The sequence below is a fragment of the Oceanobacillus timonensis genome, from assembly GCF_900166635.1.
Classification (GTDB): Bacteria; Bacillota; Bacilli; order Bacillales; family Amphibacillaceae; genus Oceanobacillus; species Oceanobacillus timonensis.
In genome coordinates this window covers 3,445,509-3,560,851 of the sequence record NZ_LT800497.1, presented here as the reverse complement: position 1 = coordinate 3,560,851, position 115,343 = coordinate 3,445,509, and the positions used below count along the sequence as shown (strand labels likewise).

112 protein-coding genes, 12 tRNA genes, 3 rRNA genes and 1 other annotated feature are annotated in these 115,343 nt (G+C 38.5%); of the genes, 83 read left to right on the top strand and 44 right to left on the bottom strand.

Features of this window, described 5'->3' with window-relative positions; all coding sequences use genetic code 11:
• Position 1: 1 nt before the first annotated feature.
• A complete protein-coding gene (locus B7E05_RS17460) occupies positions 2-559 on the bottom strand; it encodes a M15 family metallopeptidase (protein ID WP_080875401.1) in 558 nt (185 codons plus the stop codon).
• A gap of 262 nt (positions 560-821) precedes the next feature.
• Between B7E05_RS17460 and B7E05_RS17455 the strand changes: the two genes are divergently transcribed.
• The 3 genes from B7E05_RS17455 to proS all read left to right on the top strand — a co-directional run bounded on the left by B7E05_RS17455 (position 822) and on the right by proS (position 3,816).
• Positions 822-1,442, top strand: a complete 621-nt coding sequence (locus B7E05_RS17455; RefSeq protein ID WP_080875400.1) for a glycerol-3-phosphate acyltransferase — start codon at positions 822-824, stop codon at positions 1,440-1,442.
• Between the two features lie 49 nt (positions 1,443-1,491).
• Positions 1,492-1,974, top strand: a complete 483-nt coding sequence (locus tag B7E05_RS17450; RefSeq protein WP_080875399.1) for a DUF456 domain-containing protein — start codon at positions 1,492-1,494, stop codon at positions 1,972-1,974.
• Between the two features lie 72 nt (positions 1,975-2,046).
• Positions 2,047-2,303 (top strand) — a binding site (T-box leader).
• Positions 2,304-2,379: 76 nt separating this feature from the next.
• Entirely contained in the window at positions 2,380-3,816 is a 1,437-nt protein-coding gene (gene proS, locus B7E05_RS17445; protein ID WP_080875398.1) for a proline--tRNA ligase, read from the top strand.
• 46 nt (positions 3,817-3,862) lie between these two features.
• Here the strand turns inward: proS and dctP are convergent, their stop codons facing one another.
• The 3 genes from dctP to B7E05_RS17430 form a co-directional block, all read right to left on the bottom strand.
• A complete protein-coding gene (gene dctP / locus B7E05_RS17440) occupies positions 3,863-4,912 on the bottom strand; it encodes a TRAP transporter substrate-binding protein DctP (protein WP_080875397.1) in 1,050 nt (349 codons plus the stop codon).
• 75 nt (positions 4,913-4,987) lie between these two features.
• Positions 4,988-6,262 (bottom strand): TRAP transporter large permease, encoded by a 1,275-nt coding sequence (locus B7E05_RS17435; protein ID WP_080875396.1) that lies wholly within the window; start codon positions 6,260-6,262, stop codon positions 4,988-4,990.
• A gap of 28 nt (positions 6,263-6,290) precedes the next feature.
• The gene (locus tag B7E05_RS17430) at positions 6,291-6,860 is read right to left on the bottom strand and encodes a TRAP transporter small permease (RefSeq protein WP_080875395.1); all 570 of its coding nucleotides are present in this window, start codon (positions 6,858-6,860) and stop codon (positions 6,291-6,293) included.
• Positions 6,861-7,318: 458 nt separating this feature from the next.
• Here B7E05_RS17430 and B7E05_RS17425 point away from each other — a divergent pair, with 458 nt between their 5' ends.
• Positions 7,319-8,494: a M20 family metallopeptidase gene (locus tag B7E05_RS17425; RefSeq protein WP_080875394.1), complete on the top strand. Its 1,176-nt coding sequence runs from the start codon at positions 7,319-7,321 to the stop codon at positions 8,492-8,494.
• 44 nt (positions 8,495-8,538) lie between these two features.
• Here B7E05_RS17425 and B7E05_RS17420 read toward each other — a convergent pair whose 3' ends face one another.
• On the bottom strand, positions 8,539-9,018 hold the full coding sequence (locus tag B7E05_RS17420; protein ID WP_080875393.1) for a glutathione peroxidase: 480 nt from the start codon (positions 9,016-9,018) through the stop codon (positions 8,539-8,541).
• Between the two features lie 95 nt (positions 9,019-9,113).
• Between B7E05_RS17420 and B7E05_RS17415 the strand changes: the two genes are divergently transcribed.
• A complete protein-coding gene (locus tag B7E05_RS17415; protein WP_245833288.1) occupies positions 9,114-9,794 on the top strand; it encodes a GNAT family N-acetyltransferase in 681 nt (226 codons plus the stop codon).
• A gap of 52 nt (positions 9,795-9,846) precedes the next feature.
• Here B7E05_RS17415 and trhO read toward each other — a convergent pair whose 3' ends face one another.
• The gene (gene trhO / locus B7E05_RS17410; RefSeq protein ID WP_080875392.1) at positions 9,847-10,824 is read right to left on the bottom strand and encodes an oxygen-dependent tRNA uridine(34) hydroxylase TrhO; all 978 of its coding nucleotides are present in this window, start codon (positions 10,822-10,824) and stop codon (positions 9,847-9,849) included.
• Positions 10,825-11,070: 246 nt separating this feature from the next.
• Between trhO and B7E05_RS17405 the strand changes: the two genes are divergently transcribed.
• From B7E05_RS17405 to B7E05_RS17385, 5 genes are all read left to right on the top strand, one after another.
• The gene (locus B7E05_RS17405) at positions 11,071-11,280 is read left to right on the top strand and encodes a spore coat protein (RefSeq protein ID WP_080875391.1); all 210 of its coding nucleotides are present in this window, start codon (positions 11,071-11,073) and stop codon (positions 11,278-11,280) included.
• A complete protein-coding gene (locus B7E05_RS22225) occupies positions 11,261-11,428 on the top strand; it encodes a hypothetical protein (protein ID WP_179134423.1) in 168 nt (55 codons plus the stop codon). Before B7E05_RS17405 ends, B7E05_RS22225 begins: the two co-directional genes overlap by 20 nt.
• 50 nt (positions 11,429-11,478) lie before the next feature.
• Positions 11,479-12,018: a spore coat protein gene (locus B7E05_RS17400; protein ID WP_080875390.1), complete on the top strand. Its 540-nt coding sequence runs from the start codon at positions 11,479-11,481 to the stop codon at positions 12,016-12,018.
• 34 nt (positions 12,019-12,052) lie between these two features.
• Complete coding sequence (locus B7E05_RS17395) at positions 12,053-12,484, top strand: spore coat protein (RefSeq protein ID WP_080875389.1); 432 nt, start codon at positions 12,053-12,055, stop codon at positions 12,482-12,484.
• Positions 12,485-12,884: 400 nt separating this feature from the next.
• Complete coding sequence (locus tag B7E05_RS17385) at positions 12,885-13,088, top strand: cold shock domain-containing protein (RefSeq protein ID WP_281252483.1); 204 nt, start codon at positions 12,885-12,887, stop codon at positions 13,086-13,088.
• Positions 13,089-13,528: 440 nt separating this feature from the next.
• On the opposite strand, the gene B7E05_RS17380 is transcribed toward B7E05_RS17385, so the two are convergent.
• A complete protein-coding gene (locus B7E05_RS17380; RefSeq protein ID WP_281252482.1) occupies positions 13,529-14,488 on the bottom strand; it encodes an NAD(P)-dependent oxidoreductase in 960 nt (319 codons plus the stop codon).
• A 174-nt stretch (positions 14,489-14,662) separates the two neighbouring features.
• Here B7E05_RS17380 and B7E05_RS17375 point away from each other — a divergent pair, with 174 nt between their 5' ends.
• A complete protein-coding gene (locus tag B7E05_RS17375; protein ID WP_080875386.1) occupies positions 14,663-15,283 on the top strand; it encodes a TraR/DksA C4-type zinc finger protein in 621 nt (206 codons plus the stop codon).
• Positions 15,284-15,361: 78 nt separating this feature from the next.
• Here the strand turns inward: B7E05_RS17375 and B7E05_RS17370 are convergent, their stop codons facing one another.
• Together B7E05_RS17370 and B7E05_RS17365 are read right to left on the bottom strand one after the other, a co-directional pair.
• Complete coding sequence (locus tag B7E05_RS17370; RefSeq protein ID WP_080875385.1) at positions 15,362-16,264, bottom strand: zinc ribbon domain-containing protein; 903 nt, start codon at positions 16,262-16,264, stop codon at positions 15,362-15,364.
• Positions 16,265-16,469: 205 nt separating this feature from the next.
• A complete protein-coding gene (locus B7E05_RS17365) occupies positions 16,470-17,840 on the bottom strand; it encodes a S1C family serine protease (RefSeq protein WP_080875384.1) in 1,371 nt (456 codons plus the stop codon).
• A 349-nt stretch (positions 17,841-18,189) separates the two neighbouring features.
• Between B7E05_RS17365 and B7E05_RS17360 the strand changes: the two genes are divergently transcribed.
• Together B7E05_RS17360 and B7E05_RS17355 are read left to right on the top strand one after the other, a co-directional pair.
• Positions 18,190-18,876: a response regulator transcription factor gene (locus B7E05_RS17360; RefSeq protein WP_080875383.1), complete on the top strand. Its 687-nt coding sequence runs from the start codon at positions 18,190-18,192 to the stop codon at positions 18,874-18,876.
• Between the two features lie 2 nt (positions 18,877-18,878).
• On the top strand, positions 18,879-20,249 hold the full coding sequence (locus tag B7E05_RS17355) for a sensor histidine kinase (RefSeq protein ID WP_080875382.1): 1,371 nt from the start codon (positions 18,879-18,881) through the stop codon (positions 20,247-20,249).
• 151 nt (positions 20,250-20,400) lie between these two features.
• Here B7E05_RS17355 and B7E05_RS17350 read toward each other — a convergent pair whose 3' ends face one another.
• Positions 20,401-20,730 carry a hypothetical protein gene (locus B7E05_RS17350; RefSeq protein ID WP_080875381.1) on the bottom strand — a complete coding sequence of 110 codons (330 nt, stop codon included), beginning with the start codon at positions 20,728-20,730 and terminating at the stop codon, positions 20,401-20,403.
• A 174-nt stretch (positions 20,731-20,904) separates the two neighbouring features.
• On the opposite strand from B7E05_RS17350, the gene typA reads away from it, so the two are divergent.
• Positions 20,905-22,725, top strand: coding sequence for a translational GTPase TypA (gene typA / locus B7E05_RS17345; RefSeq protein WP_080875380.1), 1,821 nt, complete (start codon positions 20,905-20,907; stop codon positions 22,723-22,725).
• Between the two features lie 738 nt (positions 22,726-23,463).
• On the opposite strand, the gene B7E05_RS17335 is transcribed toward typA, so the two are convergent.
• The 3 genes from B7E05_RS17335 to B7E05_RS17325 form a co-directional block, all read right to left on the bottom strand.
• On the bottom strand, positions 23,464-24,150 hold the full coding sequence (locus B7E05_RS17335) for an LrgB family protein (RefSeq protein WP_080875378.1): 687 nt from the start codon (positions 24,148-24,150) through the stop codon (positions 23,464-23,466).
• Entirely contained in the window at positions 24,143-24,511 is a 369-nt protein-coding gene (locus B7E05_RS17330; protein ID WP_080875377.1) for a CidA/LrgA family holin-like protein, read from the bottom strand. Before B7E05_RS17330 ends, B7E05_RS17335 begins: the two co-directional genes overlap by 8 nt.
• Before the next feature lie 207 nt (positions 24,512-24,718).
• Complete coding sequence (locus B7E05_RS17325) at positions 24,719-28,165, bottom strand: YhgE/Pip domain-containing protein (protein ID WP_080875376.1); 3,447 nt, start codon at positions 28,163-28,165, stop codon at positions 24,719-24,721.
• A gap of 188 nt (positions 28,166-28,353) precedes the next feature.
• On the opposite strand from B7E05_RS17325, the gene B7E05_RS17320 reads away from it, so the two are divergent.
• Positions 28,354-28,950, top strand: coding sequence for a TetR/AcrR family transcriptional regulator (locus tag B7E05_RS17320; protein WP_179134570.1), 597 nt, complete (start codon positions 28,354-28,356; stop codon positions 28,948-28,950).
• A gap of 55 nt (positions 28,951-29,005) precedes the next feature.
• Here B7E05_RS17320 and mqo read toward each other — a convergent pair whose 3' ends face one another.
• From mqo to B7E05_RS17305, 3 genes are all read right to left on the bottom strand, one after another.
• The gene (gene mqo, locus B7E05_RS17315) at positions 29,006-30,511 is read right to left on the bottom strand and encodes a malate dehydrogenase (quinone) (RefSeq protein ID WP_080875374.1); all 1,506 of its coding nucleotides are present in this window, start codon (positions 30,509-30,511) and stop codon (positions 29,006-29,008) included.
• A gap of 262 nt (positions 30,512-30,773) precedes the next feature.
• A complete protein-coding gene (locus tag B7E05_RS17310) occupies positions 30,774-31,634 on the bottom strand; it encodes a dimethylarginine dimethylaminohydrolase family protein (RefSeq protein WP_080875373.1) in 861 nt (286 codons plus the stop codon).
• 347 nt (positions 31,635-31,981) lie between these two features.
• On the bottom strand, positions 31,982-32,173 hold the full coding sequence (locus tag B7E05_RS17305) for a hypothetical protein (RefSeq protein WP_080875372.1): 192 nt from the start codon (positions 32,171-32,173) through the stop codon (positions 31,982-31,984).
• A 271-nt stretch (positions 32,174-32,444) separates the two neighbouring features.
• On the opposite strand from B7E05_RS17305, the gene B7E05_RS17300 reads away from it, so the two are divergent.
• The 5 genes from B7E05_RS17300 to B7E05_RS17280 all read left to right on the top strand — a co-directional run bounded on the left by B7E05_RS17300 (position 32,445) and on the right by B7E05_RS17280 (position 36,612).
• Positions 32,445-33,257, top strand: coding sequence for a DUF368 domain-containing protein (locus B7E05_RS17300; RefSeq protein WP_080875371.1), 813 nt, complete (start codon positions 32,445-32,447; stop codon positions 33,255-33,257).
• Between the two features lie 22 nt (positions 33,258-33,279).
• Positions 33,280-33,600: a thioredoxin family protein gene (locus tag B7E05_RS17295; protein ID WP_080875370.1), complete on the top strand. Its 321-nt coding sequence runs from the start codon at positions 33,280-33,282 to the stop codon at positions 33,598-33,600.
• 214 nt (positions 33,601-33,814) lie between these two features.
• Complete coding sequence (locus B7E05_RS17290; RefSeq protein ID WP_080875369.1) at positions 33,815-34,504, top strand: response regulator transcription factor; 690 nt, start codon at positions 33,815-33,817, stop codon at positions 34,502-34,504.
• Positions 34,501-35,895, top strand: a complete 1,395-nt coding sequence (locus tag B7E05_RS17285) for a sensor histidine kinase (RefSeq protein WP_080875368.1) — start codon at positions 34,501-34,503, stop codon at positions 35,893-35,895. The genes B7E05_RS17290 and B7E05_RS17285 overlap by 4 nt, the downstream gene beginning before the upstream one ends.
• 87 nt (positions 35,896-35,982) lie before the next feature.
• Positions 35,983-36,612: a PepSY domain-containing protein gene (locus B7E05_RS17280; RefSeq protein WP_080875367.1), complete on the top strand. Its 630-nt coding sequence runs from the start codon at positions 35,983-35,985 to the stop codon at positions 36,610-36,612.
• A 132-nt stretch (positions 36,613-36,744) separates the two neighbouring features.
• On the opposite strand, the gene B7E05_RS17275 is transcribed toward B7E05_RS17280, so the two are convergent.
• The 4 genes from B7E05_RS17275 to B7E05_RS17260 are packed head-to-tail and all read right to left on the bottom strand — an operon-like array spanning position 36,745 to position 40,988.
• The gene (locus B7E05_RS17275; RefSeq protein WP_080875366.1) at positions 36,745-37,908 is read right to left on the bottom strand and encodes a 2-methylaconitate cis-trans isomerase PrpF family protein; all 1,164 of its coding nucleotides are present in this window, start codon (positions 37,906-37,908) and stop codon (positions 36,745-36,747) included.
• A 20-nt stretch (positions 37,909-37,928) separates the two neighbouring features.
• Positions 37,929-38,372, bottom strand: coding sequence for a hypothetical protein (locus tag B7E05_RS17270; protein ID WP_080875365.1), 444 nt, complete (start codon positions 38,370-38,372; stop codon positions 37,929-37,931).
• A 1-nt stretch (position 38,373) separates the two neighbouring features.
• Positions 38,374-39,858 carry a tripartite tricarboxylate transporter permease gene (locus B7E05_RS17265; RefSeq protein WP_080875364.1) on the bottom strand — a complete coding sequence of 495 codons (1,485 nt, stop codon included), beginning with the start codon at positions 39,856-39,858 and terminating at the stop codon, positions 38,374-38,376.
• Positions 39,859-39,872: 14 nt separating this feature from the next.
• Positions 39,873-40,988 carry a type 2 periplasmic-binding domain-containing protein gene (locus B7E05_RS17260; protein WP_143833251.1) on the bottom strand — a complete coding sequence of 372 codons (1,116 nt, stop codon included), beginning with the start codon at positions 40,986-40,988 and terminating at the stop codon, positions 39,873-39,875.
• 155 nt (positions 40,989-41,143) lie between these two features.
• Between B7E05_RS17260 and B7E05_RS17255 the strand changes: the two genes are divergently transcribed.
• The 7 genes from B7E05_RS17255 to B7E05_RS17225 all read left to right on the top strand — a co-directional run bounded on the left by B7E05_RS17255 (position 41,144) and on the right by B7E05_RS17225 (position 47,325).
• Entirely contained in the window at positions 41,144-42,010 is an 867-nt protein-coding gene (locus B7E05_RS17255; protein WP_080875363.1) for a LysR family transcriptional regulator, read from the top strand.
• A 92-nt stretch (positions 42,011-42,102) separates the two neighbouring features.
• Positions 42,103-43,170, top strand: coding sequence for an isocitrate/isopropylmalate dehydrogenase family protein (locus tag B7E05_RS17250; protein ID WP_080875362.1), 1,068 nt, complete (start codon positions 42,103-42,105; stop codon positions 43,168-43,170).
• Between the two features lie 98 nt (positions 43,171-43,268).
• Complete coding sequence (tcuA, locus tag B7E05_RS17245; protein ID WP_080875361.1) at positions 43,269-44,780, top strand: FAD-dependent tricarballylate dehydrogenase TcuA; 1,512 nt, start codon at positions 43,269-43,271, stop codon at positions 44,778-44,780.
• 166 nt (positions 44,781-44,946) lie between these two features.
• Positions 44,947-45,549, top strand: a complete 603-nt coding sequence (locus B7E05_RS17240; RefSeq protein WP_080875360.1) for a PepSY domain-containing protein — start codon at positions 44,947-44,949, stop codon at positions 45,547-45,549.
• A gap of 291 nt (positions 45,550-45,840) precedes the next feature.
• A complete protein-coding gene (locus B7E05_RS17235) occupies positions 45,841-46,125 on the top strand; it encodes a glutaredoxin family protein (RefSeq protein WP_080875359.1) in 285 nt (94 codons plus the stop codon).
• Positions 46,126-46,203: 78 nt separating this feature from the next.
• Positions 46,204-46,527: a YppG family protein gene (locus tag B7E05_RS17230; protein WP_080875358.1), complete on the top strand. Its 324-nt coding sequence runs from the start codon at positions 46,204-46,206 to the stop codon at positions 46,525-46,527.
• Positions 46,528-46,629: 102 nt separating this feature from the next.
• Positions 46,630-47,325 carry an alpha/beta hydrolase gene (locus B7E05_RS17225; protein ID WP_080875357.1) on the top strand — a complete coding sequence of 232 codons (696 nt, stop codon included), beginning with the start codon at positions 46,630-46,632 and terminating at the stop codon, positions 47,323-47,325.
• A 33-nt stretch (positions 47,326-47,358) separates the two neighbouring features.
• On the opposite strand, the gene B7E05_RS17220 is transcribed toward B7E05_RS17225, so the two are convergent.
• Together B7E05_RS17220 and B7E05_RS17215 are read right to left on the bottom strand one after the other, a co-directional pair.
• Positions 47,359-48,213 carry a DegV family protein gene (locus B7E05_RS17220; protein ID WP_080875356.1) on the bottom strand — a complete coding sequence of 285 codons (855 nt, stop codon included), beginning with the start codon at positions 48,211-48,213 and terminating at the stop codon, positions 47,359-47,361.
• A gap of 23 nt (positions 48,214-48,236) precedes the next feature.
• Complete coding sequence (locus tag B7E05_RS17215; protein WP_080875355.1) at positions 48,237-49,148, bottom strand: DMT family transporter; 912 nt, start codon at positions 49,146-49,148, stop codon at positions 48,237-48,239.
• A gap of 911 nt (positions 49,149-50,059) precedes the next feature.
• On the opposite strand from B7E05_RS17215, the gene cshA reads away from it, so the two are divergent.
• Positions 50,060-51,541: a degradosome RNA helicase CshA gene (cshA, locus tag B7E05_RS17210; RefSeq protein ID WP_080875354.1), complete on the top strand. Its 1,482-nt coding sequence runs from the start codon at positions 50,060-50,062 to the stop codon at positions 51,539-51,541.
• A 211-nt stretch (positions 51,542-51,752) separates the two neighbouring features.
• On the opposite strand, the gene nagB is transcribed toward cshA, so the two are convergent.
• Both nagB and B7E05_RS17200 read right to left on the bottom strand, forming a co-directional pair.
• On the bottom strand, positions 51,753-52,484 hold the full coding sequence (nagB, locus tag B7E05_RS17205; protein ID WP_080875353.1) for a glucosamine-6-phosphate deaminase: 732 nt from the start codon (positions 52,482-52,484) through the stop codon (positions 51,753-51,755).
• 225 nt (positions 52,485-52,709) lie between these two features.
• Complete coding sequence (locus B7E05_RS17200) at positions 52,710-53,495, bottom strand: rhomboid family intramembrane serine protease (protein ID WP_080875352.1); 786 nt, start codon at positions 53,493-53,495, stop codon at positions 52,710-52,712.
• A 128-nt stretch (positions 53,496-53,623) separates the two neighbouring features.
• Between B7E05_RS17200 and acpS the strand changes: the two genes are divergently transcribed.
• The 15 genes from acpS to B7E05_RS17125 all read left to right on the top strand — a co-directional run bounded on the left by acpS (position 53,624) and on the right by B7E05_RS17125 (position 66,461).
• Positions 53,624-53,995 carry a holo-ACP synthase gene (gene acpS / locus B7E05_RS17195; protein WP_080875351.1) on the top strand — a complete coding sequence of 124 codons (372 nt, stop codon included), beginning with the start codon at positions 53,624-53,626 and terminating at the stop codon, positions 53,993-53,995.
• Positions 53,996-54,063: 68 nt separating this feature from the next.
• On the top strand, positions 54,064-55,578 hold the full coding sequence (locus B7E05_RS17190) for an NAD(P)H-hydrate dehydratase (protein WP_080875350.1): 1,515 nt from the start codon (positions 54,064-54,066) through the stop codon (positions 55,576-55,578).
• A gap of 65 nt (positions 55,579-55,643) precedes the next feature.
• A complete protein-coding gene (locus B7E05_RS17185) occupies positions 55,644-56,681 on the top strand; it encodes a LolA family protein (RefSeq protein ID WP_080875349.1) in 1,038 nt (345 codons plus the stop codon).
• Positions 56,682-57,205: 524 nt separating this feature from the next.
• Positions 57,206-57,424: an antitoxin gene (locus B7E05_RS17180; RefSeq protein WP_425435117.1), complete on the top strand. Its 219-nt coding sequence runs from the start codon at positions 57,206-57,208 to the stop codon at positions 57,422-57,424.
• A 5-nt stretch (positions 57,425-57,429) separates the two neighbouring features.
• Positions 57,430-57,792, top strand: a complete 363-nt coding sequence (locus B7E05_RS17175; protein WP_080875347.1) for a type II toxin-antitoxin system PemK/MazF family toxin — start codon at positions 57,430-57,432, stop codon at positions 57,790-57,792.
• 159 nt (positions 57,793-57,951) lie between these two features.
• Positions 57,952-58,665, top strand: coding sequence for an HAD family hydrolase (locus B7E05_RS17170; protein ID WP_245833141.1), 714 nt, complete (start codon positions 57,952-57,954; stop codon positions 58,663-58,665).
• Positions 58,666-58,887: 222 nt separating this feature from the next.
• On the top strand, positions 58,888-59,757 hold the full coding sequence (locus tag B7E05_RS17165) for an RsbT co-antagonist protein RsbRA (RefSeq protein ID WP_080875346.1): 870 nt from the start codon (positions 58,888-58,890) through the stop codon (positions 59,755-59,757).
• Positions 59,758-59,761: 4 nt separating this feature from the next.
• Complete coding sequence (locus B7E05_RS17160) at positions 59,762-60,118, top strand: STAS domain-containing protein (RefSeq protein ID WP_080875345.1); 357 nt, start codon at positions 59,762-59,764, stop codon at positions 60,116-60,118.
• Positions 60,119-60,121: 3 nt separating this feature from the next.
• A complete protein-coding gene (locus B7E05_RS17155) occupies positions 60,122-60,523 on the top strand; it encodes an anti-sigma regulatory factor (RefSeq protein ID WP_080875344.1) in 402 nt (133 codons plus the stop codon).
• Between the two features lie 192 nt (positions 60,524-60,715).
• A complete protein-coding gene (locus B7E05_RS17150; protein ID WP_080875343.1) occupies positions 60,716-61,729 on the top strand; it encodes a PP2C family protein-serine/threonine phosphatase in 1,014 nt (337 codons plus the stop codon).
• 271 nt (positions 61,730-62,000) lie between these two features.
• Positions 62,001-62,333, top strand: coding sequence for an STAS domain-containing protein (locus tag B7E05_RS17145; RefSeq protein WP_080875342.1), 333 nt, complete (start codon positions 62,001-62,003; stop codon positions 62,331-62,333).
• Entirely contained in the window at positions 62,333-62,809 is a 477-nt protein-coding gene (gene rsbW, locus B7E05_RS17140; protein ID WP_080875341.1) for an anti-sigma B factor RsbW, read from the top strand. The genes B7E05_RS17145 and rsbW overlap by 1 nt, the downstream gene beginning before the upstream one ends.
• Positions 62,781-63,572, top strand: a complete 792-nt coding sequence (gene sigB, locus B7E05_RS17135; protein WP_080875340.1) for an RNA polymerase sigma factor SigB — start codon at positions 62,781-62,783, stop codon at positions 63,570-63,572. Before rsbW ends, sigB begins: the two co-directional genes overlap by 29 nt.
• Positions 63,569-64,174, top strand: a complete 606-nt coding sequence (locus tag B7E05_RS17130; protein WP_080875339.1) for a SpoIIE family protein phosphatase — start codon at positions 63,569-63,571, stop codon at positions 64,172-64,174. The genes sigB and B7E05_RS17130 overlap by 4 nt, the downstream gene beginning before the upstream one ends.
• A gap of 124 nt (positions 64,175-64,298) precedes the next feature.
• Positions 64,299-66,461 (top strand): Tex family protein, encoded by a 2,163-nt coding sequence (locus tag B7E05_RS17125; RefSeq protein ID WP_080875338.1) that lies wholly within the window; start codon positions 64,299-64,301, stop codon positions 66,459-66,461.
• A 64-nt stretch (positions 66,462-66,525) separates the two neighbouring features.
• Here the strand turns inward: B7E05_RS17125 and B7E05_RS17120 are convergent, their stop codons facing one another.
• Positions 66,526-68,019, bottom strand: a complete 1,494-nt coding sequence (locus B7E05_RS17120; RefSeq protein WP_080875337.1) for a catalase — start codon at positions 68,017-68,019, stop codon at positions 66,526-66,528.
• A 454-nt stretch (positions 68,020-68,473) separates the two neighbouring features.
• Between B7E05_RS17120 and B7E05_RS17115 the strand changes: the two genes are divergently transcribed.
• The 4 genes from B7E05_RS17115 to B7E05_RS17100 all read left to right on the top strand — a co-directional run bounded on the left by B7E05_RS17115 (position 68,474) and on the right by B7E05_RS17100 (position 71,044).
• Positions 68,474-68,707 carry a SprT-like domain-containing protein gene (locus B7E05_RS17115; RefSeq protein ID WP_080875336.1) on the top strand — a complete coding sequence of 78 codons (234 nt, stop codon included), beginning with the start codon at positions 68,474-68,476 and terminating at the stop codon, positions 68,705-68,707.
• Positions 68,708-68,920: 213 nt separating this feature from the next.
• Positions 68,921-69,157, top strand: a complete 237-nt coding sequence (locus B7E05_RS17110) for a hypothetical protein (protein WP_080875335.1) — start codon at positions 68,921-68,923, stop codon at positions 69,155-69,157.
• Complete coding sequence (locus B7E05_RS17105) at positions 69,158-69,541, top strand: SprT-like domain-containing protein (protein WP_080875334.1); 384 nt, start codon at positions 69,158-69,160, stop codon at positions 69,539-69,541.
• A gap of 501 nt (positions 69,542-70,042) precedes the next feature.
• The gene (locus B7E05_RS17100) at positions 70,043-71,044 is read left to right on the top strand and encodes a DUF3231 family protein (RefSeq protein WP_179134569.1); all 1,002 of its coding nucleotides are present in this window, start codon (positions 70,043-70,045) and stop codon (positions 71,042-71,044) included.
• A gap of 280 nt (positions 71,045-71,324) precedes the next feature.
• Here the strand turns inward: B7E05_RS17100 and B7E05_RS22565 are convergent, their stop codons facing one another.
• Positions 71,325-71,459: a hypothetical protein gene (locus tag B7E05_RS22565; RefSeq protein ID WP_281252511.1), complete on the bottom strand. Its 135-nt coding sequence runs from the start codon at positions 71,457-71,459 to the stop codon at positions 71,325-71,327.
• A gap of 615 nt (positions 71,460-72,074) precedes the next feature.
• Here B7E05_RS22565 and B7E05_RS17095 point away from each other — a divergent pair.
• From B7E05_RS17095 to B7E05_RS17085, 3 genes are all read left to right on the top strand, one after another.
• Positions 72,075-72,278, top strand: a complete 204-nt coding sequence (locus tag B7E05_RS17095; RefSeq protein ID WP_080875332.1) for a DUF1657 domain-containing protein — start codon at positions 72,075-72,077, stop codon at positions 72,276-72,278.
• 571 nt (positions 72,279-72,849) lie between these two features.
• Entirely contained in the window at positions 72,850-74,238 is a 1,389-nt protein-coding gene (gene ltrA, locus B7E05_RS17090) for a group II intron reverse transcriptase/maturase (protein ID WP_080872025.1), read from the top strand.
• A gap of 341 nt (positions 74,239-74,579) precedes the next feature.
• Positions 74,580-75,713 carry a zinc-dependent alcohol dehydrogenase gene (locus B7E05_RS17085; protein ID WP_080875331.1) on the top strand — a complete coding sequence of 378 codons (1,134 nt, stop codon included), beginning with the start codon at positions 74,580-74,582 and terminating at the stop codon, positions 75,711-75,713.
• 267 nt (positions 75,714-75,980) lie between these two features.
• On the opposite strand, the gene B7E05_RS17080 is transcribed toward B7E05_RS17085, so the two are convergent.
• A complete protein-coding gene (locus B7E05_RS17080; protein WP_080875330.1) occupies positions 75,981-76,961 on the bottom strand; it encodes an SDR family oxidoreductase in 981 nt (326 codons plus the stop codon).
• A gap of 120 nt (positions 76,962-77,081) precedes the next feature.
• Here B7E05_RS17080 and B7E05_RS17075 point away from each other — a divergent pair, with 120 nt between their 5' ends.
• Positions 77,082-77,282 carry a hypothetical protein gene (locus B7E05_RS17075; RefSeq protein ID WP_080875329.1) on the top strand — a complete coding sequence of 67 codons (201 nt, stop codon included), beginning with the start codon at positions 77,082-77,084 and terminating at the stop codon, positions 77,280-77,282.
• 242 nt (positions 77,283-77,524) lie between these two features.
• Here B7E05_RS17075 and B7E05_RS17070 read toward each other — a convergent pair whose 3' ends face one another.
• The 4 genes from B7E05_RS17070 to B7E05_RS17055 are packed head-to-tail and all read right to left on the bottom strand — an operon-like array spanning position 77,525 to position 83,344.
• Positions 77,525-78,109, bottom strand: a complete 585-nt coding sequence (locus B7E05_RS17070) for a hypothetical protein (RefSeq protein WP_080875328.1) — start codon at positions 78,107-78,109, stop codon at positions 77,525-77,527.
• Position 78,110: 1 nt separating this feature from the next.
• Positions 78,111-79,814, bottom strand: coding sequence for a site-specific integrase (locus tag B7E05_RS17065; RefSeq protein ID WP_080875327.1), 1,704 nt, complete (start codon positions 79,812-79,814; stop codon positions 78,111-78,113).
• Between the two features lie 5 nt (positions 79,815-79,819).
• Positions 79,820-82,159 carry a hypothetical protein gene (locus B7E05_RS17060; protein WP_080875326.1) on the bottom strand — a complete coding sequence of 780 codons (2,340 nt, stop codon included), beginning with the start codon at positions 82,157-82,159 and terminating at the stop codon, positions 79,820-79,822.
• A gap of 12 nt (positions 82,160-82,171) precedes the next feature.
• Positions 82,172-83,344 (bottom strand): site-specific integrase, encoded by a 1,173-nt coding sequence (locus tag B7E05_RS17055; RefSeq protein WP_080875325.1) that lies wholly within the window; start codon positions 83,342-83,344, stop codon positions 82,172-82,174.
• 181 nt (positions 83,345-83,525) lie between these two features.
• Between B7E05_RS17055 and B7E05_RS22615 the strand changes: the two genes are divergently transcribed.
• From B7E05_RS22615 to B7E05_RS17000, 11 genes are all read left to right on the top strand, one after another.
• The gene (locus B7E05_RS22615; protein ID WP_342745007.1) at positions 83,526-83,750 is read left to right on the top strand and encodes a zinc ribbon domain-containing protein; all 225 of its coding nucleotides are present in this window, start codon (positions 83,526-83,528) and stop codon (positions 83,748-83,750) included.
• A gap of 259 nt (positions 83,751-84,009) precedes the next feature.
• A tRNA-Asn gene (locus tag B7E05_RS17045) sits at positions 84,010-84,084 on the top strand.
• A gap of 5 nt (positions 84,085-84,089) precedes the next feature.
• Positions 84,090-84,180, top strand: a tRNA-Ser gene (locus B7E05_RS17040).
• Positions 84,181-84,196: 16 nt separating this feature from the next.
• A tRNA-Glu gene (locus B7E05_RS17035) sits at positions 84,197-84,268 on the top strand.
• A gap of 28 nt (positions 84,269-84,296) precedes the next feature.
• Positions 84,297-84,373, top strand: a tRNA-Asp gene (locus B7E05_RS17030).
• A gap of 7 nt (positions 84,374-84,380) precedes the next feature.
• Positions 84,381-84,455: transfer RNA gene (locus B7E05_RS17025), tRNA-Gln, on the top strand.
• Positions 84,456-84,546: 91 nt separating this feature from the next.
• Positions 84,547-84,622 (top strand) — tRNA-Lys (locus tag B7E05_RS17020).
• 10 nt (positions 84,623-84,632) lie between these two features.
• Positions 84,633-84,718: transfer RNA gene (locus B7E05_RS17015), tRNA-Leu, on the top strand.
• 13 nt (positions 84,719-84,731) lie between these two features.
• Positions 84,732-84,815: transfer RNA gene (locus B7E05_RS17010), tRNA-Leu, on the top strand.
• Between the two features lie 466 nt (positions 84,816-85,281).
• Positions 85,282-86,415 (top strand): NADH-dependent flavin oxidoreductase, encoded by a 1,134-nt coding sequence (locus tag B7E05_RS17005; RefSeq protein WP_080875323.1) that lies wholly within the window; start codon positions 85,282-85,284, stop codon positions 86,413-86,415.
• A gap of 534 nt (positions 86,416-86,949) precedes the next feature.
• Positions 86,950-88,350 carry an NCS1 family transporter gene (locus B7E05_RS17000; RefSeq protein ID WP_080875322.1) on the top strand — a complete coding sequence of 467 codons (1,401 nt, stop codon included), beginning with the start codon at positions 86,950-86,952 and terminating at the stop codon, positions 88,348-88,350.
• A 322-nt stretch (positions 88,351-88,672) separates the two neighbouring features.
• Here the strand turns inward: B7E05_RS17000 and B7E05_RS16995 are convergent, their stop codons facing one another.
• Positions 88,673-88,996 carry a DMT family transporter gene (locus B7E05_RS16995; RefSeq protein WP_245833138.1) on the bottom strand — a complete coding sequence of 108 codons (324 nt, stop codon included), beginning with the start codon at positions 88,994-88,996 and terminating at the stop codon, positions 88,673-88,675.
• A complete protein-coding gene (locus B7E05_RS16990) occupies positions 88,989-89,348 on the bottom strand; it encodes a DMT family transporter (RefSeq protein ID WP_080875320.1) in 360 nt (119 codons plus the stop codon). The genes B7E05_RS16995 and B7E05_RS16990 overlap by 8 nt, the downstream gene beginning before the upstream one ends.
• Before the next feature lie 31 nt (positions 89,349-89,379).
• On the opposite strand from B7E05_RS16990, the gene B7E05_RS16985 reads away from it, so the two are divergent.
• Entirely contained in the window at positions 89,380-90,240 is an 861-nt protein-coding gene (locus tag B7E05_RS16985) for a LysR family transcriptional regulator (protein WP_179134568.1), read from the top strand.
• A 336-nt stretch (positions 90,241-90,576) separates the two neighbouring features.
• On the opposite strand, the gene B7E05_RS16980 is transcribed toward B7E05_RS16985, so the two are convergent.
• Positions 90,577-90,948 carry a winged helix-turn-helix transcriptional regulator gene (locus B7E05_RS16980; protein ID WP_080875318.1) on the bottom strand — a complete coding sequence of 124 codons (372 nt, stop codon included), beginning with the start codon at positions 90,946-90,948 and terminating at the stop codon, positions 90,577-90,579.
• A gap of 202 nt (positions 90,949-91,150) precedes the next feature.
• Here B7E05_RS16980 and B7E05_RS16975 point away from each other — a divergent pair, with 202 nt between their 5' ends.
• The 3 genes from B7E05_RS16975 to B7E05_RS22220 all read left to right on the top strand — a co-directional run bounded on the left by B7E05_RS16975 (position 91,151) and on the right by B7E05_RS22220 (position 93,391).
• The gene (locus B7E05_RS16975) at positions 91,151-92,197 is read left to right on the top strand and encodes an LLM class flavin-dependent oxidoreductase (RefSeq protein WP_080875317.1); all 1,047 of its coding nucleotides are present in this window, start codon (positions 91,151-91,153) and stop codon (positions 92,195-92,197) included.
• 419 nt (positions 92,198-92,616) lie between these two features.
• Positions 92,617-93,162, top strand: a complete 546-nt coding sequence (locus B7E05_RS16970) for an NAD(P)H-dependent oxidoreductase (RefSeq protein WP_080875316.1) — start codon at positions 92,617-92,619, stop codon at positions 93,160-93,162.
• 82 nt (positions 93,163-93,244) lie between these two features.
• Positions 93,245-93,391 carry a hypothetical protein gene (locus B7E05_RS22220; RefSeq protein WP_179134567.1) on the top strand — a complete coding sequence of 49 codons (147 nt, stop codon included), beginning with the start codon at positions 93,245-93,247 and terminating at the stop codon, positions 93,389-93,391.
• Positions 93,392-93,614: 223 nt separating this feature from the next.
• Here the strand turns inward: B7E05_RS22220 and B7E05_RS16965 are convergent, their stop codons facing one another.
• The 4 genes from B7E05_RS16965 to B7E05_RS16945 all read right to left on the bottom strand — a co-directional run bounded on the left by B7E05_RS16965 (position 93,615) and on the right by B7E05_RS16945 (position 97,092).
• Positions 93,615-93,926: a DUF5362 family protein gene (locus B7E05_RS16965; protein ID WP_245833285.1), complete on the bottom strand. Its 312-nt coding sequence runs from the start codon at positions 93,924-93,926 to the stop codon at positions 93,615-93,617.
• A 62-nt stretch (positions 93,927-93,988) separates the two neighbouring features.
• Complete coding sequence (locus B7E05_RS16960) at positions 93,989-95,002, bottom strand: hypothetical protein (protein WP_080875314.1); 1,014 nt, start codon at positions 95,000-95,002, stop codon at positions 93,989-93,991.
• A gap of 634 nt (positions 95,003-95,636) precedes the next feature.
• The gene (locus B7E05_RS16950) at positions 95,637-96,353 is read right to left on the bottom strand and encodes an SDR family oxidoreductase (protein WP_080875312.1); all 717 of its coding nucleotides are present in this window, start codon (positions 96,351-96,353) and stop codon (positions 95,637-95,639) included.
• Between the two features lie 157 nt (positions 96,354-96,510).
• Positions 96,511-97,092, bottom strand: coding sequence for an NADPH-dependent FMN reductase (locus tag B7E05_RS16945; RefSeq protein WP_080875311.1), 582 nt, complete (start codon positions 97,090-97,092; stop codon positions 96,511-96,513).
• A gap of 191 nt (positions 97,093-97,283) precedes the next feature.
• On the opposite strand from B7E05_RS16945, the gene B7E05_RS22215 reads away from it, so the two are divergent.
• The 4 genes from B7E05_RS22215 (at position 97,284) to B7E05_RS16930 (ending at position 99,722) form a co-directional block, all read left to right on the top strand.
• Positions 97,284-97,442, top strand: a complete 159-nt coding sequence (locus B7E05_RS22215) for a hypothetical protein (RefSeq protein WP_179134566.1) — start codon at positions 97,284-97,286, stop codon at positions 97,440-97,442.
• On the top strand, positions 97,439-98,257 hold the full coding sequence (locus B7E05_RS16940) for a glycosyltransferase family 8 protein (protein ID WP_080875310.1): 819 nt from the start codon (positions 97,439-97,441) through the stop codon (positions 98,255-98,257). The genes B7E05_RS22215 and B7E05_RS16940 overlap by 4 nt, the downstream gene beginning before the upstream one ends.
• A 79-nt stretch (positions 98,258-98,336) precedes the next feature.
• Entirely contained in the window at positions 98,337-99,185 is an 849-nt protein-coding gene (locus B7E05_RS16935) for an SDR family oxidoreductase (protein WP_080875309.1), read from the top strand.
• Between the two features lie 57 nt (positions 99,186-99,242).
• Entirely contained in the window at positions 99,243-99,722 is a 480-nt protein-coding gene (locus tag B7E05_RS16930; RefSeq protein ID WP_080875308.1) for a GNAT family N-acetyltransferase, read from the top strand.
• 34 nt (positions 99,723-99,756) lie between these two features.
• Here B7E05_RS16930 and B7E05_RS16925 read toward each other — a convergent pair whose 3' ends face one another.
• Together B7E05_RS16925 and B7E05_RS22560 are read right to left on the bottom strand one after the other, a co-directional pair.
• Positions 99,757-100,395, bottom strand: coding sequence for a serine/threonine protein kinase (locus tag B7E05_RS16925; RefSeq protein ID WP_080875307.1), 639 nt, complete (start codon positions 100,393-100,395; stop codon positions 99,757-99,759).
• Positions 100,395-100,520: a hypothetical protein gene (locus B7E05_RS22560; RefSeq protein ID WP_281252481.1), complete on the bottom strand. Its 126-nt coding sequence runs from the start codon at positions 100,518-100,520 to the stop codon at positions 100,395-100,397. Before B7E05_RS22560 ends, B7E05_RS16925 begins: the two co-directional genes overlap by 1 nt.
• Before the next feature lie 340 nt (positions 100,521-100,860).
• Between B7E05_RS22560 and B7E05_RS16920 the strand changes: the two genes are divergently transcribed.
• The 3 genes from B7E05_RS16920 to B7E05_RS22210 all read left to right on the top strand — a co-directional run bounded on the left by B7E05_RS16920 (position 100,861) and on the right by B7E05_RS22210 (position 103,308).
• Positions 100,861-101,043, top strand: a complete 183-nt coding sequence (locus B7E05_RS16920; protein WP_080875306.1) for a hypothetical protein — start codon at positions 100,861-100,863, stop codon at positions 101,041-101,043.
• Between the two features lie 148 nt (positions 101,044-101,191).
• Positions 101,192-103,126, top strand: a complete 1,935-nt coding sequence (locus tag B7E05_RS16915) for an aconitate hydratase (RefSeq protein WP_080875305.1) — start codon at positions 101,192-101,194, stop codon at positions 103,124-103,126.
• Between the two features lie 14 nt (positions 103,127-103,140).
• Positions 103,141-103,308 (top strand): hypothetical protein, encoded by a 168-nt coding sequence (locus tag B7E05_RS22210; protein WP_179134565.1) that lies wholly within the window; start codon positions 103,141-103,143, stop codon positions 103,306-103,308.
• A gap of 61 nt (positions 103,309-103,369) precedes the next feature.
• On the opposite strand, the gene B7E05_RS16910 is transcribed toward B7E05_RS22210, so the two are convergent.
• On the bottom strand, positions 103,370-104,113 hold the full coding sequence (locus tag B7E05_RS16910) for an SDR family NAD(P)-dependent oxidoreductase (protein WP_080875304.1): 744 nt from the start codon (positions 104,111-104,113) through the stop codon (positions 103,370-103,372).
• Positions 104,114-104,384: 271 nt separating this feature from the next.
• Here B7E05_RS16910 and B7E05_RS16905 point away from each other — a divergent pair, with 271 nt between their 5' ends.
• The 3 genes from B7E05_RS16905 (at position 104,385) to rbsK (ending at position 107,295) form a co-directional block, all read left to right on the top strand.
• Complete coding sequence (locus tag B7E05_RS16905) at positions 104,385-105,287, top strand: DMT family transporter (protein ID WP_080876345.1); 903 nt, start codon at positions 104,385-104,387, stop codon at positions 105,285-105,287.
• A gap of 129 nt (positions 105,288-105,416) precedes the next feature.
• On the top strand, positions 105,417-106,406 hold the full coding sequence (locus B7E05_RS16900) for a LacI family DNA-binding transcriptional regulator (protein ID WP_080875303.1): 990 nt from the start codon (positions 105,417-105,419) through the stop codon (positions 106,404-106,406).
• A gap of 1 nt (position 106,407) precedes the next feature.
• The gene (gene rbsK, locus B7E05_RS16895; protein ID WP_080875302.1) at positions 106,408-107,295 is read left to right on the top strand and encodes a ribokinase; all 888 of its coding nucleotides are present in this window, start codon (positions 106,408-106,410) and stop codon (positions 107,293-107,295) included.
• Between the two features lie 205 nt (positions 107,296-107,500).
• Here the strand turns inward: rbsK and B7E05_RS16890 are convergent, their stop codons facing one another.
• The 3 genes from B7E05_RS16890 to B7E05_RS16880 are packed head-to-tail and all read right to left on the bottom strand — an operon-like array spanning position 107,501 to position 109,336.
• Entirely contained in the window at positions 107,501-108,472 is a 972-nt protein-coding gene (locus tag B7E05_RS16890) for a DUF4097 family beta strand repeat-containing protein (protein ID WP_080875301.1), read from the bottom strand.
• Positions 108,469-109,023 carry a DUF1700 domain-containing protein gene (locus B7E05_RS16885; protein ID WP_080875300.1) on the bottom strand — a complete coding sequence of 185 codons (555 nt, stop codon included), beginning with the start codon at positions 109,021-109,023 and terminating at the stop codon, positions 108,469-108,471. The genes B7E05_RS16890 and B7E05_RS16885 overlap by 4 nt, the downstream gene beginning before the upstream one ends.
• Positions 109,016-109,336 carry a PadR family transcriptional regulator gene (locus tag B7E05_RS16880; RefSeq protein WP_080875299.1) on the bottom strand — a complete coding sequence of 107 codons (321 nt, stop codon included), beginning with the start codon at positions 109,334-109,336 and terminating at the stop codon, positions 109,016-109,018. Before B7E05_RS16880 ends, B7E05_RS16885 begins: the two co-directional genes overlap by 8 nt.
• Before the next feature lie 453 nt (positions 109,337-109,789).
• On the opposite strand from B7E05_RS16880, the gene B7E05_RS16875 reads away from it, so the two are divergent.
• The 7 genes from B7E05_RS16875 to rrf all read left to right on the top strand — a co-directional run bounded on the left by B7E05_RS16875 (position 109,790) and on the right by rrf (position 115,325).
• Positions 109,790-109,866, top strand: a tRNA-Arg gene (locus B7E05_RS16875).
• A 1-nt stretch (position 109,867) separates the two neighbouring features.
• Positions 109,868-109,944: transfer RNA gene (locus B7E05_RS16870), tRNA-Pro, on the top strand.
• Between the two features lie 29 nt (positions 109,945-109,973).
• Positions 109,974-110,047: transfer RNA gene (locus B7E05_RS16865), tRNA-Gly, on the top strand.
• Between the two features lie 9 nt (positions 110,048-110,056).
• A tRNA-Ile gene (locus B7E05_RS16860) sits at positions 110,057-110,130 on the top strand.
• 199 nt (positions 110,131-110,329) lie between these two features.
• Positions 110,330-111,894 (top strand): 16S ribosomal RNA (locus B7E05_RS16855).
• A gap of 189 nt (positions 111,895-112,083) precedes the next feature.
• A 23S ribosomal RNA gene (locus tag B7E05_RS16850) occupies positions 112,084-115,006 on the top strand.
• Between the two features lie 203 nt (positions 115,007-115,209).
• Positions 115,210-115,325, top strand: a 5S ribosomal RNA gene (gene rrf, locus B7E05_RS16845).
• The 16S, 23S and 5S rRNA genes sit together here with 4 tRNA genes alongside, the layout of an rRNA operon.
• Positions 115,326-115,343 lie beyond the last annotated feature (18 nt).

The following is a 115,343-nucleotide window of genomic DNA, read 5'->3' as shown; positions in this document are numbered from 1 at the left end:
CTTATTCATCTTCAACAGGAGGGCGGTATCCTCGTTGCAGTTCAGAAATGCTCAAACCGAATGTCATTTGCAGATGAGGATAGTCTGGAAAACGGTTGAAATCCCCGCCCCATTCAAACCCTAAATCCTTTGCAATTTCGGCAACTTCAAACCAGTCTGATTCGCCATTGTCATTTCCGTCATAATCGATATCCCAAATAATTTCTCCGTCATTGTCTCGAATGGCATAGTCCACAGCCAGCCCATAATTATGGTAGCTCTCCCCAGCTCTGGCATGCGTTATAATGTCTCTTTCATCTTCCCTGCCTCTTGCATACATTGCCTCTTGTTCTTCATCTGTACGTAAACCATCTGTTATAACGACCTCTATATCTATATCATCAGCACGTTCCATTAATGTTTCTACCGCTTCCTGGACTTCGGGATGGAGATCTGTTATTGTTTCCCCTTCTTCTGCCCGGTCATAAGCAGGGTCTGTCAGCTGATACAGCCAGAAAAGGAAGCCTATAAAAAGAATAATGGCAACCCAGGAAAGCGTAAAATGCTTGAAAGCTTTCATTCGTTATGTCGAACTCCTTTAGTGAAATATTCTTTCCTATTTAGGATAACACGAAGCCTCTTTGAAAGAAGAGTTGAACAACTTAAGAACCATGATTATTGCAGTATGAACCATCTGTTGTGCCCCGTTTGAACAGGGGAGGCAAAGCTCCCACACTGCATATCATTCCATTTTATCTGCAGGATATCATTAGCGAATTGATTTCTTACAGGAATAGGACATATAATAAAGAAAATAGTACTGAAATTTGGAGGTAATAAACATGTATTACCTTATTAGCTGTCTGATAGGCTATGTTTTTGGTTGTATTCATGGTTCACAAATTATTGGGAAACTTAAAAAATGTGATATTAAGGGAGAAGGCGTCAAGAATGCCGGGGCATCGAACACCACCATTTTGCTAGGATGGAAATATGGGGTGATTGTTGCTTTGATTGATATTTTTAAAGCCACGCTTGCTATCTTGCTGGTTTTATTTATTGTAGGAGAGGAAGGGATTCCTGCTGAAGAAGTATCTTTATCTATCTATTTAACTGCTTTATTTGTTATTATCGGCCATAATTATCCAATTACCATGAAATTCAGCGGCGGGAAGGGGACAGCATCCTTAGTCGGTGCACTGATTGCAATTGATTGGCGGGTTGCTGTTATCGGGATTGCTATCTTAGTATTCTTTACTTTTGCAACAGACTACCTTGTTGTCGGTGTTCTGTGTATGTATCTATCGTTTTTGATTACAACATATTATTATTTCGGATTCGAACCGGCGCTGGTGGTAATTGGTTTGACATTACTGTGCATATACAAACATCTGGAAAACTATCGCAGAATTCTATCGAAAGAAGAGACGCGGCTATCCAGTATGTTTAAAAAGAGTGCTTAAAGAGAATGCTGGAAAAGGTACAGTTTTTTGATAGAGGAGCGTGCAGGCATTGGACATTTTATTATGGAGTCTTATCATTATATTATTTATCGTAAGTTTTGTGGGGATTGTTTTTCCGGTGATTCCATCTGTTATCGTTATTTGGGTCGGCTTTTTCATTTATCATTTCCTTATCAATAATGATTCTCTGACCTGGTGGTTCTGGACAGGGATGATTGTTATTACAGTCATTTTGTTGGTAGCGGATATTATTGCTAACAGTTATTTTGTGAAAAAATTTGGTGGCAGTAAAGCCGGTGAAAGAGGAGCTGCTGTAGCGGTCATCGTCGGTTCATTTATTACGCCGCCATTTGGCATTATCTATATCCCATTTTTAACGGTTCTCGTGATTGAAATGATACAGCGGAGAACAGCAAGAGAAGCTATCCGTGCGTCCATTGGTTCTTTTTTGGGTTTTTTAGGCGGATCGGTTGCAAAAGTTGTTCTGCAGTTGATTATGATTGTCTGGTTCTTTATCGCCGTTTGGTTTTAATCAGGTAAGAAAGCAGGAAAAAGTTATACGCTTCTTGACTTTCACCCATGAGAAATATATATTAAAAACATAGCTGAAATGTTGACGGAGAATAGTACATTGTAAATGTCTAACACAGAGAGAAAAAGAAAGCTGAGACTTTTTCATAGACAGACAAGGGAACCTGCCTCCTGAATTCGCCATATAAGGAGATACAGCTCTGAAATTGGCGCGGTTTTTGGACCGTTATCCAATGAAGTGTATATATGTGCTGGATGTGTCTGAAAAAGAAGTGGCCACAGCGTATATATAAACAAGGGTGGTACCACCACGAAGCCTCGGTCCCTTTTTTGGATGGAGGATTTTTTGCGTTCACATGGAATTTTCAAATAATAGAAAAGCAAAATAAGAAAGAGGTGCTTCATTTTGGGTAAGAAAAATAAACAATTTGTAGAGAAAATTACAGCGATGGAAGATGATTTCGCACAGTGGTATACAGACGTTGTGAAACAAGCTGAGCTTGTAGACTATGGCCAAGTACGCGGAACCATGATTATTAAGCCTTATGGCTATGCCATCTGGGAAAATATCAAAGATGAGTTGGACCAGATGTTTAAAGCAACTGGACACACCAATGTGGCTTTTCCGCTTTTTATTCCTGAAAGTTTATTGCAAAAAGAGAAAGATCACGTTGAAGGATTTGCTCCTGAGGTTGCTTGGGTAACACATGGAGGAGATGAGGAATTAACTGAGCGTATTGCGGTGCGTCCGACTTCCGAAGTACTTTTCTGTGATTATTATTCAAGGAATATCCACTCCTACCGTGATTTACCGAAATTGTATAATCAATGGTCCAACGTTGTCCGCTGGGAAAAAACAACACGGCCATTTCTGCGTTCTTCTGAATTTCATTGGCAGGAAGGGCATACAGCACATGCAACAGATGAAGATGCAACTAAAGAAACCAATCAAATGCTTGAAATTTATGCCAAACTGGTAGAAGAATATTTAGCAATCCCTGTTCTGAAAGGAACGAAAACAGATAAAGAAAAATTTGCAGGGGCCGAATTTACTTTAACGATTGAAGCATTGATGCATGACGGGAAAGCATTGCAATCCGGCACATCCCATCATTTTGGTTCGGGATTTGCTGAAGCATTCGATATTACGTATCTGGATGAAAATGGAGAAAGCCAATTTGTTCATCAAACTTCCTGGGGATTATCGACCCGTATTATGGGAGCATTGATTATGGTACACGGAGATAACCGCGGATTGGTCGTTCCTCCAAAAATTGCACCGACACAGGCAATGATTGTTCCAATTGCTCAGCATAAAGAAGGGGTATTGGATAAAGCGTATGACTTACGTGATAAGTTAGCTGGTATTGCCCGTGTAGACATTGACGGCAGTGACAAAATGCCAGGCTGGAAGTTTAATGAATATGAAATGAAAGGTATTCCAGTTCGCATCGAAATGGGACCAAAGGATATTGAGAAAGAACAGGTTGTTCTTGTCCGCCGCGATACAGGCGAAAAAGAATTTGTTGCATTAACCGATGTAGAAGAGCGTCTTACTGCCTTATTGGATGAAGTACAAACATCCCTTTATAGTCGTGCTTTGGAGCATCGTGTAGAAATGACACATACAGCGAAGGATATGGATGAATTCAAAACGGAAATCGAAAAAGGCGGATTCGTCAAAGCAATGTGGTGTGGAGATGTTGCTTGTGAAGAACAGATTAAAGAAGAAACATCAGCTACTTCCCGCTGTATTCCATTTGAGCCGGAAAGTGTATCTGATAAGTGTGTATGCTGTGGCAAAGAAGCGAAAGAATTAGTTTATTGGGCAAGAGCATATTAATCTAACATAGAAAAGGCTGAGAGCAGATCTCAGCCTTTTCTATACATTATTCATCCATGACATCTGCGATTTCTTCCTGCAGTTTATCAAATATTTCCGGGTCAATATCGGAAACTTCATCACGATAGTATTGATGCACAGGTTCTGCAACTTCTCTAAATTCTTCAATTTGTTCATCTGTTAATTCGATAACTTCGGTCGGATTGTCGGTATCCTCATTAATCATATCAATGCCTTCTTGATTTTGGGTGGTTTGTTCCTCGAAGACCCAATCCTGCATTTCTGTTACAGTCTCGTCGACCACTTCTTTTACATTATCATCCAGGCTATTATACCAATCCGTATTAACTGTTGTCATCGCAACATAGTTATTATGATTTGATATAGTAACGGTATCTTGTACTTCATGAAAACTTGCAGATTGGATAAAGAAAATCGGGTTTTCTTGTGCATCCACTGTACCACGATCTAATGCAGTATATAATTCATCCCAGCTTAGTGATTGAACTGTTGCCCCATATGCAGCATAACTTTCACGCATAAGTGGTGATTCCTGGACCCGAATATTTAAACCGCTCCAATCATCCGGAGATTCAATCCCAACATTACTGGACCAGGCCGTTGCTCCTTCTGTCCAGTAAGACAGCGGTGAAATACCATGTTCTTCATATTTTGCACGTAAATCTTGATTCAATGCTTCACTGTTGGTTAATACTTCTTGTACCTGTTCCTGATCAGATGGGAAAAAATAATGCAAAGAGAAAATTTGTCCATCTTGCACTTGGTTCCCTGTAAAGCCTGGAGACATTACCGCCAGTTCCACGCCGCCTTGCTGAAGTAATTGGGCCTGGTCTACTTCACTTCCCAAAGCGCCGAATTCCAATGGTTCAACAGTAATTGCCCCATCTGTTTTTTCATTGATTCGGTCTCCAAATTCTGCCGCATATTCATACTGTACTTCGCCTTGCAGCTCTTCTGTTACAAACTGCCAGGACTGCTCTTCAAATTCGCCATCACCTGATGCTCCGTCACTTTCACCATCGCCTCCGCCACATGCTGCTAATAATAAGCTGAGTGTCAAGATAGCGGAAAGCATCCATACGTTTTTTTTATTCCAAATAATAAATACCCCCTAAAAGTTTTTATATAAAACAGGAATATACCTGTTTCATTAATGAATGAGTATTAATGATAATTGCGGGAAGAAAATTAACAGTACACCGATCAGTAAAAGGATCAATATATAAGGTGGTGTACTTTTGATTACTTCCAGATATGGTTTATTGAATACCGCACTGGCTGTGAAAATGTCAACACCAAATGGCGGTGTGGCAGATCCTAGAGCTGCCTGGAAGGTAATAATAATACCTAAATGGATTAAATCCACTCCTGCTGTTTCTGCTGCAGGTACAAATATTGGTGTTAGTACAAGAATAACTACAATCGGGTCAACAAACATACAGCCTACAAAGAAAAAGATACTGACAATGATAAGTACATAAATAGCGCTTGGATCTGTTCCTAATACTGCTTCGGATACTTGCTGCGGGATTCTTGCGTAACCGAGCACCCATGAGAATAATTGTCCGCCTGCTACCAGTATAAATACGGCTGATGTAACCAATCCGGTTGACAGCGCGATACTTGGAATCTTTTTAAATGAAATCGTCCGGAAAATGAAAACTTCCAGAATAAATGCATACAGGACAGCAATCCCCGATGCTTCCACGGGGCTGAATATGCCTGTATAAATCCCGCCGACAATAATAACGGGAAAAGCTAATGGGAGTAATGCTTTACGAAAAGATTTCCACCGCTCTCTCCAGCCCTGGCGTTTAGCCAGCGGGATATCTTTTACTTTTGCATAAATCACACTATAGATTGCAAAAGCTAAAAACACCATGATACCTGGAATAATCCCGGCAATAAATAGATCACCGACAGATACACCCGATCCTGCTGCTAAAGCATAAATAATCATACCGATACTTGGCGGAATAAGTAAGGCAACATCACTTGAATTAATGATTAAAGCAATGGCACTGGAATCTTTATATCCTGCCTTCAGCATTCTTTCCCGCATTGGTCGTCCGATTGCCACCACTGCTGCTTGGGTAGATCCGGATATAGCGCCAAATATGGAACAAGCAGCGGCTGTTGTTACAGCATATCCACCACGGATGTGACCAATAAAGGAACCGATGAAATCTAACAATCTATTAGATGTTTTCCCTGAAGTCATAATATCTGCCGCAAAAATAAATAGAGGCACACATAATAAGACAGAGGATGAAATTCCTGTTAATAATTGTCCCATCAATAAATCCATACTTAAATTTGGATTAAATAGAAGCATGACGACAACAGGAGCTAAAATTAAAGGAATCATCATCGGAAAATTCAAAAATAGTAATATAACCATTATCGATAATAATGTCGCTAACATAGATTTATCCTTTCTATTCGTTTTTCATTTACAAATTGATATCCTCTAATGTGACATCTCGTTTCTTCTGATCATTATAATCTGGAGCGTCGATTCCTATATATACAGTACTTTTTGCTTTTTGAGTGAAGTTAATATAAGTATTCCGTAAATATTGGATACCTGCTGATAAGAAACCAATTGGGATAAATATACCCATAAGATATCTTGGAAGCTCCAGGGACGTTGTAACAGCTCCTGTATTATATTCGAATATCACAAAGCTGTAGGAGAAGTATGCAAGTATAAACATAAAAATACCTGCAACGAGGTTAATGATAATCATCATTACTTTACGCACTTTAAATGGGGCAAAATCATAAAATGCGGACATACTGATATGTCTCCCTTTTCTTGCTGCATAAGCAATTCCCATAAACGTTGCAATCACAATTGCAAATTGGCTAACTTCATAAGCAAAGTAAAAAGCGCCGGAATTAAAAACTTCTCTTGCAATCACATTACCGATAATCATGAAGGAAATCAGGATGATAGAGAAGCTCAGAATAAACTCTTCCAGCTTCATAAAAGCTTTATCAATCCATTGCAGAATTTTCAATACGTTGTTCCTCCTCTATTAAATATACGCCCAAAAAACTGTGGAAACGGTCTGAAATGGCAGAAGAACGTTTTTCCTAGTCTTTTTGAACATCTTCCATAAGACTCATCCAATCGATAAGTCAATTATTTACTTCATGTTACAGAAATGTTTCAATCTATTCAAACGGGCTATAATGGAATAAAACCTCTAAAAGTGATAAAATTCTGCAAATATTTAAAATAGCTTAAATAAACTGCTATATCATCCTGAATACGCCTCTAAGGTCTGAAATACTTATAAACCATTTTAAAATGGCTGTTCATTTACATTCTTAAATCAAAACAATGTAAAAAAACATATCTTGTCTTAATTATCCGAATAGATACTTTTCTATACCATCTATTGCATAAGCTTGTTTTGGTGTGTTATAAATATACATAATAACTAATATATATACATTGAGTGAGGGAATAAATATGAAAGCAAGTTTAAAAAAAGAATTAGATACAGTAATCAAAGATTTAACGAGCCTAAGCGATACGATTTTTAATAATCCGGAACTGGGAGATCAAGAATATGAATCGATGAAGTTGCTGACAGATTATTTAACAGCACATCAATTTGACGTCGAAAAAGGAATTGTTGGCCGTGATACTGCATTTAAAGCAACCTATGCAAGTGGTAAGCCAGGTCCGGCGATTGCCTACTTGGCTGAATATGATGCACTCCCGGGAGTTGGGCACGGCTGCGGACATAACCTGATTGGAACAATGAGTGTCGGCGCTGGCGTCATTTTAAGTAAAATTATTGATGACATTGGCGGAACGGTTCATGTCTTTGGTACACCGGCAGAAGAGACAAACGGAGCGAAAGTCCCAATGAGTGAGCAGGGTGTATTTGATGGTATCGACGCAGCGATGATTTTACATCCGAATGATGTGTCGCAGGAAAGCGGCGACTCCTTGGCCATGGATGCGATTCAATTCGAATATCATGGAAAAACAGCACATGCTGCAGCTGCTCCGGAAGAAGGAATCAATGCACTAGACAGTGTGTTGCAATTATTTAACGGTATTAATGCATTAAGACAGCATGTCAAATCAGATGTCCGCATTCATGGTGTGATTGCGGAAGGGGGAGAGGCTGCCAATGTCGTGCCTGATAAAGCAGTTGCCCAATTTTATGTTCGGGCGGCAGATCGTTCTTACCTTAATGAAGTAGTAGAGAAGGTAAAAAATATTGCAGAAGGTGCTGCTTCAATGACAGGAGCAACATTGAATATATCCAATTACGAATTAAGCTATGATGATATGACGACAAATAAAGTATTATCCGATTTATTTACAGCCAATTTAAAAGAGACAAGCAGGCTTCCTGTTTACAGTTCAAAAGAAAGCTACGGCTCAATTGATATGGGGAATGTCAGCCAAGTGGTACCGGCAATTCACCCTTATATCGGCTTAAACAAAGCTGGAATTATTGCGCATACGAAAGAGTTTGCGGATCAAACCATTACAGAAGATGGCCATGCAGCTTTGTATGAAGGTGCATTATCTCTGGCAAAAACAGGCTATGATTTATTGGCAAGTGAAGATACGGTCCAAGCAATGAAAGAAGAATTCCATAAAAATGAAGAAGAGGCGTCCGTTTAGTAACTAGAAAACAGCTGGGGAAATAATCCTTCCCCAGCTGTTTTCTAGTTTAGAAGCGCTTCAATATCTGTTTCTATTGTATCCGGATTTTTTTGCGGACCAAATCGTTTTGCCACTTTTCCATCTGTATCAATCAGGAACTTCGTAAAATTCCACTTAATTTGTTCCCCTAAGATGCCTTTTTGTTCACTTGTTAAGAAGTCAAAAAGCGGGTGTGCATTTTTTCCTTTAACATCAACTTTGGAAAACATTGGAAAAGTGACCCCATAGTTTTTTTGACAAAATTGATTAATCTCTTCGTCTGCTCCCGGGTCTTGATGACCAAACTGATTGCATGGAAAGCCAAGTACTTCAAAGTTCTGTTCTTTATACTGGTCATGCAGCTTTTGTAAACCTTCGAACTGAGGGGTGAAGCCGCATTTGCTAGCTGTGTTTACGATGAGCAACACTTTCCCCTCATAATCGGACAGCTGTTTTTCTTCCCCGTCAATTGTTTTTGCTGAAAAATCATAGATTGTTGTCATATTGTATACCCCACCTCGAAAAATGATAAGATGTAGATGCATCAAAATAATGCCATTTGTATTATAACAAGAAAGGACGTTTATTTGTGACTGAAATGATAAAAAAGATGCCGCTAAAAAATGCAGAACAAGATGCTTTTTTACGTTACCTCACTACTACTGATTTACCCGATATTTTAGAATTGCAAACGGTAGTTTATGAAGCATTGGAAGATAAAGCAAGATTAGCAACCTTAGATGAAGCCGAGTTCCGTTCTATTTTAGAAGGAGAGCCGCTGATGGTTGGTATTTTTCATCAGGAAAAGCTGATTGCTTTCCGCGCGTTTCTGAATCCAGTTGCAGATGAAGAAGGGTTAGGAAAGGATATTGGTTTGACAAAAGAACATGCTGCAGAAATCATCTATTCGGAGATTTCCAATGTACATCCAGATTACCGTGGCAATCATTTACAAACTAAAATGGGCGAATTTATGATGGAGCAATTAGATACAACCAAGTTTCGCTATATTTTAGCGACCGTTGCGCCCGGGAATATTCCGAGTATGAAGGATAAATTTGCATTAGGAATGCGTATTTATCAAGTAAAGGCAAAGTATGGCGGAAAGCTGCGTTATATTTATTGCAATGATTTAGCATTAAAAGATACCGGGTCGAAAGAACAAAGGGAAATAGATATAAAGGATATTGGTGGCCAAATAAAGCTGATAGAAGAAGGTTACATGGGGGTAGAGATGAAAAAATCAGACACTGACTGGATAATCGTTTATCAGAAATAATACAAAACAGGCTGGAGAATAGACTCTCCAGCCTGTTTTGTATCCTATATGGTTAAACGGTTGTTTGCTCCGGAAGTGTTTCGCCAATAGCTGCTAAGCGTTCTTGAATTTCTTCGGTGGATAAATCATGTTCTTTCACATAAAGGTTACGTGATGTTACACGGCATTCGTGTGTACATCCGCGTAAATATTTATGTTCATTTTCCTCAGAAGCAAGCATTTGTCGATTGCATTCCGGATTGGCGCAGTTTACGTAGCGTTCACAAGGTTCTCCGTCAAAGTAATCTTTTCCGATAATGATATGTTCTTTTTGGTTAACCGGAACGCTGATACGCTCATCAAATACGTAAAGCTGTCCATCCCATAATTCACCTTGCACTTCAGGATCTTTTCCATACGACACGATCCCGCCATGTAACTGACTGACATCCTCAAATCCTTCATCTTTCAGCCAGCCGCTGAATTTCTCGCAGCGGATACCGCCTGTACAATACGTAACAATTTTTTTATCTTCAAGCATTTCTTTGTTTTCTTGGACCCAATCCGGTAATTCACGGAAGGTCTTAATATCTGGACGGATTGCGCCGCGGAAATGTCCCAGATCATATTCATAATCGTTGCGGGCATCCAATACAACGGTATCTTCGTCCTGTAATGCTTCATAGAATTCTTTCGGCTCCAAATAGTTGCCGGTTGTTTCTAATGGGTTAATATCTTCTTCTAAACGCAGCGTAACTAATTCATTTCTTGGACGTACATGCATTTTTTTGAAAGCATGTTGATCATGCGCATCTACTTTGAATGTCATATCTTCAAAGCGGGAATCAGCATGCATATGCTCCATATATGCATTTGTCTGTTCTATCGTACCTGAAACAGTTCCATTAATGCCTTCTTCAGCTACTAAAATACGTCCTTTTAATCCAAGTTCTTTACAATATTGAAGATGCTCAGCCGCAAAAGTTTCTGGATCTTCAATATGCACATAGTTGTAATAAAGTAAAACTTGATATTCCTGATTTGTTTCCATTTGTTTACCACCTGTTCATTTATATTTGCAAGATACAAATGAGTCTGGTTTCGTTTATTCATTTTTCGTCTTGCAACTCATTATTCTACCACTTTTTTTAACTTGATTCCAGCCCCTGAATAGTATCATTAAAGGTTTGTGTCCGTATAGTGTCCAACTTTGTAAAATGGACTTAGTCGGAAGCATAGTCAATATGAACTTTTCTTCCATAAGATAAAGTATCTATGAAGGAAGGAGGCTGAACAAATGAGCGGATCATCCGATAAACCAGTGATGTCTGATAAATTAGTTGAAGTGATGGTGGATAGTGTCTTCCGGAAGAATGGGATCAAACCGGAAGAGGTGAAAAATAACCTATCTGAGAAGCAGCGTGAAATGTTAAAAGAAATGGTGACCGATTTAAAAGCACAGGTAGAGGAATTTCAGGAAAAAAGAAATGAATCCAAATCAGAATAATTTCTATAAAAATGTGAAGAAAATCCATTATTTCTTCACATTTTTTATAGGAGCATATTATATTTTTATGCTGCATATTGTCCTGAAATTTGGACTAGGTGATTTTGTTATTTTCCGTGTTCTTTGTGCGGGTGTACAGGAAGTATAGTTATCAATACCATAAATTAATTTAGAACTTGAAGAAAGGAGTGTTAGTCGATGTCTGTCTACAGAAGTAAAACAGAAAATACCAATCGTTTCCATGAGGACTTATATAGAGACGACTATGTGTGTCCTCCGAAAGAAAATGATTATGACTGTGACACAAATAATTATCAATCAGCACCAGCTTATCATGACAATTCCTTTAGCCCGAATTTTGGGGAGACCAATGTTGTTCAAACTGGAGATGAATATTCGTATATGGAGCAGGAATCTGCAGAAGTTATCTGGGTCAAAGAATCATGCAATATCACAGTAAGTTCAACCGATACGCAGATTGGTGCATCTTTGCAAGCCGCGCTGCAATTAGCCATTTCCATTGTTATTCGTTTATCTATTGCCGATTCTTCCGATGAAGATGAAATAGAACAAGAATTAATGCAAACAATCAGCGCCAGTCAGGTAAATAAACAAAAAATATTTATTTATAATACAAAAGATGCAACCGTGACAACTGCGGATACGGATATTTCAGTAAATATTCAGTTGCTTTTACAAATACTCATTGCTTTGGTAATCATGATTGATATTCTGTAATCCAAATATGGTGTAGAAAGGAGTGTTGAAAAAAATGATGCAAAAAAAAGAGTGGAGAGCCTTAGATTACTGTGATGACAATCAAAATAATCAAGCAGATGTAGACGAAGCAGCCAAACAACAAAGCTTAACAAAGCAGTCTTCCGAGGAATGGATTATTATCAAGGACTCTGAAGGAGTAACGGTAACAACCACAGATACGCAAGCAGCAATCAACTTACAAGTAGGGATTGAAGTAGCTATTGCCGTTGTGCTCAGTATAACATTAGCTGATTCGGATAAGGCAAAGGCTGTTTTCCAGGATTTAGACCAAGTGATGAAAACGAAACAAAGCAACCGTCAAAAAACCATTGTTGAAAAATCAAAAGACGTCAATATAACAACCACAGATATTGATGTTGCAATCAATGTTCAACTGTTAATTCAATTGCTGGTGGCAATCGTAGTCAGTCTGGATATTTTATAAGCTTTTTGTGCGGGAAAAAACAGGGATAATCTTTTGATATGAAACTCTCTTTATAGAACTTATAAAGGGAGTTTCATTCATGAAGAAGTGTATACCATGGTAGCATCTTATCTTTTTTGAAAGGGAACGATTTTCGAATTCCTATTTTTAGCATTTATAAAAATAAATGGTTTTTATGAACGAAGATGCTGTCTCTATATGAAAACGCTTCTTCCGTTGAAAAACGTCGAATTTTGTTTGATAGTATACGTTGATATTTACTTGCAATTTTTTATGAAAGGGGTTAAAATAATAATTGCAAAAGGTAATTGGAGTTACAAGAATACTTTACGATCTCTTTTTCAAGACGGTGTAAAAGTATTTAGTTTCAATGACTTTGCATATCTTGTATAAGGAGGTCATGTTAATGACTGGTAAAGTAAAATGGTTTAATGCAGAAAAAGGTTTTGGTTTCATCGAGCGTGAAGACGGAGACGACGTATTCGTACACTTCTCTGCAATTCAAGCTGAAGGATTCAAAACACTTGAAGAAGGTCAAGATGTTGAATTCGAAATTGTAGAAGGCAACCGTGGCCCACAAGCTGCAAACGTTGTTCGTCTTTAATTCGAATACGAATGATATAAACGAATGAAAAAACCTCGAATGTTTTCTAGAGACATTCGAGGTTTTTAAAATGGCTGAAAAGTATTTTGTTATAGAGGATGTTCAAAAAATCCAATAAAAATGACGCGGCGAATTTCTGCGTTGACTAGCAAATTCCAATACTCACGTATATAGGGCATAGAGGAACTTCTACTAAGAACGCCCACGTCGTGTGGGCAACGTAGAAGTCACCACAACACGCGAGAAGTCCGTTTGGAAAAAGCTCGTCGCCTTGAACTTCCGACGCACAAATGTTTCCGGTGGGGCGAGTAATCGCAGTCCCAGGACGTGCTAGTGTCGGTGTTGCGACAACGCTTTTCGATGGGGTGAGTAATCGCAACCCCAGGACGTCGCGTTCTTAACCGACTTGGTCCTATTTATCAGACTTTTTGAACACGCACTTATAGTGTCATTTCTGCTTCATGTGCGAGTAATTTAATTAACGCTTGCGTTCCGCTGTCTGCCTCGCCCATATCAGCTAAATCTTTATAAAGATTTAGTGCCAACTCCAGCCCAGGTGCCGGCATTCCCATATTGTGAGCTGATTCTAAGGCGATCTCCATATCTTTAATAAAATGTTTTACATAAAATCCGGGCTCATAATCTTTTTCAATCATTCTTTTACCTAAATTGGATAAGGAAAAGCTTGCAGCAGCTCCGGTAGAAATCGTGGCGAGTACTTCTTCTGCATCTAATCCGGCTTTTCTTGCATAAAGAATGGATTCACAAACGCCAATCATATTTGTTGCAATCGCAATTTGGTTGGCCATTTTTGTATGCTGTCCTGCTCCTGCCGGTCCAAGTAACGTAATTCTTTCTCCGAGAACACGGAAAATCGGAGCGACTTCATGGTAGGCTTCCTTGTCTCCGCCAACCATAATTGCCATCGTTCCATTTTTTGCACCGATATCTCCCCCGGAAACTGGTGCATCTAAAGCGGTGAAACCTTTGTTTTTTGCCTCTTCGTAAATTTCAATTGCCAAACTGGGCTTGGACGTAGTCATATCAACGACATAAGCCCCTTTTTTGGCATGATTTAAAATACCTTGATCTCCAAAATAAACATTTTGTACATCCACCGGATAACCAACCATTGTAATAATCACATCACTTGCCTGAGCTACACTGGCCGGGTTCTCATGCCAATCTGCGCCAAGTTCCAATAGTTCTTCTGCTTTTGATTTTGTTCTGGTGTAAACATGCAGGCTATAGCCGGCATTCATCAAATTTTTAACCATGCTTTTCCCCATAACGCCTAAACCAATAAAACCGATTGATGCTGTTGATGCAGTTACCATTTTATCCGTCTCCTTTGTAAAAATATTTATCTTAAGCTTGTCACGAAAATTGGCAAAACGCAACCATTTTTAAAGGAACAACTTATCTAATAATAGCATAAAATATATTTTAATGATCAAACGAAACTTGGTAACGATTGCCGTGAATCGAATTATGCTGGTTACATATAGTATAAAATGATTTCATGATATAAAAACAGCAGTTTGCTCAAGGATGGACAGAAGGGGGAGAAAATAATGAAAGTAAATATGGAACAGCTGAAGCAGCGTCTGCTTGCAAGACAAGAGGAGTTAATTGAACGGGTAAATGAAAAGACAGAAATGAAATATGAGTTCAGTCAGGAGGTAATAGGTGAATTATCCAATTATGATAATCATCCTGCTGATACAGGAACGGAGCTTTTTGAACGGGAAAAGGATAGTGCTCTGGAGCGGCATGCTGAATCGGAACTAGAGGACATCAATAAGGCAATTCATGCGATGGAAGAAGGAACTTATGGAATTTGCAAGGTATGTGGAGGAAATATTGAACCGGAACGGCTGGAAGCTTTACCAACTGCAGATTGTTGCAAGCAGCATGCCGAGCAGTGGGCATTCCATGGGGAAACAACCCCCAAAGAAACGTTTAAAGTAAGGGAAGATGGCGGTGAGAACAGCTGGGAAGATGTACAGCAATATGGAACTTCCAGTTATACCCCGGATTATCACGACGGTACCGGAATTCCAGAAGATGGGCAAGAAAGTTCCGATAATATAGAAGTGGAAGACTTTCTAGGCGCAGATATAGAAGGGAAGTATACAGGAGTTATGCCCAATCATGAAGCGTATGAAGATGCACTGGATAAAGAAGAAGAGTGATGGAATAAAATAACCCCCGGACACTGTTTCCTAATCAGGAAGCTCATTTGTCCGGGGGTTCTAAAGAAAATTTAGATATCAATCTATGGGTTCAATTATGTTTGTAATTGTATCCGTAATAAAAAAGTTATTCAAAACTCCAACGATAACTAAGGTTATTATAAATGACACAATCGTAAAATAAAAACTCAGCTTTGTTTTTTCTTGGATAAGTGCATACATCATATGAATTAAAGGGTTAACATACATTATAATGATAAACAAAAAAGTGATAAAGGCTATGCCCCATGGAAAAGTTCCGTACGATCCTGTTTCTATAATTTGTATTCCTCTGGAAAGTATATCCCATAAATCAATCTTAACAATTCCTAACAGAGATAATATAGCTAAAGCAACAAATAAACCAGTAAATGGTACAAGAGTCCCTGTATAACGAGTAAATTGATGTATAAAAGAAATAGGGTGCTTTACAAGTTTAAATGTAGTAAAGTTCGCAATGAGTCCGGCAAAGAAAAGAATGATAAAAATAAGTATTCCCTTCAGGATAGTGGAGAAAAAAGGTACATAATTGCTTAATGATTCATTACTTCCAAAGGAACGAGTATCGTTAAATAATGTATTAAGAATTCCGTAAAAAAATAATACAGTAGCAAGTGACAATATAATTGCCGTAATAATAGAATTTGTCACATGCGACTCATTATCTTTAAAAGCAACGTTTGGGTTTTTAATTCGAGTAATAAAATAATTCCAGTAGTTATTGGACCCTGTTTTTACTTTCTCGAACGTTGCATTGAACTGAGATGCTTCGGAACTCGCTTCGGATGTTGTAGCACTTTCTTGTTGAGGTGTTTCCGTATGTACCTCTGCATTCCTTTCTGTTGATGTACTTTCCGGTTCACCCTGTTGGTGCAATGGGGAGCCGCAATTCGTACAAAACTTTCCTTCCTCCGTTTCTTGATTACACGATGGGCAAATCAAAAAATCACTTCCTCTCTCAATAATTCTGCAAGATAAGGAAAAATCTTGCTTTAATAGTTCATTATATATGATTTTTAAAGGAATAGGTAGAGGATTAAGTTGATTATCCTCATTTTCATGAACGATTTTAACGCTTTATTCATTTAACATAAAAAAAGAGCAGTTTGCCAGCAAAATGCCGGTAAACTGCTCTTCATGATGTTCTTTATCCTTGTTGGTTTTCCTGCGGTTGGTTTTCTTTCAATTCATCCATTTTCAAGGTAATGGAATGCAATTCTCCATCCCGAGCAAACTCGATTTCTACATGTTCTCCGGCTTGACCTTGATCAAACAATTCTTTCCGCAAATCAATAATGGATGTGACAGGATTGCCATTTATTTTTGTAATGACATCAAATTGCTGCAAGTCTGCATTATCTGCTGGTGAACCAGATTGGACATTAGCAACAACCATACCGCCTTCTATATCTTCAGGCAACGAAATTTCTTGTTGATATTCCGGTGGTACCTGGCTTAATGGGGCGGTGGAAATGCCGATTAATGGGCGGGATACCTCGCCGTCTGTTTCCAGTTTGTCAATGATTGGCAATGCCTCATCAATTGGAATAGCAAAGCCGATACCTTCTACCTGGCTTTGAGAGATTTTCATGGAGTTAATTCCGATGACATCCCCGTTCTCATTCACTAATGCGCCGCCGCTGTTACCAGGATTGATAGCTGCATCTGTTTGCAGAACCTCTGTGACCCAATCCGGAGCGCCATCTCCGTTTGTATCCACTTCTACATTACGATTTAATCCGCTGATAATCCCTCTTGTGACACTATTATTAAATTCCATTCCAAGCGGGTTACCAATAGCCATAACCGTTTCTCCGACTTCCGCATCTTCATCAGAACCCATATTAGCTACTGTATCGACATATTCTCCATCGATTTCAAGCACAGCCAAATCGGTTAAAGCATCTGTTCCAAGCACGGTCGCATCTACTTGATGTTCATCATCCAGAGCTACTTGCAGCTGCTCAGCGCCTTCTACCACATGGTTATTCGTGATAACATATGCTTTTCCATTTTCTTTTTTATAGACGATGCCAGAACCAGTTCCTGCTTCCTCACTATCGTCCCATAAGCTTTGCTGTTGCATATTAATGATTCCTACAACAGCTTGCGATACTTCTGAAATATCCGTAGAGACATCTGCGTCGTCAGAAGCAATTGTAGGAACAATGGATTCGGAAGTATCAGATGATGCACTTTCTCCTCCTGATGAGTCCGAAACGCCTTCAGAAGCCGGCAATAATTGATTCCCTAAGAGCAAAATAACGAGTATGGAAGAAACAATACCGCCAACTGCTCCACCTAAAAAACCGCTGAACCAACGTCTTGATTTTTTGGCTCTTTGCGGCTTCTGTTCCGGTGAAGCAGCATATGTTGTCTGTTGTTCGTCTATTGTTCTATTTTGCTCCGATTTATTTGTATGCACTGTCGATGCTTCATCCGTTGAAGGGTCATTTTTATTTTCGAAATCATTCGATACATCATTATTTCTTTCATTTTCAAAATCATTATTACTCATTGTAAAGCACCTCCAAGTTATTTGATTTAATTTCATTATAGTATGGAGCAAGGGTAATCCTTTGGTATAATTGTGTAAAAACTGTGTAATCTTATCCCCGGTTTGTCAGATATGGGGTATTCATGTGAAAATAAATAGTATAAAATAAAAAATTGTAAATAAAGGGGTTAATCCCCTTTTTATTAGAATTACCCATTCTGCTTTTTATAATAAACATAAAAATAAGAATAATACGATATGTCATAATGCCGCAGTTGCCGGTATTATGGGAATTTGTTGGAGCAGTGTCTTTTCAAATCTGTAGATGGTAAACTACAATGTAGTACAGGGCGAAAGAGGTGGAAAATACATGTCTTATCACATTGGGTTGGTAGAAGATGATAAAAATATACAAGATATTGTGGATGCTTATTTGAAAAAAGAAGGGTACCAGATAACGGTCCTGGATAATGCGGAAGATGGCTGGGCATTATGGGAAAATAACCCGCCGGATATGTGGGTGTTAGATATCATGCTTCCGGGAATGGACGGTTATGAATTTTGTAAGAAGATCCGTAATGAAAGTGATGTTCCCATCATTATTATTTCTGCTAAAGATGAGGAAATTGACAAAATTCTAGGTCTGGAGCTAGGTAGTGATGATTATTTAACAAAACCATTCAGCCCAAGGGAACTTATCGCTCGTATCAAAAGATTGTTTAAACGGGTACAGCCGAATTCTGTTGATAAGGAAGCGGATGACCGGGTAAAGGTAGATCAACTTCTTGTTTATAAAAATGAACGCAGAGTATTTTTTGAAGGGATAGAATATGAAACAACAGCAAAAGAATACGACATGCTGCTGTTGTTGGCGGAGAATCCCAACCGTGCTTTTTCCCGGGAAGAACTGCTGGTAAAAGTATGGGGCGATGATTATTTTGGCAGTGACCGTGCCGTAGATGATTTAATGAAACGAATCCGTAAAAAGATGGAAGATATTCCTCTGGAGACCGTATGGGGATTCGGTTATCGCTTAAGAAAAGATGAGGAAGCATAATAATGAAATTACAATCGCAATTAAATGCTGCGTTCACAGCGTTGCTGCTTGTTATCATGACAACAGCCGGGCTGGTTATTTACTCCCTTGTTTTAGATGTGCTCATACAGGATGAACAGCGCCAGCTTGAAGAAACGGGTGAATTACTGATCAGTTTTCTTTCGGAACAGTATGAGGACGCAAGTGAATATCGAAATATTGATGCCTTTTTACAAGATCAGGATTTGCAGTTGTTTTTATATGACAGGAATTTAGATACGGTTTTATTTTCGACCATGTCTATTTCTGTCGTGAATGAGTTTTTCGAGGAAAATGATTTTGAGAATAGTGATGAAACACTTTGGCAGCACGGGAATGATCGTTTTGTAACGCAACGAATCATTTTCTCTCCAGAACAGTCAGGGATGGAATTGATTTTATTAACTCCCATCAATGATTTAAGAGCAGTACAGCAGAACTTTTTCTTCCGCTTAGCTTGGGTATTTTTAATTGGTGCTTTAGCGGCGGTAATTTTAAGTTATTATATGACGAATAAGCTGGTTACCCCGTTATCCTTGTTGAAGAAAGAATTAAAAAAGGTAGAAAATCGCCAGTTTGATCAAATGAAGCGAATTCGGGCTACCGGAGAGATAAAAGAAGTGGAACAAAGTGTCTATGAGATGTCACAGACACTGGAGCAATATATGAACTCGCAGCAAACCTTCTTCCAAAATGCAAGCCATGAGCTGAAAACGCCATTGATGACGATTCAAGGTTATGCAGAAGGAATCCGTGACGGTATCTTTGATGAAAAAGATACGGAAAAAGGATTAGATGTCATGGTTACAGAGGTGAACAGGCTGAAGAAAATCATTAATGAAATGATTTTACTTGCCAAATTAGACTCCCAGCCGGATGTGTATGAAGAAACAGAAATTGATGTACAGGCGTTTGTTGATGGAATTGTGAGCAAAGCATTGCCGATCGTTAATGAAAATAACTTGGATCTTCATCAGAAGGTGGATGGTTCGATCACGTTGCATGCAGATGAAGAAAAACTGTTGCGGGCTGTTTCCAATGTTGTATTTAACGCCATCAGGTATGCTTCAGAAGAGGTATCCATTCATGTGTATAAGAAAAAGAATGATATCTATTTTGATATTGAGGATGATGGAAAAGGAATTTCTGAAGAAGATATGGACAAGATATTCCACCGGTTTATCAAAGGAAAAGGGGGAGAAACTGGTTTGGGACTGGCTATCGCCCGTGCGATTATTGAACAGTCAAATGGTAAAATCTACGCTGGACAATCGAAAAAATTAGGCGGAGCGAAATTTACCATGTGCCTTCCGGTTTCCAATAAGCCGAAAGGGAATAAAAAAGTTAAATCGTAGAGAGTGAAGAAAAGACTTCTTTCTATGCCTGATAACAGAACAGGTGCGAAAGAAGTCTTTCTATAGGATAAAGTGGATATTTACTGTCCATTTGACCGTATGCGACGTCATTTTTGAGTTTCTTTTATGCTTAGAAAGGGTATCTTATAAATCAGTTTCCTTGTGATGTAGCAGCGTTGCGTTCTTCTTTTTTCCATTTGTGGTAATTGTAGAAGATTTCAATAAGAAACAATATAGTGAAAAAAATAATCAACATTATATTATACATTGTTGCAAATTCTGATAGGAAAAAGATGACGAGCAAAGCGGCAACCACAAATGGGATAGCCCATAGGTTTCTTTTGAATCTGCGCCGGTAAGTTAAACGGAAGAAGTTGAATACTGTTCCATCGTCTTTTTTCTCCAGGTTTCTACTAGCAAAAAACATGATGAGAATAACGATAACTACAGGTGTACAGGAGATGAGTATCTGTGTCCACATGTAAAAAACATCCTTTTTGAAAATCTTTTGTGCATTTTAACACAGAATATCCTGTTATAATAATTCATGTGAAATAGACACATGCTAATAAAGAAAAACAATTTTACAATGTTCTACATTATATGATATAATAAATTGGTTTTACATTCGATATGTTAGAGGAGCGTACTATTTATGCAATTAAGAAATGATATTCGTAATATCGCGATTATTGCACACGTTGACCACGGAAAAACAACATTAGTGGATCAACTATTAAGATATTCTGGAACTTTTCGGGAAAATGAACACGTCGATGAGCGTGCGATGGACTCTGGAGATATAGAACGTGAACGCGGGATTACGATCTTAGCTAAAAATACAGCTGTAAAATACGAAGATTCGATGATTAATATCCTTGATACACCGGGTCACGCCGACTTTGGCGGTGAGGTTGAGCGTATTATGAAAATGGTTGATGGTGTTGCCTTAGTCGTTGACGCTTATGAAGGAACGATGCCGCAAACACGTTTCGTATTGAAAAAAGCTTTGGAACAAAAATTGACACCAATTGTGGTATTAAATAAAGTGGACCGTCCCAATGCTCGTCCGGGAGAGGTCGTTGATGAAGTATTAGATTTATTTATTGAACTTGGCGCAGACGATAACCAATTGGAATTCCCGGTTGTTTATGCTTCTGCATTAAACGGAACATCCGGTTTAGAACCAGATGATCAGCAGGAAACAATGGACCCAGTCTTTAACACCATTATGGAGCATATTCCTGCACCGGCTGATACAAGAGAAGAACCGCTGCAATTCCAAGTAACGTTATTAGATTATAATGATTATGTCGGACGAATTGGTGTTGGACGAGTTGTTCGTGGATCTATCAAAGTAGGGCAGCAGGTTGTAGTATTAAAAGAAGATGGATCACAAAAATCCTTCCGTGTCTCCAAACTATTTGGTTTTATCGGGTTAAAACGGGTTGAAATTCAGGAAGCTGTTTCTGGAGATATTGTAGCACTGGCTGGAATGGAAGATCTGAACGTCGGTGAAACCGTATGTCCGGCTGAGCATCCGGATCCGCTTCCTTGGTTACGTATTGACGAACCAACCTTGCAGATGACGTTTGTTGTCAATAACAGTCCATTCGCAGGGAAAGAAGGAAAATATATTACTTCCCGTCGTATCGAGGAACGTTTATTAAAAGAATTAGAAACCGATGTAAGTTTACGTGTAGAACCAACCAGCTCACCGGATGCCTGGACGGTTTCTGGACGCGGGGAACTACATCTGTCTATTCTTATTGAGAACATGCGTCGTGAAGGTTATGAACTGCAATTATCAAAACCGGAAGTAATCATCAAGGAAATCGATGGCGTCCAATGTGAACCGATGGAACGTGTGCAAGTAGATGTTCCGGAAGAGCATACCGGTTCTATCATGGAATCCCTAGGAGAACGTAAAGGCGAAATGCTCGATATGGCTAACCAGGGAAATGGGCAAGTTCGTATTGAGTTCAAAGTGCCGTCTCGAGGACTTTTGGGATATACAACCGAATTTATGTCGCAAACACGTGGTTACGGAATTATTAACCATACATTTGATGCATTTGAACCTGTTATTAAAGGACAAGTAGGCGGACGCCGTGAAGGTGTGCTTGTTGCACTTGAAAAAGGAAAAGCTTCCACTTACGGTATTATGAACTTGGAAGACCGCGGTGTTATCTTTATTACGCCTGGTACGGAAGTGTATGAGGGCATGATTGTTGGGGAGCACAACCGTGAAAATGACTTAACAGTTAATATCACGAGAGAAAAACACCTGACGAACGTGCGTTCTGCAACCAAAGACCAGACAGCAACGATTCGTAAAACTAAAGAAATGTCGCTGGAGGAAGCATTACAGTATTTAAGTGATGACGAGTATTGTGAAGTGACACCGGAAACGATTCGTCTCCGTAAGAAAATCCTTAATAAGAACGAACGTGAAAAAGCAGCAAAAAGAAAATAAAAAACAAAATGCAGGCAGATTTCATTAAGAAATTTGCCTGCATTTTCTTTTTTAAGATTTAAAATAGCGCAGTAAAGCGGATATCGATAAAACGACTATCAAAACAACACCTATCCCGCCTAAAATAAAAAACATTAAGAAGTGCATATCTCAAGCCTCTTTCTGCATATATGCCATTTATTTTATTTTAACATAATAATCAGAATTCTTCAGTAACAGGAAGTATTTGAATGATTGAAAAGTAAAATTTCATATGATTTAATGGGAAAGGATAACAATTATGTCAGTATTTTGGTGTGAGTTTTGGTTAAAAAGTATCTTTACTGAAGAAGCAATACAATATGAGAAATCGTAAGGGGAGTATTGTGTGAATACGTTTGTTAGATACCTGCTATTATTTATTATCACTTGTCTATTTTCGGTTATCATAATAAATTTCGAACCCTTTAATGGCTTCCAATATGGGTGGCTTTACGAGGCAATCACAATGGGTGTTTTGGTTGGGATTTCCTATTATATAATATTTCAAGGGACAAAACCTAAAGCTAATGACAAATAATCATTTTTTAGTAATAAAAATGCGGAGGAGCACAATTGATTTCCTCCGCGTTTTTATAATTGAAATTTAGAAAAGGAATACTTTTTTATCGTGAAATCTGCCTGCATTTTTCTTTTTCAAGATTTCACATAACGTAATAAATCGATTATCGATGCAACCAAATACATCATGATACTTGGTCACATGAAGGTTAAAAGGAAAGGAACAAGAAAAGAAACCACCACAGCACTGATGGTCATCGATAAAACACTGATCGCTCCTTCGATTCTTCCGTTTTCTAATGCTTTTGCTGTGCCAATCGCGTGGGAAGCTGTTCCGATACTAAGTCCTTTGGCAATTGGATGATGAATTCGGCACACTTTCAAAATAACAGGACCAAACATGCCTCCGCTGACACCAGCTATCATAACGAATACAGCAGCCAGTGAAACATTTCCGCCAACTGTATCTGTAATACTGATAGCGATGGGTGTGGTGACGGATTTGGCAGCCACCGACTGTATCAGCCAATGTTCAAACCCAAACAGCTTCGCCCCCAATGTTCCAGTAATCACACCAGTTAGAGAACCGGCAAATATGCCGATACTGATTGCGCCGGCATATTTTTTAATTAAATGAATTTCCCTATATAAAGGAACTGCGAGCGAAACAACAATAGGACCAAGAAGCAAATCAATCCACTGTCCGCCAATCATATATGTTTCATAAGGTATACCTGTTAAAAATAAAAACAGGACAATACTTGCCGTACACAGAAATATAGGCATGGTGAACGGATTTGGTTTCCTGCTGTGTAATTTCTTAGAAAAGTGGTAAAGGAATAATGTTCCTGCAATCATCGTAATCCCGATAAAAAAACTACTCATGGGACGTCACCTCTTTTTTAAGAAAGAAATTCGTTACAATTCCGCTAATACCGATAACCATGAAGGTACTTATCATAACTAATAAAATGGTGAGACTGCCCTTACCATAAAAAAAGCTTAAGTACTCAATAACACCTACAGTAACCGGGATAAAGAAAAAGGGAATATCTTTTAACAAGAAATCAACGCCGGATTGAATCCATGCTAATGGAACAATTTTTAAAATAAGCAGGATGAAAAGGAGCAACATACCAATAAGACTGCCAGGTATACGGAGTGAAAAAAAGTTTTGGATAAACTCTCCTATATAATTAAAAAGAAATAAAATACCAATTTGCAAAATCATAATGAAATACTTCACAATAAACCCCCATTGTCAATTTACATTTTCAGACCCCATTAGACATTATCTTTAAAAAACAGGATACTATCCATTTTATTCGAAAATGGGGCATTCGCCAAGGTTTCTTTAAGATAATCTGTGTTGTCTCTTCCACTTTAACGCATGAAAAACCAGCTCGGGCGCTTCTAAAATCGAGCGCCAGAGCTGGTTGTGAATCCATTCGTATTAATCAACCATATTACTTTTCTTTGTTTTTAAATAAGCTTTATGAACCTTTGGTGCAATCCATGGCCGGAAGGTGTATCCTAACAGAATGAATATAACTGGGAAAATGGCCAGCATTGCAAATCGGTTAAATACGACAGACCATACAATTCCGCCGGTTGCTTCTCTCAGAATATCGATGGCATACGTAAACGGCAAGAATGGATGAATAGCCTGGAAGAACTCCGGTGCTACTTGAATCGGGAACATTCCGCCGCCGCCCGATAATTGCAAGATCATAAAGATAATTGCGATGGCTTTTCCGACGTTTCCAAATAGGGAAACCAGCGTGTATACAATAATCATAAACGCTAACGCAATCAACACACTAAAGAGTGTAAAGTAAAAAGGATGTGCCATATAAGCATGTAATATAAAGATATTACCAAGGGAGGCAATGATTGCTTGAACTATGGCGACGATTAAGAATAACGTCATCCGGCCGAGATAAATATCCCGTAAGCTGAATTCCTCTCTATTTTTATCTTTTAGTTCTGTGGTAATTAAGTTACAAAGCAATAATGCACCAACCCAAAGTGCAAGCACAGTATAAAATGGTGTATTGGCTGAACCATAGTTTGGAATTGCAAAGAGTTTTTCTTCATCCAGCTGCACTGGACGAGAGAAATATTCTGTCTCATCACTCAGGTCATTTTGCAATGCGCCAATCAATTCTTCGATAATCTGATCGTCTTCCATCTGTTTTATCCGATCATAGGCATTTTGAATATCTTCTTTATATCCGGGCCAATCATCACGGATAAAGTCTGCCATTTCACCAATGGACTCTTGAGCTTCGGGTAAATTATCCTGTACAAGGGAATTTAATTGTTTATATTGTTCAATTAAGTCATCCATATCATTATTCACAAAACCAGCTAAATTATTTACTTCATCTTCTAAATGCGGCATATCATTCTGGAAGAAAGAGCTTGCTGCATCTACACCATTTTTAAATTCAGGGAAGTGTTGATTGACGGTATCAGAGATATCGCTGAACTCTTCTTCATAGTACGGTAAATTCTCATTTAAAAGGTTTAAATAATACTGTGAATCATTAACTACAGTTGCTGCTTCCGATAAATAATCAGATGCTAAATCGGTATAATCCAATGCAGCATTTAATTTGGAATCTGCATCATTTAACCTGTTTTCTAAAGTAGTGAAAGCATCATTCACAAACGGATCCAATGTGTCTTCGTTAAAGGATTGTAATGATTCCAGATTATTTACTGCATCATCTTTCACATCTTCTAATTGATCAAGGTCAAAATCGCCATTTTCCAGATAGTCGATCACGTTATTTAATTGAGAACTGTCGCCTTCAAGTGTGTCTCGAATAGAATCCAATTCCTCTTTATTCTCTGGAGCTTCTAATAAATCAAGCGAGTTCTGCGTACTTGTAATAGAAGACTGCAGACCTTCAATACTCTCCTGGACTGCTTGAATTTGCTCTTCTGCATATTCTGCTCTGTCCGGATTTTCCTTCATGGCAATTAATTCCGGCAGTTGCTGGATATTTCTAGTTGCAAGATCTATATTTTGATCTAACACAGTAGAAATTTCATCAAATGCGTTCATCGTATCTTCATGAAGGTCGCCAATTACCTGATCAATTTCCTCATCCCGTTGCTGTGTATCTGCACTATCATCAGATTGCTCGGCTTCTTCACTATCCTGTTCAGCATCTTCATCAGATTGCTCGGCTTCTTCACTGTCCTGCTCAGCATCGTCATCAGATTGTTCGGCTTCTTCACTGTCCTGCCCAGCATCTTCATCAGATTGCTCGGCTTCTTCACTATCCTGTTCAGCATCTTCATCAGATTGCTCGGCTTCTTCACTGTCCTGTTCTGCATCCTCATCAGATTGCTCGGTTTCTTCATTGTTCTGTTCTGTATCTTCTTCAGCATCATCTTCCTTATTCTCTGGATTTTCCTCGTTCTCGTCGTCTTGGGTCGTGTCTGGAACAAACTCTGCATTTGCTAAATCTTCTTTGACGCCATCGAAAGAGGACTGATAATTGTCTATTGCTTCATTTAAAGCATTCATATCTTCTTCTGTATAATTATCTTCTTCTATTTTGGTAAGCATATCTTCTAGTTCAGAAGAAAGCTCATTTCCCTGTTCTTTTGTTTCGTCAGCAGTATTGCTTAATTTTTCTACAGACTCATTTGTTTCCAGGTTACCAGAATCACCAAGTTCTTCTAAGATATCTCCCAACGGCTGTTTAGATTCATCCACGGAGTCTTTTATGTTATTTACAAAATCAGGAGTCGTCGATTCTTCTGATTCTAAGTCAAAAGAAGGAAGCCCATTGATTATTTCCTCCGCCTCGTTGACCCGGTTATGAATCAATTCTGCAACTTCATCTGTTGTCTGTTCGGCCTTATCTACAGTATCTTGCGCGCGATCAACTTGATCCTGATAATCACGAATTTGCTGATTAATCTCTGGAATCCGTTCTTGCACATCCGCTAACGTATCGCCGGCCGTAATGCTTGCATTATAAGCATCTTCCAGCCCCTCATTAATAGCAGGGAAATATTGCTGAATCGAACTGATTCGGGTGAGCGCATTTTCAATATCGGGCATCGACCCATTTAATTCAACGACGGCATCTCCAAGCCGGTTAATATCATCCAAGTGAGATTGAACTGTCAGAATCTGATCTCCGCCTTCTCTGATATTTGACTCATAATCCTGTAAGCTGTCCAATGTATCTGCATAGTTTTGGATATTATCCTGATCTTCGTCTAATTGAACAATCATATCTCCGGCTTCGTCGATATCATCTATATGGTCATGAAGATTATAAACAGCACTTTTAATTTTCTCCAGGATAGGAAGATTTTGTTCGAGTTCAATCCCGGCATTATTAAATTCTTCCAGTAATGTTTGAGCTGTTGTCTGTACAAATGTATCATTAATCGTTTCTGTGATTTGCGTAGCTCCGGTATCCGTCATTTTAGGAGCAATAGCATTGGTTTTTTCATTTACTTTATATTGTACATTTGCACTTTTAGGCTCATCATCAAGGATACTGGTTACATCTTCCGAAAAAGTCTCTGGGATGTGGATGGTTGCAAAGTATTCTCCCTTATAAACCTTCTCATCTGCTTCTTCAATCGAATCATCGAATTGCCATCCTAATGAATCGTTCTCCTTTAAATTGTCTATCAGTTCGTCCCCCATGTTAATGGATTCGCCTTCCACTTCTGTGCCGGTATCATCACTGACGACGCCAATCTGGATTCCTTCTGTGTTTGAATAAGGATCCCAGGATGCTTTTATATTAAACCAAGCATAAAAAGAAGGAAGGATTGCTAATCCAATAATCAAAATAAGAACAGAAGGAACACGAATAATGTTTTTCATGTCTTGTTTTGTAATTTTAAAAGCCTTTTTCACAAAAATTCTCCTCTTTTCCTGAATAATGAATGATAGAATATGTTAAAAATAATATCGTACATTTTGAATAACAGGTACACCGTATTTTAACCAATACTTTTATTCTTAGTATTCAACTTTTCCTAGAAGTATGGTATCATAAATATAAATGAATGACAATCAGTCAGTTTAAAAAAGGAGGTGTAGAGATGGCGAAAACGTCAAATAAAAAAGAACGTATCTTGGAGAGTGCTTATCGGATTTTTAAGGAGAATGGCTTGGAGGATACACGCGTTTCCCAAATTGTAAAGGAAGCTGGGATTGCTCAAGGTACTTTTTATCTGTATTATCAGAGTAAATTGGATGTCTTGCCGGATCTGGCGCAGCAAATTATTTCGAATTATACAAAATACCTCACTGAATATGGAGATTTAGACGCTGGACTGGATTATAACTTACGATTGGCAATCAACCGTATTTTTAAAACAAATCAAGAGGATCAGACAATTCCTTCGATTGTGTATGCAGGTATTACCAGAAGTGGAGATATCGATAAATGGAAGGTGATTTATCGTCCTCTATATGACCTTGTGGCAAACTACCTGGTGGCAGCTAAAAAGAGGGGAGACATTGGTACAGGTATCGATGCCGATTACTATAGCGAGTTTATTATCTCATTAATTGAATCTACAGCACGAGGCATGATACTGTTTCAACATACTCCGGAAGAGATTAAGAAATATAAAGAAGAACTGGCATCCTTTATATTGAACGCCGTATCTTGGGACCCGGTAAAAGTATTGTGAAATAAAGAAAAAACGTCGATTCCAAATATAGAATCGGCGTTTTTAATTGAAATATTTAACTTAATAATACTTCTTTTCTTCCTTCCAGTTGCAGCTTTTTATTTATTTTTGCATTTAAATCTGCAAAAACGTCAGGGTTATCTGACAAAGAAATACCGTACGACGGAATCATTTCTTTGATTTTAGGTTCCCATTTTTTAAAATGATGCGGGAAGCAGCGTTGCAGAACATCAAGCATCACATCAACCGAAACGGAAGCACCTGGTGAAGCGCCAAGTAAAGCAGCGATCGAACCATCTTCTGCAGTAATGACTTCGGTACCGAATTGAAGGGTGCCTTTTCCGCCTGCATCCGTGTCTTTAATTACCTGTACGCGTTGTCCGGCGACAACAATATCCCATTCTCCGGCCTTGGCATCAGGGATGAATTCACGTAACTCTTCCATTCTTTTTTCATCTGAGAGAAGAACTTGCTGAATAAGGTATTTCGTCAGTCCCATTTCTTTCGCACCGGCTGCAAGCATCGTTGTTAAATTATTTGGCTTGATGGATCCAAACAAATCCAAGTTGGAACCAGTTTTTAAAAACTTCGGTGAAAACCCTGCAAAAGGGCCGAATAATAAGGAACGTTCTCCATTGATGAATCGGGTATCCAAATGTGGTACAGACATTGGCGGAGCTCCAACTTTTGCTTTTCCATACACTTTTGCATGGTGTTTTTCCGCAACTTCCGGGTTATTACAAACCATAAATAATCCGCTTACCGGGAAGCCGCCGATATGTTTTGATTCCGGAATATTCGTTTTCTGTAGTAGCGGAAGACTTCCGCCGCCAGCTCCAATAAACACAAATTTCGCTTTGTGGTAAGAAACTTTGCCATTGAATAAATTTTTCACTTTCACTTCCCAAAGGTTATCCTTAGTCCGGGCAATCGATTCTACCTCATGTTTAAAGTAAAGTCTTGTTCCCTGGTCTTCCAGTTGATTAAATAACTTCCGCGTTAAACTGCCAAAGTTAATATCTGTTCCTGAATCGATTTTTGAGGCAGCAATAGGTTCACGCTTATCGCGGCCATCCATCATGAGTGGAATCCAATCTTTCAATGTTTCTTCGTCATCTGTGATTTCCATACCTTCGAATAATGGATTGTTTCGCAGTGCTTCTACCCGTTTTTTTAGAAATTCCACATTTTTTTCACCTTCTACAAAGCTGATATGTGGTAACGTTTGAATAAATTCATCTGGATTATCCAGCACGCCTTGTTCAACAAGGTAAGACCAATATTGTTTTGATAATTGGAATTGTTCATTTATTTTTACAGCTTTTGTCGTATCAAGGGAGCCATCCGGCTGTTCCGGTGTATAATTCATTTCACAAAGCGCAGAGTGACCTGTCCCGGCATTATTCCATGCATCAGAACTCTCCTGTGCTGTTTGGCCAAGCTTTTCAAAAACATTAATCTGCCATTCAGGCTGCAGTGTTTTTAATAAGGAACCAATCGTGGCACTCATGATTCCACCGCCGATTAAAATGACATCTGTCTGATTCGTATCTTTCCTCATTATTGTCACAAACCTTCCTAATCTGAAATTCTTGCATGTATACTCTTACAAAATAGAATTCTCAAAAAATAGTAATTCAGTTATAAAAAATGTTCCCGTACTTATTCATTATACTCTTTTTTGATGAAAGAAAAAAGATGTTTGAAGGAATAGAGTAATTAAAAGTTTGAAAGAAGACAGAAAGGGAGCAGCATTTCCACTAAATAAGAAACTGCCGAAACAGCTGCAAAGTGCGGCAATTTCGGCAGTTTGAAGTGCGTGTTTAGCTGTGGTCTCGAAAAAGAGGAAGTGTACAACATCTGAATGAGCCGCCGGATTTAATAATTTCAGAAAATGGAACTTCTATAATATGGTATCCAAGTTTTGTTAATATATCATTCACCCGTTTATTTTCAGGAAGGCTGATTATTTTTTTATTTCCAATAGACAGGACATTTGGTGCCATATGAAACTGTTCTTCTCTGGTTACCTCGATGAAGGTATAGTGTTTCTTCAATAGGTGATAGGCGTCTTTGCTTATTCCATCCAGATAAATTAACGCATGTTTATCCTCCAGGATATTCAATGTGCAATCCAAATGCAGAATGTTCTCCTGTAATGGAATAGCTGTTACCTCCATATGTGGAAATTGCTCGCGAAGATAGTGAACAGCTGCCTGTTCTGTACGTTGACTTAGTCCAATCCAGATATGATTGTTATCAATGATCACATCTCCGCCCTCTATTGTGGTTCCGGGGAAAGTATGATAATTTAACTGGCCGGCATCCAGCCGGTTCTTTAAAATACTGCTTTCTGCTTTCCGAATATCCCGTTTCATCGTAGCAATAAAAAAATGATCGTGGAGGACGAAACCGATGTCCCGTGTGAAAACTTGCTCATTTAAGTCCGATTTCGGCGGGAGCACAATTACCTTTGATCCATGATCTTCTAATGTTTTTATAAATAAAGCATGCTGTTCCATCGCTTTGTTTATATTGATATTATCTTTGGCATAATAAGCTTGGGTTTCGTTGATAACGGTTGTAATTTTCATATAGTCCGGCGGAACAACAATGACTTGATGTAAAGGGTCATACTCATTTTGACAATGGATTGCAGTGATTTCTTTTTCCTTTTTTACCATGTTGACTTAGCCCCCAATTCTACTGTCAGAAGTACGCTTCTAATGTTCATTATAATGTGTGTTCAAAAAGTTGCCAATATTTTCGGTGGGGCGAGTAAGCGTAGCACCAATCATTTTTGCAGGCAGGTAACTGCCATGATCTTCATTTAGCTTTTCAAATGATAACCAGCCTGCAGTAACGTATAGGTGCTGCGGATGGCAGTTTTGGAGACAGGACTTCGTGTTATCAGTCTGGCGGATGCTTTCAGAGGCATTTTCATTGCATCTGAAAAGCGTTCATATATGAAAAACGGGGCAATGCATCATATAAAAAATCTCCTCGTCAGCGCAATGAAAAACGGGAGATTTTATACTTCCTTCTTTTTCTTTCGGGAGTTTTTTTCGTTTGGAATGTACTTCGAATAGTATACTGCAAAAATAAGACACACTAGAGCAAGCCCCCATGCAGCAACGCCGCTCCAATAAAGTTGCAGTTTGGAGCCAATGTAGATAATCAGAATGCTTAAAGCAAACAGGATTAGTGTTAAATACCGTTTCATCTTTCTTCCCCCTAAAAAATGGACACAATCATACATATGAAAATAAACAAGGATTATTCTATAGTTTTTCTCTGTGTATTTTAATTTATACAGTCATTATAAAGGATTTATGTAATATCGTCATGATAAAAGTACTTATCCATTCATGTTTTCGTCATTTTTTCAAAAGAAACTTTTAAATAGTAATAAATCTTTTTCACAAAGTGTCTTTTTCGGATTACTTTTGATAAAATGATTCCGTAGCGATGAATATGAAGGAGAAAAAGAATACATGGAGTGGAGAAATTTATATCGTGGTTTAATAATGGGGTCAGTGGAAGTTGTCCCCGGTATAAGCGGGGGGACTATTGCTGTCCTGTTAGGTATTTATGAACGTTTGATTGAAGCTATCAGCGGTTTTTTCAGTAAGGATTGGCAGAAGCATCTGAGCTTTCTGGTACCTTTAGGGATTGGAATGGTCACGGCCATTTTCTTATTTGCCAGAGTGGTTGATTGGTTATTTAAGCACTTTCCAATGCAGACACAATTTTTCTTTTTGGGACTGGTCATTGGTGTGATTCCTTACTTATACCAAAAAGCAGAAGGAAAAACAAAATTTCAGGGAAAGCAGTATATACTGCTGATTATCGGGTTCGTTATAGTTGGTGGATTAGGAATTTTAAATCCGAATGAAGGACAGGTTATACAAGATATTAGTACAAATACCTATATCTTATTGTTTATAGCAGGATTTATCGGCAGCGGTGTCATGATTGTTCCGGGGATTAGTGGCTCGATGATCATGATGTTGCTCGGTGTATACCCGACAATAATGGCTGCAATCAGTAATTTTCAGTTTTCTGTTATCATTGTGGCAGGTGCTGGGATTGCACTTGGATTTATTACCATGAGTAAGATAATTGCTTACTTTTTAAGAAATTATTTCACAAGTACCTATGCCATTATTATCGGACTTGTTATCGGTGCCGTTACCATCGTATTTCCAGGTATTCCTGCAGGTATCGGCAGTATCATTGTATGTGTTCTTTTATTTATAGGCGGATTAATTGCAGCATTGGCATTAGGGAGATTAGAATATAAATAACATAAGGATTGGAGAGATAATCATGCAAGCAATTCAAACAGAAGCAGCATTTCAAGAAATCATTCAAAGTGAAAAACCTGTTATCATAAAATTCTTCGCGGACTGGTGTCCGGATTGTAAGCGGATGGATATGTTTATTGGTGAAGTTATGGAAGAATTTGAAAGCTATGACTGGTATGAAGTAAATAGTGATGAAGTATCCGGATTAGCTGAAAAATATGAAGTGATGGGTATACCAAGCATTCTTCTATTTCAAAATGGAGAAAAAATTGCACATCAGCATAGTGCCGATACGAAAACACCGGAATCTGTTACAGATTTCTTAAAACAGCATTTAGGCTAAGCAGTTGTGCATGTGATTTTTATCCATGCATGAGATAAACTGTCTCCAAAGCGATTGAACGAAAATCCGTTTTCTTTAGATAAGTTATCCGTAAAACTCCTATGAAAAGGTAGTTTTAATTTATGAAGTAGAACGGTTAACGAACGTTATTGTTCATGCAGCTATTTGGGGACAGTTTTTTTGTACCATCATTTTTAATGAAAGGAGTAGGCTAATGGGAGAACGGATATTAATTGTAGAGGATGAACAGAAAATCAGCCGTGTTTTGCAGTTGGAATTAGATTATGAAGGCTATGAAACAACGGTAGCAGCAGATGGCAAACAAGCGTTGGAATATATAGAAGCAGAAACATGGGCACTTATTTTATTAGATATTATGATACCTGAATTAAGCGGTTTAGAAGTGTTAAGAAGAATACGCAGGCAGGAAAATAATACTCCGGTAATTTTGTTGACTGCGCGTGATGAAGTATATGATAAAGTAAATGGTCTTGATCTTGGGGCAAATGATTATATTACAAAACCGTTTCAAATTGAAGAACTGCTGGCCCGGATTCGTGCAAATTTACGTAAAACCGTGCAGGTTACCTCCAATAAGGAGACATTGCAGGTGGGGGATTTACAAGTAGATACGGCGGCGTATGAAGTTACTCGTTCAGATGAACCAATTGAACTGACCCCGCGGGAATACGATTTATTAGTTTGTTTATTAGAAAATAAAAATAGGGTACTCACGCGCGAACAGTTAATTGAAAAAGTCTGGGGTTTTGACTATATTGGGGAAACAAATGTAGTGGATGTCTATATCCGCTACCTGCGCCAAAAGGTAGATAAAGGATATGATAAAGCATATATTCAAACGGTACGCGGAGTAGGCTACTCCATTAAGGAAGCAAGCCAATGACATTACGTAAAAAAATTATTTTATTTTCATCTGTCTTTATGTTTTTAGTGATTGCTATTTCACATACGGCGATTTACTTTTTGTTTTACCGGGCTGCTTCCAATGGGGAGATTGACCAGCTCCACGTACAGGCAGACGCATTAGTAGAAGCCGTTGCTGAAAATAACTCCTTATCGGAAGAGGAAATGGGTGATTTATTAAAAGCTTACCTACCAGCGAACGGAATCATACGAATGATAAATGAATCAGAAAATGATGTGATGCCTGTACAAACAAAATCACAACGTTATACGGATTTAAGAGTAAACTATACAACATCAGAGACAAGCGATATTGTTCAGGATAAAGCAGGGAATAATTTTGCTATGATTGAAAAGCCAATCATCTGGGAAAATGGCGATATTGTTACTGTTCAGATAGCGAATGAATTGGTTTATTTTGATGAAACAATAGGATCATTAACATACGTTCTTCTCTTCTCCAGTGCTGTGCTATTGATTCCAACGGTTATAGCAAGTATTGTCCTGAGTCGTTTCCTGTTAACCCCCATTCAAAAGTTAAAAGATACGATGCGGCGGAACATCCATAATAAAAATTGGCAGAAGATTGATATAGAAAGTCGTTTCAAAGATGAGAATTGGGAAAAAAGTGACGTAAAAAAACGTTCCAAAGACGAGATTTATGAAATGGAAACCACATTTAATGAAATGATTGATTCCTTAAAAGAAAACTTTGAGAAGCAGGAAGCCTTTGTGTCCAATGCATCCCATGAACTAAAAACGCCGATTCAAATTATAAAAAGTTACGCTCAGCTTATTGAGCGTCAAGGGAAGAAGCGTCCGGAATTATTAGATGAATCAGTAAGCGCAATCGATTCAGAGGCTGATCGTATGCAAAAGCTTGTAGGACAGATGCTATTATTAGCAAAGCATAAAAATGAGAGCCAGCAACAAGAAGTAAATATACGGGAGATCATAGAACAGGTTATCCAGACATTCCAAAAAGCATATCCCGATCGGAAAATCCATTTTGATGCAGAAGCAGGCAACTATACAACCTTTGGAAATATCGATCAAATCAAACAAATTCCCTATATATTAATTGAAAATGCATTGAAATATAGTGAAGAAGCTATTTTGATAAAGATGCGTATAGATACAGAGAAAATCCAAATTCAATTTAAAGATGATGGGGAAGGGATTGCTCCGGAAGAACAGGAAAAGATATTTGACCGTTTCTACCGTGTTGACCGGGCGAGAAATCGTGAAACTGGAGGAACCGGACTAGGTTTAGCGATTGCCAAAGAAATTATTGAGATACACGGCGGGGAAATCACTGTGGAAAGTGAAGTTGGGCAAGGTTCTACATTTATATGGACACTTGTAAAATAAACTTTTTCATTCTCATCAATTTCTAATTGAATTATCATGGATTCATAAAAAGTACCGTTTATACTATAGGGGAAGGAGGGATAAGACGTGCGGAAGAAAATAATCTGGGCAATTAGTGGCCTGGTTGTGTTTGGTATCGTTGGTTTAACCGTATATCAGACAAACGCGACATCTTCTAATCCGGATCTTAGCTCGGAGGAAATCAGTGAATTTGTCAGCGCTCAATATCCTGGTCAACATACGGAACCTGCGTTGAATGTTGAGAACGGTGAGCCGGTTTATCAGATGGAAGTTACGCAAGACCAAGGCGTCTATTCCTTAAAATTAAATGGAGATACAGGGCAGATTATTGATCTGACAACCGTGGAAAGAACGGCGAAAAATGAAGAGGAAGCGACTGGAAAAGACAAGGAGCATCAAGAGGAAGACGTTAAGGAGAATCCGGAATCAAAGAATAACTCGGAAACAGATGAAGAAAAACAAGCGGATTCTTCTAATAATCAATCGACAGAAAATAATGCTGTGATATCCCATGAAGAAGCAATGGAAATTGCCAAAAAAGAATTTTCCGGGGAAGTCATTGATCTGGAAATGGATTCGGATGACGACATTTTAGTTTATGAGATTGAAATGGTTGATGGAGAAGACGAAGCAACGATTGAAATTAATGCCTATACGGGTAATATTATTTCGTTGGAAATTGATATAGATGATTAAAAATATCATAAAAAAATCCAAACGGATTTTCACTGAATGTGATGTGATAAATCGACGTTTGGATTTTTTATGGATGAAGCATTAATAAGCTGTTTTAAAATTTTGTTCTTATGATTTTAGTTCCAGTCATAATTAATAAACGGATTCCGCTTCATTCCGGAATAATTCTTTTGGAACATAAGCATATCCCTCCATTAGACGGCGGGAAGTCCTTGCCACAGCTGTTTTGTCAAATTCCACCTGTTGCCCCTTATCCTTACATCTAATCGAAAATTCCATCGAACCAGATGGGTGACCGATCATAATCTCGTCATGATGAGGATTGTTGCAGCATTCATAAACAATGGTACCTTTTAATTTTGCAGCTGTTGCTGTACAAATCCCGCCAGTAACTGGGAATGTTTTATGCATTTTCTGCATTGACATCGCGCGAGCTGTTAAATGAATTGTTTGATGCTCTATGGTCTCTCCAGCTATAGTGGTATATGTCTGGGCCGGGGAAACAATAACAATTTTAGGGCTGGAAGGAGTTACTTTTGTCGCTTCCTCCGCTCTTGTAACAAATCCAATTTCTCTAGCCGCAGATGAACGGATTGTTTCCAAAGTATGCAGCTGATCCGCTGTTAAGTCAGGATGCAGCTCAGTTCCACGAAGTCCCATTTGTTCCGCTTGAACAAATACTACTGGTGCAGCTACATCAACGATACTGACATCAAAATTTCCAGCTTTCGTATGGAGGACCTCTTTTCGGTTACCTGTAGGAAAGAGCTTCCCAGTTTTCGAGCCATCGGCATGGAGGAAATTTAAAACTATTTTCGCTCCTTTTCCAGGTACACCGTCGATAGTATAATTTCCTTTAGATATAGATTTTCCAGAGTCGACGGGTACATTAGCCTCAATAATCGTGTTTGTATTTGTATTAAAAATACGTACTTTTGTATATGGTTTTTGTACAGCAACCAGACCTTCATCGACAGCAAAGGGTCCTACGCCACTTAGAATATTACCGCAATTGGAGTTATAATCAATTTTTCCTGTTCCAATACCAACCTGCCCGAATGTGAATTCGATATCAGCATCTGGACGAGGAGAAACGCTTATAATTGCCAGTTTGCTTGTAAGTGAATCAGCTCCTCCTAGCCCATCAATTTGTCTTTCATCATACCCGCCATAGATGGAAAGAATTACTTTGTCTCTCCATTCTGGATCGGCAGGCAAATCATTCTTTAAAATGAAAACACCTTTGCTTGTTCCGCCGCGAATGATTGCTGAACGTATTTTTTCATAGTCTCTCACAAATAATCCTCCCTATATAATTAAAATCCTAATAAATTTGTCGGCCAATAGATATCAAGAGCTGAACTCAGCAAGGAGATACCGATAAGTACACAAGCTACAGAAATCCCTGCCGAAATCAGTTTCATTTTTGATTCAAAAATCAAGAATATAAATAAGAATATAGTAGTTGCCAGTAATAATCCTGTTAGAAAAACAAGTAGTAAGTAACCAACTATCCATCCAATATATTTAAGCGGTTGCAACAAAGGGATGATTGTTACATTTCCTTCTTCTTTCTTTTGCTTATAAATTGTCAGCACTTGTGTGATGAAGTAAATAAACGTTAATATTGCTCCGGCAATAGAGATATAAAGTGGAAAAAACTGTGCCAGTTGACTGAATGTTAATGCTTCAATCAAAGTAAGTGTAAATAAGAGAAAAAGAAATCCGCTGAAAATAAGATTGAGATAATCTCTGTTCATTTTACATTCCTCCCTTACTTTCGTATTTGTTGCTTACACGTTTCATGATTGTCCCGCCTGCAAGAAGAATCATAATAACAACAGCAATGATGATGACTAATGGATTCATAAGCCATTCCCATCCATATCTTTCAATAGATATCCAATAGTATCTTTCAGCAGGCAGAGCAAGTACAAAACCAATAAGCAGCGGAGGACGCGGCCAATCTAAGATAGTCATAACATATCCAAGCAAGCCGATAATAACAAATACAATCAGGTCTCCCCATGACATTGTACTTTGGTAGGCGCCAACGACTAGTAAAACTAAAAGAAAGGGGACAATTTTTTCACCCGGAACTAAACTAATTTTGGAAATAGGGCGAACTAACAACATACATAATAATGCGCCAAAAATATTTGCAAATACGAGCGTCCAAACAATAGATAAGGTTACTGGAAGATCATCCGACAGCATCTTAGGCCCTGCTTCCAGCCCCATGAGAGTCAGTCCGCCGAGCAGAATAGCTGTCGTTCCGCTTCCCGGGATACCAAAAAGCAATGTTGGAACTAAAGAACCGCCTTCTTTTGCGTTATTGGCACTTTCCGGCGCAATCACACCACGGATGTCACCACTCCCAAAGTGATTATCTTTAACTGTTTTTTGTCCTGCGCCATATGCAATCCAATCAACAACACTTCCGCCAAGTCCAGGAATAAAACCTATTAAAGCACCAATCACAGCACTTCGAAATACCAAAAATTTATTTCTCAATGTGTCTATAACGCCTTTTAAAATACCGCTTTGCAGTTTCGCATGATTGGATACACTTCCTTTGTCTGTCAGCATTGTAATAAGAATTGGGAATGCAAAAATAGCCATTGCTACAATAGGTAAAGATATCCCTTGTGTTAAATAAAGCGTATCAAATGTATATCTGTATTCAGGAACGGCCGGGGCGCTTCCTACTGCACCAATAAGTAAACCAAGAATCCCGGAGATAATTCCTTTTATCGGTGATTTTCCCGCTAATAATCCCGCCATGCTGAGACCTAACATCGTCAACATGAATAACTCTGGTGAGCTGAAGGAGGTAATTAATGGCCTGGCAAAGGGAATCGTTAAATAAAGCGCAATGCCGCCAATAACACCGCCAATCATGGAAGAGAAAAATGATGCACCCATTGCCCGGGAGGCTTCTCCTTTTTTGGTTAACGGATATCCATCCATAATGGTCGCTTGAGAACCTGAAGTTCCTGGTATTCCAAATAATATAGAAGGGAAGGTATCTCCTGTATGAATGACAGCAATCATTCCAATGAGAAGAGCCATTCCAACATATGGTTCAAGTCCGAAAACGAAAGGAAGCAGTAAAGACATGCCAACTGTCCCGCTTAGACCTGGTAATAATCCAACAATAACGCCAATGCCAATACCTAAAAACATATAGATTAGCCTTGAAGGATCTAATACAATTAATAAGGCTTCCATTGCACTTTCAATCATGAAATTTCTCCTCTCTATAGCTTGTTAATGTCAATATCAAAATGGACTTGCAGATATTCGATAATCCATTTTTTTGTATCTGGTGAGATGGAGAAAGATTGTTCAATTTGGTTATTTAATTCCTCTCCCACAAAAGCATCATATCCTTCAAGAATATCTTCCGATTCATCTTTAAAACCAGTATCCTCAACGAGGTTCTCCATCCCTTGCTGCAGTGTTTGTACGGAACTTTCTGGGGCATCTTTGTGCACCCAAATGACTTTATTTAAACTATAGGAGACAGCCACAGTTTGTTTATAAGCTTCCCATGCTTCCCCGCTTGGTTCTTCTCCATAGATATCAATATAAATTTCTTCGATGGTAGGAAGCTCCGGAAATTGTGGATCACGGATAAGATTACCGTCCTGATCGACATGCCCTAAACTATATAAAGGAACCGCATTCCCTTCTTCTACTGTATTTTCCACATTGCTTTTGTAGGCGGAAGTGGTTTGATAATCAATATTGCTTTCCCCTTGTTCAAATGCAACTCGTGATGGCCCGCGTCCTTCATATCCTAATACAGCTTTAACATCCATTTCTAAAACCTCAAAAGAAAGCAGGGTTACCAAATCTAAACCAGTAGGTGAAATCCCTGCGTAATATAGCTCATTTTCTAAAGCAGTCAGGTTTTCCATTCCGCCTTCTGCAAGTTCAGGTTTTGTATAGACAATCCCTCCTGATGGAGCACCAATTAACGGTGTGAAATCTTCTAAATCATAATCTACGGAAGATTGCTCCAATATAAACGGAACATGGGATGATGCACTGGAGGTAAGAATATTAAACCCATTCGGTGACCGGGAATTAGCATATTCATTTGTTCCGGTAATACTAGCACCACCAGGAATATTTTCTACTTGAACTCTAGGGTCTCCTTCTATATGTTTGGCGAAGTAAGGGGTCATAAATCTAGCAAAAACGTCTGTCCCTCCCCCTGCTTGAAAAGGAACAACAAATGAAATTGTTTCTCCATCATAAGAAGTGCTTCCATCTTCATTTTGCTGCGTTCCTGATACTTCCATGGTGTTACAGCCTAAGAGTGTAACACTCAACAAGAGTAATAAAATATAAATAAGTTTTATTTTCAAAAGATTCATCCCTTTCCAATAATGATTGTTTTTATAGTAAACGCTTTCAGAGAATAAGTAAAATAATGATATTTTATTTAACTTCATAAAAAAACTTGATAACCTATAATCTTTTCTACATAATAAGATTTAAATAAATCCAGAGGAGGAACAAGATGGAACAAAAAGATTGGATTTTATTGAAAACGCTTTACGAAGAAAGAAATATGACTCGAACGGCAGAAAAATTATATGTATCTCAACCCTCTTTAAGTTATCGGTTGAGGAATCTGGAAGAGAATTTGGGAGTAAGAATATTTTTTAAAACAAAAAAAGGGGTAGAGTTTACATCGGAAGGAGAATACTTAGTCAATTATTCTCGAGAAATGCTTAAGCAGTTTCAATTTATGAAAGATACAATGAGCAATATGAAAGATAAGGTATCCGGAACATTGAGAATCGGTGTATCCAGCAATTTTGCCCAATATTTGTTGCCAAGAGTATTAAAGGAGTTTTCGGATAATTATCCGAATGTTCGGTTTAATGTTAAAACGGGTTGGAGTACACAAGTTATTGAATTCCTTAATAACTCCAGTGTACATGTAGGGATTTTAAGAAACATTCGAGGATGGCACGGAGAAAAAATACTTTTAAAGAACGAGGCATTGTATCTTATTTCTAAAGAAAAAATAAATATGGATTCTTTACCAGAATATCGCTTGATTCATTATAATACAGACAGTTCATTAAAAGAGAGTATCACAACCTGGTGGGCAGATCAGTTTTCTGAACCTGCGAATATCGAAATGGAAGTAGATCGGCTGGAGACCTGTAAAGAAATGGTGAAAAACAATTTGGGTTTTGCTATTGTTCCCGGGATATGTTTGAAACAAGATGATGATTTATATCAGCAGGCAATTTATTTTAAAGACGGAACACTGGTTACAAGGGAAACTTGGCTTGTGTATAACCAGTTATTTGAAAATTTAACCGTCGTGAAGCATTTTGTAAATTACTTAAAACAATGGAATGAAGAAGATTAAATTTTTTTATCATCTTTCTAAAGAAAATAGTATTAGACGCTTACCAAAAGATAAAGTATGTTAAAAGCCAAAGCGGGAAAAGGAGGAAAAGTATGACATTATATAAACTTGGTTTATTGGAAGGGGACGGGATTGGTCCAGAAATCATACAGGCAACTGCTCGTTTAGTAAATGCCGCTCTTGAAAAGCAAAACGTAAAAATCAAATGGGTCGAACTTTTGGTTGGCTGGAAAGGGATTCGCGAAGCAGGACATCCGCTTCCTGATGAGACAATTGCTGCTTTAAAGCAATGTCATGGCTGGGTTTTAGGCCCGCATGATTCTGCGTCTTATCCGGAAAAGTTTAAAGCAATACGTAACCCAAGCGGGGAATTACGACGTCAATTTGATTTATTTGCGAATATTCGCCCGGCAAAAACGTTACCTGGTATCCATGGAGTAGTGAAAGAAGCGGATCTGATTATTTACAGGGAAAATACAGAAGGTTTTTACGTCGATCGGAATATGTTTCAAGGAGTCGGAGAATTTCAGGTTACCAAGGATGTTGTACTTACTACTGGCGTTTTTACCCGGCAAGCTATTGAAAGAATTGCTCATGCTGCTTTTCAAAAAGCCATGCAGCGTAAAAAGAAAGTCACCATCGTTCATAAGGCAAATGTAATTCGCATGGGGTCAGGCATGTTTCTGGAAGTATGCAAAGAGATTGCAAAAAGCTATCCGGAAGTAGAAGTAGATGATTATCATATGGATGCCATGTGTGCTCACGTTGTCCGGCGAATGCCAGACTTTGATATCATTGTAACGGAAAATATGTTTGGAGATATTCTATCTGATTTAACTGGTGAATTAATTGGAAGTTTAGGATTGGCGCCTTCTATCAATGCCAATAAAAACTTTGCGATGGCGCAAGCTGCTCATGGATCCGCACCAGATATAGCAGGAAAGGACCTTGCGAATCCAATCGGCATGATGCTTTCCACTGCTCTATTATTGGAATGGATGAGCAAACGATACGCTGATTCCAAGTTAAAAACAGCAGGAAAAATCATTGAGAAAAGCCTGTATCAAACGTTAGCAGAAGGCATAACTACAACGGATTTAGGAGGAGATAAAGGAACCGAAGCTTTCACAAATGAAGTCCTGAACAGACTCCTGTCATAAAAATAATTTATCATATGTGCTAAAAAAACAGTATTTAATTTATGTGTAAAAAAGCATTATACTCAGTGTAGATTATAAATGATTTAAGGGAGGACAATATGAATAAAAACGAAAACCAAAAATGTGATGTCGTTGTTGTAGGTACTGGGAATGCAGCACTTTGTTCAGCAGTTGCTGCAAAAGAAAATGGAATGGATGTCCTTATTTTGGAACGTGGTCCCAAGGAAAAACGTGGTGGAAATTCTTTCTTTACAGATGGAGCAATTCGCTTTGCTTATCAAGATAAACATGCATTAAAGCCCATTTTATCACATTTAACTTCAGAGGATTTTGAAAAAATAAGCATGCCGGAATATCAAGAAGCTGACTTTCATCAAGATATTATTTCCGTAACAGAAGGGAAAAGCGATCCGGAGCTTTCCAAACAATTAGTTGAAAAATCTTATGAGACCATTCAATGGATGAAGCAGCAAGGAGTAGGTTTTGAATTAAATGAAAACCAGTCATTTGATAATAATGGCGTCCAGCAGTTTTGGGGCGGATTACCTGTGAAAACATATCGCAAAGGTATCGGATTAGTCGAGGCATTATTTCAAAAATTAGAATCACTTGGGGTAGAAATTCGTTATGACACGAGAGCAGTTCAACTAGAAACTGCAAATAATAAAGTAAGCGGTCTCATTGTTGAGGAAAACGGAGTGAGAAAGGAAATTCAGGCGAAGTCAGTGGTTTTGGCATGCGGCGGCTTTGAAGCAAACAAGGAAAAAAGGATGAAATACCTTGGAGAAGAATGGGGAGAAGCGATCGTCCGTGGAAGTGAATTCAATACAGGGGACGGTCTTGATATGGCAATGAAAGCAGGGGCACAACCTTATGGTGATTGGTCAAGCTGCCATGCACATACGACAGATTTTCAAGCTCCTAAAGTTGGAGATTATAAAAAACCAGGTGATATTTACAAAAAATCTTCCTATCCTCTCGGTTTAATTGTAAATGCAAATGGAGAACGTTTTGTTGACGAGGGGGCTGATTTTAGAAATTATACTTATGCGAAATATGGAAAAGAAACACTGCGTCAGCCAAAACAGAAAGCATTTCAATTATTTGATGAGCAGGTTCGTCCATTGTTGAGAGCGGAGTATGATTTAGAAGAAGCTACATGTATAAAAGCTGATTCAATCGAAGAACTGGCTGAAAAAATGGATGTGGATAAAGATACATTTTTAGAAACGATACAAAGCTATAACCAAGCTGTACAGGACGGGGAATATAACCCGGCAACGAAAGATGGTAAAGGGACGGAAGGAATAACGCCCCCGAAAAGCAATTGGGCTTTGTCTTTTCAACAAGCACCATTCTATGCTTATCCGGTTACTTGTGGAATTACTTTTACGTTTGGAGGAATTCAAGCGAATAAGCATAGTGAAGTGTTAGATGAGGAAGAGACTCCAATACCAGGTCTTTTTGCTGCAGGAGAAATGATAGGAGGGCTTTTTTATGGGAACTATCCTGGCGGGTCCGGATTAATGTCAGGGGCTGTGTTTGGAAAGCTGGCAGGAGAGTCAGCAGCAAATTATGTGCAGCAATATGTTGAAGTAATTAATAAATAAAAAAGTTCCATTAAAAATAACAACGGTAAAATCCAAATTAGTGCAGGTTTTGTTTATACCATTTTCCCCGCAAACGTATTTCTCATGAAATTCTAATCTTATTCCAATGGTGTTGTCATTATTATTGGTTAAGATGTAGTTAATAAGAAATAAGGAGGAAAAACAAATGAACAAAAAAATTGGAATAATCGTTGGAGCCATCGCATTGACTGGAATTGTCGGGACAGGAATTTATCATACAGAAGCATCAGAAGCCTCAGAACCAAATGAAGAGCAAGTACAAATTACAGAAAAAGAAAACGTAACAATGGAAGAGGCAACGAAAAAGCTGGAAGAGGAATATCAAGGAACCATTAAAGAATTAGAATTAGATAAAGAAGGAAATAACCTTTACTATGAAGCGGAAATTATCGCTGACAATCAAGAATATGATGTGGTCATAGATGCCGCTTCCGGTGAAGTTGTTTATGAAGAAAAAGACGATGATGACAGAGATGAAGAAAGAAACATGGAAGCAGACCAGCAAAAAGCAAACAAAGAAAATGAACAGAATCATGTTGACAGGAGCAACTTCATAGCACAAGAAGAGGCAATTGAGATTGCTAAACAAGAATTTGATGGGGAAGTTGTCGAAATGGAATTCGATCATGATGATGGCAAATATGTTTATGAGCTGGAGCTTGTTAATGGGCAGAAAGAAGCAGACATCGATATTCATGCTGAAACAGGAGATATTCTTTCCTTGGAAGTTGACTATGAAGACGATTGATAAAAATAAATAAAGGAAAAAAGGGGGCAATTCTGTCCTCTTTTTTGCGTTTGGGAAATTTATCATGGAGAACGGTCCGGAAACTCCCATTGCGTGAAAGTTCGTTTTATATTGAGGAGTTCGTATAGCGACGTATAAAAAATGTGGAAGTACAAAATATAAAAATGGACAAGTTTATTCGAACACAAGCAAATGAAAGTTTTTATATTATGAAGTGTTTTACACGTGAAAAAAGAGGGTAATTAATTATAAGATAAATGTTTGAGAAGGGATTAATTAGGAGGATTTGTTATGAAGAAGGTCACATTGTTTTTCAGTGAAGACAATCAGGCATCGGAGAAGGTAAAAGCATTTCTGGATGAAAATGATGTTACCTATGAACTGAAAAATGTTACCAAAAACAAAGCATACTTAAAAGAACTGCAAGAAATGAAAGTTTTTGGAACACCGACACTTTTTATTGAGGGGAAGAAAATAGAAGGAGTGCAGAAGAATAAAATTCGATATGAGTTAGGATTAGGTAATAATTCAAATAATGACGCGTTTTCCTTTGAAAATGTGTTTAGAGATCAATAAAGAGAATGCACATATACGCTTTCATTTGCATAAAATGGCAGTAATCGAAAACATCAAAAGCAAAAGAAGGTGAGAAATGTGCAGTATCAAAGAAATGCGCCCCCTAATGAATGGAATAGAAATCATCCGTATATACCAAATTCTTCAAATATAAGTCAACGTAACATGAGGCAAGAGCTTACTCCATATGAATTGTTTTCAAAGCCAGAATTGCCAACACAATATTTAATGTCCCAGCAACAAACCCAGTCACAAGCGGCTGTTGGTACAGGCGGGACGAATGAGAATAATCCGCTTAATTTTGACACGGTGATCAGCAAGGTGGGCCAATTGGCAAGCACTTACCATCAAGTATCACCTATCGTCAAACAATTTAGTACGTTTGTAAAAGGATTCATGTAAGTATATATCAATCAAATTCAGAAAAAATAAGGTTATCCTCCTGGTTCAATCACAGGAGGCGATTCCATGAAGTGCGTAAATTTGTAAAAGGAGAAGAAAATTATGACAGGATGTTTAATTATTCATGGGTATACAGGAGGGCCCTATGAAGTGGAGCCATTGGCAAATTATTTAAGAGACAGCTCGGACTGGCATATAAAAGTACCAACCTTGCCGGGACATGGAGCAGAATTAAATTTGGAAGATGCTTCTTATGAGGCCTGGATTCAGGCAGCGGAAGAAGAATTACAAACACTTGTTGAACAGTTCGATACCGTTTATATTATCGGATTTTCTATGGGTGGAATGATTGCTTCCTATTTAGCAGCAAAATACGACATTACCAAGCTTGTGCTGTTATCCACTTCCGGCAAATATTTATCCTTTAAACAGATAGGCTTAGATGTTGCCGGCATCATAGGGGACGGGTTGCGCGGTCATTTAAAAGAAAATCAATTATTCCATCATTATAAAAAGAAAGCAGGAGTCGTACCGTTTAAAGCGCATATTGAGTTTATGAAATTGGTTCGTTTTACAAGAAAATACTTGGATAAAGTAAATACGCCCGTGTTAATTGCCCAAGGACAGCTTGATGGTATGGTTCCTTATAAAACAGCTTATTATCTGGATAAAGAAATCCATTCGAAGGAAAAAGAAGTTGTCTTCTTTGAAAGATCCAAACACTTAATTTGCCTGGGAACGGATAAAGACACATTAAATAATATGGTTTATGATTTTCTAATGGAATCAACTGCATGAAAAAATGCTGGGATAAACTCCCAGCATTTTCTATTATTTTTTAAAAAAGGAAATAACAAGGGCTCCTTCCCCACCGTACGTTGATATAAGTGGACCGGACTCCTCTAAAATAGCATCGTAAAAAGCATATTTACTGCGGATTTTTTCAAGTACACGGAGCGCTCTTTCTTTGTCTCGGCAGTAAGTCATGGTAATGATTTTATTCTCTGCATCTTGTGTATATTCTCCGATTTGATCAACGAATCGTTGTAAAGATTTCTTTTCGCCGCGTACTTTTTCTGCGACATCGATTTTCCCTTCATCTGTTGCTTTCATCAGTATTTTTATGTTTAACGTTTTTGCAATCTTTCCTTTCATTTTCTCTAACCGGCCACCTAAAACAAGGTTATCTAAACTTTTTAATACAAACAGGGTAGCAGTCTGTTCAATGCGTTCGCTCAGATGATCGACTAACTGCTCAAAGGAGCTTCCTGCCTCTATTCTTCTATTTGCTTCATGCATCAACAGACAAATGCCGCAGGAAGCAGTCTTTGTATTAAGAATTTCAATGACACGGCCGGGTTCTTCATCTAATAATAGCTTTTTTCCGGCCACAGCGTTTGCATAAGTACTGCTTATTTCATTGGATATACTTAACATCAGAATCGGTTTTTCAGACGGAATTTGTTTATATGCTTCATAAAAATCGGATGGGCTGGGAGCTGCTGAACGAGGCACTTCTCCCAGTTCTTTTACTTTCTGATGGAATAATTCAATATCCATTGTTTGTCCGCTTTTATACTGCCCGTCACTGAAATGAAGATATAGCGGAACGATTTTCACGTGAAGTTTATTTTGTAAGAATAAAGGCAGATCAGCAGAGCTGTCGGTCATTAATTGAATGGTCATTGATTCACCTGCTTCGTATGTTTTCATTTATAATTTTTTGTTGAAATAGTTACTTTGTCTTTTCGGGATGTACTCAGGATAAACAAAAATAATCCAAATACAATGATGGTTCCACCAAGGAACTGTGCCCAGGTCGGCGCTTCATTTAAAATCAGAAAAGCAAGGATGCTTGCGCCAATCGGTTCAAATACGGAAGCCATGGAAATCGTGGATGTGCTCAGCCATTTTAAGGACCAATTAAAAAGAGAATGGCCTAAAAAGGTCGGGATAATAGCTAAAGCAATAAATATCCACCAATGATCAGCGGGATAAGAGAAGAAATTTTCCTGCCGGATGACATTAAACAGTGTTAATATGATGGCACTGATTCCATAGACAATAAATGTATAGGTGATTAATGAAACTTTTTTCCGGACATGCTGACCGGATAAAAAGTAGATGGTCACCGCAATAGCCCCGAGCAATGCAAGCATGTCTCCATACAATGCGTTGCCTGACAACTGGAAATCTCCGGAACCTATAATCAATCCGCCAAGTAAGACGATGAATATGCTGATGATGGCTCCAGATGAAAAACGTTCGCCAAAAATAAAGTATGTTCCGATAAAAGCAAGCATCGGCTGAAGTGATATAAGTACAACGCTGCTGGCGATAGAAGTATAATGGAGTGATTCAAACCACAAAATAAAATAGAACGCTAAAAAGGTTCCGGCAAGAATGGAAAGCCACCAATTTTTTGTGGAAATACGTTTAAATTCGTGCTTATAATGAAATAAAATAAATGGCAATAAGAGTAAAACGGCAAACAAAAGGCGATAGTTAGCTATGATGGAAGCGGGTGCCTCTGTGGCAAGCCGGACAAAAATTGCTGTTGTAGATATAGAAAAAACCCCAATAACAACTGCAGCTTTAGGGTTAAATGCGGAATGACGCATGGTGATAACTCCCTTTTCACATTTTCAACATGATGTATTTTTCTTTCGCGTGTGTTCAAAGTGAAGAACTGAATGTGGGCGCATGATACATTCTTCATTGGGGAAGAGGTTCATCTCAAATAAAATGAATCTGGAAATTCCTAGTGCATACGCATACATAACTAACTACATTTTATCACGTAACGAAAAAAAAATCATTTTAATCAGTACACTGGATATCTGTTATGTAAATATGGTATCATTAGTAGAGCATTTTTATGGAGGCCTCTTAACCTTATTGAAATTGGTTATGCCTTTTTTGGCAAACAGGAACATACAGCGTTATTCTGTTTGTATAAAAGTAACGATTTTAATGGGATGAGTCATAGAAACCCCAACGGAGGCATTCACCCAAAAGGTTGTAGAATGCCAGGTTTTCTAATACTTTAAACATGGATAATGAATACGAACTAAAATACGTTATTCGTTTAATTGCTGATGTGGAGTGGTATGGTCATTCAATCAGCAATTTTTAGGTAGTGAATCAGTAATGAAAATACATCTGTATCGAAGCAGGATGATGCATAAAAACAGGTTGCCTCTTTTTCCGGGCTGCTCAGAGATTGTTACTGATTTGTATAATAAGATGAAAAGTATGAGAAACTCTTAATAACTACTTTCTTTATAGATGAGGTTCAAAAGCCCTCGAATAAGAAGCGGCTGGATAGTGACATTCTGCTAAGAACATGCTTGTCTCGGGATTGGAACTTTTCGTTCCAACAAAGAGCGTTGCGATGACGCATCTCACTCGAAAGCAAGTGTGGCGGCTGCAGAAGTCATCCTATCCTGTAAAAGCTGATTGCCGTGGCTATTTTGAACATGCACTTATAAGGCCTCTTTTGCAATAAAAATAAAAAGGAGTCGACGATTACGTGACTAAATTTAATGAACTAGGTGTTTCTGCGCCAATAATGAAAGCTTTAGAAGAAATGGGGTTTGAAGAAGCAACCCCGATTCAAGCAGAGACGATTCCATATGCGCTGGAAGGAAACGATGTGATTGGACAAGCGCAAACTGGTACAGGGAAAACTGCAGCATTTGGTATTCCTTTAATTAATAAAATCAATCCAAAACTGAGAAAGGTACAAAGTTTAATTATTGCGCCTACGCGTGAACTGGCTATTCAAGTAGCTGAAGAAATTAACCGCCTTTCTAAATTCAAACGTATACGGGCACTTGCTATTTTTGGCGGTTCACCAATGGATCGCCAAATTCGAGCTTTAAAAGGTGGTCCACAAATTGTGGTGGCAACACCGGGACGTTTAATGGATCATATGCGTCGTAAAACGATTCGTATTGATGAAGTGCATACAGCTGTTCTTGATGAAGCAGATGAAATGCTTAATATGGGCTTTATTGACGATATCCGCGAGATTTTAAAAGGTATTCCGGAAGAGAGACAAACATTGCTTTTCTCTGCGACGATGCCAAAAGAAATTCGCGATATTGCGACGACACTGATGAAAGAGCCTAAAGAAGTCAAGGTAAAAGCAAAAGAAATGACAGTAGAGAATATTGATCAGTATTTTATTGAAATTCCAGAGAAATTTAAATTTGAAACGTTAAATAATCATTTAGATATTAACTCTCCGGAATTAGCTATCGTTTTTGCAAGAACAAAAAAACGTGTGGATGAAATTACAGAAGGACTTCAGGCAAGAGGTTACCGAGCGGAAGGAATCCATGGTGACTTAACCCAAGGAAAACGTATGTCTGTATTGAATAAATTTAAGCAAGGGCGAGTGGATGTTCTTGTAGCAACAGACGTAGCAGCCCGCGGATTAGATATTTCCGGTGTAACACATGTTTATAACTTTGACATTCCGCAGGATCCGGAAAGTTATGTTCACCGCATTGGCAGAACCGGCCGTGCAGGAAAAACCGGGGAAGCTATATCCTTTATTACACCAAGAGAAATGGCGCACCTGAGCTTGATTGAAAAAACAACAAAAAGTAAAATGAAGCGTTTAACGCCTCCTACTAACCAGGATGCACAACGCGGACAGCAGCAAGTAACGGTGGATAAAGTGAAAAAGGCAATTGATCAAAAAGATTTGAAGCCTTATTATGAAGCTGCAAAAGAATTACTAAATGATCATGATTCCGTTACCGTTATTGCTGCGGCGATAAGCATGATGACGAAAGAAAGAAGAGATACACCAGTACGTATTTCTTCCGCTGCACCAATTAGTGTGAAAAAAGCTAAGAATGATAATAATAACCGCGGTAACAATAAAAAACGCTATTATGGCGGACGCGGACAAGGTGGACGCAATCAAGGCGGCAGAAATCAGGGCGGTAGAAACCGCAAAGGTAAAGGGAATTACCAACGTAAAAGAAGAGATGACCGTTAATCAACGTCAGTAAATAAAAGGATGAAGCATCGTTCTTGCAGAACATTGCCTCATCCTTTTATTTTAGGTATCCGAACAGAGCGAACGGATAGAGCGTATGTCGATGAGACGAGTGATTGAAGTCTAAAGAGAATAGTCTGGGGCAGTGGAGCAACGACAAAAAGAAGTATTTACTCGTTATTTAAAGTAAATACTTCTTTTTTTACATTATTTATTTAGAGAGTTCAGATAGTGCATCTCGATTAGCGATAATGGTTACATTCGCATGCTGTTGTAAAATAGAAGCCGGAAAATCTTCTGTTACAGGTCCATTCACTAATTTCTCTAATGCTTCTGCTTTTTGTGAACCAGATACGATAAGAATAATTTGTTTGGACTGCATAATCGTATCGATTCCCATTGTAATGGCTTGTGATGGTACATCATCAATGGAATCGAAAAAGCGTGCATTTGCTTGGCGGGTAGATTCATCCAAATCAATAATATGGGTTTGCATGGAGAAAGGTGTTCCTGGTTCGTTGAAACCAATATGCCCATTTAAACCAATTCCTAAAATTTGAATATCTACGCCACCTGCTTGTTTAATCGCTTTTTCATAGCGATTACATTCTTCCTGTAAATCATGTGCATCTCCATTTGGCAGATTAACCTGGCCGCCATTGATATCAATATGATTAAACAGGAGGTGATGCATGTAGTAGTAATAGCTTTGATGGTTATCTTTGTTAAGTCCGACATACTCATCTAAATTAAAAGTTGTCACATCTTTAAAAGAAATATTATCTTCTTTATGCGCTTTAATGATTTCTTCATATAATCCTTCTGGTGTTGATCCCGTTGCTAAACCAAGGACACTGTCTGATTTTTCGTTTATTTGTTCTACTAGTTTTTTGGCTGCCAGCTGACTCATCTCTTTATAGTTTTCTGCTCGAATAATATTCATTATTTTCCCCCTATAATGTAGATATAAATTATTATTTGTTTTCATTATACCGTTTCTTTGATGCTTCTGCTACTAGCTTGTACTTGATTGCCGATAATAATGGTAAAGATATTTTTATGCTCTCTGCTGCATACAAGGTGGTTGATATTTATTATGTCGTCAGCCAGAACTTTTTCATCTATATGAAAAAAGCTGGGCATGAAAAATCATGTCCAGCTGCTGACTTTATAAAATATTCGCCTGTCCTAATAACCATAAGATAGCAATAATAGCGACTATGATCCATAGCATATTTTTACGGATGCCCTCTGGTATTTTCTTTTTTCTGTTCCACCGGTTTGGATCGAATTGCGGGCCATCATCGTCATCAACATATTTTCTTTTTCGCGGCCGCGGCCGTACCCAAGGTGAATAACTCTTCACTCCTGCTAAGAGCAGCGGTGCATAGATAAAACCACTGAAAATACCGAATAAATGCCCAAGTATACTTATATTGCCCCGCAGGAAAGTCATAACCAGTGCAATAGCTACAATCACACCAACAATCTGGCTGCTGGACTGATCGATTAAATCTTTGCGGAAAATAACCATATAGACGTATATTCCGAACAAACCGAAAATCGCGCCAGATGCTCCTAAATGAGCATAAGTAGGCGATTCGATAAAGTAAATCACAATATTAGCTGTGGCAGCTGTACCAACATAAGCTAAAATAAATTTGATTTTGCCAAGCATCTGCTCCAGTGCTGGACCGAACAGCACCAGCGAAAAGGAATTAAACAGCATATGCATAAAGCCGGCATGCAGAAAAATCGGTGTGAAGATTCTCCACCACTCTCCTTGTGCAATACCAGCATTAATGCCTACACCGAAAAATCGGATATATTGGCCGATTTGTAAATGTAGAAAATCAATAATGAACCAAAGAAATATATTAATCCCGACAATGATGGTTACGATAGGGTATAATTGAAAAAATTCTTTGATGCTTCGTTCCGTTCTTATAAACATATTTTGCCTCCCATAGCCAACGCTTCAAACTGATTAAGTTATCCTATATAATATAATAAGTAATTATATTGATTATGACCATTAAAAAGGCGTAACGATACATGGAATAATATTTAGGAGTAGTGACAATGATACTTGGAACAGGTGTGGATATCGTTGAGTTAGCGAGAATTAAACGGTTGCTTGAAAAAAATAACCGTTTTTCGGAGCGTATTTTAACAAAAGCAGAACAGGAAAAAGCAAAGACTTTATCAGCTCATAGGCGGATAGAGTATGTAGCAGGCCGGTTTGCTGCCAAAGAGGCTTTGGCTAAAGCAAATCGTACCGGAATAGGAAAACTGAGCTTTCAACAAATCGAAATTAGAAATCATGCGAACGGTGCACCAGAGATGCAGGCAGAAGGAATGAATGATATTCATATCCACTTGTCTATCTCCCACAGCAGGGAGTATGCTATTGCACAGGTTTTATTAGAAAAAGAACCGGATATAGAAACATAATAGCATTCTAAAAATGCATAAACGCATAGTTTGTCTCATATATTTTATTGCGGTAGGAGGGAACGAATTTGTATATTGTTACCGCGGAAGAAATGTACAAGGTTGACCGGGAAACCATCAGCACCATTGGACTTGACGGAAAAATACTCATGGAGAATGCAGGGAGAGAAGCAAGTAAAGAAATAGAGAAGCGGCTGACTGGAAAAGAAAAAATCGTTATTTTGGTTGGCAGTGGTAATAATGGCGGGGATGGTTTTGTCATTGCCCGCGTCCTGTCAGAAGCAGGTTATCAGGTCAAAACCATCCAGGTTGCACCAGATGAAAAAATAACGGGAGATGCAGCTTATCATAGGGAGGTTTATAGGCAATTTGGCGGCCAGGTGGAGCGTTATGATGCAGATAGCATAGAGACGGTTCTCCAAGGAGCAGATGTGATTATTGATGCTATGCTTGGTATTGGTGTGAGTGGTGCATTAAGAGGAGATATATTAACGGTGACCAGCCAAGTAAATAAACAAAATGCATACGTTATTTCCATCGATATCCCAAGCGGACTTCCGGCAGATGAAGGTTCTTCAGATTTTCAAGCCATTGAAGCAGACGTTACGATTATGATTGGTGCCGTTAAACAATCCGCAGTCTGTCAGAACACATCCTCTTATTATGGGGAGTGGATTGTTGCTGATATCGGATTTCCTGAAAAACTATTTCAGACGCATACGCAAAAATGCTTGTGGACGTCTTCTCGTTTTCAGGAATCTTTTCCAGAGAGGGAAGTAAATTCGCATAAAGGAAACCATGGAAGAGGGTTGATTATCGGCGGGAGTGATCCAATGCCGGGATCCATCCTTATGACGACCAAGGCTGCTTTGCGAACAGGATCCGGTTTATTAACAACAGCGTCTGTCAGGAATGTTATTTCTATGATTGCAGGAAATAATCCCGAGGCAATGTATATCGCGACACCAGAAACAGATGGCAACATCGCCGGAATCGATCATATAGACTTATCCGGTTTTGATGCAGTGGCTGTTGGAATTGGTTTAGGAAGGAAGGAAGAAACGGCAAAAGGCATTTTTCCGGCACTGCTTCCATTTGAAGGACCAGTCATTATTGATGCTGATGGCCTTTATCATTTGAAATCGTATTTAACAGATTTCGGTTCAAGACAGGCTCCGCTTATTTTAACACCACATCCAGGAGAACTTGCGGCATTAATGGATATATCTGTTCCAGAATTACTTATGGAGCCTTTCCGATATAGCGCAGCATTTGCAAAACGTTATCACTGTTACCTTGTATTAAAAGGAAAGCATACCATCATAACGAGTCCGGATGGAAACCAGGCCGTGGAGTCAAGCGGAAACCCCGGACTTGCCAAAGGCGGCAGCGGAGATGTATTGACCGGAATGATTTTAGCGATGGTCATGCAAAGTGAATCTATTTTTGCAGGGATAACCAATGCTTGCTTCTTGCACGGAAAATCTGCAGACTTGCTAGTCCAAGAAAAACACTCGGAACAGGATTTGCTCGCAGGAGACGTTATTCAGGGTATTCCGGAAGCAATCCGTACATTTTCTTAAAACGTTGTATTGTTTTATACAAACAAATCGTTCCCTTTGTTAATTGAGACAAGGGAGATATGCTAATGATAAACAGACGTTTTTTCAGTGTCGTTTTACTATTAGGTGTATGTAGTTTGGTATTGGCAGCATGTGGGGAAAAAACGCAGGAAGATGTTGTAGAAGAATTGCAAGAAACAGTGGCAGATTTGGATGCGTATAAAGCAACAGCGGATATGACGATGAATACAGGGGAACAGGAGCAAACTTTTCTAATTGACATCTGGTATCAGGCAGATGACCAATATCGTGTGAAGCTTGAAAATGAAGCTGATCAAAACGAAAGTCAAGTGATTTTGAAAAATACGGATGGTGTCTTTGTGTTGACACCTGCCTTGGAAAAAAGCTTTAAATTCCAATCGGATTGGCCGGAAAACGGCAGTCAGCCATATTTACTTCAATCGCTTGTAAGTGATGTAATAAATGATCCGGAAGCGGAATTTGAAGAGACGGACGACCATTATATTTTCCGGACAAAGACAAATTATCAGAGCAACAATAATTTACCGGCACAGGAAATTTATTTTGATAAGTCCAGTCATACACCGGCTATGGTGAATGTGTTAAATCAAGATGGAGAACCACTGGTAAATGTGACGTTTCACGGATTTGATTTAGATGCAACCTTTGCGGAAGATGATTTTTCAATGGATAAGAATATGGAACAAGAGACAGGAGAAGAAAGTTCCAACGCAGAAGAAGGAGAAGCAATGGAAACAGCAGCAGAGGAAGTCCGCGAGCTGTATCCTACATTCACAGCTGGAGCAGAAGTGGCAGATAAGCAGGAAATTTCCTTAGATGATGGGGAACGTATTATTACGACCTATGAAGGAGAGAAGAACTTCACGCTTGTCCAGGAAGTCAGAGAAACCGCTCCAGTAAGCTCTGGTCCAGAAGTAGTAAATGGAGACATTGTGAATTTGGGAGCGACCGTTGCAGCGCTAGAGGGAAATGCATTAACGTGGAATTACCAGGGCGTCGAATACCAAGTGGCCAGCACAGAGTTGACGAAAGAAGAAATGATTGAAGTAGCACAATCTGTGCAGGGACAGTTAAGCAAATGATACGACGAAGACAAAAGCAGGCTCAAAATACCGGGCCTGTTTTTGTATGGGCTGTTTTTGATTCTGAGGTATGATTTTAACATATTGGCATATAATTAATAGACAGGTATTTATTTCATTGCATAAATACATTCATTCCAGCATGTTCGAAAAGTTGTTAACGGTTTTGATGGATGGAGCAAATCACTCTCGTCAAAGGCAACATCTTAATAACCGTTTTGAATAATGGCACAGGATCTAATTCTTAACACCTGTTCCAAAATCAAGATGAGGGTATAAATATTCATTTTAAATGCTCAAAAGTAATATATAGCTCAAAATTTAAGGTGCAAAACGACAAATTTACATGATTTTTTTATAATTTCGCCATAACCCCTTTGCAAATGTATGATGACAATGCTATCATATTATTAAATTGAATAACGAACGTTAATTGTTGGCGGGGGTGCTAGGATTTGGCTGAAAATAAAGAAGAAATTTTAGTGAAAATACCGAAGAATTTACTGAGTGAGGTGGATGGGTTGATGAAATATGAGAATAGTTCTGATTTAAACGACTTTATATGTGAAGCAACTCAAACTTATTTAAACCATAAAAAAGAAGAACACCTCCAACGTTTTCATGAAACAATGCAGCGCGGATATGAGGAAATGGCAAGAATTAATCTAACGATTGCTTCAGAGGCTTTTCAAGCTGAAGAGGAGGCTGAAATAACTCTAGAGCGCTCTGTGATCGGGGTGTAACACTTGTGATCGTTCAAAGAGGCGAGGTTTATTTTGCTGACTTATCCCCTGTGGTCGGTTCAGAACAGGGTGGCGTGCGGCCAGTTCTTATTATCCAAAACGATATAGGTAATCGATTTAGTCCGACTGTTATTGTAGCGGCTATCACTGCACAGATACAAAAGGCTAAACTGCCTACGCATGTGGAGATTGATGCAAAGCGTTATGGATTTGATCGGAATTCAGTCATTCTGTTGGAACAAATTCGTACATTAGATAAGCAGCGGTTAACGGATAAAATTACCAAATTAGATAAAGAAATGATGGAAAAAATCGATCAAGCATTAGAAATAAGCCTTGGCTTACGAGATGTGTACAGTAATAATTAATATGATTTTTCTGTAACTATGATAAAAAGATGGTTCTCTTAGAGAACTGTCTTTTTTTAATGGATGAAAAGACGCAGCTTTATTCAGGGGGGTTAGGAAAGGAAATTTTCCAATGAATGACGTTTTACTTTATAGTAAGATAAATGGGGGAGGCTGATCATGTTGAACACAATTATTTTTGATATGGATGATACTTTATATGACCAGGCGGCAACATTCAGAACAACATGTAAAAAAGTATTAAATGCACCTTTGTCGGATAAGGAACTGGATAATCTTTATCTGATAAGCCGGAAATATAGTGATGCGTTATTTGATGATCAAATGGCAGGTAAAATGACGCTGGAGGAAATGCATATACGCCGCATCAAAGATGCTTGTATGGACGTGGGAATAGAAATAACAGCTGAGCAAGCTTTGGCGTTTCAGAATATCTATGTTCAAGAACAAGGAAAAATAGCGTTATTTGATGAAGTTGTAGAATTACTGGATGATCTTGTTAGAAAGAAAAAACAACTGGCTATCTTGACGAATGGGACAGAAGCACATCAAAAGATGAAAATCAATCAGTTAAAATTAAGCAAATGGATTCCCGAAGAACATTTATTTATCTCAGACACAATCGGGTATTCCAAACCGTCGAAGCAAGCCTTTCATTTTATTGAGGATAAGCTTGCGTTGACAAGAGAAGAGACCGTTTATGTCGGTGATTCCTTTGCTAATGATATGGTTGGAGCTAAACAAGTTGGCTGGCAGGCATTTTGGATGAACCATCGTAAAAGGGAAATGCCAAAAAATGCGATAAAACCAGATAAAACGGTTTATAGTGCCAAGGAGTTACGAGAATTATTCTTGTGTTCCAGCAAGAAATAAATATTTCGATGTAGAAGAATTTTAACGGATATTTTAAAATGATTGATAGAACCCGCCTTATTTCCAGCAATGCTAGATATATACCATTTATGTTATACTAAAAAGGGATAAATACAGTGCTTTTTAAATAGTAGTTTTGTGTTTCTAGTTGATACAGCAAGAATAAAAAACAGTCATCATAATAAGAAATTTATCGAAAAAGAAAAAATGGAGGTACTACTTATGGATGAAAAGCTGAAAGAATTAATTATCAAAAACAGTGATTCTATTGTCGATAGTTGGATGGATGAAATCGGACGAATGAAATCAGGGAATTATACAGCAAGTATTTCCGATGAACTCTATGTAAATACCAACCGGGAATTTGTAAATGTTATTTTTGCAAGTATCCAGAATGAAGGCTCTTCCAAGTTAGTGGAGGAATTCTCGGAGAAGATAATCAATCTTGGCTGGCCGTTGAGTTACATCACTGATGGACTGCAGGTTTTTCGTCGTGTCACAATTGAGTTTTTATTAAAACAAGCAGACCAAGTAGATTCCAACCATTTTCAAAATGTCTTAACCAGTGTGGATGAGTGGGTAGAACCTTTAATCCGCCAACTAGTTAATGAATACACAGGAAATTGGGAAAATATGCTGTCTCTGCAACGGGTAGCACTGCAAGAGTTATCGGCACCGCTCATTCCGGTGATGGAAGGAATAACAATTATGCCGCTGATCGGTACCATTGATACTGACAGGGCAAAATTGATTATGGAAAACTTGCTGGAAGGTACCATTAAGCACAACTCCGAAGTTGTATTAATTGATATTACAGGAGTTCCAGTTGTGGATACAATGGTTGCTCATCATATTATTCAGGCAGCAGAAGCAGTCAGATTGATTGGATCCACATGTATTCTTGTCGGAATCCGTCCGGAAATCGCCCAAACCATTGTAAATATCGGAATTGATTTAAGTAAATTCCCGACCAGAAGCACATTGCAAAAAGGTTTTACAAAAGCGCTTGAGATTACGGACAGAGAAGTTGTTGAAATGCCTGCAAAAGGCAAGGGAATAGAAGATATTATGCGTTCTCTTAAGGAGGAATAACGGAATGCGAATACCTATTTTAAAGCTACATAACTATTTGTTAATTTCTATTCAGACGGAAATTGATGATCAGACAGCTATTCAATTTCAAGAAGACTTATTAGAGAAAATCCATCAAACAGATGCATCAGGTGTTGTTATTGATTTAACATCTGTAGAGATTATTGATTCCTTCATTGCTAAGGTGCTGGGTGATGTCGTATCTATGTCAGATTTAATGGGGGCACGTGTTGTATTAACCGGAATACAGCCGGCTGTTGCAATGACATTAATCGATTTGGGAATACACTTGCAAAAAGTCCCAACTGCATTAGATTTAGAACAGGGATTAGTGAAGCTGCACCAGGAATTAGGAGGTTAGTATATGAATCCGCGATCCTGTGTCAACATTCAAAAAGAGTGGGACATTGTAGGAGCAAGACAGCTTGGCCGGGAAATGGCGAAAGAAGTCGGCTTTGGGACCGTCGACCAGGCTAGAATTGCTACTGCAGTATCCGAGTTAGCTCGTAATATCTATTTATATGCTGAAAATGGACAAATTTGTTTTGAGCACATCTATACGAACAGTCAAAAAGGAATATTAATGACTGCAGTTGATGTTGGTCCAGGAATAAAAGATATCAGCCGTGTTATGCAAGATGGCTATACAACCTCTGGAGGACTAGGTGCTGGATTACCTGGAGTAAAACGTTTGATGGATGATTTTGATATAGCATCCACAGTCGGGGAAGGAACGCAAATTAAAGTGATTAAATGGACCAGATAGTTTCCGCTTCATCCTCCGGTCTTTTCATTTGAGTAACTTTCCTTGTTTCAAACAGTGAATGCAGCACGGACCATTCAGGTGTGATAAAGAGAAAATAACAGTGCGTTTAAAGGCACACGCACTTGAATTACCAATATTGGGGAAAGCCTTAAAAGAGAATAAAAGGTTCTGAGTATAGGGGGAGTAACCATCGTGAAAGAAACCATTGAGAAAAATACGGTAAAATATCAAGAACTATTACAGAAGTATATTGAAACACAAGACGAAAAAGCGTTATATGACCTTGAATTAATCAGTAAAGATTTTATTAAAAAAAATATCTTACCTGAAGAATTAATTAATTTGCATATCCAGGCAATGGAACATATTTATCCGGAACTGATGGAGGAGTACAAGCTTTCCATGGAATTTTTATTGGAAGCAACTGTTTTCTATGGTTTGGCATTGCAGGAAGTAGATTATTTAAGACAGGAAAAAGATGTGCTGACTTCTGAGATTTCGGTGGCTGCGAATATGCAAAAGACTTTACTGGGAACTAAAAAGCCGGAAATTAACGGACTGGATATTGGAGTTGTCAGCGTTCCTGCTCATCAGATGAATGGAGATTACCATCATTTTACGAAAGGAAGTAATGGCACTGTTGGAATTGCTATTGCAGACGTGATTGGAAAAGGAATACCGGCAGCACTTTGCATGTCCATGATTAAATATGCAATGGATAGCTATCCGGAAGCGACCATGTCCCCGAATAAAGTATTAGAAAACCTGAATCGGGTTGTCGAAAGAAATATTGATTCCAGCATGTTCATCACGATGTGTTATGCACACTATCTGCCAAAGGAAAGTAAATTAAGGTTATCCTCGGCAGGTCATGAACCGGGGTATATTTACCGCGCTGAAACAGGGACATTTGAAGAAGTCCGGGCGAAAGGCATTGTGCTTGGTGTTATGCCTGATGCGCAGTATCGGGAATATGAATTGGATATTGATAAAGATGATTTAATTATCTTTCTGACGGACGGTGTTTCAGAATGCAGGGATGGAGATCGTTTTATTGAAACGGAGGAACTGCTGGAAGTAATCCGGAAATATATTGATTTACCCGCGCAAGAACTGGTGGATAACGTGTATCAGTATTTTGAAAAACTTCAAGATTTCCAGTTACGGGATGATTTTACATTAATTGTTCTTCGTAAAGAGGTTTAAAGTTATAAATGCAGGGAATACAATATATTAGTTTAGTGTTAATGCTTGATAGAGAAAATGAAATTCCCGCAGTTTAACGGGACAACGGACTGCTGTTATCATTATTCATCAGATAGAAAGTTTGGTGGGTGAGGATGGAGCGCCTGTATAAATTCAGTTCATTTGACTGCCATTCCGTTAGGGAGATGGAACCCTGATGAATGCAGTTCTACTTTATCATTGTATCGTCATCTATCTATAATCTATATTTGTGATGACAGAGGGGGTTATTATGAATTTATCAGTTAATGTACAAGAAGAGAACCAAGTAAAAGTTTTAGAAGTGAGCGGGGAGATTGATGCCTATACAGCCCCGGAGTTAAAAAAATCATTAATGCCTTTAATCCAAGAGAGTGGTAATGAAATTGAAGTGGATTTAGAAAATGTAGCGTATATGGACAGCACCGGTTTAGGTGTGTTTGTTAGTGCTTTGAAAGCTTCAAAGGAAAGTGGGAGTCATTTCACTTTAAAAAATGTCCAGGGACGGGTGTATCGCATTTTTGAGATAACTGGTCTGAATGGTGTTATGGATATTAAAGCAGCGATTCGAGGTGGCAATGAGTAATGGAAGCATTTGATTATATCGAAATGAAGGTGCCGGCAAAAGCGGAATATATTGGAGTGATGCGCTTAACGCTTTCAGGCGTTGCTAATCGGGTAGGTTTTTCTTATGATGCAATTGAGGATTTGAAAGTTGCTATATCAGAAGCGATTACAAATGCTGTCGAACATGCATATGAAGAAAAAGAGTCCGGTGAAATCACAGTTGGCTTTGGCGTATATGATGACCGAATGGAAATCATGGTAGCAGATCGTGGAGGAAGTTTTGATCTGGAAGAGGTAAAGAATGAGACGGGACCATATAAAAACGATGAACCAGTTGAAAAAATTAGAGAAGGAGGTTTCGGCCTGTTCCTAATTGAAGCATTAATGGATGAAGTAAAAATTAACAACAAATATGGTGTAATGGTTATTATGACTAAATACAATAGAGAAGAAGAGGTGGACATGGATGACGACCAAATCTCAACCATTCAATAGAGGGGGAGATGAGGTTTACCAATGGATACGTGCACTTCAAGAAGATCCAGCAAATGAAGAAATACAGGAAAAAATTGTTTTAACCTACCAGAACCTTGTTGGATCCATTGCCCGGAAGTACTCCAAAAACAGTGCCATTCATGAAGACCTTGTGCAAGTCGGCATGATTGGATTGCTTGGGGCAATTAAGAGGTACGACGCTTCCTATGGTAAGTCGTTTGAATCATTCGCAATCCCAACCATTATCGGTGAAATAAAACGATTTATACGGGATAAAACATGGAGTGTGCATGTCCCTCGCCGTATTAAAGAATTGGGACCGAAAATCCGAAAAAGTGCTGATGAACTGACGGCTAAAAATCAAAAATCTCCTACCATTCAAGAAATTGCAGAATATATTGGTGTACCAGAAGAAGAAGTATTAGAAACAATGGAAATGAGCAAAAGTTATAAGGCACTATCTGTGGATCATAAAATTGAAGCTGATTCAGACGGCAGTACCGTTGCTATTCTTGACTTAATTGGCAATGATGATGATAGCTTTAAGAATTCAGAGCAAAAAATGATGCTTGAAAAAATCCTTCCTGTTTTATCCGAACGGGAACAGGTCATTTTAGAATGTACCTACTTTAAAAATATGAGTCAGAAAGAAACGGGGGAAATGCTGGGTATATCCCAAATGCATGTCTCACGTCTTCAAAGACGAGCACTCCGAAAACTACGAGAAACCATGCAGTCAGAAAGTACGGAGGTATTCGATTGATTTCAGGTAAATATGTAGATGTTTCCGTTTATCAAAAATCTAAAAAAGGTAATCATTTTTGTGGAGACAGTTACTTTTTTATAGAAGAAGACCAGCTATTTTTAGGAGTGCTCGCAGATGGTCTGGGAAGCGGAGAGATTGCAAAAGAATCCTCGCAAGTTGTTGTCGATATTGTGAAGCAGCATAAGCATCAAACAGTCAAAGAAATTATTGATTTATGTAATAAACAGCTTGTTGGCATGCGTGGAGCCGTAATGGGAATTCTGAAAATAGACTTTATCGACCAATCCTTTACTTTTTCCTCCATTGGGAATATAGGTATCATTATTTTGGAACAAGGATGTAAAAAGAAGCGAAATATTCCAAGTTCTGGATATCTCGGCTCGCGTTATCGAGGAGTAAAGGTAATGACAGAGAAGTTAAACGATGGAACCAATTTTATTGTGTTTTCGGACGGCGTGAAGGATAAAGAGCTATCAGCTTATTATTTTAAAGATTATAATGTTGAACGGATTACCGATGCTTATAAACAAAACATCCATCATACCAGACAGGATGATACAACATTAATGGCAATTAGATATAAAGGGGAAAAAGGTTGATTTGTATGAAATAACATGGACACGGGTTCATTTGTTATGGATAACAGATCAATCTTTTTAATATGCAGAAAGCACGAACTTGTTTATTTTGATACAATAAGGAAGGATAGTAAGGAGGAGAAATATAGTGAAAGCAGACGAAAAGCTAATTGAAATTGTATCAAAAGATACCAGTGTACAAAATAATATTGTTTCTAAAGTTATTTCTCTTTTGGATGAGGGGAATACAGTTCCGTTTATTGCCAGATATCGAAAAGAAGCAACAGGCGGGTTGGATGAAGTAAAAATAAAAGAAATACAGGACAGATGGACGTATGTTCTTCACCTGTCTGAACGGAAACAAGAAGTGCTTCGTATTATTGACGAGCAGGGAAAATTAACAGATGAATTAAGAAATGACATTGAAAAAGCGACACAGCTTCAAAAAGTAGAAGATTTATACCGTCCTTATAAGCAAAAACGTCGTACCAGGGCCACCATTGCCAAGGAAAAAGGGTTAGAGCCGCTGGCGCTGGTTATCTGGGAACAGAAGGAAGCAGTGGATCTAGAACAGCGAGCAGCACAGTACTTTTTAGAGGAACATGAACTAAATACAGTGGAAGAAGTGCTGCAAGGAGTCAATGACATTATTGCGGAATGGATTTCAGATGAACCGGCTTACCGTGAATTTATTCGTAATACTACGATGAAACAAGGAACCATGCAGTCTGAAGATAAAAATAAAGAAGCGGATGAAAAACAGGTATTTGAAATGTATTATGAATACAGTGAAACCATCCGTTCTTTGGTGTCTCATCGTATTCTTGCATTAAACCGCGGTGAAAAAGAAGGGATTTTAAAAGTGCAGGTAGAAGCGCCTGTGGATAAAATCATTTCCTACTTGGAAAAAAAGGTGATCAAAAATGCTTGTCCACAAAACATGAAGGAACTGTTAACAGCTGCCGTGGAAGATAGTTATAAACGGTTGATTGAGCCGTCAGTGGAAAGAGAAATCCGCAGTGCATTGACAGAAAAAGCAGAGGCACAGGCGATTGAAGTTTTTTCTGTGAACTTAAGAAACCTATTACTTCAACCACCGTTAAAAGGGAAAGTAATTCTTGGAGTTGACCCGGCCTTCCGGACAGGCTGTAAGTTAGCTGTTGTGGATGAGACTGGGAAAGTTCATCAAATTAATGTAATTTATCCTACCGCTCCAAAGAAAGATGTGAAAGGCGCAGAAAAAGTTGTCCTCCATATCATTCAGCAGTTTGGTGTGGAACTGGTTGCGATTGGGAACGGGACAGCATCCCGAGAAACAGAACAATTTGTTTCGGATGTGCTAACAAATAACAACCTGGATATTCCATACATTATTGTGAATGAAGCAGGAGCAAGCGTGTACTCTGCTTCCGCTCTGGCAAGAGAAGAATTCCCTGATCTGCAGGTAGAGGAAAGAAGTGCTGTTTCGATTGCCAGACGGGTACAGGATCCATTAGCTGAGCTGGTAAAAATTGATCCAAAGTCGATTGGTGTCGGCCAGTACCAGCATGATGTGAGTCAAAAAGAATTGTCCAATTCGTTGACATTCGTTGTAGAAACAGCGGTTAACCAGGTAGGAGTTAATGTGAATACAGCTTCTTCGTCTCTTCTCCAGTACGTATCTGGTTTAAGTAAAACCGTAGCGAATAATGTGATTAAGAAGCGGGAAGAGGAAGGAAAATTTACAAACCGTAAGCAGCTGAAGAAAATTCCTAGGCTCGGTGCTAAAACATATGAGCAGGCAATTGGGTTCTTGCGGATTGTAGATGGGGACACATCATTTGATCGCACCCCTATTCACCCGGAAACCTATCCACAAGCAAAAGCATTATTAAACAAACTTGTTTTTGATGAAAAAGATTTGGGTACAGAACCTTTGCAGAAAGAAATGGAAGGAATCGATAAACAAGCTGTTGCGGAAGAATTAGAACTTGGTTTGCCGACTTTAGAGGATATTATTGAGGCATTAAGCAAACCGGAACGCGACCTGCGTGATGATTTCCCGCAGCCTTTATTAAAGAAAAATGTCATGAATATGGAAGATTTAAAAACTGGGATGGAACTGCAAGGAACTGTCCGGAATGTGGTAGATTTCGGCGTTTTTGTTGACGTTGGTGTGAAACAGGACGGACTTGTGCATATTTCTAAAATGTCTAAGCAGTTCGTCAAGCATCCAATGGATGTTGCTTCTGTCGGTGATGTTGTTACTGTATGGGTGGATGATGTCAACGTTCAAAAAGGAAGGATTGCGCTTTCCATGATTCAGTAAAGAAGAAAGTAAGATAAATAAAAAAAGGAACTTCTGTATTGGGAAGTTCCTTTTTTATTTGCTATTATTTTACTGATTCTTCGTTTGCAGCTTCCACTTCATCAAGTGAAATACCGATTGCTTCTGCAACACCTTTCCCGTAATCCGGGTCAGCACGATAGCAATTATTAATGTGACGAAGTTTTACTGATTTGGATGCAGGCGCAATATCATCCGCTGTATTTTGGAAGAGCGCTTGTTTTTGCTCATCGGACATTAAGCGGAATAGTTTACCTGGTTGTTCGTAGTAAAGTGTATCGTCTACATCAAAGTCAAAGTAATCAGCATCTACATCTCTGCCGAGCTGTAATGCAGGCTCTTGATGTTCTTTGCTGTCTTCCCATTCTCCATATTGGTTCGGGCTATAGCTGACTTGTCCACCTTGGTAAGGGATAACACGCATAGCACCATCACGGTGATATGGATGGAAGTTTTTCGCGTTTTTCGGATAGTTAACAGGGATTTGCCAATGGTTTACGCCTAGACGGTAACGCTGTGCGTCTCCGTAAGAGAATAGACGGCCTTGTAACATTTTATCTGGAGAAAATCCAATTCCCGGAACAATGTTTGTAGGAGCAAATGCTGCCTGTTCTACTTCTTCATGATAGTTTTCAGGGTTTTTATTCAGTTCTAATTCACCGACTTCGATAAGCGGGAATTCATCTTTATACCATACTTTTGTTAAGTCAAACGGATTGTAAGGCATGTTCGCTGCTTCTTCTTCTGTCATTACTTGAATATACATTTTCCATTTAGGGAAGTTTCCTTCTTCAATGTTGTTGTATAAATCACGCTGATTGCTTTCGCGATCTTGACCAATCACTTTTGCAGCTTCTTCATTTGTAAGATTTTCAATTCCTTGTTCTGTTTTGAAGTGGAATTTAACCCATACACGCTCATTATTTTCATTATATAAGCTGTATGCGTGGCTTCCAAACAAGTTCATGTTGCGGAAAGATTTTGGAATACCACGATCAGACATGACGATGGTAACCTGATGAAGTGCTTCTGGTTGGTTTGTCCAGAAATCCCAGTTTGCATCAGCATTCTTCATGTTTGTTTTTGGATCACGTTTAACCACATGGTTCAAGTCAGGGAAACGTTTTGGATCTCTCATGAAGAAGACCGGCGTATTGTTACCAACTAAATCCCAGTTTCCTTCTTCTGTATAGAACTTCATAGCAGTACCGCGAATGTCACGCTCTGCATCAGCAGCGCCACGTTCACCGGCTACAGTAGAGAAGCGGATAAACATGTCTGTTTTCTTGCCAACTTCCGAGAAGATGTCTGCTTTTGTATATTTTGTAATGTCATTTGTAATGGTCAATGTTCCATAAGCTCCGGAACCTTTAGCATGCATACGACGTTCAGGAATAACTTCACGGTCAAAGTGTGCAAGCTTTTCAAGGAACCAAAAATCTTCCATTAATAATGGACCACGTTTACCGGCTGTTTTCGAATCATCATCATTTGGTACAGGAGCGCCAAATGCAGTGGTCATTTTTCTTTTATCGCTCATAAATTGTTCCCCTCCTAGTAAATTAACTACAATTATTATAATAACATAATAAATAGTAGATTGCTATTAATATTCTGTGTTATTTATATGACATTTTTTAATCATTATATAGAAGTCCTTTTTAACAGTGAACACCGTATTTGAAAACAATAAGCAAGGAAGGTTTATTTTCTGTTATTTTCTATTAATAAGAAATAAGCAGACGTACTTATGATTCTATTTATTATCAATTATTCATTTTAATTGAGAATAATAATGTGTGATGATGGAAGAGAATGAAAGTTCCTGATTTAAGTTTGTTATGTTAAAATGAGTCATTATTAGATTCATTATTTGTTTAAGAATTTCAATGACATATAATAATGAATGGACAAAAATAAGCGATGGAAAATGCTTAAGGTAGAAAGAATCATTTCGGGTTCGTGCTTTATTTAAAAAGGGAGAGAAGAAACACATGAATCAAATATCTGATGAAGAATTATATCAATTGGTTAAACAGCTGTCAGAAACTTTTTTTAATAAATCCTTTCATGATAAGGTGCGTTTTAATTCCCGCTTACGAACAACTGGTGGAAGATATATCCCAAGTAAACGGTTAATCGAAATCAATCCGAAATATGTATTGGAATTTGAAAAAGAAGAACTTCATGGTATTATTAAACATGAGTTGATTCAATCTATGACATGATTTTTCGTGGTTTTAATCTTAAATGCTATTATATCAACAAATTTGACGAGATATAGTTTGGTTTTAACTTTGTTTGTGGTCTTAACTGTTTTCATGTTTATATTTTACTTCTTCATTTAGATGATTATCACATACTTGACTAGCTTTTGCTGAAAGTTTATTCATTTGATAGTACAATATAATCGAATAAATAACTTAGCAAGGGGTGTTTATATGGGGAAAACGGCTGAAATAGAAAGCGTAAAAAAACTATATAATCATTTTAAAGACACAAATGAGGAAACCATTAAGGTTAATGTTGTTCGGTATATGTTAGAAATACTAGGATATGACCCACTTGATTTTTATTATGTAGTTCCCAATTATCACAAGAATACGAGAACTGACATTGCAATAGAAAAAATGAGAAAACTATGGAATTGTACAATAGAGAGAAGAGGTTGTTATTAATTGTCTTGCAGGTTTACGGAAGGGGATTTAGTTAATTATGCTCAGCGATTTGCAAAAGAGCATTGGGATCGAGAATTTGATATACGAATTGAACTTGTTAATAGAAATTGGAGAAGGAAACTAGCGAGTTATCACTATAATAAAAAAACTGGTGATAAGTTCATTAGAATGAGTAAAGTAGTAAATAAAAGATATTCAAATGAAGAGGTTTTAAAATGTCTTTTGCATGAAATGGTGCATTGGGAGCTGCATACAATAGGGAAGCCGTTTAGAGATGACTCAAAGGAGTTTGTTGAAGAATGTGTTAGAGTAGGTGCTTCTTTCAGTAAAACTAAGGCTGCTCAAAGTGCGTTTAATAGTTATTCTAAACAGTTCAATAAGTGATTATATAGCTTGGATTAAATGTCATAAATTTCAAGGGACATATAATGTAATAGAGAAGACAGAGAGGTTTAATTCAAACTTTGGATCTATGTCAAGAAATTGGACAAATAAAATGTTGAGTATCTTAAAACCTCTACCGCGCTTCGCTTGCTGTGGGTTTGAAATAAAGTCACGATGTTTATAAAAAAGATGCGATGTTGAATAAAGTCGCGATGTTTACAAAAAAGTTGCGAAGTTTTACCCCTTTGAATGTAATTTGTCTAAAGGGGTTTCTTATGGTAAAAGTAATATAAGGTTATACCGCAAACGAGCCATTTTGCGGAGCAAATAGGCAATGGTGGTTAGCCTCAGAGTGCAGATGGTTTCTGCTCTTTGTTTCGTTGGGAAACTTCACCTCAGCCTCACAATGCAACACCGGCTTGTGAATAATGAGTTTTTGAATGAACATTTCACGAGAGGAGGTAAATAATAACCGTAAATGGTATGTTTGGAGGAAACAACATGGAAAATTCTAAGAATAAGTTAACATCTGTAGAAATTGGCTCTCTTTGGTCGACTTATATGAGTGCAAGTTTATCCCAGCGTGTTCTTCAGCACTTTACCGAAAAAATGGTAGATAAACAGATGAAGCAAGTAATAGAGCACGCACTTAACCTCAGTGTCCAACATCTTCAATCCATTGAAGAAATTTTTACAAGTGAGGGATATCCCATCCCTGAAGGGTTTACGAAAGATGATGTGAATTCGGATGTACCCCGTTTATTTTCTGACACCTTCTGTTTGGTCTACGTCAAGCATATGGCGAACTATGGATTAACAAATTATGGAACGTATTACTCCTATTCCTCAGATCAAAGGACATTAAATTTTTTTGAAAAAGCTTTGATGAAAACAATCAAGTTACAGGATCAATCGACGAAATTAATGTTAGATAAGGGTGTGTATTCTCATGCTCCATATTTGTCGTATCCTGAACATTCAAGTTTTATTCAAGACGAAAAGTATTATTTGAATATCGGTCTTTTCACAAATGATAGGCCCTTAAATGCCGTAGAAATCAGACACCTTTATAAAAGCACAATAACGAATACTATTGGCGGATACCTATTGTTAGGCTTCAGCCAGGTTGCCGATTCCCAAGAAGTTAGAGATCATATGTTGAAAGGGAAAGGCATTACAGACAGACACAGAGAGTCTTTAAACCAAAAAATTGAAAACGAAAACCTTGATCCCCCTTCTTTTCCGGATTTTGAAGTGACCGACTCAACCATTTCACCTTTTTCGGATAAATTGATGATGGCACATGTTGCATTTCTTGCTGGCATTGGTATTTCTGATTATGGTATAGCGTTGGGGCAATCTCAAAGATCTGACTTAGCTTTTTTATTTGGAAAGCTAATAACAGGATCCGAACGTTATGCAAAAAATAGTGCAGAGTTGGCCATTAAGAATAAATGGCTGGAACAACCACCTCAGTTTTCCGATGTTCAACGTTCCTTATAATCGAATGAATTCCCCGTTTTAGAAAAGTGCTAAATGAGAAAGCTGGAAAGAAGACTCTAATTTCAGTGGGTCCGTTTAGACAAAATAGGATTGAGAGGCAATCTGTCATACGGAAAAGGGAAGGGTAAGGCGATATGAATGGAAAAATTGCTTTGGTCCATCGCACTCCCCGGATTCGGTCAGCTTTTATACGAAAATGGGATTTTTGCTAAAAATGGCGCAAAAAAACACTCTCCCTAAATGGGATCACCCATTTTTAAAAATTTGGCTATTATTAGGTTTAAGCTGATTTGGTTTCTTGGATTTCTATTTCATAGCCCATGTTTTGCAGTTTTTTTATAAAGTAATCTTTCTTCCTTTCTTTATTTGGAAGATAGTCCCAACCAAGCTCTTTATAAGGGGTTTTTGTTTCCATTTTTACCGTTTGTATTATCGGCTATTTTGTAACCGTTGGTCTAATTTACTCTAAGACATTGACATTGTTTGGTGTGCTTCTCGGACCTGTATGGCTACCGATGTTGTTTGTGATACCGGGCGTGTTGGTGTTGGATTCATTGTGAAAAAGATCATGCTATACGTATCAGAACAATGAAAGATGGAAATGTGATGCCAAGCTCCATCTTTTTGATTACTTCCTTTTCATTCTGTAGTAATACCAGCTGATATCAAAAAAGAATATTCAAGAAACGGGCGCGATTGTGGAACAACTATCAATTTAAACGACTTTATTGTTACATCTATTAAGCGTTATTCTGCAATTGACTAAAAATTAAACAACTTTATTTTTACACCGTCCATATTTGAGGACGGTGTAATGCGTATTTTAGGCTTCGAAATTAAATAACTTTATTGTCATTACACATTTACGTCGTATCTTCACTTCCCATACAGACATTATAAAAACTATTTCCATCCCCTGTTATGCAAAGCCACCTTATAAAATTATTAATGGTAAAAATTGATAACATAAAAAGTACCCTTTATCAACATTCTATGATTGAACAAATAACCATAAGGAGGTAGTCGATTTATGACGGTAGCAAGTCAAGTAAACCAAACATTAGCTGGCTTAAAAAGTGCTCAAGCTAGCTTTGAAACCTTTGCTCTTGAAACTGAAAATAAACAAGCGAAACAAATGTATCAAAATGCAGCTCAACAAACACAAATGGTTATTGATAGTATTGTTCCTCGGGTTCACGAAATGGAACAAGAAGAACCCCAATACAAACAATAATGTTAAGGGTGTCTTTAAGGGCATACACATTATGAATTTAATTCCTGAACAGAATGACCATAAACCATCTATGACAAATCAGTGGTTGTTGATGGAACGCAAACAGAGGTAGCCTTAAGCTACCTCTGTTTCTGAGTGTGCGCCCTGCATGGGTGAGAACTTGGTGGTGAAAGTCCACTACAGGCTTGGCAGTAGGAACTGTTAGCGAAAGACAAGGTGGCTATTGTGAGATAGTGGCTGAAGGAAGTCAGACGCAAACTCCTGGACTGACGAACAGAAATTAGATAGAAGGCTGGATTAGGTCGGATAAATCTGCACTACAAGATGAAGTCCAATACTGCCCGAAACCTATACAGTAAATCTAGCAGTTATATGGGAGGAAAGTTCTCACTCTTACCGGGGGAGGTCTTGTGAGGGTGATGAACAAGTTGAAGAATAACGAGTCAACACAACTAAGGTGGTGACATCTTGGTGAATCACAAGAAGTCAGCAGAGGTCGTAGTAGTGTGAAAAGGCCAAAACATGAAGGACCGAACAATCGTAATTTTGAAAAGTCTAGGAGGTGTGAAAGGTGCGAGAACTGCAGAAAACAGGAGAACCTGGCTATCGGCAGAGAGATAATGTGGAACATGAAGGGTATGTCGAAGTGCATAGTGCCTTTCATGGTGAAAAGAACAATCAAAATGGTGTATCCAATCTGTTTGAAAGAATCCTTTCAAGGGACAATCTAAATCAAGCTTACCTTCAAGTGGTCAGAAACAAGGGAGCAGCGGGAGTGGATGGTATGACATACGACCAGCTGCTTCCATACTTGAAGGAGCACAGGGAAGAACTATTAACGCAGTTGTATCTTGGGAAGTATAAACCTCAACCCGTAATGCGGGTTGACATTCCAAAACAAGACGGCGGAATAAGAAAACTTGGAATCCCTACCGTTATTGACCGAATGCTTCAACAAGCAATAAACCAAGTGTTACAACCCATATTTGAACCGACGTTCTCCGATAATAGTTTTGGGTTTCGTCCAAAACGTAGTGCACATCAAGCCATCATACGGGCAAAATCGCATTACGAACAAGGGTACAAACATGTGGTGGACTTGGATATGAAAGCCTATTTCGATACGGTCAATCATGACAAACTGATGTATTTTGTGGAAAAACAGATCACAGATAAACGCGTACTACGCTTGATAAGACAATATTTATTAAGTGGAATCATGATTGACGGCATCTTTCAAAAATCAGAGGAAGGAACGCCTCAAGGCGGGAACCTGTCTCCGTTACTCAGTAATATTTACTTAAACGAGTTAGACCATTTACTGGAGAAACGAGGACACCGGTTCGTGCGTTACGCAGACGACTGTAACATTTATGTAAAAAGTAAAAGAGCAGGTCAACGCGTAATGAAAAGTATTACGAAATTTCTCGAGATGGATTTAAGTCTTACCGTGAATCGGGAGAAGAGTGCGGTTGGAAGCCCTCTGAAACGAAAGTTTCTAGGCTTCTGTCTCCTCGTCACAAAGAAAGGTGTTCAGATTCGTCCGCATTATAAAGCAAAAGAGACCGTTAAACAGAAACTCAGACGAATCACGAAACGTAATCGTGGACGAAGTATCGATAGGATTTTAAAAGAAATCCAGCAACTTATGACAGGGTGGATAAATTACTATGGCATAGGAGAAATGAAAGGATTTATGAAGAATCTGAATGGGTGGTTGAAGCGAAGAATTAGACAATATATCTGGAAACAGTGGAAAAATCCACGTACGAAACGAAAGAATCTAATTCAGTTAGGTATCGATAAACGGAAAGCTTATGAATGGTCGAATACAAGAAAAGGTTACTGGATTATATCAGGTAGCTATGTACTCCACCGTTCATTGACAGACAAAGAACTGGCATCGAGAGGATATAAAGATATCGCTCTTCAATACCAGTTCGTACACTCAAACTATTGAACCGCCGTATACGGAACCGTACGTACGGTGGTGTGAGAGGGGCGAGAAGTTACTTAGCTTTTCCCTCTACTCGATTCTAAAAATTAACGTATACTCCTTATCTAATACTACGTTTTGATCAATCTTTTTTATAAAATCAAAATTACCATGTGGTGTAGAATCAACGATTATAGAATATTTTTGATTGAACTTTTTTATAAACCTACAGTTTGCAATATTATTAGTTATGAGGACGAATAATTTAAATCAGTAAGTGAAATACTATATATAATCATGCATTCCGTTTGAGACGGGCAGTCTAAATGATTGAAAGCCATTTATTTTGGATTGGAGTGAAGAAAATGAAAGCTGTAACCTATCAAGGACCGAATAATGTAACTGTTAAAGAGGTACCGGACGCAAAGCTTGAGAAAAAAGATGACGTTCTTGTTCGAATAACTTCGACAGCCATTTGCGGGTCTGATTTACACTTGTATCAAGGGAATATCCCGTTACCTGACGGATATGTCATTGGTCACGAACCAATGGGGATTGTCGAAGAAGTCGGCCCTGAAGTGACAAAGGTAAAAAAAGGGGACCGGGTCGTTGTTCCTTTCAATGTTTCATGTGGACAGTGCTTTTATTGCCAGCATGAGATGGAAAGCCAATGTGACAATTCCAACCCGCATTACGATTCAGGAGGGTATTTCGGTTATTCCGAAAAGTACGGAAACCACCCGGGCGGCCAGGCTGAGTATTTAAAAGTGCCTTTTGGGAATTTCACCCCTTTTGTTGTTCCTAAATCGTGTGAACTGGAAGATGAATCCCTTCTCTTTTTATCTGATGTTCTTCCCACTGCCTACTGGAGTGTGGTAAATGCCGGAGTGAAAAAGGACGATACCGTTATTGTGCTTGGCTGTGGCCCTGTTGGACTGATGGCACAAAAGTTCGCATGGATGGAAGGCGCAAAACGTGTAATCGCTATTGACCACCTTGGTTATCGTTTAAACCATGCAAAACGAATCAACAATGTTGAAGTGTTTGATTTCACCAAAAACGATGACATGGGTGAGTATTTAAAGGAAATCACTCATGGCGGGGCAGACGTTGTCATTGATTGTGTGGGCATGGATGGAAAAAAATCACCTTTGGAATATATGGAACAAAAACTAAAGCTGCAAGGCGGAACACTTGGACCTATTCAAATTTCAACAAAAGCTGTCAGGAAATTTGGAACGGTTCAACTAACCGGCGTTTACGGCAGCAACTACAATGCGTTTCCATTAGGTGCCTTTTGGATAAGGAATATTATGCTTAAGATGGGTCAGGCCCCAGTTATTCACTTCATGCCTAAATTGTTTGAAAAGATTATGAATAAAGAGTTTGATCCCAAAGAAATTATTACACACAAAATCCCTCTTGAGAATGCAAGTGAAGGGTATAGCATCTTTAATGATCATCAGGATAATTGCGTTAAGGTCATTTTAAAGCCGTAAAAGAGGGTTAATCCAGTAACATGATAGAAGAAGCCTGCAGTAATGGTTTTCCATAATCATTACTGCAGGCTTTTTTATAAAATGTTAGATAATTGGATAATTCAGCTCGTAACTTGGGTAGCAATAGTATGGTGGTCTCGGTCCTATTTTTGGCATGGGCCAGGAATCCTCCATATAGACCATCTTTACTTTTTCATTTGAATGGTTTACTAGCAATAGCTTTACTTCTGGATTAAATTCATATCTCAAAATGGTAACCCCCTTCCATTAGGAATGTGTGGATTCTCCCCCATCAACATGAAGAACTTGACCAGTAACAAAACGGGAATCATCAGAAGCAAGATAGACAAAGGTTGGTGCGAGTTCAAATGGATGGGCAACTCGTTCCATTGGATTAAATGCTCCATATACAGCGACTTGGTCTGACGAGAAACTTGCTGGAATAAGTGGGGTCCAAATTCGGCCGGGGGCGACGGCATTGACTCGGATCCCTTGTTTCACGACATTTTTAGCCAAGGCACGCGTCCAACCAACTATTGCGCCTTTTGTGGCCGTATAATCAATCATTTGCTGCTCACCTACATACGTCACCACTGAAGAAGTGCCAATGATTGAGCTGCCTGGTTTTAAATGAGGAAGCGCTGCTCTTGTTGTGTAAAAATGAGAGTATATATTAACTTTGAAGGTGTCATCGAATTGCTCATCTGTAATGTCAAGCAGACTTAGTTGTTGGAATTGGATACCAACGTGGTTACAAAGAATATCGAGACGTCCAAACGTACTTACTGTTTGTTCTACAATGGAGATACACTGTTGTTTGTCTCGCAAGTCACCAGGCATTAGAAGACAACGTTGTCCGAGTTGTTCAATCCTCGTTTTTGTTCTATTTGCATCCTCATGTTCATCTAAGTATGAAATAGCAACATCTGCACCTTCTTTAGCAAACGCAATTGCTGCTGCTGCACCAATACCACTGTCACCCCCTGTAATAAGTGCTACTTTTCCTGTTAACTTTTCACTCCCTTCATAGTTCGGGTTTTCGATAATTGGGAGGGGTACCATAAGTTTTTCCACTCCGGGATGGCACAGCTGGCGCTGTTCAGGTAAACTTATCGGAATTTCTTCGTAACGTGTGATTTTCCCATAGTTAGGGTACATGGGATAAGGTTGAGTTTTCATGTTCGCCTTAAACATTTGTTGCATTTGCTTTATTTGGTCTAATTGACGACTTTGATCCTTTTGATCCATGGAAACCTCCTGTAGAAATAATTTTCTTCTATAGAATGTTTATGTTGTTCACTGTAAATATAGTACTGGTGTGGGTTTAAAATAAAGTTACACCGTTTAGAACAAAAGGAGGTTTACGATTTGAGTAAAAAATATGTTAAATACTCAATAGTTATTGGTATCGTAACTTTTGCTATAAGTTTAATGCTGTTCTTAACAATCGATTCCCCATCCCCATACCTTGGTGGTCTTGTTGTAGCATTTCTTATATTTGAGATTAGTTTTTATCATTTCTCTGGAAAGGAAAGGCAAAAAACAAACTGCAAAAATAACTTATTTTAAGCGAATTAAACAAACGGGCGCGATTGTAGAAGATCACAGCTATAAAATGATCAAACTTTTTTATAAAAAATGTATACTAATTCACAAGAGAAGAATCCATTTTGATCAATCTTTTTTTAAAATGGATTCTTTTTATTTGCCCTAAAATGGGTTTCTGTGGGTTGCTTTTGATCAAACTTTATTTTAAAGCTACAACTCCCTATGAAAGGGAGTATAGGGATGTATTAATTTTTTACTTTAAACTAGTCAAACAAATCGCTGTTTCTACCGATAAAGTCAACTATCTCCGCATTTTCTTTTTTCTCCAAAGATAGTGGTTCTTTAGTTTCTCTTGTTCTGTACTGCTCTCTATATGCGCTTTGACCAATTGTTTCTAGATATTCCTTTTCGAAATGATCACGTTCTCCTTTTAGAACATCCACCTTTTCTTCCAGTTCTTGAATTCTTTGCTCCGAAGCACTTTCTTTTTGCTGAAGTGTTACCTCAAGCCCTCTCACTTTAGAAGCTGTTTTTAAAATATTATTTACAAATATGTCATATGACTTCAATTTTGTTAGAAGCACTTTTTCATTATCTTTGTATTTCCCATAAATAGTTAATACGTTATCCAAAGGAAGGGGATTGATGCCTCTAGAATCGTTGTAGGGGTTATTGAAAGCATGATTTAACTGTTTTATCTCCTTTGCCATACGTGTTCGCCATACCGTCTTAGATATCCCTGTATGCTTCTCTAATAGGTATGGCGTTAAATCTTCGGTTATCTCACTACGGGTTTGTCTTAAAAGTTCTAGCAAGTCTTCATCAGTGTATTTTTTAGGTCTTGCCACTTCAATTCTCCTCATTTCCCTGATTCTTTTCTGATTCTTGCATAATTAATGCTTCAGTTCTCGCTATGTCCTCTATTGTCTTATTAATGGATTTTGTTACGCTGTTTACTTGTTCGTTTAAATCAATAGGTGTGTTCTGCTGTTCCTTGTTTTGATTCATGTTGCTCATTAGTTTTTGGAAAACAATATAGTATGTGTCCAGTTGATCTTTATATTGCTTATTAAGCCGTCCTGAAGTCTCGTCAAGTAGTCTTAATGTGTTTTCCCTGTTACCCACATCTAATAGGAAAAACGGGCATAATAAGCAATTTGGAACACAGTTATTAGGAAATCCTTTATAATCTGTGCAATATCCACCCTCAATTTGTCGGAAATTACTTCTATTCGTCCTATTTAAAACACTTTCTGTTTTAAGGTTTTGAACAACAGGGAGGTTCTCAGCTTCTTCTTTTGTATAGAAATCGGTAATTTTCATTTGCTTGTTTTTTATCTGTTCACTTAATAATCTTACTTTACTTTCTAGAAAAGTTTCTAAATGATTAGCATAGTGGTTTTGTGTGTATAAACTAGCATGCCCTGCCATTTGGCTAATAGTTAGAGGGTCGATGCCTTGCATTCTCATGTTGCATATTGCTAAATGCCGAGTTGAATTTGCACTTAATTGTTCAATATCACTGGATTGAATTACTTCTTTGTAAAAGAATTTCAGCAATGAATTGAACATGTCAGTTGTAGTATGAATATTTTTTCCATGCGAAATTATTTTAGAAACTTTCTTGTTATGTTTGGTGTAGTATCTTGCTCGCATGTACATGGGGAATAAATAGGAACGTTCTTCTGCTGATATATCAACAGTGCAATAATGTTCACTTAAGTTAATATATGACTCTATTAATTCACCTATATCTTGTGTAATGTGAAATTCCGTTTGGGGTGGGATGTGATTTGGATACTTTGGTTTGCTTCTCTTAACTGTTAATTGATATTGACCATTTACTTTTTTAAAATCGCTTTTCTGTAACTGCACAAACTCATGTGGTCGCATTGGGATGAACATAGTTAGTTGCCACCAAATAAATATAGGAAGATATTTCTCTTTCAGGACAGAGGAAGTTTCTTCATTTAAGAAAAAATTATATAGTTCATTACTAAACGCTAAAATATCTTCAAATGGAGGCAGTGCTCTAGTTTTTGATTGATAGGGTTTAACATCGCTCTCCATTAAACGAGATATAAACTTTTCACCATGTTCAGGCATGAAGAAATCAAAAAACTCTATATTATAGGTGATATGGCTATACTTAAAGGACTCAGGTACTTCCAATAAAACATACTCATAGAAGTCCTCCACTTTTTCTTCGCTATACAAGTTTGTCTTGAAAATAGATTCTTTAATAATTTTCAATTTGCGGGCAATAGTTCCTACTGTAAGGCCATTATCCATTAAGAGTAGAGTGTAGCATTTTAGGACGACATTAACATTGGAAAATATATCTAAATCAAATGATAGTCTTAACCTAGTGCCTCTTGTTCCCAATGTCCATAAGAACCAACTTCTATCATTATACTGACACCCTTCAATAATTCCATTTCTTTTGTAGAATTTAAAACGTTTTTTATAATGGTCAGTCATTTCTACCGAAAACTTCTCGTCATTTTCAATATGAAGGGTGTGGTTGTCAAATATATGAACTTCATCCGCCATTATTATCACTCCAACATTTTAGTTTGTACAGAAGACAATCTCATTTTTAAGTCACCGAAGTCAAAATATTCATTAGCATATTCCTTGCCAAATGTTTTAACTGATTGATTTACAACAGCTAACAAACTTAAAATAAGATAAGTCAATTTCATTCGTCTATTGTAATTTTGTTTCTCAGTAATCCTTAAATCCTCAATTAAGTCATCAATTTCGTTCTTTGCACTTAACAAAAATGACACTTTAGGAATTAAGTACTTACAAGAACTACAGTTGCGTCCAGGTTGATTACATTCCCCGCTAACGAAGCATTGACCTTCTAATCGGTAGGAGGGCATATTCCCGTTATGAATACCTGTTAATTTTTGATCTAGTTCCTCTTTTGAGAGTTGAATGACTTGTTGTGAAACACTTAGTAGTTTTTTTCTTTGCTCAAAGTAAAAAGCACTAGAATTCTCTAAGTCCTTTGGTGAAAATACTTTGATAAGTTCCTCAATTGATTCAGTTTTTTCTTCCAAACTCAATTCCTTTTCACCTTGTTTTATGGATAAATCCACCATTAAAGAATACAGATAGCCAAAATGTCCTCTTCGGTACAAATGTCTGAAAATATCATCGAAATCGTCACCTGTAGGTAGCACATAGTGCTGTATAGTGTCAACATTTTTGTGACCACGTAATCTTGTGGAAATAGCATTGGCAGCACCTGCATGTTTGTCCATATTTCTTGCTGTGACATAACTATATGTTAATAAAGATTTAGTTGTCTTTTTAAAAGAAAATGAAGGCACATCCCCTTCAAACATGTAATTAAAATAATTCACATCTTTTGAAGGTTTTATATAGTTAGGGAATAGAGTGTCTGTATCATAATCTCTTTCTTTCCTAAACAATTCCAACAACGATATTGCTGTTGCAAATGTTACAGTCATGTCAGTAGGAACAAATAACTCATTTAATGCATTGGTTTTATTTATGATGAAACGGTTATTCTTCTGTAAGTCGTTAATCAACCTTATGCTTTTCTCGGGTGGCAATATATTTTTCTTAAACCAGTTGAAACTTAAATGTTGAGTATTAAGTAAGTTTAGGTTTGGGCTTGGTATTTTAATGATGTCTGGAAATCTCCATGCATTACTAAATGTCATTATTAGTAAAAACCAATCTTGGCAATAGGTTTGACTGTTAATGGCTTTTTCAAGATGCCTATTTATATCATTCACTTGTCGATACATATTGTAAAATTCTTCTCTAGAATATGTTTCAGTTTTATTTTTTTGGTTTACTCTAGTTCTAACTACTGGAACAGTGGAGTAATTGGTTTCCGTTTTTGTCTTAATGAATTTCAAAAACTTTCCCAACACTTCCTTAGACTTTTTCAGTAACGATTCATTTAAAAATAGCATTTCAAGTTCCTTATTGCTGTACAGAAATATCTCTTTTGTCAGTAAGGGTTTAATGTTCATATATGTTCTAGACAAACTTGTAACATAATTGTACACATATAGAGTTCTTGTATTGGCAATGTAGTCACTAACAAAGTCGTAATACAGGTTGTGGGTAGTTGGAAAGTCGTCTTCAAAACTGTAATTCCCTAGCATATTGTTAAAACGATCAATAGGCTCTTTTTCCTCACTGAAATCAGAGAGGGAGTTTCTATCGCCAAACACTACTTTTTTGGTGTGCAAATCTAGTAAAATAGGATAGTCGTTAATATGGACATAAGTATGGGAGTTAGAACTATCTGTAGTTGAGAAGTCTGCTGAATTAGGTAGTTGTTTATATTTAATAAGGTGCTTAACGTACCACTTAGGACAACCTAACTCTCTGACTATATTCATATACAGGATGTAGTCCTTGTTATGCATTACATTATTCAAGGTTAATGTTGTTCCGTTTAATGTTGTAAAAGTTCTTTCATTATTTATAGGCTTAACGGTGGTAATTTCCTCCTCAATTTTATCTCTACGATATTTTATTTTATAAACCAAACCTGCCATAGAGATCCTAGTATCTTTGTTTTTCTTCAGGATATGTTGAATTTGGCTAATAGTTAATATAGCCCCAAACTGCTCTTCTAATTCTTTAGAACTAACATATTCAGGTGAGTCTTTCAATAGGTAATGGTAGTTTTCATGTTTGGTAATATAATTCAGGACATTCTCTCTATCCCAGTAATAGTTATTTTTTTCTTTAGTGACCCTAATTACATTTGCGGGTTTTAAATAATCAATTGCTGTTTTAGTTGATATGCTTAATAATTTACTAACTTCCATAGTACTTAAAGGTTTATTTCCGTTTTCTAATTCTTTTATTTTCATATTAAGTTGTTCCTGTGTCCAAATCATGTATAACGCCCCTTAATCATATTCCCAAGCATTTTCATACATTTTATTTAACACTTCATTTACCCCATTCAAGAAGGTTTCACTTTGCTCCATATAAGATAAAGAAGACTCAATATTGCTATCTCCCCGTGCAATTGCCACATCTAGTGGATTACCAGTACTTTCAGCGATCCAATTGGAGAAAGTGCCACGTCCAATATGAGTACTCCATCTCCTATTGTTTAAGTAAAACCCATAACTACTTGTCTCTAGGTTTTCGCTTTGTAATAACTTTTCTATGAATTTCTTTTTCAGTCTATTAAATTGTTGTTGATATGTACGTCCACTCATAGGAAAACCATTCTTATCCACAAATAAAGCATCCTGACCTGTTATATCGTCATATGTCTTTGAGTGCTGCTCATATATTAAAGGTAGTAATCTATTAGCAAACACCACCTGTATTCTTGGTCTTTTAACCCCGTCTGTTCCGTCAAAATCCTTCAAGTCAGTTCTCAAATTCCTTTCTCGGATATCAAGTTCTAACCCAAATTCACCATATGAACCTTTTGTCTTTACACTACTTCTGGTTAGGTTTACACAATCACCCCTCCTAAGCCCTCCAAAAAATTGAAGGTACACACCTAATGCTATTGGGGTTGTGTGTTTTATCGCTAACCTGATAAAACTAATTATGTAGTTTAAATTCAATTCATGGACTAACTCTGTTTGTCTAGGATTAGGTCTCCTATATAACTGGAAGAAGGAACTGATCTTATTACAAAGTCTTTCATTGTATTCTTGAATAGTTTCTTTATTAATAATTATTCCGTTTCTAATAAGAAATCCAATAAACTCTTTAAGTGTAAGTTGATTATTTAATATAGTAGTTTTTGATTTTCCCTCTGAAAGCAACCAGTTGATATAGTACTCCACTTTATTAATGTTAAGTGTGGATAATCTTGCTTCAAGTTCTCCAAAAGTAAAATGGTTTTCAACAAACCAATTCAGAAACCTAACTACTGTTTGCCCCTTGGTTTTTAAGGTGTTGTATTTAGAGCCTTTCTTTTCATACAGGAAGTTAGAAACAGGGTGTACCTTATACAAACCCGTTTCGTTAATAATAACTATATGACACTGCTTTACTTTCTGATTTGTCCTTAAAGTGGTAATGGAAGACCTAAGACCAAATCTAGTATGTATCACAAACACCCCCCTATATAAATATTCAACTATTTGAATAATAATAATTATATCAAAACGCCTCCATTAAAACCATGAAAAAGAGGTGATATCTTGTCGAAACATTGAGTAATTAATATATATAAATAGTAAAAACCACAAATAGGGTTAAAACCAAAATATATCATATAAGTGTCATTATCACTTGCATATTGAAGGAAAAGGATACCAGCATCGGGATAAAGCATTTAGAGAGCTGCTTGCCAAAACAGGATCTCCCCGACACTGCAAACAGCTGCCTTCTCAGCAGAATCGTTACCGGTATACATATGAATGTGAGAAATGTAAAATGATTTATAAACGAATTCGAAAAGTAGATGTTTCCAGATTTCGATGCGGAAAATGCAGGGGAAAATTAATTCGGGTTTAATTTTGAAATAGGTATTGACGAATACATATGATACGTGGTAAATTAATTAAGCTGACATGAGATGACACTTTGTCTTGTAAGCAATTGTGCATCACAGTTATTGTCAAATTGCTTGGAATGTATGTACTTATTTCGAAGCTGAAAAAAGTTTTTAAGAAATTTAAGACCTTTTGTTGACAAAAAACAGGATATATTGTATGATATTTCTTGTTGTTGCGTAATAAGGATTTTACATAGCAAGTACCTGTTTACTTTACATTCCACAGTAGCTCAGTGGTAGAGCAATCGGCTGTTAACCGATCGGTCGTAGGTTCGAATCCTACCTGTGGAGCCATTATTGGAGAAGTACTCAAGTGGCTGAAGAGGCGCCCCTGCTAAGGGTGTAGGCCGTGTAAGCGGCGCGAGGGTTCAAATCCCTCCTTCTCCGCCATTTTCATTTTTATAATGGCCCGTTGGTCAAGTGGTTAAGACACCGCCCTTTCACGGCGGTAACACGGGTTCGAATCCCGTACGGGTCATCTTTTTAAAAATTCAAAATAAACAATTGGTCCGGTAGTTCAGCTGGTTAGAATGCCTGCCTGTCACGCAGGAGGTCGCGGGTTCGAGTCCCGTCCGGACCGCCATTATAGTTGGGCCATAGCCAAGCGGTAAGGCATCGGGTTTTGATCCCGTGTACCCCAGGTTCGAATCCTGGTGGCCCAGCCATTTTATTTTTAGAAAGAGTACATGCTGATACTATTACTGATAATAGTATTTTTTTATTGATAGAGACTATAAATAGTCATTTATCACAGAGGAGCCATTAGCTCAGTCGGCAGAGCATCTGACTTTTAATCAGAGGGTCGAAGGTTCGAATCCTTCATGGCTCACCATTTTTATTTTGCGGATGTGGCGGAATTGGCAGACGCGCTAGAATCAGGCTCTAGTGTCCGTTGGACGTGGGGGTTCGAGTCCCTTCATCCGCACCATATTATATTCTTTGCGGTCGTGGCGGAAAGGCAGACGCGTCAGGTTGAGGGCCTGGTGGGTGAATAACCCGTGTGGGTTCGACTCCCACCGACCGCATCAAATGTAAAGCCGATTATATCAAGGGTTGGTAGCTCTTGGGATTTAAAAAGCACTCATTCCGATTATGGTAAATGAGTGCTTTTTTCGTGTGGGAGCACAAACGAGTACGGATAACAGTTTAGTGCAATAATATATTTTTATGAAACAATAAATAGAATCAGATAAAGGGCTTATTTTCCATATTGAAGTAATTTTAGGATGTAAGTTGACATATCGGAAATTATCGAATAACATGTATGCCATAGAATCTAATAGAGTTTTTTCATGTTCTAGCTAACATAACAAGCTGGAACCTTTAGAATCTAAGAACATGGACAATGGATCTATTGACGTTAGACATTGTCTTACGTATAAAAAAGATAGGCAGGTTGCTTTTTTTGCTTATCATTTCGTTATTTCCCGAATAATTGATGAAGTAAAATATCTAGCAATGAAGTTTCGTATTACAGGAGGCATTATAGCAATGGATGAAAAGTTTGAACCGTTATTTGAAAAAGTAACATTACCTAACAAGGTAGAATTGAGAAATAGATTTGTCTTGGCGCCACTCACACACGTATCTTCACACGATGATGGAACCATTTCTGATGTGGAAATTAATTATATGGAGCAACGTTCGAAAGATGTAGGATTGGCAATTTCTGCAGCCAGTAATGTGACTGATTTAGGAAAAGCATTTCCGGGCCAACCTTCCGTTGCGCATGATTCGGATCTGGATGGTTTGAAGCGGTTAGCTAAAGCGATGAAGAAAAATGGAGCAAAAGCTATTGTGCAGATACATCATGGCGGGGCACAATCACTGCCGTATTTAACACCGAACGGAGATGTAGCTGCTCCAAGCCCTGTTACTTTGCAAAGTTTCGATGAAAAAGGGGAGCATGATGCTCGAACAATTACGCATGACGAAATAGAACAAACCATTGCAGCATTTGGGGAATCGACACGCAGAGTTATTGAAGCAGGGTTTGATGGCGTGGAAATCCATGGCGCAAATCATTATTTAATCCATCAATTTGTTTCACCATATTATAATCGTCGTGACGATGAGTGGGGAGAAAATAGATTGAAATTCCCAATGAAAGTGGTAGATGAGGTTGTTGATACAGTTAAAGCTTATGCAGCAGAGGGATTTATTGTTGGTTATAGATTTTCACCCGAAGAAGCAGAAACTCCGGGTATAAGTATGGAAATCACGGAGGAATTAGTGAAAAACTTAATTGAAAAACCGCTTGATTATTTACATGTTTCCTTAATGGATATACACGCTAAAACGCGTGAAGGTAAATATCAAGGGGAAGAAAGAATTCAATTACTGCATCAGTGGATAGATGGGCGTATGCCGTTAATTGGTATTGGTTCCATTTTTACGGCTGAACAAGCACTAGAAGCTATAGAATCAAATAATATTGAATTATTAGCCTTAGGCAGGGAAATTTTATTAGATCATCATTTCGTTAATAAAATTCAAAATGGTAAAGAAGAAGAAATTATGTCAGAATTTGATCCTGATAGAGAAGATCATCATGATTTACCGCCTGATTTATGGGAACAATTTAATGATGGTTTCTATCCATTACCAAGAACGGATGAGAAGTAATTCTTTTAAAGGAATGGGGAAAACGCCATAAAGTGATATTTAACGCTTTTTGGCGTTTTTCTTATGGTCTTTGCTTTACATATTTTCAAATCATTTTTGCAGCTGTATTTCTTTTCTGTTTATATCTTCTTATTGAATAACAACTCTCTTTATATTACTTGTGGATAAAGCCTTTTAATTAAATGATATGAAGCCTAATAAGTTAATTTATATAACAATTCATGTTAACTTTATTGACATTAATGTTTCGGTTTGTGTATAGTTAAAACATAGTAGGTGTAGGAATGGAACATTGAAAGCAATCATTTATTCAGTTATATTGAATGTACCTCCAATGGGATGAAGAGGGAGTTTATTTCTATAAAAATTGACATGAAAAGATTGTGTTTGATGTTAAAGGATTTTTGATGACAACTGGAAATCCTTACTGGAAACGAACGCACCGACCAGCACCAATAAGATCGCCAGCAGAACTATCATCTATTATAACTCATGGATAAGAAAACAAATATTATAAACATAGGAGTTGGAAAAATGCCTGAGAAAGTAAACAATGATGAACTGCTAGAAAATGCTGATGCAGCAGCACAAACGGATTCTCTGCAACCTTTAGGACCGGAAGATAGAGAGATGGGAACTTTCGGATATAGCGCATTATGGATTGGTGACGGTGTGAATATGGGAAATATGACACTGGGAGCAAGTGTTATTGTTGCCGGGTCTGCAACACTCAATATCTGGCAAACTTTTACTGCAGCTATCATCGCGATTGGCATTATATCACTTATGTTTGCATTAAATGATCGCGCCGGGTATCGTACAGGCATTCCCTATGTAACACAATTAAAAATGTCATTCGGTGAAAAAGGGACACTTGTATCTTCCTTGCTTCGTGCTGTGCCAGCAGTCATATGGTATGGCATTCAAAGCTGGATTGGCGGTACGGCATTAAATGAAATATTTATCATTATAAGTAATGGCGCTCTGGATAACGTGGCGCTAGGTTTTATTATCTTATTAGCTATCCAAATCTTACTCTCCATGAAAGGCTTTAAGAGTATTAAATGGGTTGAATCAGTTGCATCTGTTGTTCTGATGGGAATAGTAATTACGGTATTTACTATTTTAATGACAAACCACAGTGATGCGATAAGGGACACATGGATCAACACATCAGGTTCTTGGGGAATTCCTTTTTGGGGATTTATAATGATTTTTCTAGGTAATTACGCAGCTATTTTCCTGAGTGCTGCTGATTACTCAAGAGAGCTGAAAACAGGTTATTCAGATAAAAAGAGAGGATTGCTCTACTTCATTCCGATTGTCATCGCATATGGTTCTGTGATTGCAGTAGGTGCGATGCTGGCAAGTGCAACTGGTTTTACAAACCCGGCACGCGGCTTGCCGGCGTTATTTGATAATGTGTATATTGAATTATTTATTTCTGTATTTATTGTATTTGGTTCCATTGCAGTAAACATGGTGGCGAATATTGTAACACCGACATATGTTATCCAATTATTTACGAAGCTGAATTATAAGATAGCTGTGATAATTACAGGACTGCTTGCAGCCGTTTCCTTTCCCTGGATACTTGTTCAGGATGACAATGCAAAAGGATTGGACATGTTTGTACTCACTTATTCCGCCTTTTTGGGGCCGATGATAGCAATCTTGCTTGTTGAATATTACCTGCTTAGAAAACAACACATTGATGTAAAAGAATTATATAAAAAAGATGGTCAATTTGCTGGAACAAACAAAGCTGCAATCATTGCGATGCTTATAGCTGCAGGGTTGGCATTTATACAAGTCGACTTAGCCTGGATTATTGGCTTCGTATCTGCTGCTATTATCTATCCGCTTCTTATGAAGTATACTTTCAAAAAATCAGCGTTTAGGAAAAACACAATCTTTAAGAATAATAATCAGTAATCGAAAAACACCGGTTCCCTTTGGAAATCGGTGTTTTTGATTACTGATAGCAGGAGCAAATTCAGGAATTGAGTTCACGATGGCTACTAATTTAGTTGAAAAAGGAAGCATACCGTTTTAATGTGCAATAATAAGGAAAGAGGAGAAAAACAACACGGAAAATGATGATTCTGATGGATAAACAAAGTATCGATTTGGGAAAATTATTAATTTTTAGGGAGAATCGTGCTTCTTAAACCATAGTATCTTTTAACAGTATATCGCCAACATCGTCCGCCGATATCGCTAAACTCAAAAGTAGGAAGCGTTATATATTGCGTTATTAACTTTGTAATTGAAGGATAATGACACCTATTAATATTATAAATATAGATATTAATTTCACCATATTTTTTGATTCGTTGAAAAAGATAACTCCAATTAATGTGATACCAGTTAAAACGATCCCACACCAAATCGCATAAGCAATACCAATCTCTATATATTGCACGCTTAAAGTTAAAAAGAAAATGCAAAATGCAAAAAATAAAAAGGCTAGTACAGTTGCAGTCTTATTTTTAAAACCATGAGATAGCTTAACAAATACATTAGTAATAATTGAAAAAATAATACTTGTTATAAGTAAAATGGCACCCAACTTATTCACCTCGTTTAAATATTAGTTGTTTTAATGCATTATTATATTTGCGGGGGAGGTTTAATCCAATAATCCCTAAGACAATCAGCAATACTCCCAATATTTTAATGAAGGAAATGGTTTCATTGAAAAGAGAAACGCCGCTTATTGTTATTAAAATAGTTCCTCCACCAGACCATAAAGCATTTATAATGCCTAATTCTTTGATTTTCGTTAACCAAATATATAAAGTTAATGCTAGGAAGTAAGAAATAATAACTATCATGGAAGGTATAAATGAAGTAAAACCTTCTGATAATTTCATAAAAGTTGCAGCGCTTACTTCGAAAAGGATAGATAAGATAAGAATTACATAATACATGAGTGATACCTCTCTTTGGGATGTGAATAGGATGAATTTACAAACTCTTGAATATTTTGTCACTGTCGTGAAAGAAAAAAGTATGACAAAGGCAGCTGAAAAGCTATATGTCTCTCAACCAGCTTTAACAAAGCAAATAAAAAGACTGGAAGCGTTATTAGGTTTTTCTGTTTTTAACCGTTCTTCACAAGGGATTACCCTCACTGTAAAGGGGGAACAATTTTTCAACGATATTGAACCTACTATTCATCAATTAAGATTTGCTATTGCTAAACATATGAGTAATCAACATATCAAAATAGGTAGCGATCCTTTTTTAGCAACATATTATTACCCTGATTATTTCGGCAATACAGGCCAATTAAATATACAAATAACGAAAGTCACGGATGATACAATCGATTTAATTCCGTTAATGAAATCTGGTGAAATCGATGGTGCAATTATTCAGGACTATCCTCAACAAAAAGGGTTGTTTTCTACTTGGCTATTTGATGATGAATTTTATGCAGCTGTTCCGGAAAAATATGAATGTGCTAACAATCAACGTATATCCATAACTGAATGCTTGAAATATACACAAATTTTACCTTTTATCCACACTCCTTTATACAGCAGAATAGAGTATCTCATAAAAAATCATGTAGAAAAATCACCAGACATTATGGAAATGCCTTATCATGCACTTATCGGGTTTGTTGCTCAAGGAGCCGGTATTTCCTATCTTCCAGCTATGGTTGTTCAAAAGATAAATTATAAAGGTGTAAAATTTATTCCTATAGAAGAGGCTCCATTAAAAAGAAAGATGTATTTATATGCTTCAAACAAAAAAATCCTTTATTTATTAAGGAAAGTATTTGAGAAACAGTATAACCGTTCATTTTTGGATTGAGAAATACAGTTTTGTCATAGTGATATAACTTTAGGTTATGAGCCATTAAAAATGAAGAGGAGTAAACCAATATAAACATTGATTCTGTTTTATGGCAGGGGAGGCATTAAACTTGAACGAACTATGTAATGAGAAAGTTGAATAAAAAAAGTATAGCCCCTAAAAAGAATCAAGTAGTACCAAGTTTATTTAACATAAACAATAATGAATGTGTTATAAATAATCTGTCCGTAAAAAATGCCAAGTCACTCATTATTAGAGTGACTTGGCATTTTTAATGAATTCCTTTTACATCAGATTATCCATTTTTTTCTCCCATTCCTGTAATAAATGGAATTAATTTTCCATGACTTTTTCATTGTCTTTCCCGTGTAGACTCTCTAAATGCTCCAAATGATTAAAGCCCCAAGTTCTCATCGATACTAATAATGGCTTTAATCCATGACCGTAATCCGACATGGAATATTCCACTTTTGGAGGTACTTGTTGATAAACTTTGCGATCGATAATGTTATGATATTCTAATTCTCTTAATTGGGAAGTTAACATTTTTTTTGTGATTTCCGGAATAGCTCGTTGGAGTTCGCTAAAACGTAATGTCTCATTCTCCATAAGATGGAATAAAATAATCGGCTTCCATTTACCTGAAATAATATCTAATGCTGCTTGAAGTTCTTTACAGTTTTCGCCTGTAGGTTGATTGGCCATTTTATTATCTCTCCTTTATAAGAGTATTAATCCTTTATATATCATATGGTTTCTTAAAAGTAACTAGGTTTAAATAAAGTGCCTTCTTTCTAAAAAGAAACTTTAGGTTTATTATAACCCTAGTAGTCAAATGAATACAATATAATTCTCTGATTTATTTTATGTAAATTTATACGGAGGGGTAGAATATGGGGGTTTATCGATGAATATAAATGTTGACCAATTGCAATTTGGCCTGGATACATTTGGTGATATTGCTTATAAAGATGATACAAAAGAACGGATGAGCTATGAAGAATCATTGCGAAACATTGTGGAAGAAGCGAAACTGGCGGATGAGTATGGTGTTGATGCGATTGCATTAGGCGAGCATCACCGCGAGGAGTATTCTATCTCCAGTCCGGATACCGTTTTAGCTGCGCTTTCTTTAGTAACGAAGAATATCACACTCGGTACAGGTGTTACTGTTTTAAGTTCAGATGATCCAGTGCGGTTACAAGAACGTTTTGCGACCATTAATGCTTTATCAAATGGGCGTGCTCAAATGATGATAGGGCGTGGAGCTTATATAGAGTCTTTTTCGCTTTTTGGTTATGATTTAAGAAATTACAATGAACTTTTTGAAGAAAAGATTGCGCTTTTGAATGAGTTAATTAAAAATGAACCAGTCACTTGGAAAGGAAATCTCACGCAATCCCTTGATCATGTTCAAGTTTATCCGAAATTGGATAAAAAACTGGATGTTGTCGTAGGCGTGGGCGGTACTCCAGAGTCGATTGTCCGTGCAGCAAAATATAATTTTCCTGTTATGTTAGCCATTATTGGTGGGAATCCAACGCGCTTTAAGCCTTTTGTGGATCTTTATCATAAAACAACGCAAGAATTAGGGAATCCACCTCAATCTGTAGGTATGCATTCTTTAGGTGTTATTGCTGAAACGGATGAAGAAGCAGAAGAAATTGCTTGGGACTATATAAAAGCCACCATGGACAGAGTGTCCAGAGAACGAGGCGGCGCACCGATGAAAAGAGAACAATTTGACTACGAAGTTAAGTATGGATCTTATTATGTTGGAAGTCCGGAAACTGTTGCACAGAAAATTGCTCAAATGATACCAGCGGTTGGCGTTCAACGATTTAATTTAGTGTATAGTGTGGGAGGACAGCTTCAAAAGCATCGCTTCCAGACAATTCGCCTGTATGGTGAGAAAGTCATTCCGAGAGTGAAAGAGTTACTGAAAAATAAGTAATCCATAAAAATTAATCATTTTTCTTCATATGCAGTATGCTATAACTAGCGTGTTTCTAAAACATATGAAAGAAAAATATTGATTTAACAGCATTTGATTGAACATAAAATAAAAAAGATAAAAGTTTAATCGATAACAAAAACCCTGCAAAATTATTTTTGACAGGGTTGATTTTTTTGGGAACTAAATGATTTGATAGTATTTTAATTCATTCTCCATGACTTTTTCTTTATCTTTAGCTTGATGCATCAATTTTAATCTTTTATTAAAAAGATAGCCGCGGAATCCTTTATATGACAAAAGGTTTCATAAAAGTAACTATGTTTAATTAAAGTGCCTTCTTCCCAAAAGGAAACTTAGGGTTTATTATAACCCTAGTAATCAAACAAAAACAATTTATAAAAAGGAGTTAATATAAAATGAAAACCTTAGTACTCGTTTTTCACCCCAATTTATCCGAATCCCGTGGTAATCGTTATTTAGTGGAAGAAATTAAAAAGCATCCTGATACTACAGTTCATAATGTTTATGCGTCTTATCCGGATGAAAAAATCGATGTGCAAACAGAACACGAACTGGTAGAAAATCATGATCGCGTCATTTTCCAATTTCCTTTCTACTGGTACAGTGCACCTCCATTGCTGAAAAAATGGTTGGAAGAAGTCATTGTCTATGGTTGGGCTTTTGGAACAAACGGAGACAAATTTCAGGGCAAAGAAGTCATTGTTGCTGTAACGACAGGCGTTGCTGAGGAAGATTATACAGCAAAGGGGGATGTTACATTCACCGTAGCCGAATTATTACGTCCTCTGGAAGCGGCTGCTAACTTTGTCAGTGCAAACTATCTGCCGCCATTTGCAGTAAATGGTATAGGGCATAAATCGGATGAAGAACTTGCAACAATTGCGAAAGAATATGTGCGTTATGTATTGAACCCAGAACAAACACTAAACTCTGTGCGTTAATGTAGTAATGAGCTGCCAAGAATAAAAAGTATTCTAATCATATTGAATGGTTCATCCTGCTGCAACTTAGAATGGCAGGGGAATGTATGAATGTCACAATAACCAACAGGGAACAATTACCATTACTGGTGTCGGTGCAGTCATTGTTTCACCAAGTATTGTCCGCATTCAACTAGTGGTCTCTACTATCAATCGTTCATTACAAAAAGCACAGGAGGAAAAATGCTAACCAGATGAATCAAGCTTAAAGGCACTGCCTGAACTGGGAAATCAATCGATTGAAACCAGACTGGAAGTAGTGTATCAGGTGTAGAGAATGATTATAATAAAAAAGAAATACAAATCAAAGTGTGTTCAAAGAGATTGATTTGTATTTCTTTTTTTAGTAAGGCGTGATTCTCTATTTATTACGGAAAACCACCAGTAAAATGTCAACTGAATGAAGTTTCGTTTTATAAATATATATAAATGGTGTATAAAATAATCGCCGCTATAATCAACAGCCCATTCATCATTAAAAATAAGCCATAGTATTTTAACATTCCTTCAAAAGCCTGCTTGCTTTTTCTGTCCGATTTCAAAAGACGGTTTGCTTCGATTCCATTTTTATATAAATAAACACCTAGCAAAATAGATGCGAGCCCGGGAATAGGTCCGATAATGGACGGAAAGTTCTGAATGATAATGAATATGCCATACAGGATGGTGACAATACCGAGAAATTTGCTCAGGATATGAATCCATTTAAAGTATCTTGGGTGCACGTATTCCAAAAAAATGCTCCTTTCCGAAAGTGATGCTTTTTGTTTTTCATTCATCATATTTTCTAAAGCTTCAATTCGCCTAAGTATCCTTCCCCGACGTGAATGTATTGGTATATATCGAATAAGTCCTCATCAAATTGGCCATCTTTAACCGTTTTTTCCATGTTTTCTAACATATAATCCGTTGCTTTGAACCATTCCTCATTCTCGAGCGCTTCTTTCGGATAAGGTATATCAGAAGAGATATCGTGAACATCCTCAAGCCGTTCTATCATGTTATACGTACGATAACTTGGATATATTTTGGTATCTCGCCAGTTTTCTTTCTTGCTTAATAGATTTTGTTCCTTTATATCCCCATCAATAATAATGGCATGTAGATGCCAAAATTTGGATGCATCTGCGTTTTTATCGAGATCTGGCTCCCATTTTTCAAGATCTTTTTCTTCTAAGATGTTTGGAATATTGTAGAATGCTGCATTCAGCGGGTTTTCTAACCCAGAAAAAATCCTGTCAATAAAATCTGTTTTCATTTCAGAAGCATACAATTCTTCCGATGATTCCATAACGGTTTCGTCATCTAATTTAGATAAAACATCACCGCTATAAGTAAAAGGATCAAAACGAAAGATATCTGCTTGACGACCATCATCCAATACAATATTTATTGCATAATCAGTAAAAGCACGTCCTTTGTGATTTATTTCTTCTATTGTCAAGGCTTCCTTATTGTTTGACATCATGTAAGTATGAAAATATTCTAGCATTGAAAAGTATACCTTGTCATAGCTTTCAATAGACGATTCTTCCACATCAATACAGGTAGAGTAGGCAACTGTTGCCAGTTCTTCTTCTAAATTTTCCTTAGACGTCAATACATCCTCATTAAGCTTTTCTTTCAAAGGTTCATACGTATCCCCTTTAAAAAGAGAAACCCTTTTCTCCAACTCTTCTTCTATATCCGTCTCCAAAGAGCTGCAGTTTGTTTCCAAATCCAATGCGCTTTCTTCTATGTTGTCTGTTCTGCAAGCTGAGAGGATGATTGTTAGCATCAGTAAAAACAATATTTTCTTCATGTTAACCCCCTCTTATGTAATAAAAATAAAAAATATAAGGTAAAACAAAATAATCAGACTAGCTAGTATGCTTGTGAGCAGCAGGAACCAAAGATGATTTTTTAAAAAAGCCTCTAAAATAAATATTCTTGAGGCATCTTTTTTGATATCTCTCGCAAGTGTTCCTGTTTTAAATAAAAAACTGCCTAATATCATCAGGATAATGCCAGGAACAGGCGCAATAAGCCCAGCAGAAAATCCTGTGAAAAATAGAAGCAATCCATAGATAAACAGCATAACTCCGACAAATATTCCCCATATTTGAATACGTGTCAGGTGCTTTTTGTTTAATGCTTCGATGTATACCCCTCCTTGCTTTCATGATGAGATTCTTACTATCAGTCGATATTGTAACATATTACCATTACCATGTATGGCCCTTTTTTATGAAATAAGAAAGTTGATGGTTTTAGACGATTTCATTTTTTTAGGCGGGAGATTAGGTTAGTTTTTCGGCCTATCTGATTATATGTTTAGAAATAAAAAATGCTCTCTAAATAGTTTCAGAGAAGGTTCGTTATTTCTCTATCTACTATTTAAAGAGAGCATATCATGTTCTATTCCTGCATAAACAGGAAACTATTATTTTATTAAATTAGACTAATCTGTGTCCGCCTTCCACATGAAGAATTTCCCCGGTAGAAAATTCGTTACGCAGTAAATAAATAACACTTTCAGCAACGTCTTCCGGTTTACCGGCACGATTTACCGGCAACATTTCTGCAATGGAGTTATAGAATGCTTTTCGCTCTTCTTCAGGCATACCATAACGGGACGGTGTATCAATTACTCCAGGAGAAACAACGTTCACGCGGAGAGGAGCTAATTCTAAGGCTAACGTTTGGCCCAGGCTGGATATGGCAGCATTAACTGCTCCCAATGCCGAAGCACCTTCCATTGCTTTAAATGCTACGACGCCAGAGAAGAGTGTAATGGAACCATCTTCCGGCAGATACGGTACAGCGTATTTTGTGGCATGATACTGTCCCCAGAATTTCCCTTCAAACAATTGACGATCTTGTGCAGAATCCGTTTCCGTAAAGTTACCGTATGTCGCAATTCCTGCAGTAACGACTAACGAGTCAAGTTTTCCAATCTTTTCAAAAAATGCTTGTACCTCTTTTTCAATGGTGAAATCAAGACTATACGCTGTTATATTGGAACCGATTTCTTTTTTAGCCTGTTGCAACTTTTCTTGAGAACGGCCGGCAATCACTACCTCCGCTCCTTGTTCAATAGCTAATTTTGCCGTTTCTAAACCAATACCAGAAGAACCACCGATAATAACGATTTTTTTGTTTGTCAGTTTCATATTTACGCTCGCCTCTTTTCCATTCATATTTTGAATAAATGATTTGTTCTTTATTTTGAAAAATCGCCCGTAAAACTCCTGCCTCAAAATAGCGTTTAAAACTCTATTTAGTGAGGCGGAGAATAATGGGCGCTAATTTCTAGAATGACGTTTCACTTTATGCGAAGCTTTTTTCTTTTCTCACAGATTTAAGTGCATTTGACCAGGCAACAACGTCATCAATCATTTCACCAAATCTTGGTTTATGCACTTCCATTGGTTTGAAAGTTGCCATGTTTTCAAAGTCATTAAATAAGCTGAATGCGCCTTGTGGTTCGACAGTTGCAACTTTTAAGTTAGATAAAGTTGTGCGTAGTGCAAGGGAAGCTGCAATACCAAGGGTAGAACCGTAGCTTACGATACCAGCTGCTTTATGATGCCATTCTTCACCTAAATAATCTAAATGGTCTTTAAGAGATGATGGGAAATTTTTGTTATATTCCGGTGTCACAAAGATAAATCCATCAAAGGAATCAATTTTTCTGGACCAAGCATTCTGTTCTTCTGTTGCGTAATCTTTATTGGTCATAAGCGGTGGAATAGCTTCGTTAAAACGACCAAGTCCGCTTTCTTTAATATCAACAATTTCAAATTCTGCATCGATATCTTTCTTATCCGCAAAATCTTTGACCCATTCCGCAACCTGTAAATTCACACGTACATCACGTGTACTTCCTGTAACAATTCCAATTCTAGTCATGTTAAAACCCTCCGTATAAATTTATATAAAATGAATCAAATAATAAGATTGTATTCATTTGATTACTAGAGTTATAATAACCCCAGAGTCTCTTATTGAAAAGTAGGCACTTTATTTAAACCTAGTTCCTTTTAGGAAACTATTTGATATGAAAGGATTTCTGAAGCTTTCATTCGAAGGAGAGATTTAAAATGATGCATCAATCTAAAGGTGGAAATGGGAAAGAATTTCAAATTGCATTAGATACTATTTCGAATAAATCGAAGTCGATGATTGTATTCTATCTTATGGAGGATGAACGATTACGTTTTCGTGTAGTGCAACGAGCTGGAAAGGATATTATTGTATGAACATTCTGGTTACGTTAAACAGTCATTATTTACATCCTCTGAAGGTCATGCTGACTTCTCTTTTCTCCAATAATCCAGGGGAATCTTTTTCGATTTATGTAATGCATTCCACTATTGATGAACAAGAATTGAAAAAATTGGAGTTATACATTCAGGATTATGGACACACATTAACAGTCCTCACAGTTGACGAGACTTATTTTGCTGACACACCTACCCTCAAACACTTTACTACGGAAATGTATTACCGGTTGTTGGCTTTTAAATTTTTACCTGCGAATTTGGATCGTATTTTATATATTGATCCAGATATTCTTGTTCTCAACCCTGTTCGGGAATTATACGACATGGAAATGGAAGGGTATTTATATGCTGCTGCCTATCACGGTTTTATAAACGTCAAAGATGTAAACAAGCTAAGGCTGAATGCATATGAAATCGATGAATATTATAATTCTGGGGTACTCCTGATGAACCTGCCTCTTCAAAGAAAATGGATCAAGGAACAGGACATCTTTACATTTGTCGAAAAGAATCGGAAACGATTGCTTTTACCTGATCAGGATATTTTGAATGCACTGTATTCTGCTAAAATCAAAAGTTTGGATGAAAAAATTTATAATTATGATGCACGATATTACCGTTACTATAAGTTAAAGACCAATGGGTTTTTCGACATTGACCATGTTTTACGCTACACCGTATTTCTTCATTTTTGCGGCAAGAAAAAGCCATGGCATAAGAATTATAACGGAAAATTTCACGCTTTGTACAAACATTATGAGAACATGGCTTTTAAGGATGAAGTACGTTGATTCATTGCTATAGATTCAAACTATATTATTTTTCGCTGTTGTGCTGAAGTTGATTATTTTAAGGAGGGTGAGAATATTTATGGAAAGAAAAACGGCTTTGATAACGGGAGGAAATTCAGGGATTGGCTACGCAACAGCTGCTGAGCTGGCAAGGCAAAATTATCAACTCATTTTAGTGTGCAGAAATGGCGAAAAAGGAGAAGAAGCGCGTCAAAAAATAATAAGCGCTACTGGTAATAAGAATGTTGATTTGCTTATTGCTGATTTGTCTTCTCAGCAGGATATTCGGGAGCTGGCAGAACAAGTGCAGAAGCATTACGCAACCTTAGACGTTCTAATAAACAATGCTGGTGGTGTGTTCGGCCAGTACCAGGTTAATCAAGACGGTTTTGAAATGACTTTTGCGGTGAATTATTTGGCACCATTTTTATTAACGCATTTGCTGCTTGATACATTGAAAGCTTCCAGTCCGGCGAGAATTATTAACATCGCATCTGTCGTGCAGGATAAAAACTTTCATCCGGAAGATGCGGTCCATCAAACATCATCTGATTATGCAGGGATGCAAGCATATAAAACAGCAAAAACGGCTGTGCTTATGATGACGTATTATATGAGTAAACGTTTGAAAAACAGCGGCGTTACGGTGAACGCGCTGCACCCGGGCTTTATTTATACGCCGCAAGCAACACGGCTGGCACCGAAATGGCTACGTCCAGTTATGAAGGTATTTTCAAAAAATCCGGAACAAGGTGCAGCTACTCCGATTTATCTAGCAACATCGGATGAAGTGGCAGACACGACAGGCGCGTTTTTTAAAGATAATAAGATAGAGCAGACTTCTCCTATTACGTATAATGAAGATCTTCAAAAGGATCTATATACTAAAAGTATGCAGTGGACAAAATTACGTACGGATGATGTATAAGGAAGTGAAAATAAATGTTATGCAGCAGCATATGAATGAGAAGGAGGATGCAGATCAATGGGGATAACTATCAGAACAGCAGTAAAAGCTGATTTTGCTGCCGTTCAGCAGGTCGCTCAAACAGCATGGGAAGCGGCTTATAAAGATTTGATTCCGATGGCGGTTCAAGAACAATTTTTAGCAAAAGCGTATTCTACTGATCAACTCCATCATAAACTGGAGAAAACAATCTTTTTCGTCGGAGAAATGGAAAATGAGGTTGTGGCATTTGCAAATCTGCATCGAAGTAAGCAAGAAAATAATCTTTCTGCTATCTACGTTGATCCCGCATTTCAATCCAAAGGCTTGGGCAGCGCGCTTTTAAAGGAAATAAAGAAGGCGTTGCAAAGCGGCGATGAACTAGTGGTTTACTTGGAGAAGGGAAATCATCAAGCAGAAACATTTTACCGAAAGCATGGATTCACGTATGTAAAAACGTTTAGCGAGACATTGTTGAATCATACTTTTCAAACGGTTAAAATGGCTGTCGTTATTTAGAATATCGCCAAGTGATGGTAAAAAAGGAAAAGAGTCAGCATTTCGCTCTTTTCCTTTTTTGAGGTTTATATTTATACAGCTGGTACAGCTTTGATATCGTATGCATTACCCATTTTGGGACCTTTTTCGGGAAAAAAGGACGTTGATAATATTGTCTGTAAGCACATTTTAAATCGTCCCATTGCGTACATATTTTTTCTTGGGAAAAACGTGCCACGTCAATGATACGCACGTTATCATCGTTTGTCAGAATCAGGTTATGCAAGTGTATATCTGAAGGATTTAATCCAACGCTCCTTGCATATTGCAAACCATTGTCCACATGCTTGATATGGTAAGGTTTTAAGGGAATCCCCTTTGCAAGACATTCAAAAAATGTTTTGCCTTCCATAAAATCCATTACCAGATAATTGACACCTGCTTCATAAATAGCAGGGTAGTAGTTACTTCCATTTAATCTTTCGTAGTTTTGCTTCTCTTCCATTGCTGTTCGTTTGAATTGCGGATAAAAAATCTTGATTACTCTATTTTCCTTTTTTATCTTAAATACAGCAGCGCTTCTTCCTATGCCATACAGTTGTAAATCATTATGATGCTGAAGAACGTGCACACGTTTATTTTTGTTACCAAATAAAACAGTGGATGCATAGTAGGCGTATCTGGATTGTGTCATTATTTTTTAAATGTGCCTTTTCTTTTGGCAATTTCCTTCTTTATAACAGGTATGGCATGCTTTTGTGCTTGTCTTATTCCTTCTTTTACCATTCGCGACTTTAGAAGCTTCGTTCGTTTAGACATCTTTTTTTCCTCCTTAAAGTAAGTGCGGCGAAAGGTAATAAAAAGAGACCTTTGCCCACTTGTTTTTGGACAAAGGTCTCGCAAGCAACCGTTAAAACGCTTGCCAGCAGTGCCGAGGATTTCTCCTGTAATGACGACAGCTGCTATTATGCTACTCCCCTTTGAGGTTATTGCAATTCATATTTTCGTTTATTATATAAGGGTTGTTCCATAAGTGCAATTGTAAATGCATTTTTTTAATATAAGTTTTCATTTGGAATGATATAGAAGGTTGTTCCCCGTTTCCTGTGCTTTCTTTAAGGGTAAACATATGTAAAGAACCTGAAAGGAGCGGGGAGTAGTGAAAAAACGCTGGAAGGACGGTCTTTTATTTGCTTTCATAAGCTCCGTTACCATGTTTGTTTTAAGTCTCGTTCTTGGTGGAGAGCCCTATTGGAATGGTGTGATTGGTTTTCTGATAGCTGGTTTTATTAGCGGTGCTTATATTTTGCCGGAAATCGGAAGGAAACGAAAATCCAAATAAAGCGTAAGTTATTTTTCATAACGTATGCCTGTCGGAAAAATTGATGGTCTTTTCAGAACAATATGCAGTTTAACTTTATTTGATACGTGTAATAATAATTATATAAGCATATTCTAAACAGGATAGTATACCATAAGGAGGAGAAATCATGCAGCTTAATGCAGCTCAAAAATTAATTCAGGATCATTTGCTGTCAGGAGAGATGAAGGCTGGAGAAGAGATTGGTCTGAAGATTGACCAGACATTGACACAAGATGCGACAGGCACCATGGTTATGCTGGAATTGGAAGCAATGGGCATCGATAGGGTTAAAACAGAAGCTTCTGCACAATACGTAGATCACAACTTGATTCAAGAAGATTTCCGTAATGCGGATGACCATTTGTTTTTAAGAAGTGCGGCTCAGAAATTTGGTGTTTATTACAGCAGACCTGGAAACGGTGTCAGTCACCCTGTTCACATGCAGCAATTGGCACGTCCCGGTAAAACTTTATTAGGTTCCGATAGTCATACATGTGCGAACGGCTGTATGGGCATGCTGGCAATGGGAGCTGGTGGTATCGATGTGACGATGGCAATGGCCGGCGAACCTTATTATGTGAAAATGCCTCGAATCATGGGAATTGAATTGAAGGGGAAATTACCTGATTGGGTCAGTGCCAAAGACGTCATTTTAGAGATGTTGCGTCGCCATGGCGTAAAAGGCGGTGTAGGCAAAGTTCTTGAATACTATGGACCAGGCGTGAAAGAATTATCTGCCATGGATCGCCACGTTATTGCCAATATGGGAGCAGAACTTGGGGCGACCGCCACGGTGTTTCCGTCAGATGAAGAAATAAAGCATTTTCTAAAAACGCAAGGACGTGAAGATGAGTGGATTGAATTAAAAGCAGATGATGGAGCGGTTTATGATGAACAGGAAGAAATTGATTTATCTGCGTTGGAACCGTTGATTGCGAAACCGTCCAGTCCAGGAAATGTGGTACCTGTTACGGAGGTAGCCGGAGAAGAGCTTTATCAGTCTTATATCGGTTCGTCTGCCAATCCGGGGTATCGCGATTTTGCAATTGCTAGTGAAATTGTAAAAGGAAAACAGATTGCCAACGGTACTTCCCTGGATATTAATCCAACTTCTCGTCAATTGTTGGAGCAGCTTGTAGAAAACGGACATATTGCGAATTTGCTGTCTGCTGGCGCCCGAATGCATCAGGCAGGCTGTAACGGCTGTATCGGTATGGGGCAAGCGCCGGCAACAGGAAAAAATAGTTTACGGACCACACCAAGAAACTTTCCAGGCCGGTCCGGAACAAGAGAAGACAGTGTTTTCCTCTGCAGTCCGGAAACGGCAACTGCTTCTGTGTTAGCAGGTGTGATTACAGATCCGAGAACATTGGATATGCCTTATCCGAAAATAAAAGAACCAACGAAATTTTCGACGCAGGGCATGCTGGAAGCACCTCCGGCTGATAATAGTCAAATTGAATTGGAAAAAGGACCAAATATCACTACGATTCCGGACTTTGAGCCAATTGAAGATAATTTTGATGTTCCTGTATTATTGAAAATGGGAGATAACATTTCTACCGACGAAATCCTTGCCGGCGGTTCACGCGTTTTACCGTATCGAAGTAATATTCAAAAAATCAGTACCTTTGCATTTGAAATTATTGATGATGATTATTATGAAAAGGCAATGAAGAAGCGGGATGACGGCGGCCATATGGTGGCTGCAGGTTTTAACTACGGACAAGGTTCGAGCCGGGAACACGCAGCGCTCGCTCCCCGTTATTTAGGATTAAAGGTCGTACTTGTGAAAGACTTTGCCCGTATTCATCTGCAGAACTTGATTAATTTTGGTATTTTACCATTAACCTTTGTCAATGAAGAAGATTATGATTTAGTTCGTCAGGAAGATGTGCTGGAGTTTCGAAATATCCATCAAACGATTCAAAATCAGCGCCAATTTGATATTAAATTGCAGGGGACAGATCGCACGATTACAGTCCAGCATGATTTAACAAAACGGCATCTTGACATCCTTCTTGCTGGCGGAATTATTAATTGGATTAAAGAAAAACAATAGAAAGGAAGTCAGCTATGGGATCTCAGGAACATGCTTGCAAAGCCTGTGATGGGACAGGTCTATTGAGAGATGATGAACAGTGGCAGTATACGTGCACGGTTTGTCACGGTGATGGATTTGTTGCTGCTGCGGAAAAAACAGAAAAGTTGCAGGTAGATGAAAATCACAGGGTAATTGATTGAGGATAATAAGCTGAAGCAGTGCTGTGGATAGATACAGCGTGAGCTTCGGCTTATTTTTTATTTAAACATCGGTTCCTAAAGTAAGTCCCCCATCTACCACAATTTCAGCACCATTACAATAAGCACTCTCATCCGAAGCAAGAAAAGCGGCTACTTTTGCTATGTCATTGGACTGTCCGAGTCTTTTTAGCGGGATAGCCTCCGCTTCATTGACATTCAAATTACCGCTGCTGGCCATATTTGTTTCAATAACGCCGGGATGAATGGAATTTACTCGGATTCCCTTAGGTCCCAACTCGATTGCAGCAGATTTGGAAAGGTTGGAAACAGCGGCTTTGGAAGCTGCATAAGCTGCCGATTCATTAATAGGCGCAAAAGCAGAGATAGATACATTATTAACAATCGATCCTTTCTGCTGTTTTTCCATGTAGGGTGCGACTGCTTTTAACCCCATAAAAACCCCAAGCTGATTGACCTGGATTAACTGTTGAAAATCCTCCACAGTGGTATCTAACAAAGGTTTTTTCGTGAAGATACCTGCGTTATTAACGAGTACATCTATTTTATGATACGTTTGCATAATCGATTGGACTGCTGCTGTCCAGTCCGCCTCTTTGGTCACATCTAATTGAACAGGAAGACTTTGATCTTTCCCGATTTCTACTGAAAGAGCTTCGGCATCCTCCAGATTCCTTGCTCCAACTGCAACTTTTGCGCCAAGTGAAGCGAAATGTTTGGCGATATCTTTCCCTTGTCCACGATTTGCTCCGGTTACGAGTACGACTTGATCTTTTAAATTTGGCATAATTTCTCCTTTTTCTTTGTTTGTATTTCATTAAAGTTTATCATATGATCACTGTAAATGACCCTGTTTCCAACAAAAAATATATACATAAATAGAAGGTTCGTCTGAAGAAAGATTTACAAGTTAAATCGATGTCAAAAATGTAGTCATCATGCTATTATTGTTTTGGTAATGGCTTTATTTTTTCGATTCATATAAGAGATAACTCGGGGATACATATACGTTGAATCTCTTCTTAATAAAGCAACATTTAAACTTAGAAGGAGGGGGAATATTGAAGCAAGGGACCATTAATATCCTCTTAGTAATTACAATCATCTGCATATCGTTATCGGCAATACTAGTGAAATTATCGGATGCACCTTCTACCATTATGGTGATGTATCGGATGTTTTTAGCATGTGTATTAATTTTGCCGATGGTTTTTAAATATCGACATTCATTCACAAAAATTAATCAAAAAGAGTGGATGGCGATTGTATTTGCCGGCATCTTTCTGGCCGCTCATTTTGGCTTATGGTTTGAGTCTTTAAAACATACGACAGTGGCAAGTTCTACCTTGATTTTAGCTCTACAGCCTGCCATTGCTTTAATCTTAGGAATGATTTTCTTTAAAGAAAAATTAGATATGCGTATCGTGGCAGCCATGGGGATTGCTTTTATCGGTGTTGTTATTGTCGGAGGCGGAAGTTTAGGAGGCGGCAGTGCAGCTTTTCTGGGGAATATTCTGTCTTTCTTGGCTGTTATATCTGTTGTGCTTTACTTAATGATTGGTCAACGGAATGTAAAGTCCATTAATCATTGGGTGTACAGCTTTTTTGTATTTTTGGTTGCCGGAATAACAGTGGCTGTTTTTAATCTAATTGGCGGGCTAGCCTTTACGGGCTATAGTACGAACGATTGGATGGTTTTTGTCATGCTCGCTATTTTCCCGACCGGAGCACATATTATTTTTAATCTGCTATTAAACTATGTCAATACAACAACCGTTTCGATGGCCACATTGGGAGAACCGGTTGGTGCTTCGATACTGGCTGTTATCCTCCTGCAGGAAATGCTTACTCCAGTGGAGATGATAGGCGGCGTCCTGATTATTGTCGGGATATTTTACTTCTTAAGATTACAGAGTGGATCGAAACAAGCTGTTCCAAAAGAATGGACGGATGAACCATGAACCTGGTTTATCCGTTTTTATAATGGATGAAGCTTACTTAAGACTACCAACAATGAAAACATTGACAACAAAATGTAATCGCTTTACAATTGTATGTAACGGGTTACATATAATTAGAGGAGGAATGATATGGCGACAATTCGAGAGGTTGCAAAACTTGCCGGCGTATCTGTAGCTACAGTTTCCCGTGTAATGAATCAGAATGGGTATATAAATGAAAAAACCAAAGAAAAGGTAGAAGATGCGATCAAGGAATTAGATTATCGTCCCAATGATGTAGCCAGGACGCTTTTTAAAGGTACATCCAACATGATTGCATTATTTGTACCGGATATAATGAATCCATTTTTCCCTGAACTGGCACGTGCAGTGGAGGATACAGCAAATAAATCAGGCTACACATTTATTCTTTGTAATACAGATAATAATCGGGAGAAAGAAATCAAATATCTGCATACCCTGTTACAAAAAACAATCGGCGGTGTCGTGATGGTATCAAGCTCCATCCCTTTGGAAACTTTACATAAAGTGGATGTACCGATGGTCGCGTTAGATAGAAAAATAGCAGATATGATTTCTGTTACGGTTAATAACCGCACGGGAGCGGCAGAAGCAGTACGTTATTTGCAGAAAAACGGCTGTCAAAAAATTGCACATATAAGCGGTCCAGAAGATACAACAAGTGCAGTAGAAAGAAAAAAAGGGTATTTGGATGTCATGCAGCAAGAAGCCGGTTTTTGTGAAAAAGACTATATTGTCCCAGGAGAATACACTTTTGACGGAGCTTATCAGGCTACAAAAGAATTAATACAAAAACATCCGGAAATAGACGGCGTGTTTGCTGCGAATGATTTAATGGGTGTCGGCGTTTTAAAAGCTGCGGAGGCTTTACATTTACGTGTACCGGAAGATTTATCGGTGATTGGATTTGACGGAATTGAAATAGGGAAGATCACAACACCGGCGCTGACTACAATGGGACAGCCTATTTATGAAATGGGAAAGCGAGCTGTAGAAATAATCATAGACCAGATGGCTAATAACCAAAAGGAATGTGACTCTGAACAATACACTGTCCAGTTAATCAAACGGCAATCAACCAAGGAAAGGAGCGAGTAGTGTGAAAAGAAATCCAAGAGTTTGTGTTGTTGGAAGTATTAATATGGATATGGTGACAACAACAGATAAAATACCTGCGCAAGGGGAGACAGTTATGGGGGAATCGTTCACAACTTACCCTGGCGGAAAAGGCGCAAATCAGGCTGTTGCAGCAGCCAGACTCGGAGCAGATGTTGTCATGGTCGGGGCTGTGGGTGAAGATGCTTTTGGTAAAAGTTTAAAAGAACGATTCCGTGAAGAAGGAGCGAATGACGAGGCAATTACCACAGTTCCTTATGAATCAACAGGCGTTGCTACCATTATTATATCTGATGGAGATAATCGGATTATTGTTGCCCCGGGAGCTAATAAGTATATAACTCCAGAAAGGCTAAAGGAGAAAGAAGATATTATTCTTTCCAGTGATATCATTTTAATGCAATTTGAAATACCGATGGAAGCCGTTGCGCATACGGTAGATCTTGCTTATAAGCATGATATTCCGGTCGTCATTAATCCGGCGCCATTTACCGATATTCCAGAATCCGTTATAAAGAAGGTAACTTTTTTGACGCCCAATGAATTGGAACTTTCGGAAATGGAGCAATCCATTGACGCGTCGTTGATAAAAGGGAAAATTATCGAAACAAGGGGAGAGCAGGGCGTCGCTTTTATGCTGACGAATGGAGAAAAGAAAACCATTCCATCTTTTCCAGCGCAAGTAAAAGATACGACTGGAGCGGGGGACACCTTTAATGGTGCTTTCGTGACGGAGTATGCCAAAGAAAAAGATATTGAAAAGGCTATCCAATTTGCGAATGCTGCAGCCTCTTTATCTGTAGAAAAAATTGGAGCTCAAGGAGGCATGCCGGAACGAGAAGCTGTGGTGAAGCGGATGGAGATAAAGTAAAATTTTATCTTCTGTTTGTTTCTAGGGTTGTCCATATTCCTGAAAATATAAAGGGAGAAGTAAGGCTGCTCTGAAATAATCAGGAGCAGCCTTTTGGATTGTGTATTTTCTTAACAGAAACTACGTGGATATTGTTGTTTGTAAACATAATGAATACAGTAATTTTAACTTTGAAACATGGACTGGAAGGAGAAACAACAGCATATTATTCAATTGTGATGCCGCCATTACTCGTATGGGCTTTAATCAATGTATCGCCATTTCCGTAAGTGATATCCCACTCTTTTGAATCAAATACACGGATGGTGCCATTATTGGTACGTAAATCGAAAGTAGCGTTCTCGGGCTCCTGTTCCGAAATAATAGTAATTTTTCCATTGCTTGTTTGTAAATCCATTGGATAATTAAAATCTACTGTTTCTATATTTATAGCTGCATTATTTGTTTTAGCATTCATTTCTCCGGAAATATGTTGAGCTTCCACTTTTCCATTTGTTGTTTCCGCAGTCGTGTCACCTTCTATGGAATTGAGTTCGATTTTTCCATTGCTGGTATGTGCCGTTACTTGGCCAATAATATTTTCTAACATAATCCTGCTATTGGAAGATTTCCCGTAAACATCCCCCTGCACATCATTCAGTACGATTCTTCCATTAGACGACTGTACATGGAGGGAAGGCGTTTCTAAATTCTCTCCTTCAATTCTCCCGTTGCTAGTATGAAGCTGCAATTCATTGATTTGTAAATCAGAAGCAGTTATTTTGCTATTTGTCGTTTGTACATGTATCTTTTCCATCATATTTGCAGGAATAAAAATGTCTAAAGTAGCATGTGATTGAAACATGAAGTCGACATGAAAGAAAGGAAAGAAGTTTTCCTCAATTTGAATGCCCAATTTTTCTCCATCGTTAGAGGTATCAAGCTCTTGTGTTTCTGTTTTTCTTCCTGTTGCGGTATACTCCGCTCTTGGTTCCTCACCGTTCGCTGGATGAAGACGGATTTGCGTATTCTTTGCGTCTACTTCAATTTCCTCAAGTTCATTTGCATCGAAAGGAATGGACTCTGTTTCTTCATAGGAAGCAGATTCTTTATAAGTTGAAAAAGTAGCAGCCATTCCTATTATTCCGATAACAAGCAGGAAAACAGCCAAAATGGTGATTCTTTTTACTGTGATCATGGGCGATTCTCTCCTTTCACCAGGCGGACATTAAATGCAATGTATTTAGAAAATATACGGATAGCTGCATTTGTTATATATTTTGCCCCCGTGAAGATGAGTAACCCTATCCCGGCAAGCGTGATAGAAGTAAATAATTCAAATAAATAGAATGAAACAGGTTGGATAATCCATTGGATACCTGCTATAAAAAGTTGTGCAACAAATGAAAAAGCAACAACCCATATTGACAGAATGATACCGGCAAAGCCAATAGCAGGCCCGAGTACAATAATAAGATTAAAGAATAAAAGTCCGATAATCATACCTATTCTAAGGGAAGGGCTTTGTTCTGATTGATTTGCCGAGTATTGTTCTATTTCCTGAGGTTGCAATTCTTTTGCTATCTGTTGTGGGGAACCTAGTGAACGAACAATTTCTTCATCTGTTTTTCCTTCTGCTCTTCCCATTTCAAAATGCTCTTCAAAATCTTGAATGATTTCTTTTTGTTCTTGTGATGATAAATCCTGCAAGTAAACTTTGAGTTCTTTTAAAAAGTCTAACTTATTCATTTCTCTCCTCCTTCATTAACGAATCCACGCCGTGCGTAAAATTATCATATGCTTCTTTCAGTTCCAGGAGATAATCTTTCCCTTCCTCTGTTAAATGATAATACTTTCTGCTTGGCCCTTCGGTGGACTCTCTAAGGTAAGTTGTACAATACCCCTGTTTTAATATCCGGCGTAAAACGGGATAGACCGATCCTTCTGATATTTCGATTTTATCCGTAATCCGCTTGATTAACTCATAACCATAGTAATCTTGTTTATCAAGCAGTACTAAAACGCAGAGTTCGAGAACCCCTTTTTTAAATTGTGCATTCAATAAAGTCACCTTCTTTATAGGTAGGGTGTTACTTGCAACTATAGCATTTTGTTCAGTACTATTCAATAACAAGTAGTGATTTATTTGCATACTATTATATATAGAAGAAACAATTTAAAAGTGAAAGAGGTTTGGAAGCACAATTATTTTGATATAAGAAAAGAGTGTATGGCAGCGAATAGAAAGAAGCTATTTTTTGATAGAGAGTATGAAGGATTATAAATTATGGAAATAGCTGTTTAATAAATGGAAGAGAAGCGCGGAGGATTTTTGAAAGAATAGTTTGATTATATTTTTTGGAGGATTTTTGCTTGCAACAAAGAAATGGACATGCTATAGTATTAAAAGTCGATTGATTGCACAAGTTAATTGCTAGATTAATTGACCAGTTATGAATTAAAATGATTGCACTGTTCCAACAGATGTGATAATATGTAAAAGTTCGATTATAAAGCGCCTGTAGCTCAATTGGATAGAGCGTTTGACTACGGATCAAGAGGCTAGGGGTTCGACTCCTCTCAGGCGCACCACCGGGAAGTAGCTCAGCTTGGTAGAGCACTTGGTTTGGGACCAAGGGGTCGTAGGTTCGAATCCTGTCTTCCCGACCAGAAAATGAATAAATTGTTTCGCTATATAAGCGGGTGTAGTTTAATGGTAAAACCTCAGCCTTCCAAGCTGATGACGAGGGTTCGATTCCCTTCACCCGCTCCATGAAATGATGGGCCTGTAGCTCAGTTGGTTAGAGCGCACGCCTGATAAGCGTGAGGTCGGTGGTTCGAGTCCACCCAGGCCCACTCAACAATTTCTTTCAAAAAAGTTGTTGACATTATTTTTACAAAATGGTATATTAATTAGGTCGCTGTTTTTAGATGCGACATACAAATTGCTCTTTGAAAACTGAACAAAACAACCAGTACGAAAGAAGAAAGACAACCTCGTTTTTCTTAAAAATAAGTCAGAAGTTGACTTCTGAAAGCTAACGTTTCAAACACTTTTATGGAGAGTTTGATCTTGGCTCAGGACGAACGCTGGCGGCGTGCCTAATACATGCAAGTCGAGCGCGGGAAGCGAACGGAACTCTTCGGAGGGAAGTTCGTGGAACGAGCGGCGGACGGGTGAGTAACACGTAGGCAACCTGCCTGTAAGACTGGGATAACTCGCGGAAACGCGAGCTAATACCGGATAACACTTCCCATCACCTGATGAGGAGTTAAAAGACGGCTTTTGCTGTCACTTACAGATGGGCCTGCGGCGCATTAGCTAGTTGGTAAGGTAATGGCTTACCAAGGCGACGATGCGTAGCCGACCTGAGAGGGTGATCGGCCACACTGGGACTGAGACACGGCCCAGACTCCTACGGGAGGCAGCAGTAGGGAATCTTCCGCAATGGACGAAAGTCTGACGGAGCAACGCCGCGTGAGTGATGAAGGTTTTCGGATCGTAAAACTCTGTTGTCGGGGAAGAACAAGTACGATAGTAACTGATCGTACCTTGACGGTACCCGACCAGAAAGTCACGGCTAACTACGTGCCAGCAGCCGCGGTAATACGTAGGTGGCAAGCGTTGTCCGGAATTATTGGGCGTAAAGCGCTCGCAGGCGGTTTTTTAAGTCTGATGTGAAATCTTGCAGCTCAACTGCAAACGTGCATTGGAAACTGGAGGACTTGAGTGCAGAAGAGGAGAGTGGAATTCCACGTGTAGCGGTGAAATGCGTAGAGATGTGGAGGAACACCAGTGGCGAAGGCGACTCTCTGGTCTGTAACTGACGCTGAGGAGCGAAAGCGTGGGGAGCGAACAGGATTAGATACCCTGGTAGTCCACGCCGTAAACGATGAGTGCTAGGTGTTAGGGGGTTTCCGCCCCTTAGTGCTGAAGTTAACGCATTAAGCACTCCGCCTGGGGAGTACGGCCGCAAGGCTGAAACTCAAAAGAATTGACGGGGACCCGCACAAGCGGTGGAGCATGTGGTTTAATTCGAAGCAACGCGAAGAACCTTACCAGGTCTTGACATCCTTTGACCGCTCTAGAGATAGAGTTTTCCCTTCGGGGACAAAGTGACAGGTGGTGCATGGTTGTCGTCAGCTCGTGTCGTGAGATGTTGGGTTAAGTCCCGCAACGAGCGCAACCCTTAATCTTAGTTGCCAGCATTTAGTTGGGCACTCTAAGGTGACTGCCGGTGACAAACCGGAGGAAGGTGGGGATGACGTCAAATCATCATGCCCCTTATGACCTGGGCTACACACGTGCTACAATGGACGGAACAAAGGGAAGCGAAGCGGTGACGTTTTAGCAAATCCCAGAAAACCGTTCTCAGTTCGGATTGCAGGCTGCAACTCGCCTGCATGAAGCCGGAATCGCTAGTAATCGCGGATCAGCATGCCGCGGTGAATACGTTCCCGGGTCTTGTACACACCGCCCGTCACACCACGAGAGTTCGTAACACCCGAAGTCGGTGGGGTAACCTTTTTAGGAGCCAGCCGCCGAAGGTGGGACGAATGATTGGGGTGAAGTCGTAACAAGGTAGCCGTATCGGAAGGTGCGGCTGGATCACCTCCTTTCTAAGGATATATTACGGAATTCGTACTTGGTTGTTTGGTTCAGTTTTGAGAGAGCAATTCTCTCGTTTGTACCTTGAAAACTAAATAAGAGTAACAACGACATCAAACTTTAGAAATAAGGCAAAAAGCTATGGATATAGCAACACAAATGATTACATTCCGTAATCAGCCATCTTATTCAAAAACTTTAGTTAAGTGAATAAGGGCGCACGGTGGATGCCTTGGCACTAGGAGCCGATGAAGGACGGGACTAACACCGATATGCCTCGGGGAGTTGTAAGTAAATGTTATTATCCGAGGATTTCCGAATGGGGAAACCCACTGTTCGTAATGGAACAGGACATCTATCTGAATACATAGGGTAGGTGAGGCATACCCGGGGAACTGAAACATCTCAGTACCTGGAGGAATAGAAAGAAACATCGATTTCCTGAGTAGCGGCGAGCGAAACGGAAAGAGCCCAAACCAAGGAGCTTGCTTCTTGGGGTTGTAGGACATTCCATTGGAGTTACAAAGAAATGCTTTAGATGAATCGACCTGGAAAGGTCAGCCAAAGAAGGTAACAGCCCTGTAATCGAAAAAGCGTTTCCTCCGGAGTGTATCCTGAGTACGGCGGAACACGTGGAATTCCGTCGGAATCCGGGAGGACCATCTCCCAAGGCTAAATACTCCCTAGTGACCGATAGTGAACCAGTACCGTGAGGGAAAGGTGAAAAGCACCCCGGGAGGGGAGTGAAATAGAACCTGAAACCGTGTGCCTACAAGTAGTCGAAGCCCGTTTATGGGTGACGGCGTACCTTTTGTAGAATGGACCGGCGAGTTACGATCGTATGCAAGGTTAAGTGGAAGACACGGAGCCGCAGCGAAAGCGAGTCTGAACAGGGCGAGTGAGTATACGGTCGTAGACCCGAAACTGTGTGATCTACCCATGTCCAGGGTGAAGGTCAGGTAACACTGACTGGAGGCCCGAACCCACGTATGTTGAAAAATGCGGGGATGAGGTGTGGGTAGCGGTGAAATTCCAATCGAACACAGAGATAGCTGGTTCTCTCCGAAATAGCTTTAGGGCTAGCCTCAAGCAATAGAGTACTGGAGGTAGAGCACTGATTGGACTAGGGGCCCCTACCGGGTTACCGAATTCAGTCAAACTCCGAATGCCAGTTACTTCCGCTTGGGAGTCAGACTATGGGTGATAAGGTTCATAGTCGAAAGGGAAACAGCCCAGACCGCCAGCTAAGGTCCCCAAGTATACGTTAAGTGGAAAAGGATGTGGCGTTGCACAGACAACCAGGATGTTGGCTTAGAAGCAGCCATCATTGAAAGAGTGCGTAATAGCTCACTGGTCGAGTGACGCTGCGCCGAAAATGTACCGGGGCTAAACGTATCACCGAAGCTGCGGATTGTTCAGTGCGAACAATGGTAGGAGAGCGTTCAAAGGGCAGAGAAGTCAGACCGTGAGGACTGGTGGAGCGCTTTGAAGTGAGAATGCCGGTATGAGTAGCGAAAAAAGAGTGAGAATCTCTTTCACCGAAAGCCTAAGGTTTCCTGAGGAAGGCTCGTCCTCTCAGGGTTAGTCGGGACCTAAGCCGAGGCCGACAGGCGTAGGCGATGGATAACAGGTTGATATTCCTGTACCACCTCATGATTGTTTGAGCAATGGGGGGACGCAGGAGGATAAGGAGTGCGCACTGATGGATGTGCGTCCAAGCATGCGAGGAAGTCAGATAGGCAAATCCGTCTGACCCATTTCTGAGCTGTGACGGGGAGGGAAATGAAGTACCGAAGTTCCGGATTTCACACTGCCAAGAAAAGCCTCTAGTTAGATCATAGGTGCCCGTACCGCAAACCGACACAGGTAGGCGAGGAGAGAATCCTAAGGTGAGCGGGAGAACTCTCGTTAAGGAACTCGGCAAAATGACCCCGTAACTTCGGGAGAAGGGGTGCTCAGGCTGAGTCTGAGCCGCAGTGAATAGGCCCAAGCGACTGTTTAGCAAAAACACAGGTCTCTGCGAAGCCGAAAGGCGAAGTATAGGGGCTGACACCTGCCCGGTGCTGGAAGGTTAAGAGGAAGAGTTAGCTTTCGGGCGAAGCTCTGAATCGAAGCCCCAGTAAACGGCGGCCGTAACTATAACGGTCCTAAGGTAGCGAAATTCCTTGTCGGGTAAGTTCCGACCCGCACGAAAGGTGCAACGACTTGGGCACTGTCTCAACGAGAGACCCGGTGAAATTATACTATGCGTGAAGATGCGCATTACCCGCGACAGGACGGAAAGACCCCGTGGAGCTTTACTGTAGCCTGATATGGAATGTTTGTGCAGTTTGTACAGGATAGGTGGGAGCCTTTGAAACGTGAGCGCTAGCTTACGTGGAGGCATCCGTGGGATACCACCCTAACTGTATGACCATTCTAACCCAGGACCGTGATCCGGTTCGGAGACAGTGTCAGGCGGGCAGTTTGACTGGGGCGGTCGCCTCCTAAAAGGTAACGGAGGCGCCCAAAGGTTCCCTCAGAATGGTTGGAAATCATTCGAAGAGTGTAAAGGCAGAAGGGAGCTTGACTGCGAGACCTACAAGTCGAGCAGGGACGAAAGTCGGGCTTAGTGATCCGGTGGTTCCGCATGGAAGGGCCATCGCTCAACGGATAAAAGCTACCCCGGGGATAACAGGCTTATCTCCCCCAAGAGTTCACATCGACGGGGAGGTTTGGCACCTCGATGTCGGCTCATCGCATCCTGGGGCTGTAGTCGGTCCCAAGGGTTGGGCTGTTCGCCCATTAAAGCGGTACGCGAGCTGGGTTCAGAACGTCGTGAGACAGTTCGGTCCCTATCCGTCGTGGGCGTCGGAAGTTTGAGAGGAGCTGTCCTTAGTACGAGAGGACCGGGATGGACACACCGCTGGTGTACCAGTTGTTCCGCCAGGAGCATAGCTGGGTAGCTACGTGTGGTAAGGATAAGTGCTGAAAGCATCTAAGCATGAAGCCCCCCTCAAGATGAAACTTCCCATCACTTCAAGTGAGTAAAATCCCTCAAAGACGATGAGGTTGATAGGTCCGAGGTGGAAGCGTGGCGACACGTGCAGCTGACGGATACTAATCGATTGAGGACTTATCTAAGTTTTTGTTTGTCACGTTACTCTTATTTAGTTTTCAGGGTGCAAATTTTTTAAAAAAAGTGTTGCATTTTCATCCTGAAATGCATATAATATAACTTGTCCTTGTTTTTCAGGAAACATCTTCAAGTTACATAAACAATAAGGATGTTCAGTTAAAACCGTTCACGTCCTGTGGACAACACTGAACGACTAACATCCTGTAAGTCTGGCGGCGATAGCGAAGAGGTCACACCTGTTCTCATGCCGAACACAGAAGTTAAGTTCTTCAGCGCCGATGGTAGTTGGGGGCTTCCCCCTGCGAGAGTAGGACGTTGCCAGGCACACTGATAAGAGTAAAG

Bases quoted from the DNA above. Each gene is read 5' to 3' on its own strand.
- B7E05_RS17200 (WP_080875352.1), bottom strand. From the start codon at position 53,495: ATGTTTATAAGAACGGAACGAAGCATCAAAGAATTTTTTCAATTATAC.
- B7E05_RS16950 (WP_080875312.1), bottom strand. From the start codon at position 96,353: ATGAAACTGACAAACAAAAAAATCGTTATTATCGGTGGTTCTTCTGGT.
- B7E05_RS17160 (WP_080875345.1), top strand. From the start codon at position 59,762: ATGCGAATACCTATTTTAAAGCTACATAACTATTTGTTAATTTCTATT.
- B7E05_RS17335 (WP_080875378.1), bottom strand. From the start codon at position 24,150: ATGAGTAGTTTTTTTATCGGGATTACGATGATTGCAGGAACATTATTC.
- tcuA (WP_080875361.1), top strand. From the start codon at position 43,269: ATGAATAAAAACGAAAACCAAAAATGTGATGTCGTTGTTGTAGGTACT.
- B7E05_RS16970 (WP_080875316.1), top strand. From the start codon at position 92,617: ATGAAAACCTTAGTACTCGTTTTTCACCCCAATTTATCCGAATCCCGT.
- B7E05_RS17185 (WP_080875349.1), top strand. From the start codon at position 55,644: ATGATAAACAGACGTTTTTTCAGTGTCGTTTTACTATTAGGTGTATGT.
- B7E05_RS17065 (WP_080875327.1), bottom strand. From the start codon at position 79,814: ATGGCGGATGAAGTTCATATATTTGACAACCACACCCTTCATATTGAA.
- B7E05_RS17270 (WP_080875365.1), bottom strand. From the start codon at position 38,372: ATGAACAGAGATTATCTCAATCTTATTTTCAGCGGATTTCTTTTTCTC.
- B7E05_RS17355 (WP_080875382.1), top strand. From the start codon at position 18,879: ATGAAATTACAATCGCAATTAAATGCTGCGTTCACAGCGTTGCTGCTT.
- B7E05_RS17255 (WP_080875363.1), top strand. From the start codon at position 41,144: ATGGAACAAAAAGATTGGATTTTATTGAAAACGCTTTACGAAGAAAGA.
- B7E05_RS17425 (WP_080875394.1), top strand. From the start codon at position 7,319: ATGAAAGCAAGTTTAAAAAAAGAATTAGATACAGTAATCAAAGATTTA.
- sigB (WP_080875340.1), top strand. From the start codon at position 62,781: ATGACGACCAAATCTCAACCATTCAATAGAGGGGGAGATGAGGTTTAC.
- B7E05_RS17435 (WP_080875396.1), bottom strand. From the start codon at position 6,262: ATGTTAGCGACATTATTATCGATAATGGTTATATTACTATTTTTGAAT.
- trhO (WP_080875392.1), bottom strand. From the start codon at position 10,824: ATGGAAACAAATCAGGAATATCAAGTTTTACTTTATTACAACTATGTG.
- B7E05_RS17285 (WP_080875368.1), top strand. From the start codon at position 34,501: ATGACATTACGTAAAAAAATTATTTTATTTTCATCTGTCTTTATGTTT.
- B7E05_RS17000 (WP_080875322.1), top strand. From the start codon at position 86,950: ATGCCTGAGAAAGTAAACAATGATGAACTGCTAGAAAATGCTGATGCA.
- B7E05_RS17180 (WP_425435117.1), top strand. From the start codon at position 57,206: ATGAAATATGAGAATAGTTCTGATTTAAACGACTTTATATGTGAAGCA.
- B7E05_RS17240 (WP_080875360.1), top strand. From the start codon at position 44,947: ATGAACAAAAAAATTGGAATAATCGTTGGAGCCATCGCATTGACTGGA.
- B7E05_RS17405 (WP_080875391.1), top strand. From the start codon at position 11,071: ATGAGCGGATCATCCGATAAACCAGTGATGTCTGATAAATTAGTTGAA.
- B7E05_RS16930 (WP_080875308.1), top strand. From the start codon at position 99,243: ATGGGGATAACTATCAGAACAGCAGTAAAAGCTGATTTTGCTGCCGTT.
- B7E05_RS17400 (WP_080875390.1), top strand. From the start codon at position 11,479: ATGTCTGTCTACAGAAGTAAAACAGAAAATACCAATCGTTTCCATGAG.
- B7E05_RS17005 (WP_080875323.1), top strand. From the start codon at position 85,282: ATGGATGAAAAGTTTGAACCGTTATTTGAAAAAGTAACATTACCTAAC.
- B7E05_RS16935 (WP_080875309.1), top strand. From the start codon at position 98,337: ATGGAAAGAAAAACGGCTTTGATAACGGGAGGAAATTCAGGGATTGGC.
- B7E05_RS17060 (WP_080875326.1), bottom strand. From the start codon at position 82,159: ATGATTTGGACACAGGAACAACTTAATATGAAAATAAAAGAATTAGAA.
- B7E05_RS17415 (WP_245833288.1), top strand. From the start codon at position 9,114: ATGATAAAAAAGATGCCGCTAAAAAATGCAGAACAAGATGCTTTTTTA.
- B7E05_RS17385 (WP_281252483.1), top strand. From the start codon at position 12,885: ATGTTAATGACTGGTAAAGTAAAATGGTTTAATGCAGAAAAAGGTTTT.
- B7E05_RS17225 (WP_080875357.1), top strand. From the start codon at position 46,630: ATGACAGGATGTTTAATTATTCATGGGTATACAGGAGGGCCCTATGAA.
- B7E05_RS17420 (WP_080875393.1), bottom strand. From the start codon at position 9,018: ATGACAACAATCTATGATTTTTCAGCAAAAACAATTGACGGGGAAGAA.
- B7E05_RS17455 (WP_080875400.1), top strand. From the start codon at position 822: ATGTATTACCTTATTAGCTGTCTGATAGGCTATGTTTTTGGTTGTATT.
- B7E05_RS16915 (WP_080875305.1), top strand. From the start codon at position 101,192: ATGCAGCTTAATGCAGCTCAAAAATTAATTCAGGATCATTTGCTGTCA.
- B7E05_RS16945 (WP_080875311.1), bottom strand. From the start codon at position 97,092: ATGACTAGAATTGGAATTGTTACAGGAAGTACACGTGATGTACGTGTG.
- B7E05_RS16940 (WP_080875310.1), top strand. From the start codon at position 97,439: ATGAACATTCTGGTTACGTTAAACAGTCATTATTTACATCCTCTGAAG.
- nagB (WP_080875353.1), bottom strand. From the start codon at position 52,484: ATGAATATTATTCGAGCAGAAAACTATAAAGAGATGAGTCAGCTGGCA.
- B7E05_RS17350 (WP_080875381.1), bottom strand. From the start codon at position 20,730: ATGTGGACACAGATACTCATCTCCTGTACACCTGTAGTTATCGTTATT.
- B7E05_RS22565 (WP_281252511.1), bottom strand. From the start codon at position 71,459: ATGGAAACAAAAACCCCTTATAAAGAGCTTGGTTGGGACTATCTTCCA.
- B7E05_RS16890 (WP_080875301.1), bottom strand. From the start codon at position 108,472: ATGATCACAGTAAAAAGAATCACCATTTTGGCTGTTTTCCTGCTTGTT.
- B7E05_RS17460 (WP_080875401.1), bottom strand. From the start codon at position 559: ATGAAAGCTTTCAAGCATTTTACGCTTTCCTGGGTTGCCATTATTCTT.
- B7E05_RS22210 (WP_179134565.1), top strand. From the start codon at position 103,141: ATGGGATCTCAGGAACATGCTTGCAAAGCCTGTGATGGGACAGGTCTA.
- B7E05_RS17170 (WP_245833141.1), top strand. From the start codon at position 57,952: ATGTTGAACACAATTATTTTTGATATGGATGATACTTTATATGACCAG.
- B7E05_RS22220 (WP_179134567.1), top strand. From the start codon at position 93,245: ATGTATGAATGTCACAATAACCAACAGGGAACAATTACCATTACTGGT.
- B7E05_RS16985 (WP_179134568.1), top strand. From the start codon at position 89,380: ATGAATTTACAAACTCTTGAATATTTTGTCACTGTCGTGAAAGAAAAA.
- B7E05_RS17165 (WP_080875346.1), top strand. From the start codon at position 58,888: ATGGATGAAAAGCTGAAAGAATTAATTATCAAAAACAGTGATTCTATT.
- B7E05_RS17250 (WP_080875362.1), top strand. From the start codon at position 42,103: ATGACATTATATAAACTTGGTTTATTGGAAGGGGACGGGATTGGTCCA.
- B7E05_RS16900 (WP_080875303.1), top strand. From the start codon at position 105,417: ATGGCGACAATTCGAGAGGTTGCAAAACTTGCCGGCGTATCTGTAGCT.
- B7E05_RS16975 (WP_080875317.1), top strand. From the start codon at position 91,151: ATGAATATAAATGTTGACCAATTGCAATTTGGCCTGGATACATTTGGT.
- B7E05_RS17095 (WP_080875332.1), top strand. From the start codon at position 72,075: ATGACGGTAGCAAGTCAAGTAAACCAAACATTAGCTGGCTTAAAAAGT.
- B7E05_RS22225 (WP_179134423.1), top strand. From the start codon at position 11,261: ATGAATCCAAATCAGAATAATTTCTATAAAAATGTGAAGAAAATCCAT.
- B7E05_RS17305 (WP_080875372.1), bottom strand. From the start codon at position 32,173: ATGAAACGGTATTTAACACTAATCCTGTTTGCTTTAAGCATTCTGATT.
- B7E05_RS16980 (WP_080875318.1), bottom strand. From the start codon at position 90,948: ATGGCCAATCAACCTACAGGCGAAAACTGTAAAGAACTTCAAGCAGCA.
- rsbW (WP_080875341.1), top strand. From the start codon at position 62,333: ATGGAAGCATTTGATTATATCGAAATGAAGGTGCCGGCAAAAGCGGAA.
- B7E05_RS17145 (WP_080875342.1), top strand. From the start codon at position 62,001: ATGAATTTATCAGTTAATGTACAAGAAGAGAACCAAGTAAAAGTTTTA.
- B7E05_RS17100 (WP_179134569.1), top strand. From the start codon at position 70,043: ATGGAAAATTCTAAGAATAAGTTAACATCTGTAGAAATTGGCTCTCTT.
- B7E05_RS17155 (WP_080875344.1), top strand. From the start codon at position 60,122: ATGAATCCGCGATCCTGTGTCAACATTCAAAAAGAGTGGGACATTGTA.
- B7E05_RS17395 (WP_080875389.1), top strand. From the start codon at position 12,053: ATGATGCAAAAAAAAGAGTGGAGAGCCTTAGATTACTGTGATGACAAT.
- B7E05_RS17360 (WP_080875383.1), top strand. From the start codon at position 18,190: ATGTCTTATCACATTGGGTTGGTAGAAGATGATAAAAATATACAAGAT.
- B7E05_RS16910 (WP_080875304.1), bottom strand. From the start codon at position 104,113: ATGCCAAATTTAAAAGATCAAGTCGTACTCGTAACCGGAGCAAATCGT.
- dctP (WP_080875397.1), bottom strand. From the start codon at position 4,912: ATGCTTTCCGCTATCTTGACACTCAGCTTATTATTAGCAGCATGTGGC.
- B7E05_RS17365 (WP_080875384.1), bottom strand. From the start codon at position 17,840: ATGAGTAATAATGATTTTGAAAATGAAAGAAATAATGATGTATCGAAT.
- B7E05_RS16990 (WP_080875320.1), bottom strand. From the start codon at position 89,348: ATGTATTATGTAATTCTTATCTTATCTATCCTTTTCGAAGTAAGCGCT.
- B7E05_RS17290 (WP_080875369.1), top strand. From the start codon at position 33,815: ATGGGAGAACGGATATTAATTGTAGAGGATGAACAGAAAATCAGCCGT.
- B7E05_RS17375 (WP_080875386.1), top strand. From the start codon at position 14,663: ATGAAAGTAAATATGGAACAGCTGAAGCAGCGTCTGCTTGCAAGACAA.
- B7E05_RS16960 (WP_080875314.1), bottom strand. From the start codon at position 95,002: ATGAAGAAAATATTGTTTTTACTGATGCTAACAATCATCCTCTCAGCT.
- B7E05_RS17265 (WP_080875364.1), bottom strand. From the start codon at position 39,858: ATGATTGAAAGTGCAATGGAAGCCTTATTAATTGTATTAGATCCTTCA.
- B7E05_RS16885 (WP_080875300.1), bottom strand. From the start codon at position 109,023: ATGAATAAGTTAGACTTTTTAAAAGAACTCAAAGTTTACTTGCAGGAT.
- B7E05_RS17080 (WP_080875330.1), bottom strand. From the start codon at position 76,961: ATGGATCAAAAGGATCAAAGTCGTCAATTAGACCAAATAAAGCAAATG.
- B7E05_RS17215 (WP_080875355.1), bottom strand. From the start codon at position 49,148: ATGCGTCATTCCGCATTTAACCCTAAAGCTGCAGTTGTTATTGGGGTT.
- acpS (WP_080875351.1), top strand. From the start codon at position 53,624: ATGATACTTGGAACAGGTGTGGATATCGTTGAGTTAGCGAGAATTAAA.
- B7E05_RS17110 (WP_080875335.1), top strand. From the start codon at position 68,921: ATGGGGAAAACGGCTGAAATAGAAAGCGTAAAAAAACTATATAATCAT.
- B7E05_RS17300 (WP_080875371.1), top strand. From the start codon at position 32,445: ATGGAGTGGAGAAATTTATATCGTGGTTTAATAATGGGGTCAGTGGAA.
- B7E05_RS22560 (WP_281252481.1), bottom strand. From the start codon at position 100,520: ATGTCTAAACGAACGAAGCTTCTAAAGTCGCGAATGGTAAAAGAAGGA.
- B7E05_RS17310 (WP_080875373.1), bottom strand. From the start codon at position 31,634: ATGGTAAAAAAGGAAAAAGAAATCACTGCAATCCATTGTCAAAATGAG.
- B7E05_RS17115 (WP_080875336.1), top strand. From the start codon at position 68,474: ATGAATCAAATATCTGATGAAGAATTATATCAATTGGTTAAACAGCTG.
- mqo (WP_080875374.1), bottom strand. From the start codon at position 30,511: ATGAGGAAAGATACGAATCAGACAGATGTCATTTTAATCGGCGGTGGA.
- B7E05_RS16925 (WP_080875307.1), bottom strand. From the start codon at position 100,395: ATGACACAATCCAGATACGCCTACTATGCATCCACTGTTTTATTTGGT.
- B7E05_RS17320 (WP_179134570.1), top strand. From the start codon at position 28,354: ATGGCGAAAACGTCAAATAAAAAAGAACGTATCTTGGAGAGTGCTTAT.
- B7E05_RS17085 (WP_080875331.1), top strand. From the start codon at position 74,580: ATGAAAGCTGTAACCTATCAAGGACCGAATAATGTAACTGTTAAAGAG.
- typA (WP_080875380.1), top strand. From the start codon at position 20,905: ATGCAATTAAGAAATGATATTCGTAATATCGCGATTATTGCACACGTT.
- B7E05_RS17220 (WP_080875356.1), bottom strand. From the start codon at position 48,213: ATGACCATTCAATTAATGACCGACAGCTCTGCTGATCTGCCTTTATTC.
- B7E05_RS17235 (WP_080875359.1), top strand. From the start codon at position 45,841: ATGAAGAAGGTCACATTGTTTTTCAGTGAAGACAATCAGGCATCGGAG.
- B7E05_RS17295 (WP_080875370.1), top strand. From the start codon at position 33,280: ATGCAAGCAATTCAAACAGAAGCAGCATTTCAAGAAATCATTCAAAGT.
- B7E05_RS17120 (WP_080875337.1), bottom strand. From the start codon at position 68,019: ATGAGCGATAAAAGAAAAATGACCACTGCATTTGGCGCTCCTGTACCA.
- B7E05_RS22215 (WP_179134566.1), top strand. From the start codon at position 97,284: ATGATGCATCAATCTAAAGGTGGAAATGGGAAAGAATTTCAAATTGCA.